The following is a 115,343-nucleotide window of genomic DNA, read 5'->3' as shown; positions in this document are numbered from 1 at the left end:
CAACGTCCTTTTTGCCTTCAAGAGCGCTGATACCAGCGCTCACCCCGGCAGCACGGAACCCGCGTGCCAAGGTCACGCCCTGGGTGATAACCCCTTCGAGCTGGTGCTGGGTTGCGCTCACGGTGCAAGTCCTTCCTGCAACAGGCCCGCATCCTCCGGCAGACCCAAAGCAATATTCATGGATTGAATGGCACCTCCTGCAGTGCCCTTGGTCAGGTTGTCAATCACGCTGGTGACGATGACTCGACCGGCGTGGGTGTCAAAGGCTAGCTGCATTTCTGCATGGTTTGAGCCCTGAACGCTTTTGGTGGTGGGCCACTTCCCCTCGGGGAGCAAATGAACAAAACGCTCCACCTCATAGGCTTTAGCCCAGGCCTGCCGAAGCTGTTCCTCGGTAACACCGGGTTTGACCTTTGCGGTGCAGGTAGCAAGGATTCCCCGGGGCATGGGTGCCAGTGTGGGGGTGAATGAAATCTGAACCGGCTGACCGGCCACCGCAGACAGTTTTTCTTCGATCTCAGGGGTATGCCGGTGGGCACCGCCCACACCGTAGGGACTCATGGACCCCATAATCTCGGAAGAGAGCAGATGCGGTTTGAGGCTCTTACCTGCACCTGAGGTGCCCGAAGCCGCAACGATCACAAGGTCCTGCGGTTCAAGTAAGCCAGTGGCAAAACCGGGGGCTAGAGCCAGCAGCGAAGCTGTGGGATAGCAACCTGGGACGGCAATACGGTTGACTCCCACTAGCTGGTCACGCTGTTTCTGCCCGCAGGTAAAGGGTAACTCCGGTAGCCCATAGGGCCAGGTGCCAGAATGCTCAGACCCATAGAATTTGGCCCAGGCCTCGGCGCTATCAAGCCGGTGGTCAGCCCCGGCATCAATAACCAGGGTGCTCTCGGGTAGTTGTGAGGCTATCTCAGCGCTAGCCCCATGAGGGAGGGCCATGAATACAGCGTCGTGTCCGCTCAGTGCCTGGACGGTTGTATCAGCAACTATCAGATCAGCGTAAGCTCGCAGGTGAGGGGCTAGATCCCCCAGAGGCTGACCTGCCGATGAGTGCGCGGCAACAGTTTTTACCTCAACCTGCGGGTGGGTGGCTAGGAGCCGGAGAATCTCGCCACCAGCATACCCGGTGGCTCCGGTGACAGCTACGGTAATAGTCATAACACCATCATTGCATGTTTTTGCATACCAGTAAATATTTATTCATAATCTATGGGTGTATGACTTCCTTACCCCATCTTCTTCATACCCGCCTTGCCCTGGGAGTAGGCTAAAGATATGACTTCTCAGACCATGACAGCTATCCAGCTTCACAGCACAGGAGGCCCCGAGGTCCTCCAGCTCAACCACCTTGCTACCCCGACCGCCGCACCCGGGCAGGTTCTTGCAGAAACCATCGCAACCGGTGTGAACTTTATTGAAACCTACCAGCGATCAGGCATCTACCCTGTGCCTCTGCCCTTCACCCCAGGCTCCGAGGCCAGCGGCCGCGTGGTAGCGGTAGGCCAAGGAGTTACCGAATTTCAGCCGGGCGACTTGATTGCAACGGCCAGCGCCACCGGCACCTACGCCCAATTCTTCACAGCTGCTGCCGAACTCTGCCTACTAATCCCCGAGGGCATCGACCCGGTTGAAGCCGCGGCTCTCCCCCTCCAAGGTATGACAGCCCACTACCTCATCAACTCCACCTACCCCGTCCAGGCAGGTGAAACCGTGCTCTTCCACGCCGGAGCTGGTGGAGTAGGCGGCATTGCTATCCAGCTCCTCAAAGCCAAGGGGGCAACCGTCATCACTACGGTATCCAACGACGAAAAAGAAGCCATTGCCCTGGCCCACGGCGCTGACCATGCCCTACGCTACGAAGGTTTTGCTCAGAAAGTCCATGAGCTCACCGACGGAAAGGGTGTGGCCGTAGCCTACGACGGGGTAGGGAAAGACACTTTTACTGATTCCCTCAAGTCGCTTGCAATCCGAGGTATGGGCGTGCTCTTTGGTGGGGCTTCTGGCCAAGTGCCGCCCTTTAACCTCCAAGAGCTCAACTCCCTAGGCTCACTCTTTATCACTCGACCTACCCTCGCCCACTACTCACAAAACCGAGAAGAAGTCACCTGGCGTATGGGCGAACTCTTCCAAGCAATCCAGGCTGGCCAGCTCAAGCTCAGCATCGACCAGACTTTCCCCTTAGCTGACGCAGCCCAGGCCCACCGCTACCTTGAAGCCCGCAAAACCAGGGGCAAAGTCTTACTGGTACCCTAAGCACATCAAGACTGAGGCGGGGCCCCTAGTCACTCGTGGCTAGGGCCCCGCCTCAGTACGTGTATTGGCTAGCGGCTTGGCCTCTAATCGATAAACTCTTCATCTTTACGTTTACGGATGAGCATGAAGGTTGCCACAAACCCAGCACCAAATACTAGGATGGCCCCGCCCAGGCGAAGCATGGCCGAACGCTTCTGTGAGCTCACGGTGTCTTCCGTAACCGGCACCAGGCTACCTTCTGTACCCGTACGCACAACAATTAGCTCCGTATCAGAAGTCTGAGCCAAAAGGGCATCGACTCTCTGGGGGAAGTCAGCACTCACTCTCCCGGTCTGAGAACCGCGGAATTTAACGGAATCCCCCGGGTTCACGCTGGCGGGGTCAGCCACATCTGACACAAAAGTTTTACCGGCCATAGCAGAATCATCGGGGAGCTTGCCAGAGTAGATAGCGACGTTCTTATCGCTCTGCAGATCAGGTGTCACATCATCGATTGCTCCGCTAATAACCCAGGAACGATTCTCATAGCCCTCGTTGGCTCGGGCCTCGTTGAAGGTACGTACACCGCCAATGAGCAGGATAAATGCAACTACCGAGACCAGCAGCATAATACCGGCTGCAGCTAGCTTAGATCTAAGAGAGCCGCGGGAATCAGCATCGTCCTCTTCACCGTCCTCAGCGAAAGTAAAAAAATCTGATACCTGTTCCTCGTCCTCAACAATATCCCGGTTCTCTGGCATGCCCTGGTCCCTCTCATCTTTCTGCAAAGCCCCTATGTTAGGGGCATCATAAAGCCTACTTCTGCAAGCCTACAAGTCACAGCTAAGGCCCCGCAAACTGCGGTGGCTTTATCTCACACTGATATGAAAACCCCCGCCCTTACCGCTAGGACGGTTAGGGCGGGGGCATCTACAGGCCTTCTCGGCTACACGATTCTAAGCGCGCTGAACCGCCCCAAAACGCTCAAGAGCTAGAGCTACACCGGCTTCTCGTGCTTCACTTGCCTTATCAGCAGTCAGAGTACGATCCGGTGCACGGAAGCGCAAGGCAAAGGCAAGCGACTTATAGCCTTCTTCGATGCCGGCGCCTCGGTAGTCGTCAAAGACACGAACGTCTTCAAGCAAATCGCCCGCGCCCTCAGCCAAGGTGGCGGCTAGATCGGCGGCAGGGATATCAGCCTTAACGATGAGGGCTACATCCTGGTTAGCAGCAGGGAAACCGGAAATACCGGTGGCCTGCACAGCCTGGCCTGCCTCAGCCAGCAGAGCGGTGAAGTTCAGCTCGAAAGCGCTGGTGCGCTCAGGCAGGTTACGCTGAGCCAGCAACTTGGGGTGTAGTTCACCCGCGTAGGCTACGACCTGCCCCTGAGAGTTACTCAATACAGCGGTACGTCCGGGGTGGAAGGCCTGATGCTCGCCGTTAGCGACGGTGAGCTTGACACCTGCAGCATCGGCCACCAGCAGCACAGAGTCCAGAGCATCACGCCAGTCAAAGGCTCGGGCAGTGAGCCCGGGGGCATCCTCGTGCTCGGCACCGGCGAACATACCTGCGATGTGGCGAGGCTGGTCGGGAATACCGGCGTTGAGATCAGCAAGTACTTGATCATCAGGCTTAGCACCCAGACCGGGGATGGAGGCCGAGCCAAGCTGGGGCCCGGGGATAAAGACATGACCGGTTTCGTAGATCGCAAGGTTCTTGAGACCGCGTGAGAGGTTACGTAAAAGAACCTCGGTCAGACCAGGCAAGAGAGAGCGGCGCATCCAGCCCTGGGCGGAGGAGATGGGGTTAGCCAGGCGGATTGAATCAACCTCTTCACCGGCTACGGGGCTGGCCCACAGGTTGTTGTCTTCATCGGAGACAAAGGGGTAGGCAAAGACCTCGGTCAGGCCCGATGAGGCAAGGGCGTTCAGTGCCCTGCGGCGCAGGGTCTGCTCCACGGTATAGCCGCGCCCGGGAGGGGCAACGGGCAGGGTGGAGGGAATCTGGTCGTAGCCAACCAGACGGGCGACTTCCTCGGTTAGGTCTTCCTTATCGCCCAGGTCGGTACGCCATGAGGGTACGGTGACCAGGTAAGCATCATCGGTGGTTTCAACGCTGGCACCGATTTGTTCTAGGGAACTGACAATCTGTTCCTGGGTGTAGTCAATGCCAATACGGCCTGCGGTGTAGTCCTTGGGCAGGGTGATAAGGGTAGGTTTATAGGCTGAGCCAGTATCGGTCACCCCTTCTGCCACCTGGGCACCAGCCAGCTCAACCAGCAGATCTACCGCGCGCTGGGCGGCGGCGGCCTGAATCAGCGGGTCAACGCCGCGTTCGAAGCGTTTGGAGGCCTCAGAAGGTAGCTTGTGGCGGCGGGCGGTGCGAGCAATAGAAACCTCATCGAAGCGGGCAGCTTCGATCACGATGGTGCTGGTTGAGTCGGTGACCTCGGTGGAGGCACCGCCCATGACACCAGCCAGACCGATGGGGCCGGAGTCATCGGCGATGAGCAGGTCCTCGGCGTGCAGGTCGCGGTCTTTGCCATCCAGAGTGGTGAGCTTCTCCCCCGCCTGGGCACGGCGCACGGTGATACCGCCTTCCAGCTTGTCTGCATCGTAGAAGTGCAGGGGCTGGCCGGTTTCAAGCATGACGTAGTTGGAGATATCCACCGGCAGTGAGAGTGAGCGGATACCGGCTAGGCGCAGTCGAGAGGACATCCAAGGGGGTGTCGGCGCGGCCGGGTTAACCCCGGTGACGGTACGGGTGACAAAGCGGGTGCAACCCTCCTTGCCATGAATGGGGGCTGAATCGGTCAGCCTGACAGTCAGACCAGCATCGTTTGCCGCCGGTGCCTTGGCGGCCAGTTCCAGCACGAAGTCCTTGAAGTCGCTACCGGTCGCATGGCAGTACTCGCGGGCAATGCCGCGAATAGAGAAACCGTAACCACGGTCCGGGGTCACATTGACCTCTGCTGCCTGGTCGTAAAGCCCCAGCAGTTCCATGGCATCTGAGCCAACCTCGGGGTCAAGCCCCAGGGTGGAGAGTACCAGAATACCGTCATGGTCTTCGCCAATGCCCAGCTCACGCACGGAGGCAATCATGCCAGCAGACTTGTGGCCGTAGGTCTTACGGGCGGTGATAGCAAAGCCCCCGGGCAGAACAGCACCGGGCAGGGTAACAACAACCTTGTCACCGGGCTTGAAATTGTGGGCACCGCAGATAATGCCCTGCACGCCAGATTCCTCGATACCCTTACCGGTCAGGGTCTGTTTCTGCCCCTCGGGGACCACACGCACCTGGCACCAGTTAACGGTCTTGCCGTTGGAGTGAGTCTCGGGCTCCATGGACAGCACCTGACCAACCACAATCGGGCCAGTCAGATCATCGGTGGGGCGGTGAACGTCTTCTTCTTCAAGGCCAACCTTAACCAGGGTAGCCATAAGATCTTCGGCGCTTGCGTCGGCCGGGACGGGCGCGTATTCACGCAGCCAGGAAAGGGGTACTCGCATGGGTTAAATCTCCATCTTGAACTGCTGTGAGAAACGGACGTCGCCTTCAATCATGTCGCGCATATCGCTTACGCCGTTACGGAACATGAGGGTGCGCTCAATACCCATGCCAAAGGCAAAGCCGGAGTAGACCTCAGGGTCAATACCAGCGGCGCGCAGGACGTTGGGGTTGACCATGCCACAGCCACCCCACTCAATCCAGGCTGGGCCGCCCTTGGCATCGGGGTGCCAAACATCCAGCTCAGCTGAGGGCTCAGTGAAGGGAAAGTAGTTAGGGCGCAACCGGATTTTAGCCTCTGCACCGAACATAGCTCGAGCCATATGCTCTAAGGTGCCCTTGAGGTCAGCCATGGTTAGGCCCTTATCTACGGCAAGGCCTTCAATCTGGTGAAAAACCGGGGTGTGGGTGGCATCGAGCTCGTCGGTGCGGTAAACCTGGCCGGGGCAGACCACGTAGAGAGGCAGGTCACGTTCCAGCAGGGAACGCATCTGCACCGGTGACGTGTGGGTACGCAGCATGAGGTGGGCCTTGGTCGGTTCCACGAAGAAGGTGTCCTGCAGTTCGCGGGCCGGGTGATCCGGTTTGAAGTTGAGGGCATCGAAGTTATACCACTCGGATTCCAGCTCGGGGCCGTCGGCGATTTCCCAGCCCATGCCAATAAAGATGTCGCACATCTGCTCTTGCAGGACGCTGATGGGGTGGCGGCCACCGATACGGCGGCGGGGAGTGTGGGCGGTGACGTCTACGGCTTCTTCTACCAGAATCCTGGCATCGCGCTCTTCTTCAAGCTGGGTATTACGGGCTTCGAGTGCCTTAGCCAGTCGGCCACGGGCCTGGCCCATGAGCTTACCAACGTCAGCCTTGTGTTCTTTACCCAGATCACGCATCTGCTTATTAGCTAGGGTAAAGCCGCTCTTATCGCCGGTAAACTCTAGACGAACCCGCTTGAGGTCTTCAAAGGTGGGGGTCTTCTCAGCAATATCGGTCAGGGCTCGGTCAAGTTCAGCCCGGAAGGCTTCCTCAACGGTAGCTAGGCCCCGCTGCGGGTCTGTCTCTAGAATTGCGCGGATATTGGCCAGGACCTGAGAGGGTGTGGGGTTTTCAGGTATCTGGTGCAAAGGATCAGTCATAGAAGCTATCTCTTCACGTCGGTTGGGTAGGGGCACTAGGCCCAAATCATCAAGGTATAAGTCTAGTGCAAATACTGTGTTGGTGCTGGCTCCCCTATCGGGAGGCCGGCGCTCTGCTCACCACGGTTCTGCAGAGGGTGTCTGCAAAATCTGGGGCTAGGTGGTGGTCTAGCTGCCGGTAGTTGGCATCAGAGATCAAAGGGTTATCCCAGCAATTCAGGCTTGACAGGTTCTTATGATTGCTGAGGCCAGCTGTGCTGGTTAACCATGGTGAACTTATGACCGGCCTTACTGCAGGAAATCGCCAAAAGGCGCTCAAGCGCGTGGGCCACCGTTGAATCCTTTTGGCCCTCTTCAACCGGGAAATGCTCTGCCGTAAGCCCTAGAGAGAAAATAGGTTGCAAAGCATCCACCCTTGCCCAGAACATACTACCTGCCGGGAACATAAAGTCCTTGTTCTTGGGAAGCTGACCCCAGTTGTTCTTCCAGGTCAGTGCCTGGGCAATCGGGTAGTTAGTAGACCAGTTCCAGGAGTTTACAACCGATGGGTGAGGAAAAGGAGCCACCATACCCACCCGATCCGAGGCCAAAGCACCGATGATCTGCTCTACTGCCTGGCGACTGGGCAAAAGAGAATCAAGAATAAAGACCAGCCAGTCGTCAAGATCCGCGCTGTGGGGGGATTTTTTACTGTGGAGGTGAAGGACCAGGTCATAATCTTGATGTTCCTGGGCAAAGACTACAAACTTAGGCATGATGTCCCGGCCCCGGTTTTCAGCGATTTTTACTCTGGCATCGGGGAACCAGCCTTCGATGGCCTGGAGCTTAGCAAGCGTGTTCGTGGAGATATAGAGGTCATAGGGCTGGGGCACATGTTCGAGATACTTTTTGATCACCGGGCAAGATTCCAGGTAAAACATGTGGATGAAGACCGCTATACGGGGGAGCCGGCTCAGCGGCTTCTCCGATGCCAGAGCGTTGGGGTCAACATATTGCACGGAAGCTTTCTGTCTGCTCCTGCAGGGAGCCAAGGGGGGACTTTTGCGCTTTGCTACCCAGCCGGGCAACTTTTTGGAATCATACTGCCGAATTTCGGCCAAAGGTGAAGAAAGAGCTAGATCCTCGATAGCCCTGAGAACTTTGATTTCGTCACCGGGGTAGCGGACCAGGTGGGCGATGAAAGGGGTCGTCATAAATCTCAAGGAATCAAGAGACTGAACCCAGCTCCTTTGACAAGGCTTGATAGCCATGACCTCGGCAGCCGAATCTGTCGTTCTTGGTTCTGAGCCTTGGGCCGGGTCTAGGGGATTCACAGCTACCTGAGCAAAACCCCAATGGTAGATGGGGCCCAGAGCTGAGTAAGCCTTACTGTATACCGGGGTGCTTTGGATAGCCTGTTTACAGGTCCCAAGGATCTGAACCTGCAGAAGATGCTTGAGGGGTCTTAGCCAGGCTAGGCGCTCCCCCAGCTGAGAACGGAGAACAGAGGGCTTATGGGCACCAGCAGGCAGCAGATCCAGCAACTCATGAGCGTATCTCTTGGAGCTGCCGATAGTAGCTACAAACTCCTTCCGTCGCCCTTGCTTCTCCGGGGTGTCACTCATCACTAGTTCCAGAGCCTGCTCAGCCATTGAGTCGCTATCGTAGGGTTCCACCAACTGACCCACCCAGGCAGTCTCAGCACTGAAGATATCTAAAATACCTAAGTCGGAGCGGTAGGCAACCATAGCCAGGCCCTGGCCCAGAGCATCAATAGCAGTTGTTGGCCCCGGGTCTTGGCGGGAGGTCAAGAGATAGGCGCTCGAAATCGCATACCAGGTGTGGGAGTTAGCCACATAGCCAGGTGTGATCAAAGGCAAACCTTGCTGTCGGGCCTCCTGGGCTATCTCAAGCGCCCAGGCAGATAGCTCACCTAACCAGATGAAAACTGATTTAGGTTCTCTGGCCAGAATCTTCCAGGCCACTTCAATAAATAGGTCAAATCCCTTTCGCCGGTCCCCGTACCCAGCCGATATATATATGTCCCCTAGGGTCCGGTGCCTTGCCAGTTCAAGCCGTAACCGGTTGGCTTCTTTATTGCTGACAGAGTGTTCTTTGATGCTTGGAACCACAACGGAACTCTTGCTCGTGGGCTCCAGCTCATGCTGATAACTTAAGCGGACAGCCTCGGTGGCAAAGACCAGGTGAGGCATCTGTTGGAGAGCTGGCATTAAAGAGTTCTGCCTGACATAGTCCGGCATTTCATGGATCAGTGCCAGTGAGAACTCTCTGGCGGATTCTGGACCTTCAGATAAGAGTTGCACGCCCCAGCAGGTGTTGGCTATCACCGGAGTTTTCGGAGGCAGTGCTTCTAAAATTTCTTGAACGTCCCAGCCCTCTTCACAGATGTAGGTCGGGTACTTTGCGCGGTACTGTTCGTAAAGCTCTCCCCCGTTCCTCAGCACCACCAGGGGCTGATAACCTAACAATTTCAGTGCACTGAGTAATTCAAGCAGAAGTAAGGGGGCACCTGCCTTGTGGACATCATTGCCCAAGACAAGTAGGGGGCAGGGGCGGGTGTGAAAATCTTTGAGAACTTTTTCTCCCGTCAGCCCGGCAGGTATCTGGCGGGGACGGGTGTGATAGCCAAGGGGTCTACCTCTGAGGATATAGTGGTGGCCCGCGTAAGTACTTTCCAGAGGCATATAGCAACGCTTATAAAAGTTAATGTCCAGCTCCGCGTTGGGGGAACGGCCCTCCCTGTCTCCGCAGAAGATAAAATGTTCCCAGGGGCTACCCTCATAATTGAGAACATCGGTGTAGGTCCTGAGGTAGTAGTCCTCATCAAAAATGCCGTCTGGGACTTCTGGGTTCAGGGCCCCCCAGGGGGAGCTTGATAGATTTTCCATATTTATCTTGCCTTTCTGCCTGCACCTTATGATCTTCAAAGCCCCTGATAAAGGCAGGGTTTCTCACATGGTACGGTCCCGAAAACTTTGTTTGTCGGTGCCACTACCAACTCCTTGGACCCGATAGCGGCTCCCAAGAACTAAGCTTTTTTATTCAACAAAACCTGGTTACGATCAACCCAGCGTTTAAAGGTGACATTGTTTGCGTAAACCTCTGAGTAGGACCCAAAAGAAGCCACCTGACCGGCTTCAAAAAGCGCCACCTGACGCATACTTGCGATAGTGCTCATCCGGTGGGCAATACACAAAACGGTCATAGTTTCAGGTAATGACCTAATAGCCTGATCCACCAAAAACTCTGTGTCATCGTCAAGGGCAGATGTTGCCTCATCCAAGATCAGTATCTGTGCTTTGCGGTAGAGTGCTCGAGCTATGGCGATTCTCTGGCACTGACCGCCTGAGAGTCCTCTGCCCTGTTCGGGCAAGATCGTGTCCAAGCCCTGGGGCAGGCCCTCCACCACATCGGTCAGGGCTGAAAGTTTAACCGCCTCTTCGATTTTTCTCTGGTCGATTTCCTCCTGACCAAAGGCAAAGGCGATGTTCTCCCGCAGACTGGCTTCAGCGATATAGGGCTTTTGCGGGACCAAAGCGATGAGCTTCCTAAAGCCTGCCCAATCCTTCCTGACATCTATGCCATCGATGCATAAGCTACCGCTGTAACCGGGTAAAAGCCCACAAAGAATATTAATGAAAGTCGTTTTCCCGGCTCCGCTGGGCCCTACAATGGCTATCCTAGCCCCTCTGGGAATATCACCGGTGATGTCTCTGATAACGTACTGTTCATCCTTGCTGTCACTAAACCGGTAACTCAGGCCCGTAAAGGAAATCGCCTCCTTGAACTCTTCAATTGCTTGCCCGGCGGGGTGCTTGGGCAAGAGGGTAACTGGGGCGGGGCTAGATGTTGCCTCTAGCTCTTCAAGAACCTCATAGACCGCAGGGGTTGATATACGCATCACCGTGTAAGAACTAATGATCCGGTGCATACTAGGCAGGACTCTAAAAGAGATGATGACCACTGTTCCCAGATAGGCCAGGTCGTGGCTGGAGGGCTCACCCGATGCCAGAACAACTAAAAGCAAGCACGAGAGAAAAACTATCTCAAGAATATAGCGTGGTAGCTCAGCAAGAATACCCATGTCGCGATTAACCAAGGCCAGGTTTCTGGAGACCTGGCGGTAATCCTCAATCACCTTGTGTTCTGTGCCCCGTATCTTAAACTCGCTAAAGCCTCCCATGGCTCTGAGTATCATCTTGTAGTGGTCTTGTGAGATGCTCAGATTCTTGGCGCCCACACTTTGTGACACCTTACCGATAATCTTAATAAAGACGACAGAAATCAGTGTAGTAATAGCAATCAGGGCCAGGTAGCTCAGCGGCAGAATAAGAAAAATTGCCACAATCATCGATAGGGTCGTCAGTACATCGCTGACCAGTAAAACCAGGTTAGAGAGATAGCCTGAATAGGACTGACGTACCGAATGTTCAAGCCGGCGCAGGGCAACTGAAAAACTACGCTGGTTGTGCTCCTCTTGACCTGAACTAAGGTAGGTGGACAAAAGCCGAGTTGAGGTTTCCGCTTCGTTCAGCAGGATAAAACTCAAATACCAGCGCCTAAAGAGCAAAGCGCTGATGTCTTTGAGCACAAAGACGACCACAATAGTCAGGGTGGTCTTGATGATGAGCTCACCCTGAGAAGTAGTACCCAGAAAGTCACCGAATCGTTGAACACCGGGGCTCTGATAGTTACCGCTCAGGGTCAGCACCAGAACCGGCACTAAGAAGGTAGCTCCCAATTCTACTAGGGCAATCAGCAGGGAGAAGGCCAGCAGGATGAGAAGTTTCCCCCGGGTTTTTTGATCAAGCAGGCGGCGGAAAACAAAAATGCTATTCAAACTTTTAATAGACTTCACGGGTTGAGTACCTCATAGATACTTTCTAGGTGCTTCTGATCTACCTGAGAGTGGAAAGGCAGGGCCACAAAACTTTGGGCCAGTTCATCAGATTCTTGCCTGAGGGGGAGGTCATCTAGCGCATACCGGGACCAGTAACTGCCCTCTTGAGTCAGAGCGGGGAAGGTACGGGCCATAATCTTTTTCTCCTGCAACTGCTGAACCAGCTGCTTCTGCTCACCAGGTTCACAGCGAAAGGCGTAGAAGATATTGGAGTGTCTACCCCGCTGATGTACCCAGGCCCGGGGTGAGGCCTGCATAATGGCATCGAGTTCTTGGGCAAGAGCGCGGCGGGCTACCAGTTCTTTGCCTATTTCTGGGATAACTGCCAGCCCTAGGGCGGCAGAGAGTTCGCTAGCTTTTCCGTTGATTCCGAATGCCTGCGGGATTCCGGCATTGAGGCCAAAGTTTCTGATCTGCTGTAGGTAAGGCAGGTCTTGGGGGTCCTGGCAAAAGACTGCCCCGCCCTCACCAGAGTGAAGCAGCTTAGTGGCATGCAGTGAAATGCAGCTGAAACGGCCCCGCCCTAGCAGCTCTTTTGCGCCTTCAGGTTCCTGCGGGAAGATGTGGGCGGCGTCGTAAATAAGGGGCAGCTGGTGTTGCTGAGCCAAGGCATCAAGTTGGCTGTCACATTCTACCCCCAGCAGGTGAACCGCCAGAATTGCCCCCACCCTTGGAGTGATATAGGGTTCCAGCCGCCCAGGGTCAAGGGTGAGACTAACCGGGTGGCAGGGAACAAATCGAGGCTTCAGACCGGCTGCCTCGATAGCGCTAGAAGTAGCCACAAATGTCAGGGCAGGAGTCAGAACTTCCGTGCCATGAGGTAATTTTAGGGCCTGCAAGGCTAAAGTAAGAGCGCTCGTCCCAGAGCTAGTGAAGAGAGCCAGCTCTTGACCGTACAGCTGCCCTAATTTCATTTCAAAGAGAGCCGCAAGAGGTCCGTTATTGGCGTACTGGCCCGAGGCGAACACCTGCTCGCTGAGCTGGTGGAAAAGGGCCCGATCGGGTGCTGTGGGCACGCCCAGAGTGAGAGCTTTACCGGTCATTTTAGTCCTGCTCCTGGGCTAGGTCTTTGAGCCTGAGAATATTCTCCTTGGGCATAGCCCTCAGCCCCATGACGGTGGCCCCAGCGGGGACATCACGATCAACCACTGCACCAACCCCAATGAGGGCGCCGTCCCCAATGGTTAAGGGCCTATCGGGCCTGCCATTGTGGATCACAGCTCCGGGAGCGATCATGACCCCCCGGCCTATCTGAACATGACCCAGGACACTGCTGGAAATACCCAGGACACTAAAATCACCTAAAGACGAGTCGTGGGCAACGATATCCCCTAGAACCAGCGACCCCCTCCCCAGCACAGTATTCCAGCCTGTTCGGCTATGCAGGGCCACAAAAGTACCCTGGCCGATCTGGGCGCTGGCTGGAACCAGGGGGCTCAGGCCGGTGCCAGTCAGAATCTTATGCCCATCGTGCCGGCAGCGATTATAAACTTTCTGGCGGACGGCTGGTTTGGTCATACCAATCATGACCCAAGATTCTGGAGGTAGCTCGGCATAGGGAATAACCGGTTTGCCGTCCATAGGGTGTGGCCCTGGCTGAGCCAGATCGTCCACGTAGCCTAAAAGAGGTTGCTGGAAATAGACTTGAGCATCCACCGATATCTGCAGGGTGTTGGGGCTGGAACCGTAAACCCAGAAGCCCCGATTCTCAGACCCCTCAAGCTCTTCAAGTCCTGGCCAGGGATTAGGCTTGAAAATTTCGTACATCTTTCAACACCCTATGTGCAATAAGTAATTTTCTTTTATTGTCTCCCTCTTGAAGCTCCAACACAAATTGGGGATGGCTAGAGCAGATACAAAGACTTAATGTTAAGAATAAAAATTTTCACACCTGTAAGAAATATCCCCTATATGTAATTCCCGGTATAAATATCAGCGAGATTTTTTACCTGACGAAAGGAGCATAGAATTGACTATCGCTCTGTTAGCGGGAATCCAGTTGAGCTCTAAGATACTCAAGTCCCAAGGGGCCCAGCGGAGCTGATGATGATCTTGCAGTGGCAGCGGGTTACCTTGAGCTATCTGAGCCCACCAGAGCCGCATGGCCGCTTTCTGGTTTAAGACCCAACCCTGGGGGTGGGGGCCAGCTAATTCGCCGCCTAAGGTAACCCTAACCCCCAGTTCCTCCTGTAATTCCCGGACGAGGGCCTCTCTGCAGCTCTCCCCCGGTTCGACCTTGCCCCCGGGGAACTCCCAGAACCCCGCTAAAGCCGGAGGGGCCGAACGCTGACCTACCAGCAGGCGGGTGGGAGCCTGCAAGGAATCAACGATAGCGGCAGCTACTACTTGCACTGGATAGGTTTCCACACGGTTTGCTTGGGCCTGCTCCCCCATTTGAGGCATCCTTATCACCCTTTATTATTTACGGTTCTGGGCCAGCGATGAGGCAAAGAGGCAAACAGCGGCTGCCATACCCACGTTCAGAGACTCTGCAGCACCGCGAAGAGGCACGGCTACGCGCAGGCTGGCAGCGGCTTTTTCCTGGGCGCTAAGCCCAGCGGCCTCGTTACCAAAGAGCCACATGGTGGGGTGAGCCAGATCGTACTTGACCTTCTTACGGGGCTCTACCCCCTTGCGCAGGGCAAAAGCGGCATCCTGTAGGTCGTCCAGGGACACCCGGCCGTAACCGTCCGCTGCCAGCACCCCCAGGCCCTGGGCTTTAGCGTCCTCGGCAAAATCTTCTAGGTCAATACCCTGAATGACAGGCAGGTGGAAGAGGGAGCCGGCGGTGGAGCGCACAGCCTTGGGGTTATAGAGATCCACTGATCCTTTGGTGGTCACGATTAAATCTGCACCAGCCGCATCTGCGGCACGCAACACAGTGCCTGCGTTACCGGGGTCTTGAATCTGGGCCAGTACAGCAATCAGTGTGGGGTTGATAGCGCCCTCACCCCAGATATCGCCGGGGGCGATATCGAGCTGGTGGGCCACAGCCAGCACGCCCTGGGGGCTAACAGCCTCAGCCATTGCGGCCAGTACGGGGTCGGTGACCATGCGCATGAAGACCTTACGGCCCGGCTGGGGGGTGGGGGTGCCGTGGACTTCTTCCATGAGCTGGGCGATGTCCTGGTGGCGGTCAAAGGCTCGCTCGGTGATGTAGACGGCATCTAGCAGTGGCTTAGCCTGGTGGGCCAAGAGGGCTTCGCGAACAGCTTGGGGGCCTTCAACCAGGAAGAGCCCGGTCTTAGTGCGGGCGGCACGCGTAGCAAGTTTGGCGATATCCTTCACGCGATCAGCCTGAGGGTTTTCCATGACGACGGGGGTAGCGAGGCGTTCTCTAAAATCCATTTCCCCATTCTCTCACGAGCGGGTCCAATAAGGAGCCTTGAAATCTACTTACAGAGCGATGCTAACCTTTTTAGACCTCAGTCGCTGGCTAAGATTTTCCCAGGTAGCTAACGCAGCAGTCTCGTAGCCAAATATTGTCATCACTACCAGGTGAACACGGGCCTGAGTCAAAGTATAGACAAACCAGGGCAGGGTTGGCTCATACTCCTGAATAGCGATAATCACTTTGTCCTCAGCCAGCACCCTGCGGAAGATCAGACGGGCCCGATCGTCGTTCTTAACCCTCGCTAAGCGACCTCCAGAAATCACATACACTACATCCTGCTCGCTAGAATGCGCAGGGGAATAATCCAAGACCAGGATAGGATCCCGCAACAGGGGCAGGTGAATCTCTGCGTGTCCCTGACTTACCCGAGTACTCACTGCCTTAAAGCTAGCCCGTTGCAACCAGGCCAGATAGTAGTCAGCCGTGTCCTGCACAGACCAAGACGCGGGAATCCTCACCCGCTGGATTGACTTAACGTCATTCTTTGGGTTCTCCATATCCTTCTTAAAGGGAATCTTAATACTCGGTAAGCTATAACCCGGAGAATCCTGATTCTCGGTAGCCCTCCGAACGCTCTGCCGGAAAGTCGTCGGGGCATCTGTAATCCCCTCAACTGTGTGTTCAGGGCTGATTACCATATCGTGGACCAGGCTATCGAGTAGGGGGCCAACCATCTCAATGGGCTTACCACTAATCAGGGTCACCCACAGCTTCGAAAGCCAGACAGGGATCAGGGGCACATCTACCATGGGTAGTTTCTTACCTAGTTCCTGGGCAGTCTCTTCAAAAAGCTGGCGGTAGGTCATCTCTTCAGGGCCACCAATATCAATAGCTTGCTGCCCCAAGTCCTGACGCTCAATAACGGCCAGTAAACCATGGACCACATCGTCCAAGGCAACAGGGTGAGTACGATTATAGGCCCATCTGGGCAAGACCAAACCCGGTAGCCGCTGAACCAAGGACTGAAGGATAGGGAACGAAGAACCCTGCGGCCCCACAATCAACCCTGCCCGCAAGGTCGTCACCGGCACGCCATAGGAACCCAAAATCTTTTCGCACTCCAGGCGACTTGCTAGGTGCCGCGACAGCTTAGGGGCATCAGGGATAATCCCGCTCAAATAGACGATGCGTTTGACCCCGCAGGTAGCTGCGGCGCGGGCAAAATTGTCAGCCAGTAGGGCATCCATATCCTCAAAGCTAGCCTGTGTCAGCTTGGCCTGTGGTTGCATGGAATGTACCAGGTAAACCGCCAGATCGATTCCTTGCATAATGCGCTGATTATCCTCAGGTGCAAACAAATCGGCTGCCACCCAGGTGACGTTCTCTTCGTTGGTCTTGCCTTGGGCGCTGCGTGAAACCGCAATGACCTGATGGTTCTTCTTAAGCTCTTTGAGCAGGTTGCCCCCTATATAACCAGAGGCACCTGTGAGTAGGATTTTCATGCCCTGCCACCTTCCACAAAATCATGAGGTCACTGCCAACAGTGCTATGGGTCATAAGCTAGCCTATAGCCCTAGAGGAAGGAAGTAAACAAATAGACGGAGCAGAAGACTGCTAAAGCGCCCCGCCCCTGAGGCAGGGGGGCTGGCACTCCCCCATCTTATGCAGAAAGCAGAGCCAGCCCACCTGCCTAGCTAGTAGCTTTAAAAAGCCCTGATGCCAGGTAGTCATCCTGGTCTTTGACCCCCGGGGGAACAGCAAAGAGTGCGCTGCCCACATGGCGTAGGTATTCACTCAAGGCATCAGAACTCATCATTGTTCTGAGCATAGGTACAAAGTGAGTGCGAGGGTCGCACACATAGGCGATAAAGAAGAGACCAGCATCCAAGTGGCCCAGGCCATCACTACCATCTGTATAGTTATAGCCTCGCCTCAGCATCTTAGCTCCCCCATGGTTATCAGGGTGCATCAGTCGCATATGGGCATCGTCGGGGATAATGGGGCCAGACTTGCCCTGCATGGAAAAATCTGGCTTATCGAATTCTCCACCGCCAGAAAGAGGAGCCCCATCTTTCTTAGTTCGCCCAATAATTTCTTCTTGTTCCTTCAAGGAAGTCCGATCCCAGGGCTCAATATGCATGCGGATCTTACGCACAGCACAGTAGGTGCCGCCCTCCATCCAGGCAGGATTACCTTCAGAATTAGCGCCAGAAGCCCACACATGATCTACCAGGGAATCCTTACTTTCAGCCTTAATGTTGGCGGTACCATCCTTAAAACCGAAGAGGTTACGGGGGGTGATCTGCGCGGTGGAGGTAGAAGATGTCCTACCAAAGCCTAGCTGGCTCCACATGACCGCAGCCCGGCCTGCCGCCAGTCGCACCAGGTTACGAATAGCGTGCACAGCTACCTGCGGATCATCTGCACAGGCTTGAATACACACATCTCCACCTTGCCAGTTACTCTCCAGCATATCGCCACTCATCTTGGGAATATCTTCGAGAGCCGGGGGAAGCTGATCAGCAAGACCGAAACGATCTTTACCGTCCGCGTCAAGGAAGAGTGACCGGCCTAGCCCAAAAGTAAGGGTCAGATGGGCAGCGGGAAGATCCATAGCTTCGCCAGTATCATCCGGTGGAGATTCAAGAGGCTTTTCCTCCCCCACATCCTGGCCAGCCATTAAGCTACGGCTCATCAGAGTCCAGTCCATGAAGAGCTCTTGTAGCTCTTTTCTGGTTTCTGCTGTAATTTTTAGAGCTACAAAATGCAGGCGATCTTGGGCGGGTGTTACTACCCCACTTTGGTGTTCGCCAAAAAAGGGGTAGCTATTCTGGTCTTCTGCCGCTGATTCTGATGCTTTCAGAGAGCTACAGGCTGTGCCCCCGGCTACCAGGGCTACGCCCAGACTACTTAACATAGCAGCGCGCCGGTTCATGCTGGGAAGTACTAGTGCTGGATTCTTCTTTTCAGGCATATAAGCCTTCTTTCTATGGGGAAGGCTCCTGCTCTTATACTGAGCAGGAGCCTAGGTCTTTTACCGTGCAAAGCTGCTGGAGCTACTAAATGATTGCTCCGGTCAGTTGCGATAAAGGCTCGCTCAGAGCATCAATGGCATCTGAGAGCTGACGAATCTGTTCCTGAGAAAGATCAGTGTAAGGAGTGAACTCGTCACCTTGCTGATATTGATCCAAGAGCTTCTGGACGTCATCGAACTTTGCTTCTAGGGTGGTACCCAGCTCAGAGTTCTTGGCTTCGAGCAGCGGGCGTACGTCCTCGAAGGCCACTCTAGCGCCGTCAATATTGCCCTGGAAATCGGAGAGGTCAGTATGAGACCAGATCTCTTCTTCCCCGGTGATCTTAGAGAAAACAACCTCATCCAGTAGGCTCTTAGCACCGTTAGCAATCTGGTCGACGGTTAGATCTAAATCACGAGTCTGGTCATAGAGCTTCTGAGTGTTTTCTTGAAGTTCAAGAGCTGCTTTCTTGAGCTCATCATCGGTCAAGGGGGTGTAGGGCTTACCACCATTTTCTTCGGGGGTAGGTTGCCAGAGATCTTTCTCCAGCAAGTGCCAGCCTGTCCACTCCTGCCCGTCTTCCAGGTCAGCTTCTCGTGCATCCAGCAGGGGGTCAAGATCGCCAAAGGATTCCGCTACAGGCTCGATACGTTCATAGTGGATACGGGCCTGGGGGTAGAGGGAGCGAGCACTGTCTTTATCACCGGACTGCAGGGCCTCTACAAACTGGTCTGTCTTAGTCTTGAGCTGCTCGGTCTGATCTTTAACATAGGCCGTGTACTGATTGACAGCGGTGTCACGCAGGGCCTGCTCATCCGCTGCCACCGGAGAAGCATCAGGATTAGCTGTTACTTTCAAGTCCCCCATAATGCCGTCACCGACCATACCCGGCTTGCAGGAGGTCTTGTACTGGCCTTCGGCCAGTTCAACTGTCAAGTCTCGGGTAATTCCAGGGCCGATATTTTCAATCTCCGAGATAATCCTTAAACCGTCATCGGCCAGGATATAGAACTCGGTGACTTCCTTACCATCATTGGTCACAGAGAAGGTGTTCTTACCCGCTTTAACCTCAGTGCTTGAGAGCTTACATTCGGTCTCGGTAGATGAGACCTTAACAGCCTCAGTGCTGTCATCAGATTTAGCGTTTTCGGTACAACCGGTTAAGGCAAACAGCCCTACCGAAAGAGCCAGAGTGCTCAGCTTAAGATTTTTATTCATAGTTTTTCCTTTGGTTTCTAGGATGAGGTTCTTGGTTGGGGGCTAGTTCTTGGGGAGACAACTTTACTGCGGTTCTTAGCCATAAAGAGGGGAAGCACAATACCCACATAGGTACACCAGGCGATAGCCTCCAGCCAGGTTGTAGCCGGGGAGAAGTTGAAGATAGCTTTCAGGAGCGTGCCCAGCAGGGAGGTGGGGGCAATAAGATGAGAAATATCGAAAGCTAGAGAGTTCAAGCCTGGCAAAATCCCAGCCTCCTGCAGGTCGTGAACGCCATAGGCCAGCACCCCTGCAGCAATAAAAATTAGAAAGAGCCCGGTGTAACGGAAGAAAATCCCCAGGTTGAGTTTAAGGGCGCCGCGCATGATCAGCCAGGCTAAGAGAACCGCCAGGGCGATGCCCAGTAGAGCTCCTATAAGTGCCGTGGCTCCGTTACCTACGGATTGGGAGGCGGCCCAAATAAAGAGAGCTGTTTCAAGCCCTTCGCGGCCCACCGATAAAGCAGCCAGTAAGACAACGGCTCCAGTACTTGCCTGAACCAGGTCAATTTTTTGGCCAAGCTCACGGGAAAGATGCTTTGAATTTTCTGCCATCCAGAAAATCATCCAGGTTACAAATCCCACAGCAATAATGGACAGGCTCCCACCGATTGCCTCCTGCGCCTCGAAGGTCAGGCCTCTGGGCCCAAACGTGAGCAGAGCCCCGAAGCCCAGAGAAACCAATACCGCCAGGCTTACACCCATCCAGATTTTAGGGATGAGATGGGATTTACCTGTTTTGCGCACGTAAGCTAGCAAAAGGCCAACGATCAGAGCCGCTTCCAGCCCCTCTCGCAGTCCAATCAGGAAGTTTTGGAACATGTAAACCTGTTTCTTCAGAAAAAATAATATTAGGTATACCTATTATAAACATTAAGTCATCTTTAACAGCATTTTTATGTGACTTATTTCAGTTACCTGCCTGCCTTTTGGCTCAACAATGAGCAAAGACCGCTAAGATCTACCCCCTTCGGCTACCCCCGCCCTTTCTCTCTTGACCCCATTGTTCACCCCGGGTTCAAGAGAGAAAGACGGGCCTGTAGAAGACAGGGGGTAGGGCGCATAAAGAAACCGCCTCCCACTCCCCCTACCTAGGGGTAGAAGAGTGGAAGGCGGTCCGTTGTCCCAGGCAGGGCCGGGGACAGAGGAAGCTCAAAGACTAGGAAGCCTTGGGAGCTGAAGTGTCCTCAGGCAGGTTGTTCTTAGCGATTTCAACCAGAGCTGAGAAAGCAGCGGGCTCGTTGACAGCCAGCTCAGCCAGCATACGACGATCAACCTCAACCTCAGCAGCCTTCAGACCCTGAATGAAACGGTTGTAGGTCAGACCTTCAGCGCGGGCTGCAGCGTTAATACGCTGAATCCACAGGCGACGGAAGTCACCCTTCTTCTTACGACGGTGGTCATAGCTGTATACCAGTGAGTGAGTGACCTGTTCCTTAGCCTTACGGTAAAGGCGTGAACGCTGGCCACGATAGCCCGATGCACGGTCCAGGATTACTCTGCGCTTCTTATGCGCGTTTACCGCGCGCTTCACACGTGCCACGTGTGTCTCCTTACATCTTGTGTCCTACCCAGCTTTGAATCACTAGCGCTGGTGCAGGAGAGAAAATATCTACTTTTGGTGTGCCCTCAAAGGGGCGAAGCTTCAGGAAGCAGGCTAGGCTTACTTGCCCAGCATCTTCTTGATGACCTTTGACTGACCGCCGGTTACAATCTGGTCAGAGGCCAGACGACGGGTCAGACGGGAGGACTTGTGCTCCAGGTAGTGGCGGCGGTTAGCCTGCTGGCGCTTTACCTTGCCAGTACCGGTGAGCTTGAAGCGCTTCTTAGCACCAGAGTGGGTCTTCTGCTTCGGCATGAGCCGATTCTCCTTACCTTCTACCCTCACGCCCTCTCAGGCGGTGAGGAACTGAAAAACTCAACAACGTTTCGCTGTCTAAGGGTGTTGTGCTCGCTGAGGGACCGCACGTGCGGTTCCCAGGCGAACCAGGACCAAACACTGAACACTATAGGAGCCGTGCTTGGATGTCTATTTTCAGTTCTTATTCGGCGGAAGCCTGAGCCTTAAGTTCCTCCGGCATTGAATCTGCCAGAGAATTGGTCACAGGAGTAGCCTCGGTGGTGTTGACGCGTTCGCGACCCTTGCGTCCGCTTGCCTTAGGGCTCTCACGGCGGACTTCTTGCTTACCGCGGAGCGGAGCAAGAACCATCACCATGTTACGACCGTCTACACGGGGGTTTGACTCTACAGTGCAAACCTCCGCCAGGTCGCCGGCCATCCGTTCAAGCAGGCGCACACCCATCTCGGGGCGCTGCTGTTCACGACCACGGAACTGAATCATAGCCTTGACCTTGTCACCGCTGGCCAGGAAACGACGTGCGTGCCCTACCTTGGTTTCGTAGTCATGGGTGTCAATTTTCAGGCGGAAACGGATTTCCTTCAAAGAAGCATTGACCTGCTTCTTTCGAGATTCACGTGCCTTCACTGCGGCTTCGTACTTGTACTTACCGAAGTCCATAAGCTTACACACAGGCGGCTTAGCGTTAGGGGCAACCTCAACCAGGTCGAGGTCTGACTCCTGAGCAAGACGCAGTGCATCTTCTACGCGGACAATACCGACCTGCTCACCGCCGGGGCCGACGAGTCGAACTTCCGGTACGCGAATTCGGTCGTTGATGCGTGGATCGCTAATGACAAAGCTCCTGTTGCTTGTGCGGGTTTCCCCGTGAATTTCTGTGGGAGCAGAAAAGCCCCCGGTTGCGGTCAGCAAGCGGAGGCTAAGATACCCACCCGATGGAGTGTAAGGCAGACAAGTGCCCTACATTCCTGTCACAGCTTCAGCTGTGTGGGATAACCCGGCAACCTGTTGAGCGGTCACGGGGTGGGAACCTTGAAAGTTCCGCTTGCAAACAGATAGTCACTCTACCGGTATTTCGGGGATTTATCAAGAGTAAACCGGCAAGCCCCTATCTGTCAGCCCGCTTTTAGCCTTTACAGGTGTTCACGATTGACAGTCTTTTAGGCCGGTATGAGATTCTAGTAACCATGAGCAACGAATCTACCTACCGTTTTGATGAAAACCAGCCCACCGGCGCGGAGCAACTCCCCGAAGGCCTCACCGCTGAGCAGGTCAACGAAGTTAATGCCCAAATGCGTGACATTGCCGAAGTACCTGCTGTTGAGGTCATCACCACCGCCGCCGTACACCTGATGAGCGCCGCCGCCGTCAAGTGCGGTTTAGCCGCCGATGAAAACGCCGATGAGCTCAGGGACCTAGACGAGGCCCGCAAGCTCATTACTACCCTGGCCGGCTTCGTCACTGCCGCCGCACCCGAAATCGGCTCCCAGCATGCGGCCCCCCTCCGCGATGGTCTGCGCTCTCTTCAGCTGGCTTTCCGCGAGGCTTCCCCCTACCCCGATGCTCCGGGCCAGGGCCCGGGTGAAAAGTTCACCGGCCCTGTCTTCTAGAACAGGAGCCTGTAATTCTAAGCGTAATGGCGGGGCCTACACCCCGCCATTTTTAGGTTTAGGCTGAGGCCAGAGCAATCTGAACTGAGTCCACCTGCTCGGAAAGCAGGCGATGTCCCGCTAAGCCTTCCCGAAGTTTGCCCACCGTCCGGTCTACCTGCTCCCGATTCAAGCCAGGAATCAGCTTGAGCGTAATGTTGAGCTCAGGGCCGGGGCCACCACCTGCCAAGACCTTACCCGTAGCAGAGCGTGAATAGACACCGGCACCGGGGCTAGCTTCTACACTCACAACTCCCGACAGTGGGGTTACAAGGTCAGAAAGCGCCTGGGCGACCTGCGAGTTACGGTAGGACGGTACCCACTTTTGATCCCGCGCTATAGCCCATACCGCCGGGCGACGAACCACAAAGGTTACGTCCTGCCCGGGATTAACCACGATCAGTTGGTTATCGTCCTCTATCGCAGAAAGAGCCGTCTTGCGCATATCTGCGGCAACAGGTCGAGCTAAATCATGCCAGGCAGTTAGCGCGTCAACACTGGTAAACACCGGCAGAGCCTTACGACCATCGGGAGCTTGAATACTGACCAGGGCCATGTCTGACTCTTTATCGGAGACCAGCCCGTCAGCGGTAATTTCGGCCTGCGAAAGCTGGGCAACGATAGGTGCAAAAACCCTTACCTGCCGGAGGGCATCGACCACCGCAACTTCGTCAACAGTATCGGCTATGAAGTCAGCCAGCACTTTTTCAAGGTTGGGGTCGGTTCTACCGTCATCGCCGGGATAAAGGTGGGTGTGGCTGGTTCCCTCACCCAGGTTGCGCCCCTCCCACGGCTGACCACCTGTGTCGGTGCTCCTGCCGGCAGAAGCCAACTGGGCGGCAATGTGGGCAGGTAACTCCCGTTTGGGACCACCAGGGTTCCCGCGCCCGTGGGTGTGAGCGCGACGAAGGCGATCAGAAAAATCAGTCACTAGGGGCGACCCGCTAGATCAAGTGCCTGCTCCAGGGTGAACTTACCCGCGTACAGAGCTTTACCGGTAATGGCGCCTTCTACACCGTATGGCACCATGGTACGCAGGGCGGCAATATCGTCCAAAGTGGCAATACCACCGGAAGCAACAACAGGCTTATCGGTACGCTCAGCGACCTTGCGCAGTAGTTCAAGGTTGGGGCCCTGCAGAGTGCCGTCCTTAGTGACGTCAGTAACCACGTAGCGGGCACAGCCGTCCTCGTTCAGGCGGTCAAGCACCTCCCAGAGGTTGCCCCCTTCTTTGGTCCAGCCACGGGCGGCCAGCACGTCACCGCGCACATCCAGGCCCACAGCGATCATGTCCCCGTGCTGGGCAATAACCTTGCGAGTCCATTCTGGATTTTCCAAAGCTGCGGTGCCCAGGTTAATGCGTGCGGGGTTCAGGCTCAGAGCGCGTTCCAGGGAAGCATCGTCGCGGATACCGCCAGACATTTCAATCTTGATGGAGAGTTCCTGGGCGACCTCGGTCAGAATATCGATGTTATCGCCACGCCCAAAGGCTGCGTCCAAATCGACCAGGTGCAACCACTCTGCACCCGCCTTCTGCCACTCCAGGGCCGCTTCGACCGGTGAGCCGTAGTTGGTCTCGGAACCGGCTTCACCCTGAATCAGGCGCACAGCCTGGCCATTTGCCACATCAACTGCCGGGAGCAGTTCAAGTCGTTGAGTCATTCATTTCTCCTAGAAATCTGTACGTTTAGCTGTAGTTAAGGACAAGGTAAAAGCCATAGCCGGCGAAAGCTAAGCCCACCAGTAAGAGCACTAGCTGGGCCACCCAAGTAATTTTCTGCTTGTAGAAGGAGTAGGCCCCACCCAGAAAAATCATGCCCACCGTCATCAGCAAGAGGCCAGAAGTACTTGCAGACATCCCTATTACTCCTTACCAGCTAGACGGCCAGTTACCGGCAAGGCACTGATCCAGTTCCGCAGGAGCTGGATTCCAGCCTCCCCAGATTTTTCGGGGTGGAACTGGGTTGCGCTGAGAGGGCCGTTTTCTACCGCCGCAATAAAATCAACGCCGTGCTTGGCCCATGTTACCTGCGGAGGAAGCATAGCCTCGTTGTTCTGATCGAAGTTCCACTCCTGAACACCGTAAGAATGCACAAAGTAGAAGCGTTCATGTTCGATACCCGCAAAAAGGGTGCTGCCTGCCGGAGCCTTGACGGTATTCCAGCCCATGTGCGGCACTACGGGTGCTTTGAGGAGTTCCACGGTGCCAGGCCACTCCCCCAGACCCTGGGTTTCAATCCCGTGCTCAACACCTTTTTCAAACATGACCTGAAGGCCGACGCAGATACCGAGGACGGGGCGACCACCGGCAACACGCCTCCCAATCATGCGGATAGCGTCTGCATGGCGCAGCCCGTCCATCACAGCCTTGAAAGCACCTACGCCCGGCACTACCAGGCCGTCGGCCCCAAGTACGTCTTCCTCAGCCCGCGAGAGAATTACCTGCGCACCGGCTTCTTCAAGAGCGCGAACGGCTGAGCGGACATTGCCCGCGCCGTAATCAAGGACGGTTACTGTAGGCTTCTGCTCAGCACTCATGAGAGCGCCCCCTTGGTGGAAGGAATACCAGAGTGGCGAGGATCGGGCTCAACTGCCTGACGCAGGGCACGGGCCAGAGCCTTGAACTGGGCTTCGGCAATATGGTGCGGATCCCGACCGCCGAGCAGGGTGATATGCAGGCAAATACCGGCGTGGTAGGCAATTGCCTCAAAGACGTGCCGCACCATAGAACCGGTAAAGTGCCCGCCAATCAGGTGGTACTCGTAGCCTTCGGGTTCACCAGTGTGCACCAGGTAGGGGCGCCCCGAAATATCGACGACAGCTGAGGCAAGAGCCTCGTCCAGGGGTACGGTAGCGCTGCCAAAGCGGCGGATACCGGCCTTATCGCCCAGCGCCTTGCCTAGTAGCTCGCCTAGCACAATCCCGGTGTCTTCAACGGTGTGGTGAACATCGATATGGGTGTCACCGGTGCACTTTATCGTCATGTCAATCAGTGAGTGCTTGGACAGAGCGGTAAGCATGTGGTCATAGAAGGGCACGCCGGTATCAATGTCGGAGACCCCGGTGCCGTCAAGGTTAATTTCAAGGCTGACCGAGGACTCGCTGGTCACACGCTCCATAGATGCGATTCGGGGGCCGATTCCGGTTGATGTAGTGGTGGGTACTGCCATAATTGCCTCTTTGCTGTGGTTAAGGTTCAAAAGTTTCGATATAGGTGCTCAGATGCTCCAGGAAGGCGCTGGTTTCCGCCTCAGTACCGGCGGTGACTCGTAGGAAGCCGGGAATACCGTTATCGCGCACCAGAACTCCGCGTTCGAGCAGATAGTTCCAGGCAGCTTTTTCGTCCTTAAGTCCACCGAAGAATACAAAGTTGGAATCCGAGACAGCCGGGGCCAGTCCGAGTTCTCGCAACCGGTTGACAATGCGATCGCGCTGGCTACGGATGTCATCGACATTGCCTAGAAGTTCAGTCCGGTGTCGCAGGGCTGCAATAGCGGTTGCCTGGGTGACTGCTGATAGGTGGTAGGGCAAGCGCACCAGGCGAACAGCATCTGCTATCAGAGGATCGGCGGCAAAATAACCCAGCCGAGCACCGGCTAAGGCGAATGCTTTGCTCATGGTACGAGTGACAATCAGGTTACGACGGCCCGGCAGTAAGGTGAGCGCGGTCTGAGTACGGTCCTGGGCAAACTCTGCGTAGGCTTCATCGACCACGACGATACCGTTATAGGTTGAAACCGCATCGTAGACGGCCTCAATAACATCTAACCCCAAGCCCGTTCCGGTGGGGTTATTGGGTGAGCAAAGAATGACGATGGTGGGGCTGTCTTGTTGAATCTGTTCAACAGCCGACTCTGCACTCAGAGAGTAGTCAGCGGCTCTGCGCCCAGCAATAAAAGCTGTGTTGGTTCCATCGGCCAGAAGCGGGTACATGGAGTAGGTCGGGACGAAGCTCATGACGCTCCGGCCGGGCCCGCCAAAGACCTGCATAATCTGCTGAAGGATCTCGTTGGAACCGTTAGCTGCCCAAACCTGGTCAGGGGTCAGGCCGTGGCCCAGGTAAGCAGATAGTTCAGCACGCAGGGTATCAAATTCACGGTCCGGGTAACGGTTGAGGGTGACTGCCACTTGGGCAACCTCACGCGTAATAGCCTCCACAACTTCTTGAGGCATGGGGTGCGTATTCTCATTAACGTTGAGCGTTACCGGCACATCGATCATGGGCGCGCCGTAGGGTGAGCGGCCACGCAGGTCATCACGCAAGGGCAGGGCATCAAGGCTTTGAGTAGTATCAGTCACCCCCCTAGTGTATCTACTGGGCTCCGGTTCCCGCATTTTTATCCCGAACTCTGAGGGGAATTACTTAGTCTTGGCTCTATTTACTGTAAACGGGCACTTCAAGCACCTGTCCGGGCTCTACCTGGGCGCTCCTTAAATCGTTGATTTGCATAATGCGATTGACGACGTCACGGCTGTCCTGCCCCGGGGCGACCTGCTGGGCGATAGTCCAGAGGGAGTCACCGTGGTAGACCCTAACCATCTGACTTACGGGCGCTTCGGAATAGCTTGTGCTGCTCTTGGCCTGGGTCGGGAAAGCAAAGGTGAAGGCACCCAAGACCATGAGGGCTGCCAGCGTGAGTAGCGGTAGTCCGCGAAAAATTAGCCGCCCCCTCCGGGTAAGGCGGAAACCCCCGCGCTGAGACACACGGGAACTATGTTTGGTTGCCGAAGTAACCTGGTAGCCATTCTGCCCAGCTTCTAGAGACTCCAACCCGCGCTTGGTAGCGGGCAAGCTGGGACGGTCAGCGTGGGCAACTTGCCGCTGAGCGGCTCCTTTGATTCTCCCAGAGGAGCTGGCGTTCGCCCCCAGGTACCCGGCACAAGGGCTAAGGGGAGCATATCGAATACGGTAACGAGGTTGTCGAACAGAACCCGCCGAGACAGCTTCGGAGGCAGTTGATCGGGGAACGAAAGTAGCTGCCTGATCAAGGGGCTTCTTCAAAGAAGTACGAGCCATAAACTCGGGCAGTGCGATAGTGCTCATAAGTCTTTCTCCTGATTCATGCTCAGACACCCACATCGAATGCCTGTTCTAAAATTGATTCGTATATATGTTCTATCAGAAAAATCGAACAGAGTCGAGAAAAATTAGAACAAATGTTTGAATAAGCTGCTGGCTTGGCATAGTCTTAGAAGACCACTTCATAAGTACACAAGGGGTGGCTGACACTTTAAGAACCGATAAGAGACGAGACACCGTGAGCGAACGACCCCCGCAGACTCCGGCACCCCTTTCCCTTAAGGGCGCTCGCCCCCTGACAGCGCGCCAAAAGAAAATTCTTGACGCAATATCTACTGCAATTGACGAGTACGGTTATCCGCCCTCTATGCGTGAGATTGGCGATATTGTGGGGTTGGCTTCGCTCTCTTCTGTCACCCATCAGCTCTCCCGGCTTGAAGAGATGGGATACATTCGCAGGGACCCCAAACGGCCACGCGCTATTGAAGTACTCACAGGTGAAGAGCCGCTCGAAGAGCCAAGGCCTGAGACCAGCGTCATTACCCTGCCGGTGCTTCCCACCTTTGCTCAGAATGATGAGAACGTAGCTACCGTCCCCTTGGTTGGACGCATTGCCGCCGGCGCACCAATTGCCGCAGAACAGGCGGTCGAAGACGTCATGGCTCTCCCGCGTCAGCTGGTGGGCCAGGGCGACCTCTTCATGCTTCGAGTCAAAGGTGACTCCATGATTGATGCCGCTATCTGCGACGGTGACTGGGTGGTGGTTCGTGCTCAGAACACTGCCCAAAACGGTGAAATTGTAGCGGCCCTCCTCGATGACGAGGCAACGGTTAAGACCTTCCGCCAGCGTGATGGGCACACCTGGCTGCTACCTCAGAACACTCAGTACGAACCCATCCTGGGTGACTCAGCAACCATCATGGGCAAGGTCGTCTCCGTCCTGCGTAGCCTCTAGAGCGAATCTGACAAAGCAAGCATTTTATTAGCTCAAGAGTCTGGGGCCAGAATCACCATGATTCTGGCCCCAGACTGTTTACTATGCCATCCCTGATTAGGCTTCTTGGCTTTCAAGGGCTTCATGCAAGCGCTGTAAGGCGCCTACCACTACGTCCTGGCGGGTAGTAGTCCAAAAAGGTGGTAGCGATTTGACCAAGAATGACCCGTAACGCTGGGTTGCAAGTCGAGAATCCAGCACAGCAACCACACCGCGATCATGCACAGAGCGAATTAGGCGACCGGCTCCCTGGGCCATACGCACCGCCGCATGAGTAGCTGAAACAGCCATAAAACCGTTGCCGCCGTGACTTGCAACTGCCCTGGTCCGAGCCTGTGATAGCGGGTCGTCGGGGCGTGGGAAAGGGATTCTGTCCATAACGACCAGACGGCAAGAGTCGCCGGGCACATCAACGCCCTGCCACAGGCTCATGGTTCCAAAGAGGCAGGCATGGGTGTCTTCGGTGAATTCCTTGACCAGGGCCCGCAAGGACGACTCCCCCTGCAAGAGCACCGTGAGATCAGTTTTTTCTCGAACATACTCAGCGGCAAGTTCAGCACCCCGTTTAGAGGAGAAGAGCCCCAGGGCACCGCCACCAGATGCCGTCACTAACTCCACCAGCCGGTCCAGCTGTTCCACCGAAACACCCCGGCCGGGTTTAGGCAGGTCAGAAGCGATATACAGCACCCCCTGTTTAGGGTAGTCAAAAGGCGAGCCAACATCGATACCGTCCCAGCGGGGGGAGCCCTGCCCCATGAGGCCCAGCGAACCGGCAGTAGCGTCAAAAGACTCGCCCACGGTCAGGGTCGCGGACGTCAGCACCACGGTGCGATTATCGAAAAGGCCTTCGCGCAGATAGCCTGCAACAGAAATCGGGGCGATGTTGAGGGTGGCAGGGTCATCTTCAGCCGCCGCTAGGTAGCCTCTGCCCGGCTCCCAGGAGCCGGTACGCGATACCCAAATGACCTGGAAGTTGGGATCTGCGGTCAGCATCTTTTCGGCGGTTTCGTGTACTTCGGTCAGGCTTGCCCGCACCATCTGACGGCCGGCATCGGCGTCTTTATCGCCGCTCTTGGTGTCTGTTATGGCCTGACGGGCAGCATCGCGCACCCTTTCCATGGCGGCGGCAACACGTTCGGGCAGGCCCCTGGTCATGAGCTCGGCGGGAACACCATTGAGGGAGTCATCGAGAGCCAGGGCAGCTTGTTCAAGGGCGCGGTGGTCAGCGTCGGTGTGACGTTTGAGGCTCCGGGCCACCTTGGTGATGTTGGCCGGGGAAAGTGAACCTGTCACGGCACCTGTGACTCGGTCTGCGAGCTCGTGGGCCTCGTCGATAATGGCGATATCGTGATCCGGCAGGACAGCCGCTCCCTCAAAGGCATTAATAGCTAGCAGGGCGTGGTTAGTAATCACGATGTCGGCATCTGCCGCCCGTGTCCTGGCATTTTCGCTGAAACATTCTTCGACCAGCGGGCATTTCTTGCCCAAGCATTCGGAGGCCTTTACCGATACCTGCCGCCACGCTCGGTCGCTGACCCCGGGTAGGAGTTGGTCACGGTCCCCGGTTTCTGTGGTCTGGGCCCAGGAGCGCAGGCGAACTACTTCTTCCCCCAGTTTTCCGGCTGGCCCTACAGAGCCAGTCTCGGTGTCCATATCGAAGAGCGCGTCCCCGTCATCGTCTGGGTAGCCGCCTTCGAGTTTGTGTAGGCAGAGGTAGTTGTTCCGCCCTTTGAGAATAGCCACATCGGTCTGGTGTTCTGGTTCATCGCCCAGGGCTTCAAGAAGCCGGGGAATATCGCGGCTAACGATCTGCGATTGAAGCGCCAGTGTTGCTGTGGCCACAATAATGGGTTTGTCGGAGTGCTGGGCTGCGCTCAGAGCTGGGACCAGGTAGCCCAGGGACTTACCGGTGCCGGTTCCTGCCTGGACCAGTAGATGCCGGTCGCTTTCGAGCGCGCGGGCCACATAGGCGGCCATTTTTCGTTGGCCGGGTCGGATTTGGCCGCCACTACGGGCGATAACGGTGTCCAGAAGTTTGAGAACAGGCTGGGCACCGGGCAGGGTTTCAAGTTCCTGCCCGGTGGGTGCGGTGATGTCTTGGGTCATACTCGGACGGTCTCCACCGCTCCTGCCGCAACTGCTTGGTCAATTTCTGGCTGCAGGATTTCCAGTAGGTCAGCGTCCAGGGCATAGCCTGCCAAATCGGAGGCTACCTGGTCACGCACCAGGGCGTGGACGTAGGTACCGTCAGAGACAAAGGCAGTGCGGAGAATTTCGGCGTCCCACTCGTGTAGGCGGGAGACAACCCCACCTTGGGCGTAGGGAATAAGCAGGTGCAGTTCCAGCGATGGACGCGGGATAGTCTCGGCAATTTTTACTTGGAGCTCCTCAATCCCCTCACCGGTGCGAGCGGAGACCACAACATGGCTGGGTTCGCGCTGGCGCAGGCGCTCGATGACGAAAGGGTCGGCGGTATCGGCCTTGTTGAGCACAATAATCTCGGGAATGTTCTGTGCTCCCACCTCGGTAATCACCTGGCGGACCGATTGGATCTGCCCCTCCGGGTCGGGGTGGGAGACATCGACCACGTGCACAATGACATCGGCGTCGGCGACCTCTTCAAGGGTTGAGCGGAAGGCCTCAACCAGCTGAGTAGGCAGAGAGCGCACAAAACCTACGGTATCGGAGAGGGTGTAACCTACCCCATCGGGAGTCTGGGCCTTACGTACGGTGGGGTCAAGGGTCGCAAAGAGGGCGTTTTCGACCAGGACGCCGGCGTCGGTGAGCCTATTGAGCAAGGAGGACTTTCCCGCGTTGGTGTAACCGGCGATAGCAACGGAGGGCACCCTGTTGCGTTTACGGTTGAGACGCTTGGTTTCGCGGGCAGGTGCCATGGCGGCGATTTCGCGCTTAAGTTTAGCCATACGGGCGCGCAGTCGGCGGCGATCCAGTTCGATTTTGGTTTCACCGGGGCCGCGAGAGCCGATGCCCTCGCCCCCTGCGGCACGGCCACCGGCCTGGCGGGACAGGGAGGCGCCCCAACCGCGCAGGCGAGGGAGCATATATTCGAGTTGGGCTAGCTCAACCTGGGCTTTACCCTCCCGAGATTTAGCGTGCTGGGCGAAGATATCGAGAATCAGCGCGGTCCTGTCGATCACTTTGACCTTGACAATATCCTCAATCGCGCGACGTTGGGAAGGCGCTAGCTCTGCATCGACAATGACAGTATCCGCGCCAGTAGCTTCAACAATATCCTTGAGTTCAAGCACCTTACCTGAGCCCAGGTAGGTACCGGGATCGGGTTTAAGACGGCGCTGTACCAGGCCATCAAGCACTTCGGAGCCAGCGGTTTCTGCCAGCGCGGCCAGCTCACGCAGGGAGTTTTCGGCTTCAGCTAGGGTACCTTCACTCCACACACCTGCCAGGACGACTCGTTCCAGGCGGAGCTGGCGGTATTCGACTTCGGTAACGTCATCGAGTTCGGTGGAAAGGCCCGCAACGCGGCGCAGAGCCCGACGTTCTTCAAGGTCCTGCTGATCACCGTCATAGGATGAGTGTTCGGGCTGGTTGTGGGAGAGCTCTCGGGCTCGCTGCCCCAGGAGGTTACCGGTTGAGCTAGAGGCTCGGCCCAGTACTCGATCTACCGTCAGGCGTAATTGCTCATCGGAGGGTAGCTTCGGTTCCTTGCCGGGGCGTAATGAGTCGGCCATAGTGCCTTTCGTTTAAGAATCAATCGTCCCTACAAGTTTAGCGTGCGGCGTCTAAGGTGAGTAGTAGTGCCGTAGAATGAGGGCTTATGAGCACCAAAACACACTATTTTTCTGAAGAACCCGCAGGTGACTTTGCAACTAAACCCCTCACCGTGGAACTGACAGCAGATAAAGTCCAGGTGCTCACAGCCCCCGGAATTTTTAGCCCCGGCGGTGTCGATAAGGGCACGCGGATTCTGCTCGATGAAGCCCCCGCGCCCGAAGGAACACGCCTGCTTGATATTGGGTGTGGCTGGGGGCCTATTACCCTGACCCTGGCCATGTTGGCACCTGAGGCGCAGGTCTACGGGGTGGAGGTCAATCCACGCGCTGCCCAGCTCACCCAGATGAACGCTGAGCGGCTGGGGCTAAACAATATTAGGGTGTCCTCCCCCCAAGCCCTGGATGAGTCGCTGACCTTTGACACCATCTGGTCTAACCCTCCTATTCGGGTAGGTAAAGAAGTCCTGCACGAGATAATGCAGACCTGGCTCCCCCGTCTTTCCCCCGGTGGGAACGCCTATCTGGTAGTGCAGAAGAACCTGGGCTCCGATTCACTGCAAAAATGGCTGGTGCAGACTTTTCCCGACCTTGAAACCAGCCGTTATGCCAGCTCTAAGGGCTTCCGTATTATCCGGGTTCACCGCCCATAAAACGGCAGGACTAACAAGTGCAGAAGAACCGGCCCCGCATATCAGGCGGGGCCGGTTCTTTGATAAAGTTCTTGGGATCTTAGCCCAGGAGGATTTTCCCGGTCATAGCGGCAGGGCCGGCCAGAACAACATGCTCTAGATCATCGGGACCCAGCACAAAGGTAACAGCCAGGGTGCCACCGGGGACACGGACCAGCCACTCGTCGGGTGCATCTTCCCCACCCCAGAAGCGGGTGGCTGCAGCAGCCGCACAGGCACCGGTGCCGCAGGAAAGTGTCTCCCCCACTCCACGTTCGTGCACGCGCATACGGATTGAGCCGATGTTCTCGGTAGCGGGGTCACCGTCTTCAGCAGAAATCTCTTCGGGGACCACAAATTCAACATTGGTGCCCTCGGGCGGGAGCGGTGAAACCTTGGGTGCATCATACAGGTTCAGACCGTCCAGCTTGCCGTCAGTACCTAGCATCACCACGGTGTGAGGGTTGCCCATGCTGATGGAGAGGGCACCGCGCGGTGTCCGTAGCCCCTTGGCTGTCACCTGCGCATCGGTGCCGTTATCGCGGGCCATATCACCGTTAATAAAGCTCCAGGGGCCCATATCAATGGCGTAGCCTGTCTCGGTACGCCCCACAGTCTTTACACCCGCACGGGTGGCAATCAGGAGCCGCTCACCGTACTCAAGCTGAACAAGGTTCTCCGCAATCAGGTAGTCCACAAAAGCGCGTACACCGTTACCGCACATCTCGGCGATAGATCCGTCGCCGTTGCGGTAGTCCATGAACCAGGTAGCCTCGGGGTATTCCTCGAGCAGGTGAGCCGCAAAGTCCAGGTTTGCTGTTTTGACAGCGCGAATGAAACCGTCGGCACCAATACCAAAGTGGCGGTCAGCGACCTTGGCAACTAGCTCGGGAGTAAGGTCCAGCTCAGCCTGAGGGTCTGTCACAAAAATAAAGTCGTTACCGGTAGCCTGCCCCTTGGTCAGGGTCTTGCCGGTCAGGTCTCCCCAGGGGGCGATTTCTTGAGTGTGGGTTGCCACAGCTAGTGCCTTTCCATTGGGCTTGGCCGCTCTCGGGCCTTATATCTTCTTTTAGTCTAGTGCCTGCCTGCCCTAAGAGATGTGCCTTAGGGCCAGGTCAAGTTTGCGTGGATCAGACCATTCCAGCCAGTGCACACGGGGGTCTGCCCTAAACCAGGTAATCTGACGGCGGGCAAACTGCCGGGTGGCCGTTACGGTATCTTCAAGAGCCGAATCCACCGAGTATTCCTGCCCCGCGGGCAGCAGGCCCCGTGATGAGTCCAAAGCCTTGAGGAACTCCCGGTAGCCAATAGCCGCTGAGGCAGTTTTACCCTGACGTAAGCCCTGGGCTTCGAGCCGTTGGACTTCTTCGAGCAGGCCTTTCTGCCTCATAGTGAGCACCCGATCGTGCAGACGCCGGTGTAGCTCAGCACGGTCACCGCTCAGCCCAATTTGGAGAGCCGGTTGGTAGTAGGTGCGTCTTGGCATGAAGGAGGAGAAGGGGCGGCCCGTCACCTCGTACACTTCCAGTGCCCGCACCAGGCGGCGGTCATCCTTTACCCGGTCAGCTGAGACAGGGTCTACCTCGCGCAGGCGGGCTAACAAGGCCCCAGGGCCCTGCTGAACGAGCTCCGCCTCAAGGCGAGCGCGAACAGCGGGGCAGGTTTCGGGGAACTCCAATACGTCCAGGGCCGCCCGCACATACAGGCCGGAACCACCCACCAGAATTGGGTACTTGCCCCGGCTCCTAATCTGGTCAAAGAGTTGGCGGGCTTGGCCCTGGAAAACAGCAACGGAGGCTTCTTGGGTCACATCCAAGATATCGAGCAGGTGGTGTGGCACACCCCGCATCTCTTCTGCTGTCAGCTTGGCAGTGCCAATATCCATACCCCGGTAGAACTGCATGGAGTCAGCGTTGACGCACTCCCCGCCTAGTTCCAGAGCCAGCTCAATGGCCAGGTCACTCTTACCGCTACCGGTCGGGCCTACCACAGCAATCACGGGTAGCTGGCCGAAGTCGCAGTGCCCGCCCTGTTCTGCCGGACCGGGTCCAAGGTTGGTTTTCTGAACGGGCCTGTTCATGAGAGCGCTGATTTTTTAAAGGTGGGGAAACCCAAGGAAACCGGCGAACCGGGGACCTGGGTAGTCCCGGTACCGCAGGAATCGGCCTGAGCCCGGTCCCAGGCGTCCCCGGCGCGTGAACGGCGCACCGAATACTGCTCGGGGGCGGGGTCAGAAATCAGGTGAAAGGAACCTGCCTCGGTGATAGGCAGGGTAACCAGGTCACCGGGACGGGGCAGCTGGCAGCCCTCAGGTACGGAAAAATGAACTAGGCGTTGGTCGCGGGCACGACCAGAAAGCCGGTTGGTCTGCTCAGCCTTACGGCCAGATTCAGCGGTCACCATCAGCTCAACGGTCTTACCCAGTTGCTTACGGTTCTCCTGGCCCGCGATCCGGTCCTGAAGAGCGGTCAGCCGCTCATAGCGTTCCTGCACCACGGCCTTGGGTACCTGGTCAGGCATAGTGGCAGCAGGAGTACCGGGGCGAATCGAATACTGGAAAGTAAAGGCAGAAGAGAACCGGGCCGCCTCTACCACGCGCAGAGTCTCCTGGAAGTCTTGCTCGGTCTCGCCGGGGAAGCCCACAATAATATCGGTGGTAATCACGGCCTCGGGGATGCGCTCGCGGACCTTGTCCAAAATCCCCAGGAACTTGGTGGACCGATAGGAGCGTTTCATGTCCTTAAGCACCTTATCGGAACCCGACTGAAGGGGCATGTGGAGCACCGGCATGACGTTCGGAGTCTCGGCCATCGCCTCGATGACGTCATCGGTAAACATGGCGGGGTGAGGTGAGGTGAAACGCACACGCTCTAGCCCCTCAATCTCACCGCAGGCACGCAGGAGTTTGGAGAAAGCCTGGCGGTCGCCAAAGCCCACACCGTAGGAGTTCACGTTTTGACCCAGCAGGGTAACTTCAATAGCACCGTCATCGACCAGTGCCTGAACCTCGGCTAGGATCTCGCCGGGGCGGCGATCTTTCTCTTTACCGCGCAGGGAGGGGACGATGCAGAAAGTACAGGTGTTGTTACAGCCCACGGAGATTGAAACCCAGCCGGAGTAGACATGGTCGCGTTTGGTGGGCAGAGTGGAGGGGAAAACCTCAAGTGATTCGAGCAGCTCAGCCTGGGCCTCCTGGTTGTGACGAGCGCGTTCAAGCAGAGTGGGCAGGGAGCCAATGTTGTGGGTGCCAAAGACAACATCAACCCAGGGAGCCTTCTTCAGAATGGTGTCCTGGTCTTTCTGCGCTAGGCAACCGCCCACCGCAATCTGCATCCCCTCGTTTTCGCGTTTGACGGGAGCTAACTGGCCCAGGTTGCCATAGAGCTTGTTATCGGCGTTCTCGCGGACAGCGCAGGTGTTAAACACCACCAGGTCGGGGGTGCTTCCCTCAGTGGCAGGAAGGTAGCCGCTGGCTTCGAGCAGACCGCTCATACGTTCGGAATCGTGCACGTTCATTTGGCAACCAAAAGTACGTACCTCGTAGGTACGGGTTTTGGTCTGTGCTTGGGGCTTTTCGGGGTTCACGTCAATACTCACTCCACTAGATTACTCGATAGGCCATAATGGGCACTATGTCAGCTCTGCCTTCCGCCTCATTCTTTTGGTCACTTGCTCAGCGCGCTTCGGCAGGTTATTGCCCGCAAGTGACCGAGCAGGACGTTAGTTCGCCCCGATTTCTGCAGCTTCTGGCTTGGCTCTTGAACCAGGCAAGCAAAGCCTTGGCTGCTTGCCCAACCCATGCCCAGATTCTCTCTGCCGGTATGCGTTCGGTAGTTATTAGGGTGCGGTTTAGCCCCGGCACGGTGGATCTGCCGAGGTTGGGTGAGGTGCCCAGCGTCATCCTCAAATACTTTCGGCGCAAAGACTCAGCTAGCAATTCTGGTGGCTTTGGGTATCTGAGGGAGAAGCATGGGTTGGGTGCACTGGATGCCCTGGTACCGGGCCTCTACACCCGTTTGTTGGCGGCCGACGATGCTAGCCGACTCTTGATTCTTGAAGACATTAAGAGCGATAGTTTTTCTTCCGTCAGCTTGGGTGAGCTTCTGCTGTCCTCCAGAGCGGATACCACGTCCCTGCAGGTACTGGATGCCTGGGCCTTTACGTGGGCTAACATTCTTGGCTCCCCGGCGCAGGCTACAGCCCAAGAATCCTTTGCTGAGGCTTTAGCAGAAGCTGATCCACAGGCTACTGCACCGGGGTCGATACCCTCACCCCAGCTTGCCTTTAAGGGGCTAGCTCTCCTAGCTAAAGCCAAGGGGGTAGCCCTAGATTCTGAGGAGTTCGAGCTGTGGCAGAAGCAGGTAGGGAGCATCATATCCCCAGAGCCAGGCGATGCTGTCTTGTCTTCGGGGGATTTTTCTCCGGCCAATTTACTCCTACCGAGCAGGGATTATCTGACGGGTTCGGGGAATAGCCGCGACCTATCAGCTAATCCTGTTTTTCCCTTGGTTCGCGCAGTTCGAGCAATTGATGCAGAGGGTAGTTGCATACACCACTGGGCACTACCGGTGGCAGAAATGATGCTAGGTTTCCCGTCATGGCCTAAGGGCCCAGTCAGCACGGCCTTGGCCGGGCACGAGAACTGGCAGCTAGCTACCCAAAAGTTTTATCGGTTAGTTGCCCCCTACCCCCACACCGACGTGTACCAGGCTCCGGCAGTGCGTTCAGCAGTACTAACGATTCAGGCAGTCCTAGCTGAGCAGTTGGCATAAGTAGTTTTTGACCGATTCCAAGCAGAGGCTGAAACACTGCTAGATATGCTCATCTTCCTATCTTTTGCCCTCTTGGTTGCGGCCCTCCTGCTCTTCGTCCTGGGGCTTATCTCAGGCCAAGCGCTAAGACCTTCTTCCCCTAGCTATTCCCAGTAGTTGAAGCTGCCCTCTGTATTTGCCCCCATCTGTCGCGCATAATTCTCCACTTCTTCCCGAACCACCCCAAAAGCCAGACCTGCCGGGTAACCCTTACGGCCCAACATGGCCACCAGGCGGCGCATCACCCTATCCCGTTCCGCGCGGTCCGCCAGGTTCATAGAGGGCCGCAATTTCTTACGCACCAGCTCGTGCGCATCAGCCCGCTCATCCTCCTCGGTCCTGTGCTCTAAAGCAGTTTCTGCCTGCTCGCCCTCAATCCCTTTAGCTCTAAGCTCCCTACGGATAGCTGACCGCGACAACTTTTTAACCTTGCTCCGCGAGCGCACAAACATCTCAGCAAACTCGGCATCATTGATGAGGTTAACCGCCTCAAAACGGTTCAGAATATCCTCAATGACCTCTGCCGAAATTTCTTTCTCCGCCAGCTTGCCTTCGAGCATAGCCCGGGACTTAGGTGCCGCCGCTAGCTGGTTGAGCACAATGTTCTTGGCACGGCTAAATTCACTCTCCGGCTCAGCCTGCCCACGACCCCGGCTACCTGGCATAGGTGTGAGGCCCTGGACCAGCAGTTCAGCATCGCTCACCGGTTCATTAAGGCTAGAGCCTTCCCTAAAAAGCGGGATACTCCGTTTCCCGCTTGACCGTTTCTCTTGGACGTCCTCCTGGTGTGCACCGATTGCAGGGGCAAAGGGTGAGCGGGCCGCATAGCGGGCCGGTGGCTTACGGAAGCCCTTTTTCAGTTGGGGATTCCGGCGGTGTCGGTACTTATCTAGCTCTTCTTGCCGGCCCTGCCTATTCACAGCCCTAGCTGTGTTGTCAGCTGAGTCAGCAGTATTCACGGCGCCACCACCGGTGTAGGGAGTGCCCTGCCCCTGCATAACAGACAGGTAACTATCGCCGGGGCGGTCTTCACTCAGCCCCTGCGCGGCGGGGTGCCAGGACGGGTATTCCTCGGGGCTCAGAAAATCTGTATCAGTCATTGGTCCTTGGGGCCTTCTTCTGCGGAAGAGAATACAAAGTTCTCTAGCTTAGGGGCAAGCTCTATCTATGCTGAAAGGCCGCTACCGCCGAGTTGGCGGTAGCGGCCTACCCTGGGAAAGTCAGGTTAGAAGTTCTCGGAGATATCGTCCAGAGGATCGACTGAAGTGCTGGGTTCTAGCTCTTCCATCTCTTCTTCCTCAGCTTCAATGATGCCGAGCTTGACCATGGTCTTATACTTAATTTCTTCGGTCAGCTCGGGGTTATCCTTGAGGAAACGACGAACGTTTTCCTTACCCTGGCCTAGCTGGTCACCCTCGTAGGTGAACCAGGCGCCGGACTTCTTGACCACGTTGTGGTCAACAGCCAGGTCAAGGATTCCACCTTCAACCGAGATACCCTCACCGTAGAGAATATCGAATTCGGCTTGCTTAAAGGGCGGAGCCATCTTGTTCTTGACGACCTTGGCGCGGGTGCGGTTACCGATGGGGTTAGCGCCGTCCTTAAGAGTCTCAATACGGCGGATATCGATACGCACCGACGCATAGAACTTGAGCGCCTTACCACCGGTGGTGGTTTCGGGTGAACCGAAGAAAACACCGATCTTCTCGCGAAGCTGGTTGATAAAGATAGCGGTGGTGTTGGTAGAGGCCAGACGACCGGTAATCTTACGCAGAGCCTGGGACATCAGGCGAGCCTGCAGACCCACGTGGGAGTCACCCATTTCGCCTTCGATTTCAGCGCGGGGAACCAGGGCGGCTACGGAGTCAACCACAATGATGTCGATGGAGCCGGAGCCCACCAGCATGTCCATAATTTCCAGGGCTTGCTCACCGGTATCAGGCTGGGATACCAACAGGGCATCGGTGTCAACACCCAACTTGGCTGCGTATACCGGGTCCAGAGCGTGTTCAGCATCGATGAAGGCGGCAATGCCACCCTGCTTCTGAACGTTGGCAACCGCGTGCAAGGCAACCGTGGTCTTACCGGAAGACTCAGGGCCGTAGATTTCCACGACACGACCGCGAGGCAGTCCACCAATACCCAGGGCGGCGTCCAGGGCAAGCGCCCCGGTAGAAATAGTTTCAACCTTGGTGGCTTCCTTGTCACCCAGGCGCATCACTGAGCCCTTGCCGTAGTTCTTATCGATCTGGGCAAGAACAGCTTCAAGTGCCTTTTCGCGGCCTTCAGCCGGAACCTGACCTACGGACTGCATGCGAGTTTTCGCTGCCATACATCTTCCTCATTTCTTATCGCGGAGCCGGTTTTCCTTCTGGTCTCCACGGTAATACGGGTGGCTGACACTTTAGGGAATAGGCCGCAGATTCTTGTAAACCTGTGGATAATTCTTCTCTGCGCCGCCACACCACTGTTATCTGTACACAATAGTACACAAACTAGAACATATTTTCTATTAAGTACGAATAGTTTTCTATTGGGCTCCCTGCCACACCCAACTCCCCAGCTAGGGGGCAGACGGTATGTCCGGGCCGAGCCTACGTGCTTCGGGGACGTCCTGTTCCCGGCAAATCGCGAGCCAGACGGTGCGCACATCGGCACCAGCCTCCAGAGCTTGCCCCGCAGTCAGGTCCCCAAAATCACCCGGAACTAAATCCCGCACCAGATGCTTGGCATAGGCTGGGCCAAACTCGTGGTCCATGGCAGCCCAGAATTCACTAAGTTTCATCCTATCCTCTTCCTGCTCGCAGATAGAAGGAGCCGGCTCCCCCTGTGAGGGACCCGGCTCCTTGTCCTACGCTCACTCCGTTTTATCGGGTCAGGAGAGGGCGTTCAACGGCAGGAATGTCTCGGCTTGAAGTAGCCGCGATTCCGTATTCACGCTTGAACTGCTCGGAGAATTCTGCGGGCACAGTATCGGGTACCGAGAAGCCTTCTTCAACAGCCATGCGGTGGGATACTTCGCCCAGCATAGCTGAGAGTGAGATGTTGAGAGCCTGGCAGATAGAGGCAAGAAGCTCAGATGAGGCTTCCTTCTGACCGCGTTCTACCTCACTGAGGTAGCCAAGGGAGACTCGCGCAGAGTGTGAAACTTCACGGAGGGTTCGCCCCTGTCGCTGGCGGACATCGCGCAGGACTTCGCCAATTGCGTGGCGGAGCAGAATAACTTTACCGGTGTCTTGGGCGGGGACAGTGTTCTCGGTCTGACCCACATCCTTCCAACGGACGACACCGTTCACGGATACGGGTTGCTTAGTCATTTTTATACCAATCTCCTGGTGATCGTGCTCCCGGTAGATCAGGAGCTGTGTACTTCAGCCTAACGTAATTGCTACGTGTTCGTCAGCTCAAGTTGAGAATAAGTCACGTAAGTTCACGTTTTATTCTTATGACATCTATCTAAACCTACAGTTCTGTGTTTTCATTCCCTGTTTGCTGAAAAATTCATCTGAAAATTTCCTGGAAATTTTGAGGAGGTAGTGTGCGAGCATCCTCAGCCCCCCCCGCTAAGAATTATTCACGATAGCTTCAGCCAGCAAAAGCAGGGCATGGTGAGCGGCCTGTACCCGAATCCCAGCCCGCCCCCCGGCGTAGTTCTTCTCGACGACACAGCTACCTGTGGGACCGTATACCGCCAGGTAGACCCGGCCAACAGGCTTACCGTCACATGGCTCCGGGCCAGCAGCGCCCGTTGTGGCAACACCGTAGTCGGCACCGCAAACCCGGGCCGTCCCAGCGGCCATAGCTAGGGCAACATCGGGATCCACCGCACCGCGCTCAGCCAGAAGACCGACCGGAACCCCCAACACCTGAGCCTTAACCTCGGTAGCGTATGAGATAACGCCACCCCGGTAGACGGCAGAAGCACCGGGCACCGAACAGATGAACTGGCCCACCATGCCACCGGTCAAAGACTCAGCGGTTGCCAGCAGGCACCCCGACTCTCTTGCCACTGCAACGAGCTGGGCGGCGGCTTCCTCCAGGTGGAACTGAGCGTCAGGAGCTTGCATAACAGGAACCTACTTGCTCTGCTGGGCGTAATAGTCGCGGCGCAACCGCATAGCCTTCAGCACATAATCAATACCGGTAACTACAGTCACTAACACAACAGCGGCCATGAGCAGCCAGCCCGGCCAGAGTGCCCAGCTACCCAAAAGGCCCAGAGGCAGGATCATCAGCACCAGGGCAAGGGTCTGCAAAACGGTTTTGAGCTTACCTCCCTTAGAGGCGGCCATCACACCGTACTTGATAATGAACAGGCGCATCACGGTAATGCCCCACTCGCGCACCAGAATGACCAGGGTGACCCACCACCACAGCTCCCCCAGCATAGAAAGAACAACAAAGGCGGCACCGGTCAGAAGCTTATCGGCAATCGGGTCGGCAATCTTTCCGAAGCTGGTAATCAGCCCCCGCGAGCGGGCCAGGTGACCGTCAAGCCAGTCGGTAATCATAGCCAGGATAAAGATGACGACGGCCCACCAGCGCAGGCCCATATCGCTAGCACCGTAGACCCCACCGCCCAGCAGGGCCCAGACGAAGAGGGGAACCATAACAATACGCAGGGCCGTCAGGGCATTGGGTATGTTCCAGTTTGATACGGTACCGGGGTTATGCTCAGACATCGGTTCTCCTTAGAGTAGAGCGGGGGCCGGGGATCAAGGGGCTATCTGCCGGTCAGGTTCCAGGCGTCTTCGCTGTCGGGTTCGTCCATGGTGTCGTAGTAGTCCACAGCTTCTGGGACTCCGTCGTTCATGTGAGCAACTGGGTCATTGCCGTAGGTATCATCAGTGGCCTCCACCGGGGGCTCTTGACCACGAATCTTTGCTAGGACGGTGGGCAGGTCATCGGGCTGAACCAGAACGTCACGGGCCTTGGACCCCTCGGAGGGGCCAACGACCTCGCGGGATTCGAGCAGGTCCATGAGGCGGCCAGCCTTAGCAAACCCTACACGGAGCTTACGCTGCAGCATGGAGGTTGAACCGAACTGGGTGTTCACCACTAGTTCAGCGGCCCGCAAGAGATCATCGAGGTCATCTCCAATGTCATCATCAATCTTCTTGGAGGGGGCAACAGCGATGACGTCCTCGCGGTAGATGGCGGGAGCCTGCTTCTTAACGTGCTCCACGACCTCGTGGATTTCGGACTCGCTCACCCAGGCACCCTGAACACGCATGGGTTTGGAAGCACCCATGGGCAGGAAGAGGGCATCACCCTGGCCAATCAGTTTCTCGGCACCGGGCTGATCAAGGACCACGCGGGAGTCAGTCACCGATGAGGTCGCAAAAGCCATACGCGAAGGCACGTTAGCCTTAATCAGGCCGGTCACAACGTCCACCGATGGGCGCTGGGTTGCCAGTACCAGGTGGATACCGGCGGCACGAGCTAGCTGGGTGATACGCACAATAGATTCTTCAACATCGCGCGGGGCCACCAGCATGAGGTCAGCAAGCTCGTCCACAATGACCAGCAGGTAGGGGTAGGCCTTAATCTGGCGCTTAGAACCGGGATCTGGCTGAATCTTGCCGGCCTTGACCGCCTTGTTGAAATCATCAATGTGCTTGTAGCCGTAGTGGGCCAGGTCATCGTAGCGGGCGTCCATCTCACGCACAACCCACTGAAGGGCCTCGGCGGCCTTCTTGGGGTTGGTGATGATGGGCGTAATCAGGTGGGGCACGCCCTCGTAGGCGGTAAGTTCTACGCGCTTGGGGTCCACCATAATCAGGCGAACCTGATCGGGGGTGGAGCGCATCAGGATGGAGGTAATCATGGAGTTCACGAAGGAGGACTTACCGGCACCGGTCGCACCAGCCACCAGCATGTGCGGCATCTTAGCCAGGTTGGCAATGACGAAGCCACCTTCAACGTCCTTACCAACGCCCATGACCATGGGGTGCTCGGTTGCGTGAGCCTTAGCCGAACGCAGGACATCACCCAGCACCACGATTTCGCGGTCGGTATTGGGAATCTCAATACCGATGGCGCTCTTGCCGGGAATGGGCGACAGGATACGCACATCGTCCGAAGCTACCGCGTAGGCAATGTTCTTGGACAGAGCGGTAACGCGTTCCACCTTGGTACCAGAGCCCAGCTCAATCTCGTAGCGGGTGACCGTGGGTCCACGGGAGAAGCCGGTGACTTCGGCATCGACCTTGAACTGATCCAGCACGTTGGTCAGGGCCTCAACGACCTGCTCATTGGCTTCGGACTTTTCCTTAGCGGGGGGGCCTGCTTCGAGCATGCTCTCGGTAGGCAGGGCGTAGGTACCGGTTGAGGACTCCACAACCAGTTCCCCACGGGGCTGTTCGGTTGTCTCTGCAACGGTGTGGTTCTGAATTTTAGCGGCGGGCCGTTCAAGGCGGGGCGCTGGGGTGTCCGCAGGCTTAGCAGGTGCTGAACCCTTGGCTGCGGCTCCAGTCAGGGCGGCACCGAGGGCAGAGCCGGTTGCAGAACCCGCAGCGGTAGGCCTAGCAGAAGGTCGAGGCACAGAAGGCGCACGAGGCGCTACGGGCTTCTGAGGGGTCGGGGCTTCCAGGGCAACCGGTGCCTCATCGACAGGTTCTTCCCAGGCTTCAAGAGTCTTGGGAAGTTCTGCTTCTACCTCAGGTTCAGGCAGACGGCCGTATTCAGCGGCCGCCCGCTGAGCCTGGTCCAGCCGCTGGGCAGGTGCATCGGAGGTACGATAACCGTCATCGGCCCAGGCGCCCTGGTCAAAGAGCTGGCCCTGCTTTTTAGCGGCCTTAGCAGCTGCCCGCTTTTCTTTCCGAGTCTGCTTGCGGGGTGCCTCAACATCAAAGGCTTCTTGTGGGTGAGCGCTGACAGGGCGACCACCGGTGGCGGTGACACGCCCTACGGGAGTGGTATCGGTTTCAGGCTCAGAAAGAAGGGCGCTCTGGTAGGCCTCATCGCCCTCGTAACGGTCAAGCCTGGGGTCGGTGTCGGGCCGCGCCCCAAAACCTAGCCAGCCCAGCAGCCCACCACGGCGTGCAGGACTAGGAGTATCAGCAACCTCTTCGTACAGGTAGGAGCGGTCATGCTCCTCATCAAGCACCCGCGTCTCGACTTCATCCTGAGCACGAGCGCGAGATGGACGGCCTGCATCGCGGATAGAGCCGTTGGGTTTCTCCCCCAGGAGCACACTGAAAATGAAAACAAGCTTCGGCCAAACCTGACGCAGGGGCGTATCAGTAGCAACCAGTACACCGGCGCAGAAGACCAGTGCAATGACCAGCCATTCCAGCACAGAAATGCCACCTACAATACGGCTAGCGGGCGTACCGATGAGAACACCAATGGTTCCACCGCCACCCCAGAAGTCATCAAAGTTATTGGAAAAAGTGGGGTAACCAGCTACCTTGGCTCCCATCATTGAAGCCGAAACCGTCATGATAGTAAACCCGATAGCGATCCGGTTATTTTCCCTAACCTCCAGGGGATGACGGAAAATACGGATAGCAAAAATGAGGCAGAGAATGGGTATGAGCAGTGAGCCTTGACCAAAGAGCCCGCCCACAATGATGTGCCACAGGTGCAGAGGCCACTCGTACCAGGAGAGGGAAGCTGCGGTATCAACACGCCAGCCCCACCATTCCACACCGGCAGTCAGCAGACCGATAGCCAGGATAAAGAGAGCTCCCCCATCGCGGCGTTCGTGAAGTTCGATATCGGTGCGCAGGGCACCCATACGGCGGATAGCACCACCGATGATGAAGGCAAGAGCTTGCCAGGCACCCACAATAGCTCGAATGAAGATATTGCTTTCCTGAGCCGGTGCGGGGGCACCCTTTTTCCCTCGGCCTTTGGCTGAGGTTGAACGCCGTGAGGACGCCCTTGAGCCACTCCCGGTGGAGCGGGGAGCTGATTTACTCGATGCAGACTTTCGCGGAGCCATTCTTCTCAATACAAGTCGGTGACGGTGTGCAGTTCAGACGGTCGCTGGCACCGGGTGGTGGGCGACCGTAGTTCTTAACAGACTACAGCCACCGGCTCCCCCGTGCAGGGGTAAAGCCGGTGGCAGAGTCATCGTGAGGGTAGCTTCTCAGCATTGGGCTGAGCCACTCCCCCGCCCTGCCTGCCCTGGGTATAACCGAGGCGGGCAGATGCTTTAGCTGTTATCGGCCTCAGCGGTGTGGGTTTCGATGACCACAGGAACAATCATGGGCTTACGGCGCAGGCGGCGCGCAACCCAGGCCCCCACTGTGCGGCGGACAATCTGCTGCAGCTGGTGGGCGGTGTGAACCCGTTCGGGTGCCCGGTGCAGGGCATCTTCCAGGGCCGCAGTAATTTTGGGGGTGATGTCGTCAAAGACCGAGTCGTCTTCTGCGATACCGCGGGCGTGAATATCGGGGCCGGTCACAACACGCTTGGTGGCACGGTCAATCACGGTCACAATCGACACGAAGCCTTCTTCTCCCAGGACGCGGCGGTCTTTGAGGTCGTCTTCGGTCACATGGCCTACTGACTTACCATCAACGTAGACGTATTCACAGGGGACCTGTCCGACGATTTCGGCCATGCCGTCCTTGAGGTCAACAACGGTACCCGAATCACAGATGAGAACGCGGTCGGTCTTGATGCCGGTTTCCACGGCCAGGTTACCGCTGGCAAGCAGGTGGCGAACTTCACCGTGAACGGGCATGACGTTCTTGGGCTTCAGAATGTTGTAGCAGTAGAGCAGTTCGCCCGCTGCGGCGTGACCCGATACGTGGACCTTAGCATTGCCCTTGTGGACCACATTGGCTCCCAGCTTCATCAGGCCGTTAATCACGCGGTAAACAGAGGTTTCGTTGCCGGGAATCAGTGAGGATGCCAAGATGATGGTGTCACCCTGCTCAACCTGAACCTTGTGGTCTCCGTTTGCCATACGGGACAGGGCTGCCATGGGTTCGCCCTGGGAACCGGTGCACATCATAACAATCTGGTCGGGGCGGTAGTCATCAACCTTTTTAAGGTCAACGAGCAGACCATCTGGCACCTTGAGGTAGCCCAGCTTCTCGGCGATGGTCATATTGCGGACCATGGAGCGGCCCACTAGGACCACCTTGCGGCCGCGTTCTGCCGCGGCATCCAGCACCTGCTGTACACGGTGGACATGCGAGGAGAAGGAGGCAACGATAACGCGCTTCTTGGCATCGCGCATGACGTTAGAGATAACGGGCCCGATGTTCTTCTCGGTGGGGGTGAAGCCGGGGACCTCAGCGTTAGTGGAGTCCGGTAGGAAGAGGTCAATGCCTTCTTCGCCCAGGCGGGCAAAGTGGCGCAGGTCGGTCAGGCGTCCGTCGAGGGGTAGCTGATCCATCTTGAAGTCACCGGTGTGCAGGGCCTTACCTGCCTGGGTACGGATAAAGACAGCCAGGGCGTCGGGAATGGAATGGTTAACCGCCACAAATTCACATTCGAAGGGGCCAAAGCGCTCAACCTGGCCTTCAAGGACTTCCATGGTGTAGGGCTTGATGCGGTGTTCCTGTAGCTTAGCTTCAACCAGTGCCAGGGTCAGCTGTGAGCCAACCAAGGGAATATCTGGGCGGCGACGCAGGAGATAGGGAACAGCGCCGATGTGGTCTTCGTGGCCGTGGGTCAGCACGAGTGCTACAACATCGTCCAGTCGGTCTTTGATGTAGTTCAGGTCAGGAAGAATCAGGTCAACGCCGGGCTGAGACTCTTCGGGGAAGAGCACGCCACAGTCAACGATGAGCAGTTTGCCGTTGATCTCGTAGACGGTCATGTTGCGGCCAACTTCGCCCAGGCCACCCAGGGGGACAACGCGGAGGGTGTCTTTCCTGAGTTTGGGGGGAAGGTGCGGACTGGTTACTGTTTGCATGTGTTCTCTTATCTGTCGATTTATTTTTTCTCAATACGGGCAAAGCGGGCCACCTCAAAATCGCATGATTTTGGGTGAACCCGCCGGACCCCGCAATAGGTCTTTACTTAAGGAGGGAGGAAGCGATAACGGAACCTTCAAGGTCTGCTCGCATGAGCGCCGCTTCGGCTTCAGTGGCTACCGCATGGGGTAGGCGCACGGTCTTGGTTTCAAGCAGGCCCTGCCACTGCAGAATCTGTTTGGCGGCAACGCACCCGGGTACGCGACTCATGGCCGCACGCACGATGGGGGCAAGGTCAAGGTGGATCTGCTGGGCGGTTGCTAGATCCCCGGCAAGGGCGGAGTCAATGAGCTTGCGGAAGAGTTCGGGGGCTAGGTGGCTGGTGACACCAACCAGGCCCACAGCGCCCATAGCAATCCAGGGCAGGGTCAGCCCGTCATCACCTGAGTAGTATTGCAGGTCAGTGGTTTCCATGACCTCGGTAGCAGCGGTGAAATCAGCCTTGGCATCCTTGACCGCAACGATATTCTCGTGGCTGGCCAGGGCACGGTAAACCTCGGGGCTAATTGCGATACCCGCTCGACCGGGAATGTCGTAGAGCATGACGGGGGTTTTAACCGCGTCCGCCAGGGTGCGGAAGTGGGCTTCAAGGCCGGTCTGAGTGGGCTTGTTGTAGTAGGGGGTAACAACCAGTAGGCCATCTACGCCTACGGCCTCAGCGCGGGAGGCTAGGTGCAGGGTGTGGGCGGTGTCGTTAGAACCAACACCAGCAACAATCTTGGCGCGGTCCCCCACGGCCTCTTTGACGATGCGGAAAACGCGTTCGTTTTCCTCATCGGTCATGGTGGAATATTCGCCGGTTGTGCCGCACACAATCAGGCCGTCGTGGCCACGGTCAACCAGGTTTTGAGCAAGCCCAGCGGTAGCGGCTTCGTCAATTTCGCCGTTTGCGGTAAAGGGGGTGACCATAGCGGTCAGGAGTCGCCCAAAGACGGGCTCGGTGGCTTTTACTGTGTGCGGTGAAGTCTCAGACATACTAATAAGGTTACCTTATTCTGGGGTTACGGGAGGGTGAGTTTACTTATTGCTGAAGTAGCCAAGCAAACTTTTAGACAGAGATACTGGCTACTGACCCGCCACGGTAGAGGCTAATAGCGGCTCGCATAGCCTTACGGGCTCGTTTACGGTCACCGGCAGCATCGTAAGCCAGCGATAGATTGAACCAGTGTGACCAGTCCTGCGGGTAATTCTCAACGGCCTGAGCGTAATCAGCGAACTGGGCATCGGCGGCGGCGCGTTCTATGCGACCTGAGTCGGTTCGCGGCAGGTTATCTTCCGGGAGCTTTCCCTCAGCAGCCATAAGCGAGGCAAGTTGCTGGGTGCGGGCCCCAAAGACAATTTCACGAACCATAGCCCAAGCCCCCAAGACAGGCAGAACGATCAGGGCTAGCCCTAAGGCCATACCCACCGGCCCCGCGCCCTGCATAAGGAGCACCCCGCGCTGGGCGGTCAGGGCAAGGTAGAGGCTCAGAGCCACTGTCACCAGTGAGGCAAAGATTCTTCCCCGACCACCGGCGTCCACCGCAATAAAAACCGCGCAGAAAACACCGACAGCTAACAAGAAGAGCCGAGTTCCCAAAGGCAGAGGCAGAACCATAAGGGTCAGAACTGCTAGGACGATGGCTCCGGCCGTAAATAAGCGCAGTGAACCCATCGGGTTAGGTCAGATCCATGTAGCGGTCTAGCCCAAGGGCCAGACCGGGGTGGGAGGCAACCTGCCGAACACCCAGAAGGACACCGGGCATAAAGCTGGTGCGCTCAAAAGAATCGTGGCGGATCACCAGCTGCTGGCCAGGATCACCCAGCAAGATTTCCTGGTGTGCAGTCAGACCGCGCAGACGCACAGCGTGGACGTTAACGCCCTCTACACGGGCACCGCGTGAGCCGCCCTCATCGGTTTCTGTGGCGTCGGGTGACTGGCCCACACCGGCGGCTCTGCGAGCCTCAGCAATTTTCTTGGCGGTATGGACGGCAGTACCGGAGGGGGCATCAACCTTATTGGGGTGGTGCATCTCGATGACCTCAACGGACTCAAAGTACTTAGCCGCTTTAGCTGCAAACTCTGTTGCAAGAATCGAGCCGATAGCAAAGTTGGGGGCGATAAGCACACCAACCTGCGGGTGCTCAGCTAGCAGAGCCTCAAGGGAGGCCAGACGCCCCTCGGTCCAGCCGGTAGTACCCACAACAGCATGGATACCGTGCTCCACTGCGAAACGAACATTAGTCTCGGTAGCGGCAGGAACAGTCAGGTCAATCATGACTTCAGCGCCGTGCTCAAGGATGAGATCCAGGGAATCATCTCGGCCCAGGGCAGCAACCAGATCCATATCCGCAGCGGTGTTCACCGCCTTAACAGCCTCAGCCCCCATGCGACCTGCGGCTCCCACCACAGCGACTTTCCATACCTTGCTCATGTGTTTCCCTCGTAATAGCTAGTAAACAGTACGGGTAAGCCAGACACTACCCGCATATGACGCGTGGTGATGGCAGGCCATACGCTAACGAGTCACATCACTACTCTAGCCAACAGGACCAGGCTACGCACCCCAACCTGGGCAAACCCAGCGTATTCACCGCAACCAGGACAGGTAGAAAATACCGCAAGCTGCCAGCTGCTATTGCCTAACATACTCAAGCCACCAGGCACAGAAACGACCAACACCTCTCCGGCTATAGCGTCAAAACCCCACCTAGCTCTTACACTAGATAGGGTGCCCTAGCACAGCTGACTATGACCCCCTAAGGACCCATGAAAGACGACCACGTTTTTTACTCCGATGTTCACCCACCCGAAGGCCAGGGTCATTTTGTCCTGCGCGGGTTGGACGGTATCCGTGCGCTCGCCGTCCTGCTGGTGGTTATCTACCATTTCTGGCCCCAGCACCTACCCGGTGGAATGATCGGTGTCGATATCTTCTTCGTCATTTCCGGCTACCTGATTACCGCGCTCCTACTGCGCGAAGGCGCCTACACCGGAAAAATGGATATTGTCTCCTTCTGGATCCGTCGCTTACGCCGCCTTGTCCCGGCTTTTGCTTGGCTCAGCCTGGTTGTGGGCGCGCTGGCACTACTCGTGGGAGGGGACGCTCAAGTCGGGCTAGGCCGCCAGATTCTGGGCGCTTTTACCTACTCATCTAACTGGCTATTGATCGGTGCCGGTAACGACTACTTTGTGCAGACCTCACCTGAGCTGATGACCAACTTCTGGTCGCTGGCTCTTGAAGAGCAGTTCTACTTCTTCTGGCCGGTCATTATGGTCTTCGTCTTCATGTTCACCGCCAAATGGTGGCAGCGGGCACTGGTTCCGGCAATTTTAGGTGTGCTCTCATTACTCACAGCACTGGTTCTCACTTTCATCGGTGCCTCCACAACCCGCCTCTACTACGGTACGGACACCCACCTCTACGGGCTGATGCTCGGCGTTCTTCTGGCCATGTTGGTGCCCTGGTCTATGTACCCGCCGGTTGACCCCCGCCTTTATGACCATGTGGGCTACGGCAACGGAATCTGGGGCTGGATCCGCCAGCTCATCGGATGGGCTTGCCTGGGGCTGGTCTTCCCCCTGGCCCTGGCTCTGACCGATCAGCGCCCAAGCCTGCTCATCCCCTGGGGCCTACTGGCAGGGTCTCTATTAGGTCTTGGCATGATTCAGGCGCTTCTACCCGATGTGCGCGGTGGCACCAGCAACCTCTTTAGAGGCTTACTTTCGCTCTACCCCCTCGTGTGGGTAGGTCAGCGTTCCTACGGCATCTACCTGTGGCACTGGCCGCTCATGGTCCTCGCCCACTACACCTTCGGTGCCGCACGCTCCCCCTGGGTAAACGGCGGAGTTCTTATGCTAACGCTGGTGATTGCGGGACTGTCCTACATTTATATTGAACAGCCGGTTCGTAAACTGGGTTTCCGCGGTGCAATTACAGCCTGGCTTTCCGCTATGTTCGTTCCCGGCCAGAGAACCCTGCCGCTGGCTTCAGCGGCGCTCACTGCGGTTGTGCTCATTTGCACGGTTTTTGCAGTTCGCACAGCGCCAACTATGACCGAGGCCCAGGCTGTCGTCGCAGCAGGGGAAAACTACACCGAGTCAGAGAACCCATCACGGGCGCCCGAAGCCGCAGAAACCCAAGTAGCTGAGACCAGCGAAGAAAGCCACACCCCCAGCCCCTCCCCCAGCGCGACTGCAGATCTTCTACCGGCTACTGCTGAGGGCCAAAGCGTCACCATCGTTGGGGACTCAGTCACCTTGGCTTCTGCGGCTGCGCTCGGGCAGGCAATGCCACTTGCAAGGGTTAATGCCGAGGTCTCCCGCACCAGTTCAGCGGCCCTACCTCTCATCGAGCAAATGACCAAGGACAGCCAGACAGGTCAGGTACTGGTTCTTTCTGTGACCGCTAACTCAACATTCACACTGGAGCAACTGGAAACACTCAAAGCTACCGTTTCACCCGATGACCAGCGAAAGATTGTGCTGGTAACAGGTCTGGGGCCAGCAAACCTCACCTGGATAGAGCCCTCCAACAAGGTCATCCGTGAATTTGCGCAGAAGAACCCCGGCACCGTCTTTATTGCTGACTGGCAGGCCGCAGCAAGCGGCCACCCGGAGTACCTTGTCTCTGATGGCGTACACCCCCAGGGACAGGGCCTTACGGTCTACGCCTCAACTGTTAAAGCGGCGGTAGCGCAAGCGGTTGCCGCCAACCGGCCCTAGTCCTCTGCCGTCCATCACCCTGACATTGCGGGTAAAGCTAAAGCCCCTCCCCCTGTTATCAGGGAGGGGCTTTGACCATTTGCTATTTCACAATGGTAGTGACCCATTCCTGCTTGGATAGGAAAGCCGCAAGCTCTTGAACCTCTTCGAGGGTAACAGATCGGATCCCCTCTAGGAGCTCGTCAAGGCTCCGGAATTGGCCTGAATCCAGTTCTGCACGCCCCAGACGACTCATCCGGGACCCCGCGTCTTCGCTCCCCAGAATGGTTCCGCCACCCAGCTGCCCGAGCACCTTATCCAGCTCGTCCTGGGTGAGCCCGTCACGGACCAATTCATCAAAGGTTGAGCGCATGAGCTCACCTACCTGCTGGGTCTTAGCCGGTAGGCACCCGGCGTACATGCCGAAGTAGCCCGCATCGGAGTAGGAGCCGCTAAAGGAGAAAGTGGAGTAGGCAAGGCCACGTTTTTCGCGGATTTCCTGGAAAAGGCGGGAGGACATTCCACCACCCAGGGCGCTATTGAGCACGCTCATCACATACCGGCGGTCATCGCCAGCTACCAGGCCGGGGCAACCCATCACAATGTTGGTTTGCTCGAACCCTTTATCCAGGGTCCGCTCCCGAGCGCCCGGAACAATAACTGCCTGCTGGCGGGACCGGCGAGGTGCAGGGGCCTTCCCCTCGGTGAGGTCCCAGCCCCGGTTATCCAGTGATTCGAGAACTAGCTGAACGATATGTGAGTGGTTTAGGCTACCCGCTGCAGAAATAACCAGCCTGTCCGGGGTGTAGAACTTCTTGTAGTGTTCCCAGACCTTATCGCGGGCTACTTCTGTAATCTCCTGAGGGGTACCACCGATAGGCCGCCCCAGAGGGTTCTGCCCCATGAGCTGTTCAATAAAGGATTCAAAAGCAACGTCGGTGGGGTCATCTTGGTCCATAGCGATTTCTTCCAGGATGACACCGCGCTCCTGTTCCAAGAGCTCAGGGTCCAGTACCGCGCCAGTCACCATATCAGCGATAAGGTCGATTGCCATAGCGGTGTCGTCATCGAGCACACGCGCATAGTAGCAGGTGTGTTCTTTAGCGGTCAGCGCATTGGACTCACCACCTACGCGGTCAAAGGCATGGGCTATATCTAATGCTGTACGACTGGGGGTACCCTTGAACAGAAGGTGTTCTAAGAAGTGCGTAGAACCCAGCATGCCGGGCTGTTCATCGCGGGAGCCAACGCCCACCCAAAAGCCAAGAGAAATACTGCGCTGGGAGGGCATACGTTCAGTAATCACGCGAACGCCACCGGGTAAGACGCTACGGCGAACCTCGTTACCGCCTTCCCCCACATAGATCAGACGACCATTCAGATAATCAAGCTCACCGGCGAGATCCGCCAGGGTGATGGGTAGTTCTATGGGCATAGTGCGCTTTCTATAGATCAGACATATCCAGGCATATACCTTACCGGAGCAAACACAAAACCTAGTGCTGTGACTTGACGGGCTAGGTACACACGGGCAGTCATCAAGGATAGTAATATGGCAAGGTATATTCGCAGAACTACTGACTAAGGCCCTACCCAAGCCCTAGGAACCTGAAGTCAGCCCCTAAAGGAAGATAAAGCAAGCCCCTGACAAGGCATACTTGTTCAAACAGCATGTGATGAGTCAAGGTTTTGCTGGCAGGGCGAATCTCCGCGATTGCAAGGTTTCAACCCCTTTGACTTATAAAGAGGGAAACTCATCGAGTGATGAGTTTCCCTCTTTATTCTTTAGCGACAGGGCATCGACCTAAGTCAAAATCCTGCTTTTAGCCTTCAGTGGCTTCGCTGTCTTCTTCCGCAACAACCGGAATCAGTGACAGCTTGCCACGGTCGTCAATCTTGGCGATCTCAACCTGAACCTTCTGCCCTACACCGACGACATCTTCAACGTCGTCAACGCGCTTGCCATCATTGAGCTTACGAAGCTCGCTAATGTGAAGCAGGCCGTCCTTGCCGGGGGTCAAAGATACGAAAGCGCCGAAGGCAGTTGTCTTCACAACGGTACCCAGGTAGCGTTCGCCAATCTCAGGAACCTGCGGGTTAGCAATCGCATTGATAGCTGCGCGAGCTGCTTCCGCGGACGGGCCATCGGTTGCACCGATGTAGACGGTGCCGTCATCTTCGATAGAGATGTCGGTCCCGGTCTCTTCCTGGATCTGGTTGATCATCTTGCCCTTGGGCCCGATGACCTCACCAATCTTGGCAACGGGAACCTTCACCGAAATCACGCGGGGCGCAAAGTCGCTCATCTCATCGGGAGCGTCAATGGCGGCATTGATAACTTCCAAGATGTGCAGGCGTGCTTCGCGTGCCTGGGTCAGGGCACCGGCCAGAACCGAGGCGGGAATACCGTCCAGCTTGGTATCAAGCTGGATAGCAGTCACGAACTCACTGGTACCCGCTACCTTGAAGTCCATATCTCCCAGTGCATCTTCTGCACCGAGGATATCGGTGAGAGCTGCATAGCGAGTTTCGCCGTTGACCTCATCGGAGACAAGGCCCATAGCGATACCCGCTACAGGTGCACGCAGGGGCACACCTGCGTTGAGCAGGGAAAGGGTTGAAGCGCAAACTGAGCCCATGGAGGTTGAACCATTGGAGCCCAAGGCTTCTGACACCTGGCGGATTGCGTAGGGAAAATCCTCGCGGTCCGGAAGGACCGGAGTGATGGCACGCTCGGCCAGGGCACCGTGACCGATTTCGCGTCGTTTGGGGGAACCAACGCGACCGGTTTCACCTGTGGAATAGGGTGGGAAGTTGTAGTGGTGGATGTAGCGCTTGGACTTGACCGGGTAGAGTGAGTCCAGCTGCTGTTCCATTTTAAGCATATTTAGCGTAGTCACACCCATAATTTGGGTTTCACCACGCTCGAAAATTGCTGAGCCGTGTACGCGAGGCAGAACCTCAACCTCGGCGGTGAGCTGACGGATATCGGTCAGGCCGCGGCCATCGATACGAACCTGCTCTGTCAGAATTCGCTGACGTACAAGGTGCTTGCTCAGGGCGTTGAATGCTGCGTTAACTTCGTCTTCGCGGCCTTCAAATTCTTTACCTTCGCCAGCGAGTGCTTCGAGAACTTCCTGCTGAAGGTTAGCAGATGCCAGTTCGCGCTCCTGCTTACCTGCGATGGAGTAGACCTCCACGATCTTGGGTTCAAAAGCCTTGACGGCTTCATCTACCTCTGCGGCACGTTCGCCAAAGATGGGGAGTTCCATAGCGGGCTTGCCTGCGCGTGCAGCCAGGTCTGACTGGGCCTTGCACAGAGCGGCGATGAAAGGCTTTGCGGCTTCTAGGCCCTCAGAGACAATCTCTTCGGTGGGTGCGGTGGCACCGTTTTCCTTGATGAGCTTCCAGGAGGTATCGGTAGCTTCAGCCTCAACCATCATGATGGCAACGTCTTCGGTACCGTCTGCCTTAGTCACGACGCGACCGGCAACGGCCATGTCGAAGACCGCGTTCTCAAGCTGGGAGAACTTGGGGAAGCAGACCCACTGGTCATCTATCAAGGCAATGCGTACGCCGCCGATGGGGCCAGCGAAGGGTGCACCTGAAAGGGTGGTGGAGCAGGATGCGGCGTTGATAGCTACAGTGTTGTAGATTTCATCGGGGTCGATGGTCAGAACGGTAACAACAACCTGGACCTCGTTGCGGATACCCTTCTTGAAGACAGGGCGCAGAGGGCGGTCAATCAGACGCGCAGCCAGGATCGCTTCGGTTGAGGGGCGGCCCTCGCGGCGGAAGAAGGAGCCGGGAATCTTACCGGCTGCGTACATACGCTCTTCAACGTCTACGGTGAGAGGGAAGAAGTCAAAACCTTCTCGGGGGCTCTTGCCAACGGCGGTGGCCGAGAGCAGGGTCGTATCTTCGTCGATAGTGACCAGAGCTGCGCCAGCTGCCTGCTGGGCTAGGCGGCCTGTTTCAAAGCGTACAAGGCGCTTTCCAAACTTGCCGTTGTCGATGATTGCTTCTGCAAATTGAATTTCGGGACCTTCCAAGGTTCCTCCGTTTCCTTATCTGCGCCGCGCTGCTGGTCATCGATTGAGGCTCACAGTGGGAGCACCCTTGACGGGTGTCTTCTGTAAACCGCTACCGAGGACCGTGACAATGCGCGACGACTTCGTAGTTTATGTTGATGTTCTCTTGGGAGAACTATAAGGGCGTCACTGCCCCACACTGACTCCGTGTTCCAAGGAACCCGAAGTTACTGGTGGATTACAGTGGCGCCCTCACTCTGGTGCAGCCTTCGCCTTAGCGACGGATACCGAGGCGTTCGATAAGTGCACGGTAACGTTCAATATCGATGCTCTTGAGGTAGCCCAGCAGGTTACGGCGACGACCAACAAGGATCATGAGGCCACGACGTGAGTGGTGGTCATGCTTGTGGAACTTGAGATGTTCGGTCAGGTCGGTGATGCGACGAGTCAGAACTGCAACCTGAACCTCGGGTGAACCGGTGTCACCTTCGTGGGTTGCGTATTCCTTCATGATTTCTTGCTTGATGGCGGGATCGAGTGCCACTTTATAACTCCTAGAGTTAGTGCCGTGTACGGCCCGACTAGTGTTTGCTAGCGGGAGCAAAAATCTAACGATTTTTGTATTCTGACTGCCACGGACCGCAGTCGAAGAATATTTACTTGGTTAACCCCACTAAGGGGCCACTCTCAAGGCTATAGCAAAGCGGTGCGGGGTTTCAAGACGGGCTTCTCACTATTTAGTGTGAGTATATCTACCTTTGTATGCAGTTTACTCGTAGAGCGGGAGAGCGCTGATACTGTAGCCCTCCCCGCTGGTAGATACAGATCCTTCATCAGGGTAGTTACCGAACCAGTCCGGTGCGATAGAGAAGTCCCAGTTAATGTAGTAAGAGCTGGCCTGCCCTACCTGGGACAGACCCTTAAACCATGTGAGTTGGAAAGGAATTGATACCTTTTCCATGTAGTTATCGGCTTTCTTAGCCAAGAGGCGGTAAGGAACTTGGGAACGAATCTCTACAAGGCGCTCTACCCCTGACCCAATGGTCTGGGTTTCAGATGCGGAAGCTTTCGTGACGGTGGCGGTTGATTTGACTCCACTGGCACTCACCACAAAGGCGGCAGAACCGACGACTTCCTCTACCTTAAAGGCGGTAACGGTGCCTAGCTCTGCGGGGGGAACAACTTGCCATTGCCCTGAATTGATGCTGTAGGAGGTTCGGCCGCCGGAGCTATCAGGCTCCCCAAAAGCCGTAAACGACTTCGTTCCGGTAACAGTAATAGTTACAGCGGGTACAATCGTGTTGGAACTGGGTGAGACCTGACCCGAAGGGTGTGATGCTGCGTACGCCGGGATAGTAGTAGAAGCAACCACAGCAGGAATAGACCAGGCTGCGCCCTTTGTTACTGTTCGACGGGTTAGATTTTCTGTCATTTGATTCTTTCGTTCTATGTAAACGGTATACGCAACGAACCCAAACGTCAGTTCTAAGCTCATTTTACCCACCGGGTGAGTTTAAAAAACCTTGAGCAGTAACCAAGCAGAAACTTTTGCAAGCTTTCTCAACCGCTTCAATCCTAACAGTCTAAAACTATGGGTTTTTGTCATGACGGGGTTGCCGACTTTCCTCATCAGGGGAAGAGTCCCCAGGTCGGGCCTTTACTGTTAGGAGGCTGAATACGAACCGATACCCCTTTGTTCATTCGCTCAAACCCAATTTTCACATCACTTCACAGCTCAAGCCTTACAAACATGGCGGTTACTCTTGGGTAGCCCATTGAGGACTATATAATTTAACAATGACTTCACGAGATCAAACCAATGTTGAATCATTTGATTTAGACCACACCCTCGTTCTTGCGCCGTATGTGCGCGTCGCAGGACGAAAAGAACTACCCGGAGGGGACGTCCTCATCAAATATGATGTCCGCTTCTGCCAGCCCAATAAAGAGCACCTGGGCATGAAGGCTATCCACTCGATTGAGCATATGACCGCGCACCATATGCGCAACCACACCGACGCTCTCATCGACTTTTCCCCTATGGGCTGCCAAACCGGTTTCTACGCCCTGACCCTGGGGCTCGAACCCGAGGCCTTTATGGCTATCCTTGAAGCCACCATGAACGATCTGCTTCGGGCGACAGAGGTCCCTGCGGCCAATGAGGTTCAGTGCGGCTGGGGTGCTAACCACTCACTGCAAGAAGCCCAAGAAGCTGTGCGGATCTTCCTTGACCGTAAAGATGAATGGGCGCAGGTGATGGCCTAGTGTCCGCTCCTACCTTCAAAGGCTTCGACCGTGCCACTATCGTTCAGGTGGCAATGGATGAAGAGGCAGCGCCCTTCCTTGAAACCACTGAAGAAGCTGGCTCCGCCTTCACCGTGGGTGAGGCAGTTTTCTACCCCCGTACCTACACGACGGACAGCGAAGAGCACCCCATTCTGCTGGTGCGTTCTAAGATCGGCTTGGTCAACGCGTCCACGGCCCTGAGCCTGGCGCTTTCAGTGGTTGCCAACCCCACCGCAGTTATCTCTGCCGGTACAGCCGGTGGCCTACGGGCCGACGTGGAGGTAGGCGATTTGGCGGTAGGCACCGACTACACCTACACCGACGCAGATGCCACAGCATTTGGCTACGCCTACGGTCAGGTTCCCGGTATGCCAGCTAGCTATAGTTCCGATGCGGCACTGGCTGATAAGGCCCGGCAGGCTGCTGCCAGCTACACCGGCCAAGGCAAGCCCCTGTTCGGCACGATGCTGGCTGGTGGCTCTTTCGTAACTGCTCATAATGTCAAGGACACCCGGGAGATTTTCCCCCAGGCACTATCCACAGACATGGAAACCACCGCGCTGGCACAAATTTGTGGTAGCCGTTCAATTCCTTTCATCGCTATCCGTGGTATTTCGGATCTCTGCGGCCCCGCAGCCGATCAGGACTTCCACATGGATGCCCCCATCGTAGCGGCTAGGAGCGCCCAGCTCGTCCTAGCCCTCCTGACTATCTAGGAGATAACCTGTGCAAAACCATACACTGCGCGATGGTACTTCCATCCCGCCCCTGGGCCTAGGGACCTACCCTCTCAGTAACGCAGAGTCAGAGGTTGCCGTATCGGAAGCCATCGTCAGGGGGTACCGTCTCATTGATACGGCGGTCAATTACGGCAATGAAGTAGGAGTAGGAAAAGGGGTCCTGCGCTCTGGTGTGGACCGTCAAGAAATCTTCGTTCAGTCCAAGCTCCCCGGTCGTGACCACGGCTACGATAGTGCCTTCAGATCCCTGGAAGGCACACTCAAGCGCATGGGTCTTGACTATCTTGATGCCTACCTCATTCACTGGCCCAACCCCTCCCAGGGGCTCTACCTAGAAACCTGGAAGGCACTGATCCAGATGCAAGAGCAGGGGCTGGTGCGCACCATCGGTGTCTCGAACTTCTTACCGGAGCACATTGACCTCCTAGTTAAAGAAACAGGGGTTACCCCCACTATCAACCAGATCGAGCTCCACCCCTACTCCCAGAAACGGGAGTGGGCCAGCTACAACCGTCAGAAGGCTATCCTTACGCAGTGCTGGTCGCCGCTGGGGCGGAAGACCCGCCTACTCAAGGACCCAAGCCTGGCAGAGATAGCTCAAAACATCGGAAGGACACCGGCCCAGGTTATCCTCCGCTGGGAAGTTCAAAAGGCACACCTGCCCCTACCCAAATCAGCTCACACCCGGCGCATGGAAGAAAATCTGGATGTCTTCAGCTGGGAACTCACCCAAGAGCAGATGTCCACCATTGATGATTTAGAAGCGGGCCTTGGCCGGGGTTTTGACCCCGCCACCCACGAAGAAATGTAAGCCCCAAGGACGCAACCGCCCCGGCAGAGTATTTTCTGCCGGGGCGGTAGTCTGTCGTCTGGTCTGTGCTGAACTCTAGCTCAGGATCTGCCGAGCCTGTTCAACATCCTGATACATCTGCTCCACTAGAGCTTCGACGCCCGTATAGGCAACCATGCCCCGCAAGAAAGCGACGAACTCCAAGGTGATCTGCTGCCCGTAGAGGTTAAAGTCCTCAACTTTTTCGTCAGTCCGATCGATGACGTGGGCTTCCACCTGGCGGGTGGTAATTCCTTCAAAGGTGGGGTTAGTCCCCACAGAAATGGCAACAGGGTGCCGAATTTCCTGCTCATCAATCAGCCAGCCTGCATAAACACCATCAGCAGGAACCAAGCCCTCGGAATCGGCCGACAGGTTGGCGGTGGGGAACCCGAGTTCACGACCCCGAGCGGCACCGTGGACGACTTCACCGCGCATGTAGTGGGACCGGCCCAGCAGGGAGCCGGCTTCCGCTACTCTGCCCTGTCCAAGGAGCTGACGGATAGCGGTAGAAGAACAGCGGCTGGCATCGGACACCAGAAGATCCTCAACAACCACAACATCAAAACCGAAACGCTGGCCCAACTCCTTCATGGTTGCCAGGTTGCCTGAGTTATTGGTGCCGAATCGAACGTCATCACCGATGACAACGCACCGAGCATCCAGCGCGTCAACAAAGGTGCGGGTCACAAATTCTTCTGGAGTCTGAGCAGCAAAGTCAAGGTCGTAGTGCAGGAGCAGATAAACATCGACGCCCAGTTCAGCCATAACCGCTTGGCGGTCCTTCTGCCCCATGATATCGACGTGCGACCCCTCCGGCCCGTGAACCACCGCAGGGTGCGGGTCAAAGGAAACAGCAACAGAGGTCAACCCGCGCTCTTGTGCCGTAGCCACCAGCGTAGAGAGTACCTTCTGGTGCCCGATATGAACACCATCAAAGTTGCCGATGGTGACCACGGTAGGCCCGTAGCCAGCGGGAATCTGGGCGAGGTCGGTGTAGCGCTTCACTGTGCTCCTTGTGGGTTGCTGCTGGTGTCTATCCTACGTGCTGATACCGGTCCATAAAGAACCAGCCTAGCTCCGCCCGTCATGCGCTGTCTTACCGGGACGAGCCGTATAGAGCCACCAGAGCCCAATCATGGGTAGGACAAGAGGAACGTACCCGTAGCCCGACCCAAAGTGAGACCATACGGAGGCTAGAGCAAAGTGCTGGGGCTGAAGGTAGGAGAATATACCGACCAGCAAAACACCAGCCATCTCGGTCCCTACCGCCAGCAGTGAGACTTTCCAAGCGCCCTGGCCCCTACGGGAGAGCGCCAGAGTAGCCACCAGATAAATTAAAGCCGAAAGCGCCGAGAGGCTGATAGAAAGCGGAGCTTCATCAAACTTACGAATCACCTGGTACAGTGCTCGTGCACCCGCTGAAAGGGTAAAGACGCCGTAAAAAACTACCAGTAAGCGGCCAAAGCCCTTAGCCGGGGCAGATACCTGGTGCGGTGAAGTGGAGGGTGCCATCTGTGTATCCTCAGTATCGGTTTAGTAGTAGTACCAGAGCATATTCATGCGGTGAACCATGATGATCAAGACCGGGCCGGTGAGCCCCAGAACCAGTGTCGACCACCGGGTGCGCTCCGCCAAAGACCAGATAAAGGTGCCCACCGGAATAATCATGGCTGTCACCAGATAGCCATAGTACTCCAACCAGTCCCCGCTCGGCCCATCGGTCACTGCCTGCATAATGATAGAGCCGACCAGGTAGACCAGTAGGAAAGCCTCGAGAATTAGAACCGAGCCCTGGCTGAAGTCATCGGGTGCCCGGCCTCGCAAGAAAGCCAGCAGGCAGACCAGAAAAGATAGGGTTCCCAGCCCAAGGCAGACCCAAAACCACAGGTCAAGTCCAGCAATTATCATTGTGTTCTCTCGCTCCTAGAAAGTTCTACCGGCTTCAAAGACAAGCACAGGGGCGGCTAGGTCTTCACCGCGGAACCGGGTGTTCTCGATGAGAGCGACCAGGGTTCCATCGGGGGCAAAAGCCGCTACGATGCCTTCGGTGGTGGGTTTATCGTGGCCGCCTCTTGAGCCACCGGCACTGCTGTGCCGCTTGGCCTGTTCGGCACCAGCGCTAGGGCTAATCCTGCGCCCGTTGGACAGGTCGGTAGCCTCTTGGTCATTCACAAGACGCTCACCGAACAGTCGGCGGGCGGCCTCCTCGAGAGCAAGCAGCGGAAGGGGCTGTTCTGCTTCACGCCCGGCAATCAGAGTGTCCAGGCTATGAGCATCCTCAGCCCTAATCTCACCGATAGCGGTGCGGCGCAGGGCAGTCAGGTGGGCGCCAACCCCCAGTGCCTTTCCCATATCGCGTGCCAGAGCCCGGATATAGGTACCCGCCGAGCAGATAACCGTCACCCGGACATCGAGGACGTCATATTCATTCTGTTCTTGCTGTTCAGATCCCTTTTCTACGGACTCTCCCGCCGGGGACTCAGCAGAAGGAACCGGGTAGGTGGCAGTGAGCCGGTCAAGGCCCTCCACCTCAAAGCTGTGGACCGTCACCGGCCTGGCCTCTAGCTCAACGGCCTCACCGGAACGGACCCGAGCATAAGACCGAACGCCGTTCACCTTAATGGCAGATACCGCGCTGGGCACCTGCATGATATCGCCGGTCAAAGCCGCTACCTGTTCAGCAATCAGCTCATCGGTCAGGGCTTCAAGAGCGCCGGCAGGAGCCAAAGCAGTAACCTGGCCTTCGGCGTCGTCGGTTAGCGTCGATACGCCCAAGCGAATAGTTGCCGTATAGGTTTTGCTTTCTCCTACCACCCAGGTCAGTAGCTTGGTTGCCTTATTGACGCCCAAAATCAGCACCCCGGTTGCCATAGGATCCAGGGTGCCAGCATGGCCTACCTTGCGGGTCCCTGCAAGCCATCGCATCTTAGAGACAACATCGTGGCTGGTCATACCCGCAGGTTTATCGACGATAATCAGGCCAGAAGGGCCGGTCGGTGCTTTCTTAGCCACGGTTTTTAGGCTTCGTCCTCGTCAGTTTCAGCGATCTTGTAAGCGTCCTCACCAGCTGCGTACTCGGCGCCCTCACGGGCGGCGGCAAGCTCGGCGTCGCGTTCCTTAGTCTGGCGGAGCAGATCTTCGATGTGAGCGGCGTTCACCGGCACCTCATCGGGTACAAAGGTGAGGGTTGGGGTCAGACGGGCGGTGATGTTCTTACCGACTTCTGCCCGCAAGATACCCTTAGCTGACTCAAGAGCGGCGCGGGTTGAAGCCTGTTCCTCTTCGCTCCCAAAAACGGTGTAGTAGACCGTTGCGTGCTGCAGGTCGTTGGTGACCCGGGCATCTGTGACGGTAATAAAGCCCAAACGTGGGTCTTTAATGCGGCGCTCAAGCGCCTGGGCAACAATGACCTTGATACGGTCTGCTAGGCGGGCGGCGCGTGCCGGATCTGCCATGGTGTTCTCCTTGATGTGAAAGTTTATTCTGCTTCTATAAATTGTAGTGGGGTGGGGTAATCGTCAAACGACTACTCCACCCCTTTCCTAGGTCTTATCTAAAGACTAGACGCGCGGCTTTTCCTGCATCTCCCAGGTTTCAATGACGTCGCCGTCCTTGATGTCGTTGAAGGAGCCCAGGCCGATACCACATTCGAAGCCCTCACGGACCTCAGTAGCATCGTCCTTGAAGCGGCGCAGGGACTCAATGGTGAGGTTATCTGCAACCACCGAACCATCGCGCACCAGGCGCGCCTTGGAGTTGCGCTTGATAACGCCTGACTTGACGATTGAACCTGCGATATTGCCCCACTTGGAGGAACGGAATACCTCGCGGACCTCGGCTGAACCCAGTTCAACCTCTTCGTACTCGGGTTTGAGCATACCCTTGACGGCTGCCTCGACCTCTTCGATAGCACGGTAGATCACGGAGTAGAACTTCATTTCTACGCCTTCGCTATCGGCCAGTTCTGCAACGCGCTCTGCCGGGCGGACGTTGAAGCCAATGATGATGGCGTTGTCAACGGTTGCCAGGTTAACGTCGTTCTGGGTGATAGCACCAACACCGCGGTGGATAACGCGAAGCTGAACTTCGTCGCCACCGGCGTCAATCTTCATAAGTGACTCTTCCAGCGCTTCAACAGCACCGGAAACGTCGCCCTTGATGATCAGGTTGAGAGTGTCCATCTTGCCTTCAGCCACAGCGGCATCGAAGGATTCAAGAGTGACTCGCTTACGGCGCTTAGCCAGCTGGGCGTTGCGGTCAGCGGCTTCACGCTTCTCAGCGATCTGGCGGGCTGTACGCTCTTCCTCAGTTGCCAGGAAGGTGTCACCTGCACGGGGCACGGAGTTGAGGCCAAGCACCTGGACGGGGCGTGAAGGGCCAGCTTCTTCAACGCTGGTGCCGTTCTCATCGAACATGGCACGAACGCGACCGTAGGCTGAACCGGCAACGATAGCATCACCGATACGCAGGGTACCGGACTGAACCAGAACGGTAGCTACAGCACCGCGGCCCTTATCGAGGTTAGCTTCAATAGCTACACCGCGGGCTTCCTTGTTGGGGTTAGCCTTCAGTTCCAGAGCGCCATCGGCGGTCAGGGTAACAGCGGTGAGCAGTTCGTCGATGTTCTTCCCCTGGCGGGCAGAAACATCGATAAACATGGTGTCGCCACCGTACTCTTCAGGAATCAGACCGTATTCGGTGAGCTGACCGCGAATCTTTTCGGGGTTAGCGCCTTCCTTATCGATCTTGTTGACAGCAACAACGATCGGCACGTCAGCAGCCTGAGCGTGGTTGAGAGCTTCAACGGTTTGGGGCATGACGCCGTCATCGGCAGCTACCACGAGGATAGCGATGTCGGTGACCTTAGCACCACGGGCACGCATAGCGGTGAAGGCTTCGTGACCGGGGGTATCGATAAAGGTCAGGTAGCGTTCTTCGCCATCTACCTCGGTGTGAATCTGGTAGGCACCAATGTGCTGGGTAATGCCACCGGCTTCCCCGTCAATGACGTTGGTGTTACGGATAGCATCGAGCAGGCGGGTCTTACCGTGGTCAACGTGACCCATCACAGTAACAACCGGTGAGCGAACTTCCAGTACTGCATCGTCTTCAGCGTCAGCTTCGGCATCAAGGTTGATGTCAAAGGATTCAAGGAGCTCACGCTCTTCATCTTCGGGAGATACGATCTTAACGACGTAGCCCAGCTCAGCGCCAAGTAGCTCGAAGGTTTCCTCATCGAGTGACTGGGTCTGAGTAGCCATTTCACCCAGGTGAATCAGAACGGTAACCAGTGCGGCTGCGTTTGCACCTATTTTCTCGGCGAAGTCCATGAGCGATGCACCGCGACGCATACGAATCTCGGTAGTGCCGTCACCGTGGGGTACAGCGACGCCACCAATGGTAGGCTGCCTCAGCTGCTCTTCACGGCGCAGAGCTGACTTAGTCTTGCCCTTCTTGCGCTTACCGCCACCGCGTCCGAAAGCACCCTGAGCGTTACCGCGACCGGCACCGGGGCCACCACGACCGGGGCCGCGGTTGAAACCGCCACCACCGTTACCGCCACCGGGTCCACCTGAGCCACGGCGAGCGCCGCCACCGGCAGGAGCACTAGCAGCACCGCGAGCACCGACATTGCCGCTCATCTTGGTGGGCATCATGTTGGGTGAGGGGCGGTTGCCACCACCAGCGGGGCGAGGAGCGCCACCACCGGCGGGACGGGGGCCTGCTGTACCTGCACCTGCGGGGCGAGGGGCCTTGTTACGGCCACCTGCGGGGCGAGGAGCGCCGCCACCGGCAGGACGGGGACCGCCGGGGTTATTAGCACCGCGGGGGTTGCGTCCACCTACGGGGCGGGGGCCGCCTGAGCGACCGCCTTCTGAGCGTTCATTACGCTTGCCCATGCCCTGGGAGGGGGCGAAGGGGTTGTTGCCGGGGCGGGGGCCGGGTTTAGCACCGGCTGGCTTGGGAGCACCGGGCTTAGGGGCACCGGGCTTAGGGGCACCGGGCTTGGGAGCAGACATGCCCTGGGTCGGTGCGAAGGGGTTGTTGCCGGGGCGGGGGCCAGCAGGTTTGCTGGTTTCTGCCTTGTCGGCAGCAGGCTGTGTGGCAGCTTCTGCCTGAGGTTTGGCGACTGGCGCTGCGGCTGACTTGGGCGTTGCGGCAGGCTTGGGAGCTGCGGGTGCAGCGGCAACAGGCTTGGGTGCAGATGTCTTTGCTTCGGTCTTGGGGCCGGGAGCGGCAGGCTTCTTGGCCTCTGCCTTCTTTTCTGAGGCTTCTGCCTGAGCAGCTGCCTGAGGGAAAGCTGCGCGTAGTTTTTTAACTACCGGAGCTTCCAAAGTTGATGATGCTCCCTTGACGAATTCGCCAAGTTCTTGAAGCTTTGCGACGGCTTCTTTTGAGGGGATTCCGAGCTCTTTAGCGATCTCGTGAACGCGGGGCTTAGCCACTTTTCTCCTGTTCTGGTTCGCACCAGGACAGGGGCGAACCTTCAGTTTGTGTGAGGTTTGAGCTTATATAAAGCTATTTTTTTGCCGGTTGGCGAGCACAGGTTAGTACTCATTGCGCGGCACTCATTGGGTTTCCATCAGTTTTCTGACTCGCTTTCTTACAAGGTAAGTCGTCAAACCCGTTGACTTATATGGTTCGCCAGCCCGAGAAACGGGCCGTGAACCGGTGAGCTCGGCTTATGCTTTGATCACCAGTTCGGCGGTATCCACCCGGGTTCTGAATGCTCTGGCAAAGGCACACTTTTTGAGTGCTTTGGTCAGACATGCTTCGGTCAGGTGGAGCCAGGCTCCACGCCCCGGGAGACTTTTGTCCCTATCAAAGACTGCCCTGGGTGGGGCGGTGCCTCTGAGGGCAATTCGTGTGAGGTCAGCTTGTGCTGCGGTGGTTCGACAGCCGATGCAGGTGCGGACGGGGGTGTGCAGCTTTGGTTGCTCCCTTCATGTGTTCGCCCGGCTGTACGCCCTGGGGCCTGGCCGGTTAGCTAGCTGTTACGAAACCAGCATTAAGCACTGGGTCTTGTGACCTCTATAGCCAGTTTAGCCCCCTTGCGGGGGCTAACGGCAATTATGTTAGTTAGCTCTCGTCCGAGCCGTCTCCCTCGACGGGGGTAGCAGCTGCTTGAGCTGCTGCCATAGCTGCCTCATATTTGGAGGCCGAGATGATGTCAATACGCCAGCCGGTCAGTTTTGCGGCCAGTCGAGCATTTTGCCCTTCCTTACCGATAGCAAGTGAGAGCTGGTCATCGGGAACGATGGCGCGTGCAGAGAAAGTCTTACGTTCGGTCACGGTGACCTCACTAACCCGTGCGGGTGACAGGGCAGCTGCGATGAACTCTTCGGGTGAGTCTGAGTAGTCAACGATGTCTATTTTCTCGTTGTTCAGCTCCCCCATGACAGCGCGCACGCGGGCACCCATTTCACCGATGCAGGATCCCTTAGGGTTAATGCCGGGCTTAGTTGCCCGAACTGCGATCTTGGTGCGGTGCCCGGCTTCGCGGGCAATGGCCATAATCTCTACTGATCCGTCGGCAATTTCGGGCACTTCGTGCTCGAAGAGGCGGCGCACAAGGTTGGGGTGCGAGCGTGACAGAACAATGGAGGGGCCCTTAGGCCCGCGGCGGGCCTCGAGAACATAGGCACGCAGGCGGGTGTTGTGGGTGTAGCGCTCACCGGGAACCTGTTCAGCGGTCGGGAGGACGGCTTCGAGGGTGCCCAAATCAACGTGAATCATCCGGGGGTTGGGGCCCTGCTGGATGACACCGGAAATCAGCTGACCTTCGCGGTCCTTGTATTCACCCAGGACGGCGGAATCCTGTGCATCACGCAGGCGCTGCTGAATGACCTGGCGGGCGGTAGAAGCCGCGATACGGCCAAAGTTTTTAGGAGTATCGTCAAACTCACCGATTATCTGGTCGTTTTCATCGAGCTCAGGCGCCCAGATGGTGACGGTGCCGCTGGAGCGGTCAATCTCTGCTCGTGAACCGCGAATCGCGCCGATCTGCTTCTGGTAAGCCAAAAGAAGGGCACTTTCGATCATTGGGATCAGGTGGTCGATCGAGATATCGCGCTCTTTTTCGAGCAGGCGAAGGTTGCTCAAATCAATGTCCATGGTGGGCCCTTCCGTGTAATACGGTGCCGGGGCTCATAGGCTCCGGCACCGCTTTCGGTGTATGTTCGCACGGCGTACCGTGCGGCCTCAATATGTTGAGAGGTGGTCGTTTTGTTTTTATTCTACCGAGTACTTGCTAACGGTTGAATTCAATTTCTACTTTTGCGGAAGAAATTGTGGCCCAGGGTAGGGTCTGCGCGTCGCGGTAGCTTTCGGGCTGACCCTTTTTGGTCTCTTTCTTGCGGCGCACCACGGGGCCTTCTTCGGTGACGAAGTCGAGCCGGGCTAAGTAGGTTTCCCCGTCGGTCTGGCTGATTGCCAGGAGCCTGTCAATGGAGCGTTTCCAGTGGCGGGTTTCGGTCAGCGGGCTGGTCACTCCCCGTGAAGATACTTCAAGCAGGTAGGGAACCTCGCCGTCATCAGCTGAGTCAAGCGCTTGGGAGAGAGCCTGTGAAACCTCAGCGATAGTGTCAAGGGAAAGGGCGTCTGTACGATCTTCGGGGTAGTCAAGCACGATTTCAAGGGTGCGGTTAGCTCCTTTACCCCTGAGGGCCAGTTTCTCCAGCACCAGCTTGAACTGACCTTCAACGACTTCGGTTACTACCGGACGAACGCTTTCAAGGCTTACAAAGCTCTCTGCTGGGGCTCTTTGGGTGATACCTTCTTGGGCTCGGGCCGCTGCTCGACGTTCCCGCGCATTGGGAGCCTCTTTCTTACCGGCTTTTGGTCCTGCCATGATCCTTCCCTTTCTGCGAGCGTATCTGGGTCTTCTAAATCCCTAAGCCTACCAGGGTGAGCTGAAGCCAGAATTTTTTTGGCACAATGGTGGGTAAACTCCCCCTCTTGAAAGGCCCGCTCTATGTCTCGTTTTCTCCGCCCGCTCATTACCTTGCTGGCCTGCCTGCTAGCTGTTTTTCTGGTTATGGGCTGGCAGGGCATACAGCGGCAGGAAGGAATCAAAGCTGATCTGGCCGGCCAAATTACTATTGCCCTTGAGCTAAAGACGCTACGTGAGGCCGCTGAAGCCGAAGGCCAAGATATTTTGGTTACTGCCCTTGATGATTCCCTGGCGCAGCTAGCTCCCGCCGCACGTGATTTTGCTGAAAGTTCGCAGGCTGAACCGCTCCCCCAGCAACTTACAGCAAGCGCCGACGCTCTTGTGCAATTTGGTCTTAAAACAGACTCCCTTGAAGACAGAGCTCGCGCGCTGACTGCTGTCACCCGCTTATGGAGTGCAGCTCTTAGCGAGGGAATAACCGACAATAAGTACCCGGCTGCCCTAGCCCAAAAGATCAAGGAGCTGGAGAACTTCACCTGCACTAACCCCCAGGGCGAAGCGCCGGAACCGTCATCTTCCCTTGAGCAGATGCAGGAGGTGCTTTACCGGATTAACTATGCCTCTGAGGTCTACGCCGCCCGCGCAGACAAGGGCTACACCGGTCTAGCAGCAAAGGCCCGAACTCTAGCCCAGCAGAGCGCCGCCCTGCGCGATACAGTGACCCCCGCCCTCATCTGTAGCCAGCGCCTTGAAACAATACAGCCCTCCTACCCCACGGTTGCCCCAGAACAAGCAGAGAGCCAACTCCGTGACCTGACCGCAACCCTGCCAGCCCTCTCTATGGAGGTTTTTTCCGATCCCGCAGTGAGTACCACAGAAGACTCCATCGAAGTCATTGCTCTAGCTCTAGCGCTCCACACCTTGGATTAGCGACCAGCCAGAATATCTGCCCCAAGCTTCAGTATCAGTGCGCTGACCACAATCACCATCATGAAGCGAATAAAGCTGTTACCGCGCGCCATAGCCGTACGTGCGCCAAGGTAGCCGCCGACCATATTTGCTATGCCCAGCATGAGACCGAGCGCCCACACTTGTTGACCTGACGCAGCAAAAAGCACCAGGGCACCTAGATTGGTGGCCGCATTAATAATCTTTGTTTGAGCACTTGCTTGCAGGAAGCTATACCCCATCAGACCAACCAGAACGACCATCAGAAAAGAACCTGTACCCGGGCCTAAGAGCCCATCGTAGAAACCAATAGCCGCACCGGCCCCCAGGCCCACCATCAGGTGTTTAAGGCCCCGGTATTTCAATTCTGTTGAACCGCCTAAGGAGGGCTTAAAAACGGTGTAGAGCAGGACCGCTAAAAGGGCCACCACAATAATAGGTTTGAAGAACTCCTGCGGTAGAGCGGTCGCAAGCACCGCACCGGCCATACTGGTCACAAAAGCTAGGCAGGCAGCTGGCACAGTAGTACGAATATCAATGGGGGTTCTTCGCACATAGGTCACCGCACTGGTCAGGGTACCAAAAACCGACCCCAGCTTATTGACAGCAAGCGCTTGGACCGGGCTTAAGCCGGGCACCAGAAGCAGGGCAGGTAGCTGTATCATGCCACCGCCGCCTACTAGAGCATCAACCCAGCCTGCGCCTAGGGCCGCTACCAGAAGCAAGCAAATGCTCAGGGGGTTAAGCCCCAGCCCATCAAGCCCCAGAGCACCAAGGATATCCACGGGTCGGCGTCCTCTCTTCCCCACCGGCATCGGGGCACTTACAGTGCTGGCGGGGCAAAGTTTGCTTTACCCCGCCCAGCAGATTCCTCATAGGCTTCTAGCGACCGACCTCAGCTAGGATTTCAGCAACTGCTTCGTCCAAAGCTACTTCACGGGCTTGCCCACTCCGGCGGTCCTTGATTTCAATCTTGCCATCGGCAAAGCCGCGGCCCACCACAAGGATGGTGGGAACACCTAGGAGCTCAGCATCGCCGAACTTAACACCGGGTGATACCTTGGGGCGGTCATCAAACATGATGTCCAGGCCGGCAGCCTCAAGCTCAGCTACTAGCTTCTCAGCGCCTTCAAGCACCTCAGCGCCCTTACCTGTGACCACCAGGTGCACATCGGCAGGTGCCAGGTTGCGGGGCCAGATCAGGCCACGGTCATCGTGGTTGCCCTCGGCGATAGCTGCCAGTGCGCGGGTGACACCCACACCGTAGGAGCCCATGGTCACGGTCTGGAGCTTGCCGTTCTGGTCCAACACTTTCAGGCCCAGGGCTTCAGCGTACTTGCGGCCCAGAGCGAAGATATGCCCCATCTCAATACCGCGAGCGGCAATCAGCGGACCGGAGCCATCGGGTGCGGGGTCACCTTCGCGGACCTCGCAGGCCTCGATGATGCCGTCGGCCTCAAAGTCGCGGCCAGCGACCAGGTTGTAGACGTGCTTTTGGTCTTCGTTTGCGCCGGTAATCCAGGCAGAGCCCTCAACGACGCGGGGGTCAAGGTAGTAGGGAATACCGGTGGCAGATTCTACACCCAGGAACTTATGATCTAGCGACAGACCGGGGCCGATGTAGCCCTTAACCAGCTGCGGAAACTTCTTAAGGTCCTCCTCAGTGGCGGCCTCAACCTCTACCTCACCACCAACGCCCAGTAGAGCACCCACGTTGGCCTCTAGGCGGCCCATATCAACTGCACGGTCACCGGGTAGACCGATAGCAACTAGCTGACGGCTACCGTCAGGCAGGGTTACGGCAACGATAACGTTCTTGAGGGTATCAGCCTCAGTCCAGGGGCCCTCAGGGCGGGGGTGCAGTGCGTTGGACTGTTGGACAAGAATCTCAATGGTCGGTGAATCAGGGGTATCGAGAACGCTAGCAGCCGGGGTATTGCTTGCATCAACGGGTTCAGGCGCAACGGTAGTGACTGCCTCAACGTTGGCAGCATAGCCGCCTTCAGAACGCACGAAGGTATCTTCGCCAATCGGGGTGGGGTGCAAGAACTCTTCAGAACGCGAACCGCCCATAGCGCCGGACTGGGCCTGGACGATCTCAATTTCAAGACCCAGGCGCTCAAAGATTCGGATGTAAGCTGCGCGATGAGCCTGGTAGGCCTCGTCAAGCCCCTGATCATCGACGTTAAAGGAGTAGGAGTCCTTCATAATGAACTCGCGACCACGCAGTAGGCCTGCGCGGGGGCGGGCCTCGTCGCGGTATTTGGTCTGAATCTGGTAGAGGTAGACCGGCAGATCCTTGTAGCTGCTGTAAAGGTCTTTGACCAGCAGGGTGAACATCTCTTCGTGGGTGGGGGCCAGGAGCATGTCTGCCCCCTTGCGGTCTTTGAGGCGGAAGAGGTTATCCCCGTATTCGTCCCAGCGGTTGGTTGCTTGGTAGGGCTCGCGCGGGAGCAGGGCCGGGAAGTGGACTTCCTGAGCACCAATGGCGTTCATTTCCTCACGGACAATGGTCTCAATCTTTCCCAGGACTTTCAGGCCCAGGGGTAGCCAGGTGTACACGCCGGGGGCTGCGCGCCGGATATAGCCGGCACGAACCAGTAGCTTGTGGCTGGCGACTTCAGCATCAACAGGGTCTTCACGCAAAGTGCGTAGGAAAAGGTGGGACAGGCGCTGTACCAAGGTGGCTTGCTTCCGTTTCTCTCATAGGGCAACCTCGTAGAGTTATAGGCTGCGCTAGGCTTCGGGCTCGTCGCCCGCTGACTGGTCCTACCCTAGGATTAAGGGCAGGGCATACTCTCTACCAGCTTACCGCTTCTTGTGAGGCTAAGACATCTCTGCTACCGGGGGACCTGCCGGGCATCGATGGTGACCGGCTACCCCCAGTTGGTCTCTTCCACAGAAGCTAGCTCCGCTTTGTACAGAGGATAGGCTACCGGGGCGGTTCTTGACGGATCGATCTGCGATCGCCTTAGAAAAGCACAGTAGAGAAAGTGCCTGTTTGCTGCCAGCCGGTGCTCCGGTAGAGAGCCCTGGCCGCACTGTTGTAATCGTTGACGTAGAGAGAAAGCTGGGGAAAACGCCGGCGAATTAGCTCTGCGCCCTGAGCTAGCAAGGTGGGGGCAAGACGGTGCCCCCTGTAGGCGGGGTGGAGCCACACGCCCTGAAGCTGGCAGATTGAACCGTGCGCCAACCCGATATCCGTCTTAAAAATAACGATATTCTCGGAGTTAACACCGACCACGGTGCGACCGGTTCGGGTGAGTTCATCAATGCGGTGGGCATACCCGGAAGGGTCCCGCGTCATGGGGTCATAGCCTACTTCTTGGGTGAACATGGCGATAGAGGCTCTGAGCAGGCTGGGCCTGTCATCGGTGCGGGCCCAGCGCACAGGCTCAATGATAGGTGGAGCGCCCAGCCGCGGGCGAGCCAGCGACTGTTCAGCAAGCGCTGTGAGGTCAGCGTCCACGGGGAGCTCAAGCAAGGGCTGGCTTTCGCGGATGCCGAAGGGGGTTGGCATGCGCCCAGCTAGGTGCCCCCATATACCCAAGACTGCTTGGCGGTGGCCGAAAATTGATGCAATTTTGCGGTTGTGCCGCCAAATATAGTGGGCAACCGTCTCGTAGTAGGGTTCCGGTAGCGAAAGTGGAACGCAGTTAGCTCCAAGCCAGAAAGCGCCCACTAGGCAATCTCTGGGTTCCGCTTCAGGCCCCTCCCCCGGGGCAAGTGTCTCAGCCAGTCCCGGCATGGGAGCCAGGTTCCGCTCAGCCGGGTCGCTAAAGTGCGCCCCAGCCGATCGGCTCACCCAGTCGCTGGTCTTGCCCAGCAGAGTATCTAGGGTGTTTCTGAGGCGTTCCGGAAGCGGCATCTCGATGCCACTATACCCGCCTCCTACTGCGGGTGGTGCCCCCTTGTAGCCGCTCTCTTTCCCGCTGGCATTTCGAGGCACAAAAATACCAATGAAGCCGCTGGGCGTTTTGCGCGAGGTCAATGCGCTCGGGGCAGGTAACCCAAAATGGTGGAGGTGTTCAGCGGCAAAGAGAAAACCCACCGGGTCTGAACTAATCATGGTTTCCAGTTCTACCCGGTCATCGAGGGTGAGGGGGCGGATTATGACATCATCGCTGATGCGCTGGAAGCGTGAAAAGAGAGACACGATGGGTTTCTTCTGAAGGCTTTAGGAGACTGAAACGGTCGGCTCGCCTGACAGGTCAATTTCGCCGCGGTCTTCCATCTCGCGGGCGATACGGTTGGCCTCTTCAATCAGGGTCTGAACGATCTCGTCTTCGGGAACGGTCTTGATGACTTCACCCTTAACAAAGATCTGGCCCTTACCGTTACCGGAGGCGACACCCAAGTCGGCTTCACGGGCTTCGCCGGGGCCGTTGACAATGCACCCCATGACGGCCACGCGCAGGGGAACTTTCATGCCTTCAAGGCCCTTGGTGACGTTCTCGGCTAGTTCCCATACATTGACCTGGGCACGGCCACAGGAGGGGCAGGAAACAATATCAAGTTTGCGGGGGCGCAGGTTCAGGGACTCAAGAATCTGGGAGCCTACTTTGACCTCTTCAACGGGAGGCGCGGAGAGGGACACGCGAATGGTATCGCCAATGCCCTCGGAGAGCAGGGCACCAAAGGCTGTTGCCGATTTGATGGTTCCTTGGAAAGCTGGGCCTGCTTCGGTAACGCCTAGGTGTAGGGGCCAGTCACCAGCAGCTGCCAGCTGGCGGTAGGCCTCAACCATGATGACGGGGTCGTTGTGCTTAACTGAAATCTTGAAGTCCCGGAAGCCGTGTTCCTCAAAGAGGGAGGCTTCCCAGACAGCGGATTCCACCAGGGCTTCTGGGGTGGCTTTGCCGTACTTTTCGAGCAGGCGCTTATCGAGTGAGCCGGCATTAACACCGATACGGATTGAGGTACCGTGGTCCTTAGCGGCAGCAGCGATCTCCTTGACCTGATCGTCAAACTTACGGATGTTGCCGGGGTTAACTCGGACGGCACCGCAACCGGCTTCGATAGCGGCAAAGACGTACTTGGGCTGGAAGTGGATATCGGCGATTACAGGAATCTGGGACTGCTTAGCGATAATGGGCAGGGCCTCTGCATCCTTATCGGTGGGGCAGGCTACGCGTACAATATCGCAACCGGTGGCCGTGAGTTCAGCAATCTGCTGAAGGGTGGCGCCGATATCGTGGGTCTTGGTGGTGGTCATGGACTGCACGGAGACCGGCGATTCTGACCCTACCCCTACGGAACCGACCTTGAACTGGCGGGTCTTACGGCGTGGTGCCAGAACGGGGGGTGGTGCGGCGGGCATTCCAAGAGCAACCGAGGTCAAGTTTTCCTCCAAAAGTTTCTTACACCTGCCGGTGGGCGCAGGCGTACAGTGTCATCCTCTATTGTGCACCAGTTAGGCCATATTTACTAAGACAGGCCGGGGACTCTTTCGACACAGCTCAGCTAGGATAAACCGTATGGGTACCACTGTGATGACCTTTTCTGCTAGGCCTCGGGTTCTTTCAACCAATATCGCTCAGCCATTTACCCTAGTTGGCAGAACCCCGCGTCAGACCGGTATTGGTAAGGTCGCTGTGAGTTCCCTCGATGTTTTTGCTCCCGACCCGAACTACGGCGATGGCTCCGGTGTTGCCGGTGATTTTGTGGGTGATAGTAAGCACCACGGCGGGGCTGAAAAAGCTGTCTACCTTTATGCTCGTGAAGAATTGGATTACTGGGGTGAGCAGGCAGGAAGGAGCTACCCTAACGGCATGTTTGGCGAGAACGTCACAACTGAAGGCGTTAGCTGGTCTGAGATCTTGGTCAATCAGCGGTTCAGTGTTGGCTCTGCTGTACTTGAAGTCAGCTCCCCGCGCCAGCCCTGCAGAACTTTTGCTGACTGGCTGGGGCGTAAAGGGTGGGTTAAGACCTTCGCCCAGCACGGTGACTGCGGCACCTAGGCCCGTGTGATTGAGCCGGGCACTATCAGGCCTGGAGATAGTATCGCATGCTCAGTCGAGCTTAGAAGAGGCTGATGGGTTTGAAGATATCGGCGGCCACCAGAATGACGGTCATAAGCAGGAAGGCACCGGCGACCACATAGGTCAGCGGCAGGAGCCTAACCGGGTCGAAGGGGCCGGGGTCTTTTCGACCCAGTAGCTTGGCGCTCTTGCGGCGCACCCCCTCCCACAGGGCGCCCAGGACGTGCCCGCCATCCAGAGGTAGAAGCGGAATCAGGTTAAAGGCAAAGAGCATGAGGTTCATCTGGGCAATCAGCGACACCAGCGTGGCCGCCTTATCGCGCAGGCTAATTTCATCCTGCGCAGCAATATCACCAGCGATCCGGCCAACACCAACAACCGAAACTGGACTGTTTACATCACGGTCCCCGTTGGTCACCAGAGTAACTGCCACACCGTAGACGCGGGCCGGAAGCTTAATCAGAGTTGCGCCAATACGTTCCAGGGACTGCCCAACTGTGGGGAGCACCTCCCCCACGGTGCCGGGGGTCAGCTCAGCAGCGGGGCTGATACCGATGAAGCCCACTTCCTGGGTTTTATAGCTACCGTCGGGGTTGGTCTGGTAAGTGCTGGTGAGCGGATCAACTACCGGGCGTTCAGTCAGCATGGGTGTGATAGTCAGCTCTAGCGTCTGGTCACCGCGCTGGACGGTTAGCGGGACTTCTTTCTCGGCCTTGCTACGGATCAGTTCAGTGAGCTGCTCCCAGCTGGTCACGCTCTGGCCAGCAAATTCGAGAATGGTGTCACCGGGCTTGAGGCCTGCGGCACTAGCGGGCGCTAGCGGATCATCAGCCCCACACTCTGCGGAGTTAGCGCTCTTAGCCCTAGTAGCATCAAGGGTTTGGACGCAGTGCGAGACGCTTTGAATGCCGGTGGTTGGCTGGTAGGAACCAAAGCCCGTTACCAAAATTGTGGTAGCTACCAGCCCAATCAGCAGGTTCATGGCGGGGCCACCCAGCATAATAATGATGCGCTTGTAGACCGGAAGCTGGTAGAAGAGCCTGCCTTGGTCCTCGGGGCGGATGCGCTCAACATCAGCCTGGCGAGCTTGGCGGGCTAGCTGTTGCAGAGGGCTAGTTCCACCTGCCCGCCCCTCACTTTGCCCATCTTGACCGGGCGGGTACATGCCAATCATGGAGATGTAGCCACCCAGCGGTAGCGCTTTAAATCCGTATTCGGTTTCACCGCGTTTCCAAGAGAAGACCGTTTTGCCAAAGCCAATCATGTACTGGGGAACCCGTATACCAAAGAGCTTGGCGGGCACCAGGTGCCCCACCTCGTGGAGGGCAATAGAGAAGGCAATACCCAGGGCCATGAGCACTACACCCACCAGGAAAAGCAAGATTGTCACGCACAACTCCTTGAAACCGGACGTCCGGCTAGAATCAGCCGGATTTAAAGATACAAGCCAGCGTACGCTAAGCCCATCCGAGCCGCCAGTTCAGACCTCTTGGAGTTTGCCCCTAAAACACGCCGGACTTACTGTGCCCCCCATAGGGGCGCTAAGTGCTATGAGATATTCTGTGGCTACAAGACTGTTTGGGTAACAGCTCTCTCCCTCTCTCCCTCATCTTCTCCCCCCTGGCTACTCAACGGGGTCTCGGGTGCAGTAAAGATACGGCCACGACCCAGACTTTATAGGCTGGGTCCCACCCCGTCTTTGAGGTAGTTTCCACCCTTACTTTTAGGTCAAAAATGCCCTAACTTCACACTTGCGTTATATAACCGGTAATTATGCTTTCCCTAGGTCACACGCCCAGCAGCAAAAGCCCCCAGAAGCCACCCCTAAATTTGACTTGACATGGGTAAACACCCTGAGCTATGCAGATTAAATATAATCAAGCATATTTTATGCAGATTTTATTTTTGCCGCACTTTAAGCCACAATCAAAGAGTGAAAGATCATCGAGCGCCCGCTCCCGTGCGCCCGCACCGTCACTTCTGACAAGGAGTACCATTTATGACCGCACAGGTTGAAGCTCCCGCCACCGCTGGAGTCTTTGTCAACGAACATTCTGCGAGCGCCTGGGAGGGTTTTGCACCCGGCCCCTGGCAGGACAGCATCGATGTGCGAGGGTTCATCTTCGCTAACTTCACCCCCTACGAGGGGGACTCCAGTTTCTTAGCTGGCCCCACCGAAAAGACCCTGCGTGTCTGGGACACTCTTGAAAAGAACTACCTCTCGGTAGAGCGCAAGAACCGTGTATACGACGTAGACACCAAGACCCCCGCCGAAATTGATGCTTTCCCCGCGGGCTACATCTCTGAGGACGACGATGTTGTCGTTGGTCTACAGACCGATGTTCCGCTCAAACGCGCCATGATGCCCAACGGCGGCTGGCGCATGGTTGAGACCGCTATCCGCGAAGCTGGCAAGGAACCCGATGAAAACATCAAGAAGATTTTCACCGAGTACCGCAAAACCCACAACGATGCCGTCTTTGATATCTACACCCCCCGCATTCGCGCGGCTCGCTCCTCGCACATCATCACCGGCCTGCCCGATGCCTACGGCCGTGGTCGCATCATCGGTGATTACCGCCGTGTAGCGCTCTACGGTGTCGATAACCTGATTGCCGATAAGGAACGCGCTAAGGACGCTGTAGCTGACCGTGGCTTCAGTGAGCACTGGGCTCGCTACCGCGAGGAACACTCAGAGCAGATTAAGGCTCTGAAACGTCTCAAGAAGATGGCAGCGCTCTACGGCTTCGATATTTCCCATCCTGCCCGCACCGCCCAGGAAGCCGTTCAATGGACCTACTTCGCCTACCTGGCATCGGTTAAGTCACAGGATGGCGCCGCCATGTCTATTGGTCGCCTCTCCGGCTTCCTAGATATCTACTTTGAGCGTGACCTAGCCGCTGGCCTGATTACCGAATCTGATGCTCAGGAAATGATTGATGCCCTGGTCATCAAGCTGCGTATCGTTCGCTTCCTACGCACCATCGACTACGATCAGATTTTCTCCGGCGACCCCTACTGGGCTACCTGGTCCGACGGTGGCTTCACCAGCGACGGCCGCACCCTGGTCACCAAAACCTCCTTCCGTCTGCTCCAAACCTTACGTAACCTGGGCCCCGCCCCAGAACCCAATATCACCATCTTCTGGGACGAGAATCTACCCGCCGGTTACAAGGAATTCTGCGCCGCTATCTCCATTGAGACCTCCTCCATCCAGTACGAGTCTGACCCCCAGATTCGTGAGCAGTGGGGCGACGACGTAGCCATTGCCTGCTGTGTCTCACCCATGAAGATTGGTAAGCAGATGCAGTTCTTCGGCGCTCGCGTCAACGCCGCTAAGGCTCTGCTCTACGCCATCAACGGTGGTCGCGATGAGATGACCGGCAAGCAGGTTGTTGAGGGCTACGAACCTGTCACCGGCGACGGCCCCCTGGACTTTGATGATGTCTGGCTCAAGTACGAAGAGATGCTGGACTGGGTCGTTGCCACCTACGTTGAGGCTCTGAACATCATTCACTACAGCCACGACAAGTACGCCTACGAGTCCATCGAAATGGCCCTGCATGACTCGGATATTATCCGTGCCATGGGTTGCGGTATCGCTGGTCTGTCCATCGTTGCTGATTCCCTGGCTGCTATCAAGTACGCCAAGGTCACCCCGGTTCGTGACGAAACCGGCCTGATTGTGGACTACATTACCGAAGGCGACTTCCCCACCTACGGTAACGACGATGACCGCGCCGATGATATCGCCGCAACCATCGTTCACACCGTGATGGAGAAGATTAAGGCTATCCCGCTCTATCGCGATGCTATCCCCACCCAGTCGGTTCTGACCATTACCTCTAACGTGGTCTACGGTAAGGCAACAGGTTCCTTCCCCTCTGGCCACCGTGCGGGTACCCCCTTCTCCCCCGGCGCCAACCCAGAGAACGGTATGGACACCCACGGCATGGTTGCCTCTATGCTCTCGGTCGGCAAGCTGGACTACGAGGACGCCCTGGACGGTATCTCCCTAACTAATACCATCACCCCCAACGGTCTTGGCCGCACCAAGGACGAGCAGGTAACCAACCTAGTTGGCATCCTCGATGCCGGCTTTATTCCCGAAGAAGACTAAAACTCAATAGATTTAGTGTCCCGGTCGAGGGGTGCCCGCCGATCCTGCACCGGCAGGTTGGCCCCCTCGACCGGGGTGGCAACCCTATCAACACCTCATCACTAAGGAGAAAACCATGGCTGTAAAGACCTACGAAGAGCGCCTGGCTTCTATGAAGGCAAATCGCGCCACCAAGACCGCCCCCAAGGGCCTCTACCACGCAAATATCAATGTTCTCAACCGCGAAACCCTTGAGGACGCAATGGAGAACCCCGATAACTACCCCAACCTGACCGTTCGCGTCTCGGGCTACGCGGTTAACTTTGTGCGCCTGACCCGTGAGCAGCAGCTAGACGTACTCTCACGCACCTTCCACCACGGGGCATAGGTTCCTATGTCTCTCGACGTCACACACGATGTCACCGATACCGCCGGCGAGCTAACTTTTGCTCCGCCGGCGGACCGGCATTCTGGGGCTGGAACCTGGGGCCTGGGTGAGATGACGGAGCTGGAGCGCTCTGCCCAGATTAAGCTCATGCGCGAGGGCCAGCTCGGTTCTATCCATTCCTGGGAACTGGTGACAGCTGTTGACGGCCCGGGCACCCGCATGACCATCTTCATGAACGGTTGCCCGCTCCGTTGCCTTTATTGCCATAACCCTGACACCTTCAAGATGAAGGACGGTCAGCCCATCATGGCCTCAGATCTGATGAAGAAGATTAAGCGCATGCGCAAAATCTTTAAAGCTACCGGTGGCGGTATTACTATCTCCGGGGGTGAGGTGCTCATGCAACGCCCCTTTGCTGAGAATATCCTCATGAGCGCCAAGTCTTTGGGTATTCATACCTGCATTGACACCTCCGGGTTCCTGGGTGCTCACGCAACAGACCAGTTCCTTGAAAACGTTGACCTGGTCTTACTCGATGTTAAATCTGGTTCTGAAGAGGTCTACCAGAAACTTACCGGAAGAGCTCTCCAACCCACTATTGACTTTGGGGATCGGCTCTCAGCGCTGGGTATTAAGACCTGGATTCGTTTTGTTCTGGTCCCCGGCTACACCGATGACCCGGACAATATCGAGAAGGTTGCCGATATCGTCTGCCGCTGGCGCAACATCGTGGAGCGGGTTGAGGTTCTGCCCTTCCACCAGATGGGCACCGACAAATGGGAGTCCCTGGGCTATGACTACCAGTTAGCCGATGTGAAGCCCCCCAGCCGCGAAGACACCGAAGCGGCCCGCGATATCTTCCGGGCACGCGGGCTCGCCGTCTACTAACCGTCTTTTGGGCATGAATGTTGCATAAAAAGAGCGTCACCCCTTTTTTCGTTTTCAGAGGGAAGATAGGGGTGGGTTTTTATATGCGCATCGAATTAAACCATCATAATATTATTGCAAAAATTCTATAAAAATCTCTTGACTAGGATTCACCTCATCGCTTAGAATTTTAGGCACCTAACCCAAGCAGATTTCATAAAGAAATCTCCAAGCGTAAGGAAATTCTATGCACACCACGGCGAATTCCTTTCTCATTCTTTTACTCGCCCTGTCGTTGTCAACTCTTAGCATATCGCTGGCTAACGCTTCCTCTCTCACCTCAAGAAAAAACAACGCTATTTACCAGGAAATAGTAAACTCAGGAACATCAAAAGACCCTCTGGATTCCCTGACGGTGGATGAGCGTCGATTTTTTGAAGACTTTACAGCAGTCGCCAGTGAAAATTCATCAAGTTTTATTGCTGCACCCTCCTTGATGAGAGCTACACCAATGTCCGGTTGTTGGAATGCATCCATTCAAAGCTATCAGAATAATGTATTCGGTAATCTTTTGTTTACGACGACGGTCGAGGGTAAATGGTGCTATGCAAGTGGCCGGATTACCAGTAGCACTGTAACTAACCATTGGGGGCAAACGCATATGCCGGGGTGGTTTCTCACAAGCTCAAAACCATCTTCAGGTATCTATGGGACAGTAAGCGCACGAATGGTAGCTAACAATTATTTCTCTTTTAGGCCACTTGGGTACGAATTACGGGGACACACTCAGTGTGCGAGGCTTATTGGGCACAATAAAGGTGTTAGTGTTGGTGATAATTCGTGTTCAGTCCAATTTTGATAAAATGATATGAATACAAATCATAAAATATTTTATCTTCTGTTGGGGTTCATTATCATTTTTCTTGTGATAGTTATCATCGGCTGGCCTTACGGTGAAGAAATATCGAAGGTCTTGTAATGAGAGTCGGAATCTTCCCCATAGTTTTTGTTCAAGTAATGAGTACCTCACGAGCTCGTATTCTTGCCCAGTTTTATGCATCGAGTACAGCGTCAAGAGCTAGCCAGGGGTTTCAACATTAGTGTTGATGCTCCCATACGACTCTCTAAAACCCAGGTAGGGCTCTGCAACCCACCAATAACTTATGCGATATGCATACTTTCAAGGTCGGCACCTGCTTTTTGCCTGGTGCCGACCCCATTTTTGCAGGGTTTCTTCATATATACCAAGCCAGGTGTGGCAGAGAACTAATCGGCCAGAATCTCATGGGCGCGGGTACGAGCCCAGCTCTCCGCCCCTAGTACTGTCTCAAGGGTCAGGGAGCCGCTTTCAGCGCACCAAGCTGACTGGGCATGCTCATCCAGGAGACGGCCGGCAGTCTCAATCATGTCGGTAAAACGAATTTTCCCGGCGTGGAAGGCTGCAACGGCCTCTTCATTAGCTGCGTTGAAAACAGCCGGGAAGGTACCGCCGCGCTTGCCTGCCTCTTTAATGATCTCTACAGCTGGGAAAGCTGTCTTATCCAGTGGCTCAAAGGTCCATTGGCTGGCCTGGGTCCAGTCGCAAGGCTGAGCCACACCAGGGATGCGGTGGGGCCAGGTCAGGCCCAGGGCAATCGGCAAGAGCATGGTCGGCGGTGAAGCCTGAGCAATGGTTGAGCCGTCCACAAACTGCACCATGGAATGAACGATGGACTGGCGGTGAACAGTCACATCGATACGGTCAAGGTCAATACCGAACAGGTGATGTGCTTCAAGAACCTCAAGAGCCTTATTGACCATAGACGCCGAATTAGTGGTAACAACCAGGCCCATATCCCAGGTCGGGTGAGCCAGGGCCTGGGCCGGAGTGACCTCCCGCAGTTGCTCGTAGCTCATACCCCGGAAAGGCCCACCGCTGGCCGTGAGAATCAGTCGATCAATTTCGCGGTCGCTCCCGGCTGAAAGTGCCTGGGCGAGTGCCGAGTGCTCCGAATCTACCGGCACCATGGGTTGTTCCAGGGGTGAGGCATCAACGGCGGCTTTGACCAGCTCACCGCCAGCGATCAGCGACTCTTTATTAGCTAGGGCAACCTGAGAGCCAGCCGTCAGGGCGGCCAGGGTGGGCCTGAGCCCGATAGAGCCGGTAATACCGTTGAGCACTACATCGGCACCAGCTTCCGATGCCCGGGTAGCGGCATCCTGCCCCCATTCAATCTGCGGGGCGTAGCCCGGTGCAAGTGCTCCCAGAGCCTCACGCAGGGTGCGAGCAGCATCTTCCCCACCGCTTGTTGCCACCAGCTGAGGCCGCAGACGGGCAGCTTGCTCAGCCAGAGCAACGACCGAACGCCCACCCGCGGCCAAAGCCTGCACACGAACCGGGGCACCGTCTGACCCGCTTTCAGCGCCCGCTAAAGCGTTGAGGTGGTCAATCACCTGTAGGCCCTGAGTTCCGATAGATCCGGTTGACCCCAGGAGGGTGACGGTACGCCCCTGCGCCAGAAAATCTTTTAGCTGATCAGTGAGGGCCCAAGCTGAGCTTGGGTGGGACTGACTAGAACCAAATCGCATGGCTTCATTTTCTCACATACTAGTTTTCGAAAGAGGCTCTGAGCGCACTGAGCATGGATGAATAAAAATCACGGATGAGTTGGCTCTCAGGGAAAATCATGTCAGCCGCATGGTACATACCTTGCACCTGGTGAAATTTGCTCTCCACGCCGGCCTGCAATAAGCGCTGATGGTAGTCCCACCCTTCCGGGTAAAAAAGGTCCTGGTCACCGACACCTATCCAGGCTGGAGGGAGGCCAGCCAGGTTTTGCCTGCGCGCTGGTGCTGCATAGGCAGGCAGTGAGGGAGCTCCTGCCTGCCCACCAAGATAGGTGTTCCAGGCGATCTTATTATCCAGGGGGGTCCAGGCATAGGTGCCGCGCCCCTGCCTATCTGATCGGTCGGTAGTACGATCATCGAGCATGGGGTAAATCAAGGCCTGAAAGTTGAGAGGGTTGCCTGCGTCCAAGGCCCGCTGAGCTAAGGAGGCAGCCAGTCCCCCGCCTGCGCTCTGGCCGCATACAGCAATCAATGAAGGGTCAAAGCCATATTTCTGCCCTGAGGCTTGCAACCATTGCAAAGCCTTATAGCAGTCATCTAAGTCTGCTGGGAAAGGTGCCTCACCAGCGTTACGGTATTCAACGTTGAGGACGGGAACACCAAGATCTCGCGCCAGAGCACTAGCATAAGTCTGAGCAGGTCCCGCACTTGATAAAAGATGTCCGCCACCATGAATAAAGAGCACAGCACCTTCGGACTGACGCTGTGCAGGGAGGTTGAGAAAGGAGCTGAGGATTACCCCAGCGGAAGACAGCTCAATCCGCTCAACTTTAACCCCCGCTACAGGTTGAGCTACCCGGAGGTAGTTGCGCTGGGGCTCAGGTAAGAGGTAGCCAAGACTTGCGTAGAAGCCCTGTAGGGGTGCCAGATAGAGCCGCGGGCCCCAGAACTGAGGGTTAACCTGTTTCTGTGCTTTCCGATGCCAGTAAGCACAGTGACCGGCGGTGGCAAGCCCCAAGACCAGCAAAAATTTTTTCATTCCCCTACCCCGTATCATGGAAGACGTCGCTCAGGCCCCCTGGCAGAGGTCTTAGGGCCTTCAGCAGGGACTATCTTTTTGATGCTACCCAATAATATCGAAGTTTTTTAGTTTCTTAGCTATGGTTTTACCTCCGCTGTTTTGCAACTCAAGTAGCTCTGCGTAGATACCTCCTGAAGCTGCTAGTTGGTCCGGACTGCCGATCTCATCGATCTGCCCATTCTTAAGTGTGACGATGCGGTCTACACGTGCAATAGTTGACAATCTGTGGGCAATAATAAGAGAAGTACGCCCCTGCATCAGCTCCTCCAGGGCCTTCTGCACAGCACGCTCGGCCTTGGTGTCCAGGGCGCTGGTTGCCTCATCAAGAATGAGGATGGGAGCATCTTTGAGGATTGCTCTAGCTATGGCTATCCGCTGTTTTTGCCCTCCTGAGAGCTTGAGTCCGCGCTCACCAATGAGCGAGTCGTAGCCATCGGCAAACTTGGTGATGAATTCGTGGGCATTGGCTTTGATAGCCGCCTCAATAATCTGTTCCCGGCTGGCCTGCGGCTGTGCGTAGGAAATGTTCTCGGCAATAGTGCCCGAGAACAGGGAGGGATCCTGAAAGACCATGCCGATTAAAGAACGAACCTGGGTCAGGTCACTGCCAGCCATATCCATACCGTCAACGGTTACCGAACCAGTACGGGGGTCATAGAGGCCTTCTAGGAGCGACATGAGCGTTGATTTACCGCCGCCGGATTCGCCCACGAACGCAATACGTTCACCGCGCTTGACGCTCAGGTCGATCTTGTGTAGCACATCCTCTTCGCCGTCATAGCCAAAGCTCACCTCTTCAAAGCGAACCAGTTCCTGGCCCTCAGATGCAGTGATAGCCGCCGGCTGAGTGTATTCCGGTGCCCCCTCACGGGTAATTGCTAAAGCTCGGGGGTCCGATTCTCGTTCCATGACATCGAAGTAGTCCTTGGATCCGGTAATAGCTCGCTGGGCGCTATCAACGATCCAGGACAGAGAATTGATGGGAGCAACCGCCATAGCTAGAAGCTGAATGAGTAGCACCATGTCACCAATGGAAAAATCACCGGCCAGGGTCCGCAGGAAAATCAGCAGGTAGAGACCGAAAAAGATCAGGTTTAGAAAGCTCAGTCGGGCCACGTCCATGCTGTGCCAGAACCGGGATTGGGTGGCGGTCAAGCTGATGGTATCGCTAAAGAGAGTTTTAAAGCGAGTCAGTTCGCGCTCTTCCTGCCCAAATGATTTAACGACACGAATCTGACCGATGACCTCGGCAAAACGGCCTGATGCAAGATCGATTTTCTGGTTTTTCTGGCCCTCCCAGACCTGCCATTTGCTGCTGGTTTTACTGGTCAGCCAGAAGTAGACGGGGAAGATAAGAATGAGAAGCAATCCCAGTGGCCAGTAGTAGAGGGAGCTAATCACAATCACCGAAACTGTAGTAAGTACCAGGGAGATAAAGGTGTTCGACATGGTCTTGACGAACTGGGTGACCTCGGCAATAGAGCGGTTCAGGCGAGCGATGATAGTGCCGGTCAGTTCCGAGTCGAAATAGGGCAGGGGTAAAGAAAGAAGCTTCTCGTAGTAGCGCACCGAAAGTATGGTGCGCATGCGCTGGCTCATGATATCTCCCAGGTAACCTCCAAGGTTAGTGGTAAGTACACTCACCAGTTGAGCCGCTAGGTATGCCGCCGCCAACCAGACGATTATCGCCCCGGTTGTGGGTGCTGAGCCCTTAAGGTGATTGACTACGGTATCGGTTGCCCCGGAGATGATAAAGGGAGCAAGTAGTGAGGCCGCAGAGGTAAGAACCGCGCAGAGCACGATTCCCAGGAAGAAAGGCCAGAGTTCCCTGGTAGCTCCTATAATTCTGGTAATACTTTTCATGGCATGGCTCTTCCTTGTCTTGGTGGTGCACCACTACCCTAGCGCTGATACCGGTGATTTACTTGAGCTTGACCTGCCTTTTTGCTCACGCATCGGTAGGCTTCAAGCACAAAGAACCCGGTGGTATCCGTCGTCGGAAAACCACCGGGTTCTGCTTCAGGGGCTACCGCCCTCTCAAGTGTGCTACTTCTTAACTACTACCTTCTGGTAGATGAAGAGTACGATCAGCGCGCCAACGACTGCTGTAAAGACAGAGCCGAGGCTGAAGCCATTGACACCATCGGAAAGGAAGGGCAGGAAGCTACCCAGGAAGCCACCCAGCATAGCGCCCACGATACCGAGGGCGGTGGTGACGACAAAACCGCCACCTTGCTTACCGGGCATGATGAGCTTGGCAATTGCGCCAGCGATCAGACCGAGGACAATCCAGCTAATGATGGAAAGAATCATGTTACCTACTTCTATATTTTGCTTAGCGACTATGATCAGCCGCAAGGATAAGCATTACCTATTCTATATCAAATATCAAGATAAAAATAAGTAGGGTGATAGTGTTATTTACAACTATCCCAGCAGAAAAGTCCCGTCAGCGGTAAGCCAACGGGACTTTCAGCCTAAATCAAGCAGGTTAGGCTAGTGGTCAATAGCACCTTCGGCACCTACACCGGTGAGAGAGCGAACTTCCATCTCAGCCTGGGTTGCAACATCTTCTTTCTCACCACCCAGCGACCCCAGGAAACCCAGCAGGAAGGCCGCAGGAATAGCGACAAGACCGGGGTTAGCCAGAGGGAACCAGGCAAAGTCGGCGGTAGGAATCATTGAAGTCTCAGCACCGGACATGACCGGGGAGAAGATAATCAGAACTACGGAGAGCCCAAGACCCCCATACATGGACCACAGAGCGCCACGAGTCTTGAAGCCTTTCCAGTAGAGGGAATAGACGATGGTCGGCAGGTTAGCAGAGGCAGCCACTGCGAAAGCAAGCGCCACCAGGAAGGCAACATTCTGCCCCTGGGCCCCAATACCACCGGCAATGGCCAGCAAGCCAATAACCACCACAGTCGTCTTAGCCACTCTGATTTCTTTGGCAGGATCAGACTGCCCCTTACATATAACGTTGGTGTAGATGTCGTGGGCGAAGGAGGCCGAGGCTGTAATAGCTAGACCAGCGACCACCGCGAGAATGGTAGCAAAAGCTACCGCCGCGATAACTCCCATCAGCAAGGAGCCACCTAACTCGTAGGCCATGAGCGGAGCCGCTGAATTCACGCCACCAGGAGCTGCCTTAATTGCCTCAGAACCAACGAGTGCAGCAGCACCAAAGCCCAGCACCAGGGTAAAGAGGTAGAACAGGCCGATCAGGGAGATAGCCCAGACCACTGATTTACGGGCCTCTTTAGCCGTGGGGACGGTGTAGAAGCGCATGAGCACGTGGGGCAGGCCAGCAGCGCCGAAGACCAGGGCCAGCGAAAGTGAAATGAAGTCCAGCTTGGTCAAATCGCTCTTACCGTATTTGAGGCCCGGTTCAAGCATCTTAGGGTTACCGGAGGCCTCAACAGCACCACCGAGCAGATCAGAGAGGTTGAACTTGTAGATACCCAGGATCCAGACGGTCATGACAGCAACGCCGCTAATCAAGAGGACAGCTTTAATGATCTGAACCCAGGTCGTACCCTTCATGCCACCGATGAGAACGTACACAATCATCAGGACACCCACAACGACGATAACCAGTGACTGACCGGCCTTGGAGCTAATACCCATCAGAAGAGACACTAGAGCGCCGGCGCCGGCCATCTGAGCCAGCAGATAGAAGAGGGTAACAGCGAGAGTCGAGATGCAGGCCGCGATACGGACCGGGCGCTGACGCAGACGGAAGGAAAGAACATCGGCCATGGTGAACTTGCCGGTATTGCGCAAGGGCTCAGCTACCAACAGGAGGGCTACCAGCCAAGCAACCAGAAACCCGATGGAGTATAGAAAGCCGTCATAGCCCTGGATAGCGATAGCACCAACAATACCCAGAAAGGAGGCTGCTGAAAGGTAGTCACCGGCGATAGCTAGGCCGTTTTGGGTGCCGCTAAAGGAACGTCCTCCAGCGTAGTAGTCGGCGGCAGTCTTATTGTTCTTAGAAGCTCTCAGAACCACCACCATAGTAATCAGTACGAAGCTGCCAAAGACAACCATATTAATCCAGGGAGTTCCAACCACCTGGGTGCTCGCTGCATCGGCGGCCTGCACGACGCCAGTTAGTGAAGAAGTCATTTGTTATATTCCCCTTACGATGCCTTGGTATGGGCGTAATCGCCGGATTCAATATCCTTGCGTAGGCGGCTAGAGCGAGGGTCTAGTTTTGTGTTGGCAAAGACGATGTACAAAGCGGTAATTCCAAAAGTCGTCACGAACTGACAGAGGCCAAAGACAATGCCTACGTTGATGTTTCCAGCCAGCTTGGTTGCCATAAAACCGGGTGCGTAGACCGCCAAGATGACATAGAGCAGATACCAGACCAAAAAGGCCACGGTCATAGGGAAAACAAACGACCGGTGTGTTTTGCGTAGCTCCTTGAAGCTGTCACTGCTCTGAGCCGCCCTAAAGTCGACGTGTTCGGCATCGACAAGGGACTGGCCAGATTCTGGTGATGAGTGGGCCATCACTACCTCCTTTGTGTAACTGAGAACACATTAGTATGTAATGTGGGTTACACACAAGTAGGCGGGTCAAAAAAGGCGGGCTCACCGAAATGTTTTCGGGTCGCCCGCCTTATGCCAGCTTAGTAGCTGATCTTTCTATAGGGTGTCCTGCAGATACTCAATGCAACGGTCCAAAAAAGCATCAACCTGCGTTTCTTCATAGCTGAGTTCGCCGGTAGCGGCTGTGAAAGAAACCGCACGAATATCGTCCGGTATTAGTTGATGCTGGCCTTTGAGATGCTCCATCAGCTGGTGGCACAAAGCATCAACATCTTTGACAAAATAGCCCTTGGTCAGCCGCTTGGAGGGCCGGCGGAACCGCTCGCCATCGGGCCTGCGCAACCGCCCCAGCAGAAGCAGGCGCAACTCCGCAATCGCATCGTTCCATGTAGTCTGCCCGTACTTCTGAATGTAGAGACGACGCTCCAACTCAGAGAATCGGTCTTCGACCCGGTCCAGCGCACGGTCCACCTCCGCGGGCAAGTATCCACCGGGTTCTGCTTCAAAGACAGCCCCGCGAATAGTCCGAGAGGTATTCACATCTTTGCTCAGCTGGGCACCGGTCAGCATGAGCTCATAGTCATCGGCAAGCCGAGTGAAGAAAGCGTCCACGCTAGCAGTGCGGTAGCCATTTTCTTTGGGTCCGACCAGAGTAAAAGCACTGTTCGACGCTTTTTTTGCAGCGGGTTTGGAATCCACCTGCGGGGCAGCACTCTGTGCACGATGTTTCACTGTCATAACTCCCTATATCTGTCGAGCAAATGCTATTAGAAGAGGACGCCCAGCACCGAGAAAATGACATACCCGATAGCAATGGCAAAAACAATCGAATCGAGCCTGTCCATGACCCCACCGTGCCCCGGCAGGATATTCGACATGTCCTTGATACCAATTTCGCGTTTGACCATCGACTCGCCTAGATCGCCTGCAGTTGAGGCTATGACCAAAAAGAAAGCAACAATGAGCCCATACCACCAGGGTTCATCAATCAAGAAAGTGCAGAGAACCCCAACAACCATTGACCCAATCATGGAGCCGGCAAAGCCCTCCCAGGTCTTCTTGGGAGAAATTTTGGGAGCCATAGGGGTTTTACCCCATTTGACACCTGCGATATACCCCCAAGTGTCATTACCAATAGCCATGAGCAAGATCATGAAGACCTTTGCAGGCCCGGAGTCTTCCCGGTAGAGCAGGAGAGCAAGTGAAATCATGAAGGGCACCCAGGACATCACAAAGATGGAGCCCATGATCGACATAATCATGCCGTCGCGCTCCCCCACCAGCCGCCATGCAATCAAGATAAGGATAGAGGCAACAACCGTGAAAATAAGCCACTGCCCTCCCCCGTAGTAGGCGGCAAAGGGCATGAAGAAAGCGGTACCCACAGCGGGGATAATGGGTACGCCCATACCCCGCTTCTGATTGAGGCCGTTAGAAACCTCCCAGGTGCCTACTGCCCCTGCGCAAGCTGACGATACAACAAGAACAAGAGGGGAAATGAACAAGCCCACTGCTATAAGAGCGCCCATTACCAGGCCAACAGTGATAGCAGCGGGCAGGTTCCTACCGGCCTTTGAGGCCCGGGGCTGCTGTTCTTGAGATTGAACAGTCATACCGTTTTAGACCTCTAGCAGCTCAGCTTCCTTGCTCTTGAACAGGGCATCGATAAGGTCGGTGTGCTTCTTGGTCAGTGCGTCAAGCTCCTTTTCAGCGCGGCTGCCTTCGTCCTCACCGATTTCGCCGTCTTTGACGAGCTTATCCAGGGCGGTCTTGGCCTGGCGGCGGGCGTTACGAACGGCAACACGGCTGTCTTCGGCCTTGTGGTTTGCCAGCTTGATGTATTCCTTACGACGGTCCTCAGTCATTTCAGGCATAACAACGCGCACAACGTTGCCGTCATTGGCGGGGTTGGCACCGAGGTCAGAGTCACGGATAGCCTTTTCGATAGCACCCATGGCGCTCTTATCGTAGGGGGTAATGAGAACAGTACGCGCTTCGGGGGTCTGGAAGGATGCGAGCTGCTGGAGGGGGGTGGGCGAACCGTAGTAATCAGCGGTTAGGTTGGCGAAGAGTGCGGGGTTGGCCCGGCCTGTACGGATTGAGGCAAATTCGTTTTTGAGGGCCTCGACGGACTTGTCCATCTTCTCGCCAGCTTCTTGCAGGGTTTCTTCAACCATCTCGTGTGTCCTTTGATTGTGCCTAGCCTCCGTGGCTGGGCGCTTATATAGTCTCTTCCTAGTCTAGTGGGCATAAGCTAGAGGGAGCGAATTGTAGGGTGGGTATTTTTGGTTTTGCTTAAGGCAAGGGGCACCTGCTATCAAGCAGGTGCCCCCCGTAGGTTGTGTTGGTTGACCCCTATGCGGCCACCACCTTATGCGGTGACCAGGGTGCCGATTTGCTCGCCGAATGGAGTGCGCGGAAGCGGGTTGAGCTTGCAAGAGCGCACGGAATCATTCGAGGCCAACCTATGCGGTGACCAGGGTGCCGATTTCCTCGCCGAGAATGGCACGAGCCACATTGCCCTCGCCCTGCATCCCAAAGACGCGCATGGTGACCTTGTTATCTTTGCAGAGGGAGAAGGCGGTCTGGTCCATCACCCGAATGTTGCGTAGCAGAGCTTCATCATAGGTGAGCTTGGAGAGACGCTCAGCAGCGGGGTCCTTCTTGGGGTCGGCGGTGTAGATACCATCCACACCGTTCTTAGCGACCAGGACCTCGTCAGCGTGGATTTCTAGTGCACGCTGAGCAGAGACGGTGTCGGTGGAGAAATAGGGCAGGCCTGCACCGGCACCGAAGATGACCACGCGATCTTTCTGCATGTGGCGGATGGCGCGACGGGGAATGTAGTTTTCTGCGACCTGCTGCATGGAAATTGCTGACTGAACGCGGGTATCGATGCCGGCCTGCTCCAAGAAATCCTGCAGGGCCAGGGAGTTCATAACTGTACCGAGCATACCGATGTTGTCAGCGCGAGAACGGTCCATGCCGGCTTCAGACAATTCAGCACCGCGGAAGAAGTTTCCGCCTCCCACAACAACCGCAACCTCAACCTTGCCGATAGTTGATGCAATCTGCTCTGCTATTCCGCGAACGACCTCGGTGGAAATACCAACTTCTCCGCCGCCAAAGACTTCGCCAGAGAGCTTGAGCAGGACGCGACGCCTACCGGTGTCGTCCTTGTGGATCTTGCTGGTTGCCTCTGTCATGAGGGCCCTCCCTGAAAATAGTCAAAATTTTTTTGTGGTACCCGGTTGGATACACGCTTTTCTTCTAGCATACGGCAAAGGGGAGCCTCCTTGCGGGGGCTCCCCTTTGTTCAGGGCATTTTTGGTGCTCAATCACATGCCCTTACAGGCTTAGGTTGGGGCACCGTCCGGTGGCGGGCTTTAGGCGCCGACGCGGAAACGCTCGAAAGCGGTTGCGCTTGCACCGTTTTCGGTCAGAACTGCAGCAACAGACTTGGATGAATCCTTGGCGAAGTCCTGGTCGAGCAGGGTGTTTTCCTTGTAGAAGGACTTGAGCTTACCTTCAACAATCTTGGGGATGATCTGCTCGGGCTTGCCTTCACCGCGAGCGGTTTCTTCGGCAACGCGCTTCTCAGCTTCGATATCCTCAGCGGAGATGGAGTCTGAGTTGAGGTACTTGGGGCTCATAGCCGCAATGTGAACAGCGACATCGTGAGCGACCTCGTCAGTGTTCTCACCGGAGACAGCCAGCAGAACGCCAACCTGCGCGGGCAGGTCCTTGGAGGTCTTGTGCAGGTAAACTGCTACGTTTTCACCTTCAACGCGTGCTACGCGACGAACAACGATCTTCTCTCCAAGCAGTGCGCCTGCTTCGGTGGTGAGCTCCTCAACGGTCTTACCCTCGAAAGAAGCTGCCTTGAGCTCATCCAGGGTAGAAGCGTTTGCTGCGATAGCGGCTTCGAGAACATCGTTACCGAACTTGATGAAAGGCTCGGACTTAGCAACGAAGTCGGTTTCTGAGTTAACTTCGATCATGAAGCCAACGCCGTTTTCAACGCGAGCGGCAACCAGGCCCTCAGCGGTGGCGCGGCCTTCGCGCTTGGTAACGCCCTTGAGGCCCTTAACGCGGATGATCTCCATTGCCTTCTGCTGGTCGCCGTTAGCCTCGTCGAGAGCCTTCTTGACGTCGAGCATGCCAGCGCCGGTCTTTTCGCGCAGAGCCTTGATGTCTGCTGCGGTGTAGTTCGCCATGTGAACTCCTTGGTGTTTGAACAGATTGGGATAAATCTATTGTCCCCGGGGGCCGGGGTGAAAGAACGGCACCCACCGAATGTGGGCGGGTGCCGTTATCTCTATGATGCTGTCTTACTTAGCTTCTTCAGCGGGAGCTTCAGCCTTGGTAGCTGATTCGTGCTGCTCCAGCAGTTCGCGTTCCCACTCAGCCATGGGCTCTTCGGAAGCGGTAGCTGACTTGCCGGCCTTCTTGTTTTCGCGTTCCAGCAGGCCTTCGGCAACTGCATCGGCGATAACGCGGGTCAGCAGGTTGACGGAGCGGATAGCGTCGTCGTTGCCGGGGATGGGGAAGGAAACCTCATCGGGGTCGCAGTTGGTATCCAGGATAGCTACAACGGGGATGCCGAGCTTCTTGGCTTCGTCAACAGCGAGGTGCTCCTTCTTGGTGTCTACGATCCAGACCAGGGAAGGAGCCTTGGTCAGGTTACGGATACCACCGAGGGTCTTTTCCAGCTTCTCGTGTTCGCGACGCAGAAGGAGCAGTTCCTTCTTGGTGAACTGTGAGCCTGCGACATCATCGAAGTCGATCTGCTCAAGTTCCTTCATGCGGTCGATACGCTTTGAAACGGTGGCAAAGTTGGTGAGCATACCACCGAGCCAGCGGTGGTTAACGTAGGGCATGTTCACGCGGGTAGCCTGTTCAGCGATGGCTTCCTGAGCCTGCTTCTTGGTACCAACGAACAGAACGGTGCCTCCGTGGGCAACGGTTGCCTTAACAGCTTCGTATGCCTGGTCGATGAATGCTAGTGACTGCTGCAGGTCGATGATGTAGATGCCGTTGCGCTCGGTGAAGATGAAGCGCTTCATCTTGGGGTTCCAGCGACGGGTCTGGTGACCAAAGTGGACACCTGAATCGAGAAGCTGGCGCATAGTTACGACGGGCATGTCGTCTCCTTATATTGAGGTAAGTGCCGGGCGGGCCCCTGATTCCAGGCTAACCGCGCACCGTGCATAGTAGTTATCGGTTTACATGTGGAGCCTATGAGGCTCTTGCCTCGCTCCCCTGGTAACGCCCCGATTCAGCCGCTGGAGCGGCGGCTGATTCTCGGACCTTCACCGACCCATGAGGGCCGGACCGAAAGTTCCTTATCAACTCGGGTGAGCTGCTGGGTGTTACGCGACGTCAGATCCGGTTGAATGCCGGGCAGGTTAACCTGTCAGGCTTCAGCGGAGGAGTCACCATGTAAAAAGGCTTCCCCTTACCGTTTTGTGTTCCGCTCAGGGCGGGGTGACAAACGGCAAACTGCAATCTACGACTATACCGCATTTTTGAGCTTTAAGCACAGGGGTTTGGGGGCTTGCGGCGGCAGTTTTCCAGTGGTAGATATCGGATTACTTCTAGGGAGCAGGTACCGGGGGTAAGGGGTGCTTCTTCTAGGGAGGTTATAGCCCGTGATTCTTTGTGCACCGCGCGGCAAGCCGGAATTCAGAACTATCTACTTACGGTCGGGTTGGCAGTGGCTGGCCTACTGTCTGTGTGCCCTCTTAGGGGTCATAGTCTCTAGTCCCTGTGCGGGGGCAGGCAACACCGTGTGGCAGGCACCGCTAGCGGGCCAAGTGACGGTGGTGAAGGCTTTTGAGAAGCCAGCCGCCAAGTGGAGCGCCGGGCACCGAGGGGTAGACCTTGCTTTAGAAGCTGACGGAAAGGTTCTAGCTCCGGCAGCAGGGACGGTTGTCTTTTCGGGCACCGTAGTGGACCGGCAGGTCATAACACTGGAACACTCCGATGGCCGCAGGTCAAGTTTTGAACCGATCACCGACCCGCTACCTGTCGGCGCCACTGTAGCCGCCGGAGATCCTATCGCCCGCCTTGACCCGCTTATTCAGCACTGCCCGGAAGGCCATTGTTTGCACTGGGGTGTCCGAGAGCCGATGAGCACTCAATCCACTGCAGCTCACGGCATGGGCTACATTAACCCGCTCCTCTTACTGGGGTTGGAGGAGCCCAGTATTCTACTACCCATCGGGAGTGACTTCGCGGCCTAGACGCCAAAAGCTCCGGGCCAGTGGGCCCGGAGCTTTTGAGTAAGGCTAAGGTGGCTCAATAGCTAGAGCACCGCAGGCCTATAGTCTAGTTCCTCTGCATTGCAGTTGAGCTAGCCATACGAGCGCCTAAGCGACCGGTGAAGGAGGTGATGCAAGCTGCAAGGAGCAGACCCACAAAGGCCCACAGGGAGTACTTAGCTGCCTGGTTGCTAGCGTCCTCAGCAATCTGAGCGCTCTTCTCTACAGCAGAATCCAGCTGATCTGAGATGTCATTAAGAGCCTGCTCAGTTTTAGTGCTGGCTTCCTTGAAGGACTTTTCGATGTTGTCAGCTGCTGACTGAGCTTCTGCGGGGGTCAGATCGGTGTTGCGGCTAAGCTCAGCAACGATCTCGTCCTTGTCGATACCATCAGAAATTTTAGAAGCACGGTCGGTAATCTTCTTACCCAGGTCGTCGGTAACAGTGCCCAGGTCTTCGCCGTCGACGATTACGCGCTTACCGGCGTTCTGAAGGTCGGTCAGTGATTCCTGGAGCTGGTTGTTGAGGTAGTCAGGCTGGAGCTCTTCGATCTGGGTCTTTTTGAGTGCCTTAACGACATCATCGCTCAGACCGGATGCCTTGACGGCCAGTTCATCTCCGCTAGGAAGATCAACGGCATCCCCGAGCAGGTCAGCAGCTGAGCCACTAGCGCTGGCAACGCCTGATCCTACGGACCCAACGACACTGCCGAGGGTGTTAAAGGCGCTAGTAACGGAGGTGGAAATCATGACCAGGGCAACGATCAGACCAAGTGCCCAGGTCAGGAAGCCGTGGATTAAACCAGCGCGGCTTGCCGTCAGGCCGGAAATAAAACCTGCTGCGGCCAGAGAAAGAATCAGTGAGAAAATGGACCACACCAGTAGGCCAGTCCCTACACCCTGCGTGGGATTATCTGAGGTGAAGTCCACCCCGCCTAAGCCGATAGCAACGCCAACGAGGGAAAAAAGAACGCTAAGTGCAATGAAGGTGATAACACCGGCAAAGATGCTGGGCCAGGAAAGATTTTCTCCTGCCTCATTGCGAATTAGGCTTGAAAAACGGTGGGATGAGGCTGGCGAGACCACAGCGGTCTTCTCAGCGAGCTGCTTGTCAGGGGACATAGAAAGTTCCTAAAATTAAGGGGACAGTAAAGAATTTCAGTTTGCCCTGGCATTAAGCAATAGAAAACAATAATACTTATTTGTATTCTCCATACAACCTATAGGGATATTGAGAATTAAGCAAATAAAATTATGTGTATTTGGCCACTAAAGCCTTCCTTCAGCTATAGCGACCTCTAGACCTCCTACGCTCACCCAAAACTCATCTGGCCCACCTAGGCAACCAGGGCACCGAAGAGCTGCTGAGCCGTCACCCTGAAATCTTCCAGGGCCGCATCAGGCCACAGCAGATCATGGCTTTCACCGGCGCTAAAGCCCCGCCCCAACCCAGCCGGTATCCGAGCAAGGACACGATAGCCCATCTCGGTCAAGGCACACACATTACTCTCTTCGATGTAGCTAGGTTGGGCAGGCCAGGAGCCAATGATAAGGCCCTCCACCGGAAGATTGAGCTGACTCAGGTACGAAACGGTGAGCTGGCAGTGGTTAAGGGTTCCCAGCCCACTTCGAGCAACCAGGAAAGTTTTTGCTCTGTGCCCGGCCTGGGTAAGAAGCTCAATCAAGTGGGCATGGTTGTAGGGCCTGTAGGTGGATCCGGGCTCCCCCTCAGCCATATCCACAGTGACACCGCCCGATCCTTCGACAATAACAGCATCATAGTCGGCTGAGAGAAGGCCGATACGTTCAGCATGTTTCTGCAGGCTCGGTAGGGTAAAACCGTCAAGCCTGGCGGCGGCTACCGGGGCCAGAGGGCGGCTTGCTCTGCTTCCCTCAAAGGCCCTTGCGCCCGACAGGTAGGCGGCAAAATCAGCGTCACCGGGCTGGCCCGGTTCAACACCCGTTTGGGCTGGCTTGTAGATAGCGACCCGTTTGCCGGCCTGTTCCAGGGCAGATGCTAGGCAGGCGGTTGCCAGGGTCTTGCCCACATCGGTATCCGTACCGACGATATGGTAAATCACGGCACTAGAACTCATTTCTCACCTCAAATTTCAGCTCCAGCGGAGCGCGGTAGGACAGCAGATCAAGCCAGCGGGGTTCCTCAGCCAGGTGCAGGCTCAGCTTTTCGTGCTCAAGCCAGCAAGCCAGCTCATGAAGCATCCAGGTAGATTCTGACTCGGCTAAGAGGGCACCCAGGCAACGGTGGGCACCCCAGCCGAAGGCCAGGCGGTAGTCATCACTCTGCTGGCCGCTAACCTCTAGCAGGACCTCCTGCCCCGCATGGACAGGGCACCCTCCGATGGAACTGTCGGCGGTAGCTACCCGTCGCCAGGTCGGCACAGAAGATTCCGCCTGGAGCACCGCACGCACCAACTCTTGAGCCCGAGAAAAGTCGGTGCACTGCCCCAGGGTAATGCCCCACTGCTGAGTGACTCCGGCGTGGAGGATTGAGTTCATGAGCAGGCAGGTGGTGTACTGGCCTGCTATGGCTAAGAAGTAGGCCAGCGAGACAATCCGCGCGCTCTCAATCTTCTGGTGGGCAAGCGCACCGAAAAGGGTTTCTGGCCGCTCAGCACACCCAGCAACCAGAGCTGAAAGCTTGCGGTGGAACTGCCCTGCCCGGTGGGCCAGTTCCTGCTGGCGTTCAGGTTCTACCCAACCCCAGAAGAGTTCGAGTGAGTCCAGGGAATAACGAGCAAGTTCAGCTTCATCGAGTCCCTGGGCGAGGTAGTCCTGGCTGGGTACACCGGTGAGTTCCTGCATCAGAGCCACTGGCAGCAGGTGAAAAACCGCCAGCTGCCCCCTACCCGGTGCCCGCTCAGCGAGCGCCTCTTTCATCCGGGCCCGCACCCCTTCCTCCTGGGCGCGTACCTTCTGGGGCGTGAAAAAAGAAGCTACCAGCTGACGCACCGAACGGTGAAGCTGTCCCTTTGCGCTGGCTAAGACCTCCGGCAGAGAGAACCCATAGGACAGCAGGATCCGCAAGGAGGCCGGCTCCAAAGGAGTAACAGCGGTGAGTGCCTTATCGGGGGCAAAAGTTTCGGTGTCGCCCATAACCTGCCGAAGAGCCTCAGAACCACCCACCAGCAGGTAAGGGTTCTCCCCCGGCACAGGCCAGTACCCCTGCGAAAGTTCAGCCCTGCTAACCAATTTTTGCCCATTGGTTGGCAGACTCATATCCCAGACAAACGACTCATACTGGGAGTGCTCTCGTGGCGCGCTCAAAGGGCCACTTCCTCTCCTACTAGGTCAAGTGCTCTCTGCAAGGCTTGAGAATCGAGGCCTGCCTGAGCAGTCAGTCTCAGACGAGCTATGCCATCGGGCACAGCAGGTGGACGAAAACAGCCTACTGCCAGACCGCGTGAAGCAAGACGCTCCTGTATCTGACGGGCGCACCCCGACCCCTGCCTGATAGGTAGAGACTGCACAGCACCAGCAGCTGGTTCAAGCCCCAGCTGGCCGCTGATGAGCTGTGCGCAGACCAGCACCTCGGCGCTTAAAGGCTGGCCCTCTTCACGGATAAGGCGGACACTCTCCAAGGCTGTTGCAGCGTTCACCGGGGAGAGAGCAGTATCAAAGATAAAGGAGCGAGCGCTATTTACCAGGTAATCTCGAATCCCCGCACTTGCAAGCACTGCCCCGCCCTGGGAGGCCAGGGCCTTACCGAAGGAGAGGGTCACCGCGATATGTTCAGACCCGGCAAGACCGAACTCAGCCACCAGCCCCCGGCCAGCGCCGCGTACCCCTATTGAGTGGGCCTCATCAACCACCAGCAGGGCATCGTAGCGCAACGCCAGTTCAGAACAGGCCACTAGATCGGCGCTATCCCCCAACACCGAATAGATACCCTCAACCACCAGCAGCTTCACGGCATGAGAACTAGCTGCTAAAACCTGCTCAGCCTGGACCAGGTTGTTGTGTTCAAAAAACCTCACCTGCCCCTGCCCCAAACGAGCGGCATCGTGCAGGGAAGCATGAACGTGCTCATCCATCACCAGCAGGGTGTTGGGTCTGCTCAGCGCAACCAGAAGCCCCAGGTTAGCAGCGTAACCGCTTGAAAAGACCAGGGCTGATTCTGTCCCAAGCAGGTCAGCCAAGGCCTCTTCTAGTTCACGGTGCACCGGCAGAGTACCGCTTACCACCCGCGAGCTACTGGCAGAAGCTCCGTAATCTGACAGCGCCCGATGCCCCGCTTGGATCAGCCGGGGGTGATAGCGCAAACCCAGATAGTCGTTAGTTGCCAAGTCACAGGCGACCGGCCCCAAGACGGTAGCCTGACGTTCCAGCCCACGCGCCAGCCGTACCCTCTGTGCCTGTTCCACAAGACGCCGGTAACCGGTTGCCATCAGCCATACACCCTCTCAAGGGCACTACAGATACCCGCACCAATACGCTCCACATCGTGCGGGCTACTAATATAGGTCGGCATGGTATAGACCGTCTTACGGAAGGGGCGTACCCACACGCCGGCATCTAAGGCACACTCGGTTACAGCAGGGATATCAACCTCCTGCACCAGCTCCACCACACCGATAGCACCCAGCACACGCACGTCCTGAACAATCTCAAGCTCACGGGCAGGGGCAAGGCCCTTATGCAGATCCTCACCAATGATGGGAACCTTATCCGACCACAGGGAGCTGGGGTATCCCTCCGCGGCGGGCAGGGTACCCGTCAGCAAGTCAAGGGAAGCGCAGGAAACCGCGCTCGCCAGTGGGTTGCCCATAAAGGTTGGCCCGTGCATCAGTGCCTTATGCACAGAATTGCTGATCACATCGGCCACAGGACTAGTCACCAGAGTTGCCGCCTGCGTTAGATACCCGCCGGTCAAGGCCTTGCCCACCGTCATCACATCGGGAGTCACCCCAGCCCACTCAGCAGCAAACAACCGCCCCGTTCGCCCAAAACCGGTCGCAATTTCGTCAAAAATCAGCAGAAGACCGTGCTCATCAGCTAGGGCACGCAGATGATTGAGGCACCTGGGGTGGTAGAAGAACATGCCGCCAGCTCCCTGAACCACAGGCTCAAGAATCAGGGCAGCAGACTCTTGTGCGTAGCGGCCTACCAGGCTGCTCACTGTTTCTTCCCACTGCATTTGCTCGGTCTCATCGCATTCCCAGGTATCACTCTGGGGCAGGTAACGGGCGGCTGGTGGGCGGGGCACAAAGAACTGAGAAGTAACCAGGTGGGAAAAATCGCGGTGCATACTCCCAGCGGGGTCGCTGACTCCCATGGCGCCGATTGTGTCGCCGTGATAACCGCCCTCCAGAGCAATAAAACGGCGACGCTCAGGCTTACCCAGAGCGCTCTGGTACTGGACAGCCAGTTTGAGAGCAACCTCCACAGAGATGGAACCTGAATCAGCCAGAAAGACGTGGTTGAGCCCCTCGGGGCTCAGTGCGACCAGCCGCTCAGCTAGCTCAATAGCAGGCTGATGGGTTAGCCCACCAAACATCACATGAGAAAAACGGGTTGCCTGTTCAGCCAGCGCCCGGTCAAGGGCAGGGTTGCGGTAGCCGTGGACCTGGCACCACCAGGAACTCATCGCATCGAGTGCGGAATAGGTGACTCCTTGAGCGCTTTGTAGCGTAATGACACTCCCCTGCGCTTCTGTTACGGCATATAGGGGGCGTGATTCCAAGGGAGCATAGGGGTGCCAGAGGAGGCCACGATCACGTTCAATCAGCGACTTTGCTGGAGCATATGTTTTTTTGAACACTGTTCAATTTTAGGTGATTGATTGGGCAAGCTCCAAACAAGAAACCTGCGAAAAGGAACTACCCCAAGTCATACGCCATAAGTGATACACACCTCATTCTATGCTGAAGCTCTCACCAGATCGTGCTAGCTAGCCAACAAAAGGATGCCCATAGAGGAGGTATAGATGCTGAAAATCCTAGCTACTGCAATTGCTGCCATCCTCATTTTCAACCTGTTCTTCGCCCTCTTTCTTCTCTACCACTACTTCTATTTGACCCCAAAATGGCAACGCGAAAGAGCGGAGTCCATAAGAGCCCAAGAGGAAGAAAACCAAAAACAACCATCATGAAAAGCCACCGAAAAAGAGAAACCCCTTGCCCCACAGCAGGTGAGACAAAGAGCTCACCTTTCGGAATGCCAGCTTGTTCCGCTGTCAGATAAGAAGATGCGTCATATCTTGCACGGAGACCGAGAAGGCGGTGAGCACCTGCACGGTGCCACCAAAAACTGAGAGAGCTACAATTAATCTTGCCCACCCCCCATCAACGATTTGCTGTTGACGAGCTTGACGCAGAGCGAGAACCGGGTAAGACCATCGAAATCTTGGAAAATACACCAAGCTACACCGGCCACACCCCCACCCCGGTGCTGGTGTCCGTACGGAATCAACCTCTGCTGAAGGCTTCTAGAATGACTCTGCCCCTAGCGCTTTGTGCGGTGGAGGTGCTCTGCCTTCTCTTTTTCAGTAGATACCCCTTATCCTCAGCTAGGCAGTACGGGATGTTTTTCTACCTGCCCTTGGCCAGAGGTTGAAAAAATGCTTTAATGGTGATGAACATCTCAACGATGAGATGTTTTGAGTACTATAAAGGAGATGCGATACGCACGCCCACTGCTAGCAGCAACAACAGCTCTTGTACTTCTAACCGGAACAACGCCTATTGCCTACGGACAGGAAGCCTCTTCCTCCGTATCCCCCACCGTCATGTCTCACGCTAAAACAGAGACACCAGCCACTTTGCCAGTACGGGACCTCGCTGAGGTTCGAGCAGAAGCAAACGAGCAAGGGCTTGACTCTGAATCTACTGAACTGGCGGTCGAGCTCCAAAGAGTCATCAATGCCTACCACAGCCTACCCACCTATCTCAAAAGTCTCCCCCTGAACTCTCCAGAAGTGCAGAGAGCTTTAACCCTACGAACAAGCGCCCCATATAACTTTTCATTGAGTCGCTCTGCAACCATTGATATAGGAGCCGCTAGCGCATGCGCTAAAGCTGTAGCATCCACCCTTATAAAACGAGGTACCCTCATCGGACAGTTCTGGACCCTTCTTGAAGTAGTCGGAGGAGTTGTTCAGTTCGCCCAAGGAATGGGCGAAATCCTCAAAGGAGCAACTCAAGAGAACTTCGAACGACGAGTGGCGGCTCGATTCGGCAAGGAAATGGGCTTTCTCCTCGGGCGAGTAATTGGCTATACAGAAATTGTTCTTGCCTGCAAGGATTTGAGGATATAAATGGCTGATTCCAAAGAATCTCGGAAAGATAAAACCCTTGGGCAACAGTTATTCCCACTGATTCTGGAAGGTACCGCCATTGGTCTAGTTCTCTACTTCCTCAGAGTCCAATTTAACTTCAACCTTATCCCCAAATACAGTGATTTACCTGAGACCGGATTCACGTGGTCAGGCCTACTTCTGTATACGGGGTGTGGCGCAGCACTGTTCAGCTTTTTCGGCTGGTTTCGCTACCTCCAGGAAAGAAGCTAGAAAATAACCGCCCCTCCACAGCTTTTGTACGGTGGAGGGGCGTTTTCGTATTCAGGTTGGGGCTCTTCCTTCAGGAAAATTAGGTGACCACTAGATGACTTGACCTAAAAATACTTGAAACTAAAAACACCTCCCACCTGTTTTACCAGGTGAGAGGTGTTATTCGTAGGGCCTGCGGGGCTTGAACCCGCGACCAAGGGATTAGAAATATAGGGTTTTAGCAAGATTCACCTACGTTTATCTAATCCCTTATGACTAGTGCAAACACCCTATTTTCACCGCTCCATTATTCGCTTGCATTTACCTGCATAGCTCTGTTTTCGTTGGGTTTTCGTTGGGCAAATAAGGCCAGCCCCCAGGAACAAGAGAGCTCCATGGGGTCAAAGCTTTCCATAGGGTCAGTCCCTAACTCGCAATGGGTCTCCATGGGGTAGATAACGAGAGCCACAGCCCCATGGGGTACGCAGTTTAGCGCACCCTTGCCCCCGCAGGGGGTGACTATAAACCACTCCCTTACGCTTGGTGGGCTTGCAACCTGTACACAGTGCGGCTTGCTATGCGCGGGTGGTAACGCCTGTTGCCGGATTAGGGGGCTGGCTATCCCCTACCCCTGGCGTCGGGTAGCGAAAGTCGCTACCCATGACGGCTTCCCCTGCCGTGGTGTTTGGGTTCAAAACCGTTGGGGCGTCGGTTTCGAGGTTTTTACCTGAGCGGGTAAAAAGTGGCGGCAGATCTTACCGTCAGTTCCAGTTGCCGGGATTTTCCTGGTAACTACCCGCGCTCGCTGTATCGCAGGAGCCGTTACCCCACCGCCCTCACACGGTCGTGAGAAGCAGGGCTTTGGGTACTGTCGCCCGTGCTGAACCCCTCACGATAAGCCGGGGAGATATTTCTCTATACCGAGGGGAGGGACGCTGTGGCCTGGAGTGGGGGTGTTACCCCCTGGCCTTGTCGGTGTCAATGTTCGGGGTGTTTTCTGGGGGGTGGTGTTACCGGGTCTTAGATACCCTACTGAGGAACTGGAGTGCGGTTCTTAGTCTCTCCTTGGGGTGTGGGTGTTCCTTGGGTTTTCACATGGGGTGGCAGGGGCTGACTGAGACTGATGCGGGTTTGTGGGGCTCTGCTGAGGTGAGCCCGGATGTGTGAGCGAAGTATGGAACGGATGGGCTGGTGTGGTTTGCTGATCTATTCGGATGCTTTTGTGTGGGGATCGTGGCGTGGGGCAGACGTTTACGTCTCCATATACAGATAATCTGAGGGTGGGACTGACGCCTGTGAGACAATAATGTAATTGTGTATTCATACAACTTTTAAACGAGGAAAAATGACTGATCTGTATGCTTACATCGACGAGACGGGTGACTTGGGAGCAAACTATAACAACCCAGGGACATCGCGATACTTCGGGATGGCTGGTCTTGTAATGACCAGTGCAGGTGCAGCGGCCTCACGACAGCTAATAATGAGCCTCAAGCATGAGTTTCAAGTTCCGCATTCCACGAATCTTAGTTGGAAAAAACATGTTCGTGACCATGAACGCAGAAAATATGTCTCCCAGCGTCTTGCAACGCTAGAAGGCGTTCAGGCTATCTATGTTTTTACGGATAAACAGGCAGTTCAAGGAAACTATGTAAATCATCGAGGCTACCTGTACAACTATGTAGCAGGGAAGATGTTTAAGAATATTCTGTACTCTGCAAGGCATTGGGAGGGTCCTCAGAACGATTTAAAGGTTCGTTTTGCTCATGTTAGGGGTTTTGATCATGGAGCTGTATCGGAGCCGTATCTACGACATAGAGTGCAGAATCTTCCTTCATTGGAGAACTTATCTGAGCTCAGCTGGGTAGATGCAAGGGCGTATAAAGAGCTTGATGTAGCTGATTTGTTTGCAGGGTGCCTAAATGCTGCGCTTAAGCGGGATAGGTATGGGAATACTGAGGGAAGCTATTTGCAGAATATCTGGCACCTTGTCCGCAATGCCGATCAGTGCGAGACGAACTCTCAATACTGTGCGATCCCTCTGGGCTTCATGCCTATGCCTCATTATGGTTTGCTCCAGGGCGCGCAGTGGTTTACATGTGAAGAGTGTCCTCAGGTAAATAGATAAGATGCCTTGCACCTCCCCAGAGCTGATCCACTTAAGGAGTGCGTCGGGCAAGCAACGCCAGACATCTGGGCGAGGTGCAAGGCATCTTCTCTTGTTTATGAGCATACCGAACTTTTGCCATAATTGCCAGGGAGCAATAGTTACTAAGAGTTTTTTCGCTTTTTGCAGTGCTTTTAGCCAATAGGGGTGGTAGTTCGCATGGCGTCCTTCTCCTTTACTGGGTCGCTGATATTTCAGTAAGTCTTAGATTTGCTGGGGGTGTCGGACGGGGTTTTCTGGTCAGGGTGAGCCGTTAGGTTCTCTTGATCCATGCCAGAGTATTAGATGCCTATCGCCCCTCATGCGGGGTCAATGAGAATCTGATGGCTGGTTTGTCTGGATAATCAGGGTGGGAAGCTGGCTGTATAGCCGTCTAGGGACTGCGAGAGGTGGGCTAGAGCTTCGGGTGTGAGTGCTGGGAATTGCGGGCTGGTGCTGGTGTTAATGGCTCCCAGATTAACAGGGGTGGGCGGAATTGTGTTCCGGTCAGGGCACCAAAAAGCCCCCGCAAAACGGGGGCCAATTGGTTATCCAATTCGAATTATAAGGAGAGTGGCTACCCTACCGAAGCAAGGAAAGCGAGTAGCCGCTACCACTTGTAAGTTTAACACCCGCGCCCCTCAATTAAAAGGGGCCGGCTCCCTAGCCTACTTTTTCTTGTTCAGCCAATACTCATACACGGGAATGTCCTCCTGGGCATCGTCCCCAAGTTTCCCAAGCATAGCCTCATATTCTTTACGCTCAGCCTCAAACTCTTGTGAGCTCTTCCAATGTAGCTTGATTGAGCTACCAGGCTTTGCCCGCTCGTTCATGCTGTCGATTAGCTTGACCCGCGTATTCCTCGTATCAAGCAAGTTGAGGGAGTTGTAATTAACGTAGGGCCGCATGGATCCCACCGTAAAGGGGTGAGCATGCTTGGGGGTTTGTACCTGAAAGTTTTTGCGGAGCATATCTTGTAGCTCAATTCCTGCATCAGCAAGGTCAAGAGCAGCTAGGAATTCGGGGGTATGGTCAGCTTTGCCCCACTCCTTGTTGATAAGTTTCGCATTCTCGTTGAAGCCTCTACGTGCTTTTTCTAGGTTGCTGTTGATGTATTCCAGTAGCAAAGGGAAGTCCTCTGAGAGTACGGTTTCTTTTGCTTTGTGGATTGTGGCCCTTTTGGCTTCATCTTCTACGTGGTGCTCTCGTACTTTGTCGATTGCCATTTCTCGCAGGTGCTTGCGGGTGGCCTCGACGTCGTTGCGTAGCAGGGCGTCTAGGGCTTCTTGTGCGGGGTCTGCCCGGGTGTAGAGCTGGGCTTCTGTTGCTTCTATGCCTTCAATTTTTAGGGCCGGGGGCGTGGTGCCTGAGAGTAGTGAGATTTTCTCTGCAGCTTCTCGCATGAAGGGGAAGTCTGCGGGGCGGGGGTTGATGGTTACTGCCATGTTATTTTCTCCTTTTATTGGTGTCCGTTGTGTCCGGAGTGTCTTTTTGCCTAGTCACAACGGGGTATTTTGGGGTTGTCGATTCCGTACAAGGTGTACGTTTGTACGGTTCCTTTTCTGGTTCCGTACATTCCGCACACTTCGTACACCTTGTTACATCTCGTCGAGCAAGTCGGGCTCAGGTAAGGCCGCATACTTGCCACGTTCCTTTTTCTGGATCCGGCCAGTCTCACTCAGGCGGCGAATATAAGTCCCCACCTTTTCAGGGTCTTCGCCTAGAGCAACCGCAATATCTTTCGGGCGGTGAGGCTCGGGGTATTTATGGAGGTGCTCCAAGATTCTTGTTTGCAGATCACCAAGCACCCCCATCTGTTCGCTCTCTCGGGCGGCTGCTGCAGCTTCTTTCAGGTCATGGCCCACAAGGTTCCAGTAACCGTTTTCGAAGGTGACTGCATACTCCCCCTCGGGAATCTCTCGACTCGTCACCTGCAAGCGAGCCTGGCCCTTCCTACGGTCACGGCGGATCATGAGCGTTGAGTCTGCAGCGCCTGCAAGACCTTGCGTTCCGCTGATAGCACCCAAGAAGTCCTCGTCACCGCTGCGCTTATTAGTGTGGTGAACAACTATGAGCGACGAGCCAGGGTAGCTATCGACGTGCCGCTTCAAACGGGCTAGGTCGTTGTAGTCCTTCCCGTAAGCATCGTTACCTGTATGCACTCCACGGGCTCGCCCTAATGTGTCGAGGATAATTAGGGGCTTCTGGGCACCATTTGCCGTGAGGAATTCACGCATGGCGCTATCCACGCTCGAGTCGGTCAGGTCCACCAGGAACGTCAGGCGGTAGTAGGCATCATCAGGTTCAGAGACACCGAGCTTGTTAAGGCGGCTCTTCAATCGCCGGGGGCCGTCTTCAAGTGCTAGATAAAGCACTGGTCGCTGTGCAACCTTAAGTGACCCGAGAGCATAGCCACCGGTTACACATGCAACTGCCAGACCTAGCACAAACCAGGACTTACCGATTTTTGGTGAAGCCACCAGCAGGGTTAGGCCCTCGGGAACCAGACCCGGGACCGTGAACTCTACGGGCGGGTAGTCCGTTGAGAGTACTGTGTGAGCTGAAAACGCGGCGTCGAGTGGGTGAGGTGCTGTTGATGGATTAGGTTGGTTCAAGAAGCAACACCTCTCACATAGTCGAGGTCTTCGTTCGTGAGCAGCCGCGGGGCGTCAATACGCTCCGTGAACGGCACTCGCTCGGCTAAGGTCTTCCCGAAGCGGTTCATCTGGGCTATGTACCCCTGTAGGTGCAGATCCCAGTGCAGGCGCTCTTGTTGCCGGCCAACAGCGCAACCGGCCACGTAACCAGCTTCGAAGCTCCCTAGGTCAGTTGCCCTAGCTCGGGCATTTAGAGCCTGCCCTAGGGCCGTGTCAAGCTCCTGTAACTCGTGGGGCTGGAAGATGTGCTTAGGCATGGGCTTCACCCCCTGAGACGAGAGTGTGGACGATAACGCTACAGATTTCGCAGGTAGGCATTGCCCACAGGCGACTCACTGCCTCATGCGTGCTGATGTTGCTGGGTTCGTCGGGCCAGGTGTACCCGCACAGTGCCACGATCTCCCCTACCCCGTTGCGGTATTGCGCGGGGTCAAGTAGGTGCTTGTAGTCCTGCTGGGTTAGGGTGCGGGGGCTCACTGCTACCCCCTACGCTTCGGGCGTACTCTACGAACGCCTGTAACTTTTCGGTGTTGCGAGTGGCGTGTTCGAGTATGTACTCAAGCCCAGCCCTTGCGATAAAGGGCTCGGAGCCTCTTCCGCTGTCCATGACCCGACCCCACTCGTTAGCCATGAATACGGCTTGCGTGCCGAATACGTCGCTAATTCCGTAGTGCTTGCACATTTCCTTGATCTGCGCTTGCAGTTCTGCCATGAGTTCAATCTCGCTTTGAGACATTAGCGTGCCGCCTGTTCTGCGAGGGCGCGCTGTTCGGTTTCGCGTTCTGCCCACCAGTCCAGTAGCCGTGTTAGGAGCGCTCGGACTTCTTGCTTGCTGGCAGCTTCAAGGCAGACCTCTACGTGATAGGCAGAGTCTTTGAGGGGGTTAATGGGGTCGAGGAATGCTTCGAAGTAGTATTCGTCGCCTCCGTCTTCTACAGCTCCGGAGTAATGGCCCACTGCGGTTGTGGGCTGGACGGGATCGGGAACGTAGGTGTAGCCGGCCGGGGGCACGAGGTCTTTTACATCATTCAGTTTGAGAAAGGTGGCTTCGGCTTCGGTGATGCTGGTATTTTGGTTCATGACTGAACTCTCCTTACTTTGGTAGAGCTATGCCTTATCGGGCGTAGCGAGTTTGGTTTCTTCGAGGGCGAGTACGGCAACCGGGTTTGGCGATTTGGTGCCGTGCTCGTCCTTTTTTGCAAGCTCTTCGAGCCGCTCGACTATAGATGTTCTGCGACAGAAGCTCATGCGGCACGTCCGCCCATTCGCTGTTCTTCCCAAGCAAGCACGTCACTCAGGCGGTAGCGGACGTAACGCCCTCCCGCTACGAACGACCGGGGGTCTTCTCCACGCATACGCCATTGCCTGACGGTATTTACTGACACCTTTTCTCGTGCCGCAAGTTCCTTCACGGTCAGAATTGCATCTTCGGTTGGCCCCACAACGAGCTGAGCCGGCATTTCTTGAACGGCCAAAACCGCCCCCTTTGTCCTGATTTACACAATACTTGTCGCGTTCCCGACAAGTTGAGAATAGCATACATCAGTGTTGCGTTCTACTCAATAGTTGATTAGATTAGGACACATGACCGAAGCTACAATTCAAGAAAAATGGCTCCAAGAATATGCGAGTCGCATCGCAGACCATATAGCCCAATATCGCCGATACCTAGGGATTAGCGCAGAAGAGCTCAGTAAACTCACCGAAGAAGTCGGCTATAAGATTCCCCGCAGTTCTATCGCGAACATCGAGAACCACAAGAAAAAAACCATCACCTCGCACGAACTCAGCATTATCGCTGCAGCTCTAGGTGTACCGCCCGAGGGGCTAATCTGGGACATCTTCAACCCCGCTGAAACTTTTAGCTACACCCCAACAAGCAGGCAATTACCCGGCTATCTGGTGTTTTACGAAGCAATTAAAAACGAACTAACCCATGCCCGAGATTCACGGCTCACCAAGATTCTCAAAACCATCTCTTTCATCAATCTGGTTTACTCGCAGGCCCTATCACAGAAATATATTGCACGAACTTATTACTCCGTAGTGGCAAACAACGCCGCAAGGCTTGGGCATGAGACTTTAGCGAAAAACATCAACGATTCGATACGTCTCAAAGAGATTAACGCCGCTGCACAGCTCTACAGCCTGACCGACAGACTTGAAACCTTAGAGGATCTTGGTGTCCCACCTTGGGGAGCGCAAGAGCATATATTTAGAACCAACATGCCTGACAGCAATCTCTATTTTTTGCTCTCAGAATACGTAGCCGAAAGTGAAGGAGAATGGCAAATAGATTCGCCAGAGGCAACAGCTTTGATTCGGCAGCTCGGAATACAGCCTGAACAAAAAACAGAACTTGTTTCAGCAAGTACCATTCCAAACGAGCCTGCTTATCACATCACTGAGCAAGATAAGGTACGGTTCTTCCCTAACTATTTCGGAGATTAGACCATGCCTCGCCCTCGTTTGTCGCCGGGTACCTACGGCAACATCTACAGCACCCAAAACCCCAATGGCACCTGGACTGCCAAGGCCCGCTTTCGTGACCTCGACGGCAAAACCCGCCTTATCGAGCGCACCGCCACCAGCAAAGCAAAAGCCGAGCTAAGACTCAAAGAGCACCTCACGGAGCGAGCCCACCAACACCAGAGCAGCGAGCTCAAAGGCACCTCCCCCGTCGCAGTCCTGGCCGCCCAATGGTGGGAACACTACGAAGAGCAAGGCAAAGGGGCCGTGCAAACCGTCCGCATGTACCAGGACGCCCTACGCCTGCACCTACTCCCCCGCATCGGTGAGCTCACTCTCAACGAATGCACACCCGGACGCCTCACCCTGCACGTGAAAGGTATCGCCACTGACCACGGCTACGCCTCAGCAAAGCGGGCCAAGTCTGTTCTCTCCAACATGTTCAAGTTCGCTGTGAGCCGCGACGCCGTGACACGTAACCCGGTGCGGGACGTACAGCTCCCTGCCCAGCCTAAAAGCCAGGTAAAGGCGCTCTCGTACTTCGAGGCGGTAAAGCTCAGAGAACAGCTTACAGACGACGTGAGGGCCATCCTGGACGTTCTGCTGGGTACGGGGTGCCGTATTGGTGAAGTGCTGGCCCTACGTTGGGAAGACGTGGACTTAAGACCGGGGCGATCTAGTGTCTCAATCAACGGCACTCTAGTTCATAACGAGAACGGGAAGCTTGTTAGGCAGTCTCACCCGAAGTCAAAGACTTCTGAGCACCACCTCTTTCTACCTGAGTTCGTTGCTGAGATGTTGCGCAACCGCAAAGAGAGCCACCTACCACCCCACGCCCGCACAACAGCCTGGGCCGTACCCTCTGCCTATATCTTCCCTTCAACCATTGGCACAGCGTGGGAGCCAAATAACTTCCGCAAGAAGTGGCGATCCCAGGTAGCTGCAGCAGGTTTCCCCGGCTTGAAGCCGCATGAGATTAGGAAGACGGTTGCAACCTACCTAGCTAATGCCGAGGGTATTAGCGCGGCCTCCTTGCAGCTGGGCCATTCAAGTGAGGCCATTACTGAGCAGCATTACGTTGCACGCAGCCATTTTGCCCCGGATATGTCGGGGCTATTACAGGCGTTCGGCAACGCGGCCGTGAGTATCTAACGTTTTTGAAATCGTTGGGTATTCGTTGGGTGAGCCGTTTTTTTACCCGATAAAAATAACCCCGCTTGACCTGTTATTCCAAGTCAAGCAGGGTTTTATTGTAGGGCCTGCGGGGCTTGAACCCGCGACCAAGGGATTATGAGTCCCCTGCTCTAACCAGCTGAGCTAAGGCCCCACAGTACAGCTTGTGCAAGCGGCACTGCCTCTAAGAATACCTAAAAACACTGCGCCTACCAAACTACTCATTGAGCCAGTAGAGCAGGCGCTCCACCTATCTTGCGCATTTTGCGCGCAATAGATTGCCTCGGCAGATTCTAGCCTCGGCCTTCCACGAACTGGCGGTACAACTCATCGGATCGGTAGAGGGACTCGAAAGTTTCCCAGGTTTTATCAGCCGCATGACGGGTAACCATCTGGTGCGAATACTCCCCCATAGCCCGCCGCTCTTGTTCGGGTAGCTCCAAGATGTGGGCAAGGCAGCCTGCCAGTTCATCCGTGTTACCCGGCTCGAAGAGAAAACCGTTCTTTCCTTGCTCCACCAGGTGAGGCAGGGCTAGGGCGTTAGCAAGAACCACGGGTTTAGAAGCGCTCATGGCCTCGAGAGTCACCAGTGACTGAAGCTCTGCTGTGCCTGGCTGACAGAAAACATCGCACCGCAGGTAGCCTGCTCTTAGCTCTTCGTCAGAGACATACCCCAAGAAGCGCACGCGATCGCTCACACCACAAGTACGAGCCTTGTCCTGGAGCTGGTTGAGGATTTCACCGGTACCTGCAACTTCAAGGACAGTGTGCTCCCGCAAGGTCTGGGGTAGTTTTGAGAAACCTTCAATCAGCACATCGATGTTCTTCTCAACTGCCAGGCGGCCTGCAAAGAAGATAGTCAACTCTCCGGGGTTCTTCCCCACCGTTTCACCGGGGGCCAACTCATAGTCGGAGCTTTGAATACCGTTTGATACCGGTAGGACAGGTCGCTGGAACTTACCGGCGTTTTCCATGGCGTCTGCCCCGATTTGGGTGGGTGTAGTCACGACAGCTGCCTGCTTAAGCACCCGGCGCATATCCTTCCATGAGGCTTTTTCCAAGAGAGCATTAATACGCTCGTTAAAGGGAAGGAAGGGGGTGATGTTCTCGGGCATGACATGGTTAGTTGCGATAACCCTGATCCCACGCTTTCGACCCAACCGTGCAAGTACACGCCCGATAATGTAGTGGCACTGAATATGGATAACATCGGGCTGAATCTGCCCAATAATTTTGTCAGCTTCCGAATAGATTTCCCAGGGGAAGTTGAGGCGCATGTAGGGGTGGGTAACAACCTTGTGTGACCGTAGTCGATGCTCAGTAATGCCGTCGGCTGTATGCGAACTGGTCACTCCTTTTTCCTGCTTAGGTGCCATGACGTGCACTGTGTGTCCGCGCTCCGCCAGTGCATGAGCCAGGCGGGATGAGAACTGTGCCGCACCATTGATATCCGGAGGGTAGGTATCAGCGCCGATAAGGATTGTCAGGGGCTGATGAGCCATGTTTTGGATCCCTTCAACAGGTTAGATAAGGATTGTGTCCTACCATGACCTTACCGGGTTTTAGGGCCAGATGCACAAGCTCAACGCCAGCACAGGGTGAGTATGCCACCAAGAGGCTATTTGACCGAAGATTCTAAAAGAAAAAGTTCAGGCCCCGCGGCGGATATTCCACCAGCGGGGCCTGAACTTTGTCTGCTACTTGACCGGTACAGTTATAGTAGCTTACTTGTTGCGACGGAAGAGCTTACCCAGGAAGAGCATAATTGCACCCACAGCAGTAGCCAATGCCGCAAAAGGCTTCCAGCGGGCCTGCAAGATTTCGGGGTCGGTGGCATTAGCCGCTAGCTTCTTGCCGCCGTCCAGGGCAGTGAGCGGAGCACTCTTTACTGAGTACTTGGCATTCTGCACCAGACCGCGTGCACCGGCCTGAACTTCACGCGAGTAGTTTTCAAGGTCATCGCGCAAAGTCTTAAGGTGTTCGCGGCGCTGCTTAGTGCGCTGGATCAACTGTTCCTTGGTGGGGGCAGGAGCCGCTGGAGCCTGAGGCTCATTGGCTTCCTTCTCCTTTTCAGCTTGCTTTTCAGCCTGCTTAGCTTCAGCTTTCTGAGCCTGCTCACTCTTAAGGCGGGCAGAGGTCATATCTGAGCCCTGCTTAAGCACGCCCAGGTCGTAGAGAACACCAAAGAGTGCTGACTCAGGCTTGAAGGGTAGCTGCGCCTTAATCATCTTGTAGCCCACCAGGCCAGCGATGATAGCAATCAGCAGGAAGATACCCACCAGCACTAGCGCCGCAGCCCAGTTGGGCAGGAAGGAGGTGAGGCCAACGTAGGCCAGAATGACCAGCGCAATGGCCATGAAGAGGGCAAAGACCAGCGCAATGACTGCCACAGCGGCACCCTTGCCCAGGGCAAGGCCTTTTTCCTTAACCTCAAGTTTGGCGATTTGGACTTCATCTTTGAGCTGCTTGGGGGCCAGGCGGGTCAGCACCTTGCCAGCATCAGCCACATTGGTGACGCTTGCCTTAACGTTATTAAGGCCAGCGCGCAGACCCTGGGCTCGTGTGGAGCCGTTGAGGTCGTTAGGAGTGGTCATAAGACACCTCTCTTGTTTGCGAACGATCACGTACCTGATCGGCACATACATCAGACACTTAGTCTACCGATAATTTGTTCTTTTGCAGGCAGATAGTTACAGCCTTCACTAGATAAATAAAAAGTAGACTGACTTTTTTGCTTTAAGCTCTGGGAAGTTTATGTTTTCTATAAAATACCCGAGGTCATTGTGCTGAGAAGGGAGCAAGGGAACACTCCAGTACCTCTCTCCTGGTGGGAATGGGGTTTGTTCCGAAACATTTTTAACTAGCTATAGACGGTTCAAGGGGCGCAGCAGGTGCCCTTGGGTGTCGGAAGCCGGCTAGGACGGGGCGACATTACGTGGGGGCCTCTAGTGTGTTTGATGTTACAGGGTATCTGGGTGGCCCGTTGGGTGAAGGGTAGCTATTTTTTGAATTAGCACCAAAAACGCACCACAGCTTGTTTTTGGGTGTAAAAAATGAGCCCCGCCTGCTGAGTTTTATTCCTAGTGGCGGGTCTGTTTATCTGCTCCCCCGACTGGACTCGAACCAG

At 56.0% G+C, this 115,343-nt stretch carries 104 protein-coding genes and 1 tRNA gene (1 of these 105 running past the window's edge); 19 read left to right on the top strand and 86 right to left on the bottom strand.

What is annotated here, in order from left to right:
• Positions 1–121, bottom strand: partial view of a bifunctional glutamate N-acetyltransferase/amino-acid acetyltransferase ArgJ gene (gene argJ / locus ACN085_RS09735; protein WP_419111410.1) — the beginning only. 1,097 nt of this gene lie to the left of the window's left edge; the window shows 121 of its 1,218 coding nt (coding positions 1–121); it begins with the start codon at positions 119–121; the stop codon falls past the left edge of the window.
• Positions 118–1,164, bottom strand: a complete 1,047-nt coding sequence (argC, locus tag ACN085_RS09730) for an N-acetyl-gamma-glutamyl-phosphate reductase (protein WP_419111409.1) — start codon at positions 1,162–1,164, stop codon at positions 118–120. Before argC ends, argJ begins: the two co-directional genes overlap by 4 nt.
• Positions 1,165–1,281: 117 nt before the next feature.
• Between argC and ACN085_RS09725 the strand changes: the two genes are divergently transcribed.
• Positions 1,282–2,259 (top strand): quinone oxidoreductase family protein, encoded by a 978-nt coding sequence (locus tag ACN085_RS09725; RefSeq protein WP_419100141.1) that lies wholly within the window; start codon positions 1,282–1,284, stop codon positions 2,257–2,259.
• An 83-nt stretch (positions 2,260–2,342) separates the two neighbouring features.
• Here ACN085_RS09725 and ACN085_RS09720 read toward each other — a convergent pair whose 3' ends face one another.
• The 16 genes from ACN085_RS09720 to infC form a co-directional block, all read right to left on the bottom strand.
• Positions 2,343–2,999 (bottom strand): hypothetical protein, encoded by a 657-nt coding sequence (locus ACN085_RS09720; protein WP_419111408.1) that lies wholly within the window; start codon positions 2,997–2,999, stop codon positions 2,343–2,345.
• Positions 3,000–3,194: 195 nt separating this feature from the next.
• Positions 3,195–5,747 carry a phenylalanine--tRNA ligase subunit beta gene (gene pheT, locus ACN085_RS09715; protein WP_419111407.1) on the bottom strand — a complete coding sequence of 851 codons (2,553 nt, stop codon included), beginning with the start codon at positions 5,745–5,747 and terminating at the stop codon, positions 3,195–3,197.
• Positions 5,748–5,750: 3 nt separating this feature from the next.
• A complete protein-coding gene (pheS, locus tag ACN085_RS09710) occupies positions 5,751–6,809 on the bottom strand; it encodes a phenylalanine--tRNA ligase subunit alpha (protein ID WP_419100242.1) in 1,059 nt (352 codons plus the stop codon).
• A gap of 302 nt (positions 6,810–7,111) precedes the next feature.
• Positions 7,112–9,766 carry a rhamnan synthesis F family protein gene (locus tag ACN085_RS09705; RefSeq protein ID WP_419111406.1) on the bottom strand — a complete coding sequence of 885 codons (2,655 nt, stop codon included), beginning with the start codon at positions 9,764–9,766 and terminating at the stop codon, positions 7,112–7,114.
• A 140-nt stretch (positions 9,767–9,906) separates the two neighbouring features.
• Positions 9,907–11,718: an ABC transporter ATP-binding protein gene (locus ACN085_RS09700; protein WP_419111405.1), complete on the bottom strand. Its 1,812-nt coding sequence runs from the start codon at positions 11,716–11,718 to the stop codon at positions 9,907–9,909.
• A 14-nt stretch (positions 11,719–11,732) separates the two neighbouring features.
• Positions 11,733–12,821 (bottom strand): DegT/DnrJ/EryC1/StrS family aminotransferase, encoded by a 1,089-nt coding sequence (locus tag ACN085_RS09695; protein ID WP_419111404.1) that lies wholly within the window; start codon positions 12,819–12,821, stop codon positions 11,733–11,735.
• A 1-nt stretch (position 12,822) separates the two neighbouring features.
• Positions 12,823–13,545 (bottom strand): hypothetical protein, encoded by a 723-nt coding sequence (locus tag ACN085_RS09690; RefSeq protein ID WP_419100147.1) that lies wholly within the window; start codon positions 13,543–13,545, stop codon positions 12,823–12,825.
• Positions 13,546–13,710: 165 nt separating this feature from the next.
• Positions 13,711–14,145, bottom strand: a complete 435-nt coding sequence (locus tag ACN085_RS09685; protein ID WP_419111403.1) for a (deoxy)nucleoside triphosphate pyrophosphohydrolase — start codon at positions 14,143–14,145, stop codon at positions 13,711–13,713.
• 51 nt (positions 14,146–14,196) lie between these two features.
• Entirely contained in the window at positions 14,197–15,126 is a 930-nt protein-coding gene (locus ACN085_RS09680; protein ID WP_419111402.1) for a TrmH family RNA methyltransferase, read from the bottom strand.
• Between the two features lie 48 nt (positions 15,127–15,174).
• Positions 15,175–16,614 carry an NAD-dependent epimerase/dehydratase family protein gene (locus tag ACN085_RS09675; RefSeq protein WP_419111401.1) on the bottom strand — a complete coding sequence of 480 codons (1,440 nt, stop codon included), beginning with the start codon at positions 16,612–16,614 and terminating at the stop codon, positions 15,175–15,177.
• Positions 16,615–16,802: 188 nt separating this feature from the next.
• A complete protein-coding gene (efeB, locus tag ACN085_RS09670) occupies positions 16,803–18,086 on the bottom strand; it encodes an iron uptake transporter deferrochelatase/peroxidase subunit (protein WP_419111400.1) in 1,284 nt (427 codons plus the stop codon).
• 85 nt (positions 18,087–18,171) lie between these two features.
• Complete coding sequence (gene efeO, locus ACN085_RS09665) at positions 18,172–19,344, bottom strand: iron uptake system protein EfeO (RefSeq protein ID WP_419105131.1); 1,173 nt, start codon at positions 19,342–19,344, stop codon at positions 18,172–18,174.
• Positions 19,345–19,361: 17 nt separating this feature from the next.
• On the bottom strand, positions 19,362–20,204 hold the full coding sequence (gene efeU, locus ACN085_RS09660) for an iron uptake transporter permease EfeU (RefSeq protein WP_419105132.1): 843 nt from the start codon (positions 20,202–20,204) through the stop codon (positions 19,362–19,364).
• A gap of 337 nt (positions 20,205–20,541) precedes the next feature.
• Positions 20,542–20,925 carry a 50S ribosomal protein L20 gene (gene rplT, locus ACN085_RS09655; protein WP_419100154.1) on the bottom strand — a complete coding sequence of 128 codons (384 nt, stop codon included), beginning with the start codon at positions 20,923–20,925 and terminating at the stop codon, positions 20,542–20,544.
• Between the two features lie 120 nt (positions 20,926–21,045).
• Complete coding sequence (gene rpmI, locus ACN085_RS09650) at positions 21,046–21,240, bottom strand: 50S ribosomal protein L35 (RefSeq protein ID WP_419100155.1); 195 nt, start codon at positions 21,238–21,240, stop codon at positions 21,046–21,048.
• A 184-nt stretch (positions 21,241–21,424) separates the two neighbouring features.
• Positions 21,425–22,153 (bottom strand): translation initiation factor IF-3, encoded by a 729-nt coding sequence (infC, locus tag ACN085_RS09645; protein WP_419100156.1) that lies wholly within the window; start codon positions 22,151–22,153, stop codon positions 21,425–21,427.
• 275 nt (positions 22,154–22,428) lie between these two features.
• Between infC and ACN085_RS09640 the strand changes: the two genes are divergently transcribed.
• Complete coding sequence (locus tag ACN085_RS09640) at positions 22,429–22,851, top strand: DUF1844 domain-containing protein (protein WP_419105134.1); 423 nt, start codon at positions 22,429–22,431, stop codon at positions 22,849–22,851.
• A gap of 58 nt (positions 22,852–22,909) precedes the next feature.
• Here ACN085_RS09640 and ACN085_RS09635 read toward each other — a convergent pair whose 3' ends face one another.
• From ACN085_RS09635 to ACN085_RS09605, 7 genes are all read right to left on the bottom strand, one after another.
• Positions 22,910–23,821, bottom strand: a complete 912-nt coding sequence (locus tag ACN085_RS09635; RefSeq protein ID WP_419111399.1) for an SseB family protein — start codon at positions 23,819–23,821, stop codon at positions 22,910–22,912.
• Entirely contained in the window at positions 23,821–24,552 is a 732-nt protein-coding gene (gene priA / locus ACN085_RS09630) for a bifunctional 1-(5-phosphoribosyl)-5-((5-phosphoribosylamino)methylideneamino)imidazole-4-carboxamide isomerase/phosphoribosylanthranilate isomerase PriA (protein WP_419105136.1), read from the bottom strand. Before priA ends, ACN085_RS09635 begins: the two co-directional genes overlap by 1 nt.
• Before the next feature lie 25 nt (positions 24,553–24,577).
• The gene (locus tag ACN085_RS09625) at positions 24,578–24,748 is read right to left on the bottom strand and encodes a hypothetical protein (RefSeq protein WP_419111398.1); all 171 of its coding nucleotides are present in this window, start codon (positions 24,746–24,748) and stop codon (positions 24,578–24,580) included.
• Positions 24,749–24,753: 5 nt separating this feature from the next.
• Positions 24,754–25,428, bottom strand: coding sequence for an imidazole glycerol phosphate synthase subunit HisH (gene hisH, locus ACN085_RS09620; RefSeq protein ID WP_419111397.1), 675 nt, complete (start codon positions 25,426–25,428; stop codon positions 24,754–24,756).
• Complete coding sequence (gene hisB, locus ACN085_RS09615) at positions 25,425–26,060, bottom strand: imidazoleglycerol-phosphate dehydratase HisB (RefSeq protein ID WP_419111396.1); 636 nt, start codon at positions 26,058–26,060, stop codon at positions 25,425–25,427. The genes hisH and hisB overlap by 4 nt, the downstream gene beginning before the upstream one ends.
• A 19-nt stretch (positions 26,061–26,079) precedes the next feature.
• Positions 26,080–27,189: a histidinol-phosphate transaminase gene (locus tag ACN085_RS09610; protein WP_419111395.1), complete on the bottom strand. Its 1,110-nt coding sequence runs from the start codon at positions 27,187–27,189 to the stop codon at positions 26,080–26,082.
• A gap of 76 nt (positions 27,190–27,265) precedes the next feature.
• The gene (locus tag ACN085_RS09605; protein ID WP_419111394.1) at positions 27,266–27,934 is read right to left on the bottom strand and encodes a LysM peptidoglycan-binding domain-containing protein; all 669 of its coding nucleotides are present in this window, start codon (positions 27,932–27,934) and stop codon (positions 27,266–27,268) included.
• Positions 27,935–28,148: 214 nt separating this feature from the next.
• Here ACN085_RS09605 and lexA point away from each other — a divergent pair, with 214 nt between their 5' ends.
• A complete protein-coding gene (gene lexA, locus ACN085_RS09600; RefSeq protein ID WP_419111393.1) occupies positions 28,149–28,865 on the top strand; it encodes a transcriptional repressor LexA in 717 nt (238 codons plus the stop codon).
• A 96-nt stretch (positions 28,866–28,961) separates the two neighbouring features.
• Here lexA and ACN085_RS09595 read toward each other — a convergent pair whose 3' ends face one another.
• A complete protein-coding gene (locus ACN085_RS09595) occupies positions 28,962–31,010 on the bottom strand; it encodes an ATP-dependent DNA helicase (protein ID WP_419111392.1) in 2,049 nt (682 codons plus the stop codon).
• Entirely contained in the window at positions 31,007–32,614 is a 1,608-nt protein-coding gene (gene hflX, locus ACN085_RS09590; RefSeq protein ID WP_419111391.1) for a GTPase HflX, read from the bottom strand. Before hflX ends, ACN085_RS09595 begins: the two co-directional genes overlap by 4 nt.
• 86 nt (positions 32,615–32,700) lie before the next feature.
• Here hflX and ACN085_RS09585 point away from each other — a divergent pair, with 86 nt between their 5' ends.
• Complete coding sequence (locus ACN085_RS09585) at positions 32,701–33,306, top strand: class I SAM-dependent methyltransferase (RefSeq protein WP_419111390.1); 606 nt, start codon at positions 32,701–32,703, stop codon at positions 33,304–33,306.
• Positions 33,307–33,385: 79 nt separating this feature from the next.
• Here the strand turns inward: ACN085_RS09585 and dapF are convergent, their stop codons facing one another.
• The 3 genes from dapF to miaB form a co-directional block, all read right to left on the bottom strand.
• Positions 33,386–34,342, bottom strand: coding sequence for a diaminopimelate epimerase (gene dapF / locus ACN085_RS09580; protein ID WP_419105144.1), 957 nt, complete (start codon positions 34,340–34,342; stop codon positions 33,386–33,388).
• 72 nt (positions 34,343–34,414) lie between these two features.
• Complete coding sequence (miaA, locus tag ACN085_RS09575; protein WP_419105145.1) at positions 34,415–35,404, bottom strand: tRNA (adenosine(37)-N6)-dimethylallyltransferase MiaA; 990 nt, start codon at positions 35,402–35,404, stop codon at positions 34,415–34,417.
• Positions 35,401–36,921, bottom strand: a complete 1,521-nt coding sequence (gene miaB / locus ACN085_RS09570; protein WP_419100170.1) for a tRNA (N6-isopentenyl adenosine(37)-C2)-methylthiotransferase MiaB — start codon at positions 36,919–36,921, stop codon at positions 35,401–35,403. Before miaB ends, miaA begins: the two co-directional genes overlap by 4 nt.
• 35 nt (positions 36,922–36,956) lie before the next feature.
• Between miaB and ACN085_RS09565 the strand changes: the two genes are divergently transcribed.
• The gene (locus ACN085_RS09565) at positions 36,957–38,096 is read left to right on the top strand and encodes a hypothetical protein (protein ID WP_419111389.1); all 1,140 of its coding nucleotides are present in this window, start codon (positions 36,957–36,959) and stop codon (positions 38,094–38,096) included.
• 143 nt (positions 38,097–38,239) lie between these two features.
• On the opposite strand, the gene ACN085_RS09560 is transcribed toward ACN085_RS09565, so the two are convergent.
• The 11 genes from ACN085_RS09560 to dapB form a co-directional block, all read right to left on the bottom strand.
• Entirely contained in the window at positions 38,240–39,235 is a 996-nt protein-coding gene (locus ACN085_RS09560; RefSeq protein ID WP_419111388.1) for a regulatory protein RecX, read from the bottom strand.
• Between the two features lie 125 nt (positions 39,236–39,360).
• A complete protein-coding gene (gene recA, locus ACN085_RS09555) occupies positions 39,361–40,467 on the bottom strand; it encodes a recombinase RecA (protein ID WP_419105148.1) in 1,107 nt (368 codons plus the stop codon).
• A gap of 231 nt (positions 40,468–40,698) precedes the next feature.
• Complete coding sequence (locus ACN085_RS09550; RefSeq protein ID WP_419111387.1) at positions 40,699–40,920, bottom strand: DUF3046 domain-containing protein; 222 nt, start codon at positions 40,918–40,920, stop codon at positions 40,699–40,701.
• A gap of 82 nt (positions 40,921–41,002) precedes the next feature.
• The gene (locus tag ACN085_RS09545) at positions 41,003–41,452 is read right to left on the bottom strand and encodes a helix-turn-helix domain-containing protein (protein ID WP_419100175.1); all 450 of its coding nucleotides are present in this window, start codon (positions 41,450–41,452) and stop codon (positions 41,003–41,005) included.
• A gap of 246 nt (positions 41,453–41,698) precedes the next feature.
• A complete protein-coding gene (locus tag ACN085_RS09540; protein WP_419111386.1) occupies positions 41,699–42,202 on the bottom strand; it encodes a CinA family protein in 504 nt (167 codons plus the stop codon).
• 9 nt (positions 42,203–42,211) lie between these two features.
• Positions 42,212–42,817 carry a CDP-diacylglycerol--glycerol-3-phosphate 3-phosphatidyltransferase gene (pgsA, locus tag ACN085_RS09535; RefSeq protein ID WP_419100176.1) on the bottom strand — a complete coding sequence of 202 codons (606 nt, stop codon included), beginning with the start codon at positions 42,815–42,817 and terminating at the stop codon, positions 42,212–42,214.
• Positions 42,818–42,858: 41 nt separating this feature from the next.
• On the bottom strand, positions 42,859–46,083 hold the full coding sequence (locus tag ACN085_RS09530; protein ID WP_419111385.1) for a DNA translocase FtsK 4TM domain-containing protein: 3,225 nt from the start codon (positions 46,081–46,083) through the stop codon (positions 42,859–42,861).
• Between the two features lie 213 nt (positions 46,084–46,296).
• Positions 46,297–48,012 (bottom strand): ribonuclease J, encoded by a 1,716-nt coding sequence (locus tag ACN085_RS09525; protein ID WP_419100178.1) that lies wholly within the window; start codon positions 48,010–48,012, stop codon positions 46,297–46,299.
• A 103-nt stretch (positions 48,013–48,115) separates the two neighbouring features.
• Positions 48,116–49,048 (bottom strand): 4-hydroxy-tetrahydrodipicolinate synthase, encoded by a 933-nt coding sequence (dapA, locus tag ACN085_RS09520; protein WP_419100179.1) that lies wholly within the window; start codon positions 49,046–49,048, stop codon positions 48,116–48,118.
• Between the two features lie 73 nt (positions 49,049–49,121).
• Positions 49,122–49,727: a hypothetical protein gene (locus tag ACN085_RS09515; protein ID WP_419105151.1), complete on the bottom strand. Its 606-nt coding sequence runs from the start codon at positions 49,725–49,727 to the stop codon at positions 49,122–49,124.
• Between the two features lie 4 nt (positions 49,728–49,731).
• Positions 49,732–50,487, bottom strand: a complete 756-nt coding sequence (gene dapB, locus ACN085_RS09510; protein ID WP_419111384.1) for a 4-hydroxy-tetrahydrodipicolinate reductase — start codon at positions 50,485–50,487, stop codon at positions 49,732–49,734.
• 335 nt (positions 50,488–50,822) lie between these two features.
• Between dapB and ACN085_RS09505 the strand changes: the two genes are divergently transcribed.
• Positions 50,823–52,778: an acyltransferase family protein gene (locus tag ACN085_RS09505; RefSeq protein WP_419111383.1), complete on the top strand. Its 1,956-nt coding sequence runs from the start codon at positions 50,823–50,825 to the stop codon at positions 52,776–52,778.
• Positions 52,779–52,860: 82 nt separating this feature from the next.
• Here the strand turns inward: ACN085_RS09505 and ACN085_RS09500 are convergent, their stop codons facing one another.
• The 4 genes from ACN085_RS09500 to ACN085_RS09485 form a co-directional block, all read right to left on the bottom strand.
• Positions 52,861–54,192: a M16 family metallopeptidase gene (locus ACN085_RS09500; RefSeq protein ID WP_419105154.1), complete on the bottom strand. Its 1,332-nt coding sequence runs from the start codon at positions 54,190–54,192 to the stop codon at positions 52,861–52,863.
• Positions 54,193–54,580: 388 nt separating this feature from the next.
• Entirely contained in the window at positions 54,581–56,809 is a 2,229-nt protein-coding gene (locus ACN085_RS09495; RefSeq protein WP_419105155.1) for a polyribonucleotide nucleotidyltransferase, read from the bottom strand.
• A 253-nt stretch (positions 56,810–57,062) separates the two neighbouring features.
• Positions 57,063–57,332, bottom strand: coding sequence for a 30S ribosomal protein S15 (gene rpsO, locus ACN085_RS09490; RefSeq protein ID WP_419100185.1), 270 nt, complete (start codon positions 57,330–57,332; stop codon positions 57,063–57,065).
• Between the two features lie 225 nt (positions 57,333–57,557).
• Positions 57,558–58,220, bottom strand: a complete 663-nt coding sequence (locus tag ACN085_RS09485) for a hypothetical protein (RefSeq protein WP_419111382.1) — start codon at positions 58,218–58,220, stop codon at positions 57,558–57,560.
• A gap of 365 nt (positions 58,221–58,585) precedes the next feature.
• On the opposite strand from ACN085_RS09485, the gene ACN085_RS09480 reads away from it, so the two are divergent.
• From ACN085_RS09480 to ACN085_RS09470, 3 genes are read left to right on the top strand one after another with little or no spacing between them, the layout of a single operon-like run.
• On the top strand, positions 58,586–59,053 hold the full coding sequence (locus ACN085_RS09480; RefSeq protein ID WP_419100187.1) for an S-ribosylhomocysteine lyase: 468 nt from the start codon (positions 58,586–58,588) through the stop codon (positions 59,051–59,053).
• On the top strand, positions 59,053–59,790 hold the full coding sequence (gene mtnN, locus ACN085_RS09475; RefSeq protein ID WP_419111381.1) for a 5'-methylthioadenosine/S-adenosylhomocysteine nucleosidase: 738 nt from the start codon (positions 59,053–59,055) through the stop codon (positions 59,788–59,790). Before ACN085_RS09480 ends, mtnN begins: the two co-directional genes overlap by 1 nt.
• Before the next feature lie 10 nt (positions 59,791–59,800).
• The gene (locus ACN085_RS09470; RefSeq protein WP_419100189.1) at positions 59,801–60,625 is read left to right on the top strand and encodes an aldo/keto reductase; all 825 of its coding nucleotides are present in this window, start codon (positions 59,801–59,803) and stop codon (positions 60,623–60,625) included.
• A gap of 75 nt (positions 60,626–60,700) precedes the next feature.
• Here ACN085_RS09470 and ACN085_RS09465 read toward each other — a convergent pair whose 3' ends face one another.
• From ACN085_RS09465 to rimP, 9 genes are all read right to left on the bottom strand, one after another.
• Positions 60,701–61,651, bottom strand: coding sequence for a bifunctional riboflavin kinase/FAD synthetase (locus ACN085_RS09465; RefSeq protein WP_419111380.1), 951 nt, complete (start codon positions 61,649–61,651; stop codon positions 60,701–60,703).
• 66 nt (positions 61,652–61,717) lie between these two features.
• Entirely contained in the window at positions 61,718–62,158 is a 441-nt protein-coding gene (locus ACN085_RS09460) for a hypothetical protein (protein WP_419111379.1), read from the bottom strand.
• Positions 62,159–62,179: 21 nt separating this feature from the next.
• On the bottom strand, positions 62,180–62,554 hold the full coding sequence (locus ACN085_RS09455; protein WP_419100192.1) for a hypothetical protein: 375 nt from the start codon (positions 62,552–62,554) through the stop codon (positions 62,180–62,182).
• 15 nt (positions 62,555–62,569) lie between these two features.
• Entirely contained in the window at positions 62,570–63,658 is a 1,089-nt protein-coding gene (gene truB, locus ACN085_RS09450; RefSeq protein WP_419111378.1) for a tRNA pseudouridine(55) synthase TruB, read from the bottom strand.
• Between the two features lie 5 nt (positions 63,659–63,663).
• Positions 63,664–64,101: a 30S ribosome-binding factor RbfA gene (rbfA, locus tag ACN085_RS09445; RefSeq protein ID WP_419105161.1), complete on the bottom strand. Its 438-nt coding sequence runs from the start codon at positions 64,099–64,101 to the stop codon at positions 63,664–63,666.
• A gap of 105 nt (positions 64,102–64,206) precedes the next feature.
• Positions 64,207–67,092, bottom strand: coding sequence for a translation initiation factor IF-2 (infB, locus tag ACN085_RS09440; RefSeq protein ID WP_419111377.1), 2,886 nt, complete (start codon positions 67,090–67,092; stop codon positions 64,207–64,209).
• A 237-nt stretch (positions 67,093–67,329) separates the two neighbouring features.
• Positions 67,330–67,551, bottom strand: a complete 222-nt coding sequence (locus ACN085_RS09435; RefSeq protein WP_419111422.1) for a YlxR family protein — start codon at positions 67,549–67,551, stop codon at positions 67,330–67,332.
• 175 nt (positions 67,552–67,726) lie between these two features.
• Positions 67,727–68,761, bottom strand: coding sequence for a transcription termination factor NusA (gene nusA, locus ACN085_RS09430; RefSeq protein ID WP_419111376.1), 1,035 nt, complete (start codon positions 68,759–68,761; stop codon positions 67,727–67,729).
• A 136-nt stretch (positions 68,762–68,897) separates the two neighbouring features.
• Positions 68,898–69,497, bottom strand: a complete 600-nt coding sequence (gene rimP, locus ACN085_RS09425) for a ribosome maturation factor RimP (RefSeq protein WP_419100197.1) — start codon at positions 69,495–69,497, stop codon at positions 68,898–68,900.
• A gap of 123 nt (positions 69,498–69,620) precedes the next feature.
• Between rimP and ACN085_RS09420 the strand changes: the two genes are divergently transcribed.
• On the top strand, positions 69,621–70,469 hold the full coding sequence (locus ACN085_RS09420; protein ID WP_419111375.1) for a hypothetical protein: 849 nt from the start codon (positions 69,621–69,623) through the stop codon (positions 70,467–70,469).
• Here the strand turns inward: ACN085_RS09420 and ACN085_RS09415 are convergent.
• The 4 genes from ACN085_RS09415 to ispG form a co-directional block, all read right to left on the bottom strand.
• Positions 70,466–71,272 carry a TSUP family transporter gene (locus ACN085_RS09415; protein WP_419100199.1) on the bottom strand — a complete coding sequence of 269 codons (807 nt, stop codon included), beginning with the start codon at positions 71,270–71,272 and terminating at the stop codon, positions 70,466–70,468. The two genes, ACN085_RS09420 and ACN085_RS09415, sit on opposite strands and share 4 nt — an antisense overlap.
• A gap of 97 nt (positions 71,273–71,369) precedes the next feature.
• Positions 71,370–73,169 (bottom strand): proline--tRNA ligase, encoded by a 1,800-nt coding sequence (locus tag ACN085_RS09410; protein ID WP_419105381.1) that lies wholly within the window; start codon positions 73,167–73,169, stop codon positions 71,370–71,372.
• Positions 73,170–73,458: 289 nt separating this feature from the next.
• Entirely contained in the window at positions 73,459–74,643 is a 1,185-nt protein-coding gene (locus ACN085_RS09405; protein WP_419111374.1) for a GNAT family N-acetyltransferase, read from the bottom strand.
• 21 nt (positions 74,644–74,664) lie between these two features.
• Complete coding sequence (gene ispG / locus ACN085_RS09400; RefSeq protein WP_419100202.1) at positions 74,665–75,828, bottom strand: flavodoxin-dependent (E)-4-hydroxy-3-methylbut-2-enyl-diphosphate synthase; 1,164 nt, start codon at positions 75,826–75,828, stop codon at positions 74,665–74,667.
• A gap of 136 nt (positions 75,829–75,964) precedes the next feature.
• Between ispG and ACN085_RS09395 the strand changes: the two genes are divergently transcribed.
• Positions 75,965–76,447 (top strand): MOSC domain-containing protein, encoded by a 483-nt coding sequence (locus ACN085_RS09395; protein WP_419111373.1) that lies wholly within the window; start codon positions 75,965–75,967, stop codon positions 76,445–76,447.
• A 61-nt stretch (positions 76,448–76,508) separates the two neighbouring features.
• On the opposite strand, the gene ACN085_RS09390 is transcribed toward ACN085_RS09395, so the two are convergent.
• Positions 76,509–77,858, bottom strand: a complete 1,350-nt coding sequence (locus ACN085_RS09390; protein ID WP_419111372.1) for a M50 family metallopeptidase — start codon at positions 77,856–77,858, stop codon at positions 76,509–76,511.
• A gap of 609 nt (positions 77,859–78,467) precedes the next feature.
• Between ACN085_RS09390 and ACN085_RS09385 the strand changes: the two genes are divergently transcribed.
• The 3 genes from ACN085_RS09385 (at position 78,468) to pflA (ending at position 81,843) form a co-directional block, all read left to right on the top strand.
• A complete protein-coding gene (locus tag ACN085_RS09385; protein WP_419100205.1) occupies positions 78,468–80,588 on the top strand; it encodes a pyruvate formate lyase family protein in 2,121 nt (706 codons plus the stop codon).
• A gap of 115 nt (positions 80,589–80,703) precedes the next feature.
• Positions 80,704–80,955, top strand: coding sequence for an autonomous glycyl radical cofactor GrcA2 (gene grcA2 / locus ACN085_RS09380; protein ID WP_419100206.1), 252 nt, complete (start codon positions 80,704–80,706; stop codon positions 80,953–80,955).
• 6 nt (positions 80,956–80,961) lie between these two features.
• The gene (gene pflA / locus ACN085_RS09375; RefSeq protein WP_419105377.1) at positions 80,962–81,843 is read left to right on the top strand and encodes a pyruvate formate-lyase-activating protein; all 882 of its coding nucleotides are present in this window, start codon (positions 80,962–80,964) and stop codon (positions 81,841–81,843) included.
• 1,245 nt (positions 81,844–83,088) lie between these two features.
• Here pflA and dxr read toward each other — a convergent pair.
• The 12 genes from dxr to rpsB form a co-directional block, all read right to left on the bottom strand.
• Entirely contained in the window at positions 83,089–84,390 is a 1,302-nt protein-coding gene (gene dxr / locus ACN085_RS09370) for a 1-deoxy-D-xylulose-5-phosphate reductoisomerase (RefSeq protein ID WP_419111371.1), read from the bottom strand.
• A gap of 19 nt (positions 84,391–84,409) precedes the next feature.
• The gene (locus ACN085_RS09365) at positions 84,410–85,408 is read right to left on the bottom strand and encodes an alpha/beta hydrolase (protein ID WP_419111370.1); all 999 of its coding nucleotides are present in this window, start codon (positions 85,406–85,408) and stop codon (positions 84,410–84,412) included.
• Between the two features lie 84 nt (positions 85,409–85,492).
• Entirely contained in the window at positions 85,493–87,313 is a 1,821-nt protein-coding gene (locus ACN085_RS09360; RefSeq protein WP_419111369.1) for an ABC transporter ATP-binding protein, read from the bottom strand.
• Positions 87,314–87,496: 183 nt separating this feature from the next.
• Entirely contained in the window at positions 87,497–87,763 is a 267-nt protein-coding gene (locus tag ACN085_RS09355; protein ID WP_419100211.1) for a GlsB/YeaQ/YmgE family stress response membrane protein, read from the bottom strand.
• A gap of 183 nt (positions 87,764–87,946) precedes the next feature.
• Positions 87,947–89,500 (bottom strand): cation acetate symporter, encoded by a 1,554-nt coding sequence (locus ACN085_RS09350; protein WP_419100245.1) that lies wholly within the window; start codon positions 89,498–89,500, stop codon positions 87,947–87,949.
• Positions 89,501–89,592: 92 nt separating this feature from the next.
• A complete protein-coding gene (locus ACN085_RS09345) occupies positions 89,593–89,967 on the bottom strand; it encodes a DUF485 domain-containing protein (protein ID WP_419111368.1) in 375 nt (124 codons plus the stop codon).
• Positions 89,968–90,102: 135 nt separating this feature from the next.
• Positions 90,103–90,744, bottom strand: a complete 642-nt coding sequence (locus tag ACN085_RS09340) for a DivIVA domain-containing protein (RefSeq protein WP_419111367.1) — start codon at positions 90,742–90,744, stop codon at positions 90,103–90,105.
• A gap of 29 nt (positions 90,745–90,773) precedes the next feature.
• A complete protein-coding gene (locus tag ACN085_RS09335) occupies positions 90,774–91,619 on the bottom strand; it encodes a phosphatidate cytidylyltransferase (RefSeq protein WP_419100214.1) in 846 nt (281 codons plus the stop codon).
• 6 nt (positions 91,620–91,625) lie between these two features.
• Positions 91,626–92,183 carry a ribosome recycling factor gene (gene frr / locus ACN085_RS09330; RefSeq protein ID WP_419100215.1) on the bottom strand — a complete coding sequence of 186 codons (558 nt, stop codon included), beginning with the start codon at positions 92,181–92,183 and terminating at the stop codon, positions 91,626–91,628.
• Between the two features lie 288 nt (positions 92,184–92,471).
• The gene (gene pyrH, locus ACN085_RS09325) at positions 92,472–93,212 is read right to left on the bottom strand and encodes a UMP kinase (protein ID WP_419111366.1); all 741 of its coding nucleotides are present in this window, start codon (positions 93,210–93,212) and stop codon (positions 92,472–92,474) included.
• Positions 93,213–93,392: 180 nt separating this feature from the next.
• Positions 93,393–94,223, bottom strand: a complete 831-nt coding sequence (gene tsf, locus ACN085_RS09320) for a translation elongation factor Ts (protein ID WP_419100217.1) — start codon at positions 94,221–94,223, stop codon at positions 93,393–93,395.
• A gap of 114 nt (positions 94,224–94,337) precedes the next feature.
• Positions 94,338–95,150, bottom strand: a complete 813-nt coding sequence (gene rpsB, locus ACN085_RS09315; protein WP_419100218.1) for a 30S ribosomal protein S2 — start codon at positions 95,148–95,150, stop codon at positions 94,338–94,340.
• A 507-nt stretch (positions 95,151–95,657) separates the two neighbouring features.
• Between rpsB and ACN085_RS09310 the strand changes: the two genes are divergently transcribed.
• The gene (locus tag ACN085_RS09310) at positions 95,658–96,251 is read left to right on the top strand and encodes a M23 family metallopeptidase (RefSeq protein ID WP_419111365.1); all 594 of its coding nucleotides are present in this window, start codon (positions 95,658–95,660) and stop codon (positions 96,249–96,251) included.
• Between the two features lie 85 nt (positions 96,252–96,336).
• Here ACN085_RS09310 and ACN085_RS09305 read toward each other — a convergent pair whose 3' ends face one another.
• From ACN085_RS09305 to bioA, 5 genes are all read right to left on the bottom strand, one after another.
• On the bottom strand, positions 96,337–97,389 hold the full coding sequence (locus ACN085_RS09305; protein WP_419111364.1) for a hypothetical protein: 1,053 nt from the start codon (positions 97,387–97,389) through the stop codon (positions 96,337–96,339).
• Between the two features lie 215 nt (positions 97,390–97,604).
• Positions 97,605–98,363 carry a dethiobiotin synthase gene (gene bioD, locus ACN085_RS09300; RefSeq protein WP_419100221.1) on the bottom strand — a complete coding sequence of 253 codons (759 nt, stop codon included), beginning with the start codon at positions 98,361–98,363 and terminating at the stop codon, positions 97,605–97,607.
• Positions 98,353–99,552: a cytochrome P450 gene (locus tag ACN085_RS09295; protein ID WP_419111363.1), complete on the bottom strand. Its 1,200-nt coding sequence runs from the start codon at positions 99,550–99,552 to the stop codon at positions 98,353–98,355. The genes bioD and ACN085_RS09295 overlap by 11 nt, the downstream gene beginning before the upstream one ends.
• Positions 99,549–100,673, bottom strand: coding sequence for an aminotransferase class I/II-fold pyridoxal phosphate-dependent enzyme (locus ACN085_RS09290; RefSeq protein WP_419111362.1), 1,125 nt, complete (start codon positions 100,671–100,673; stop codon positions 99,549–99,551). The genes ACN085_RS09295 and ACN085_RS09290 overlap by 4 nt, the downstream gene beginning before the upstream one ends.
• Positions 100,673–102,046 carry an adenosylmethionine--8-amino-7-oxononanoate transaminase gene (bioA, locus tag ACN085_RS09285; protein WP_419111361.1) on the bottom strand — a complete coding sequence of 458 codons (1,374 nt, stop codon included), beginning with the start codon at positions 102,044–102,046 and terminating at the stop codon, positions 100,673–100,675. Before bioA ends, ACN085_RS09290 begins: the two co-directional genes overlap by 1 nt.
• A gap of 855 nt (positions 102,047–102,901) precedes the next feature.
• Here bioA and ACN085_RS09280 point away from each other — a divergent pair.
• On the top strand, positions 102,902–103,540 hold the full coding sequence (locus ACN085_RS09280) for a hypothetical protein (protein ID WP_419111360.1): 639 nt from the start codon (positions 102,902–102,904) through the stop codon (positions 103,538–103,540).
• Between the two features lie 1,576 nt (positions 103,541–105,116).
• Complete coding sequence (locus ACN085_RS09275) at positions 105,117–105,899, top strand: DUF3800 domain-containing protein (protein WP_419111359.1); 783 nt, start codon at positions 105,117–105,119, stop codon at positions 105,897–105,899.
• A 686-nt stretch (positions 105,900–106,585) separates the two neighbouring features.
• Here the strand turns inward: ACN085_RS09275 and ACN085_RS09270 are convergent.
• The 7 genes from ACN085_RS09270 to ACN085_RS09240 all read right to left on the bottom strand — a co-directional run bounded on the left by ACN085_RS09270 (position 106,586) and on the right by ACN085_RS09240 (position 110,049).
• Positions 106,586–107,362: a hypothetical protein gene (locus tag ACN085_RS09270; RefSeq protein ID WP_419111358.1), complete on the bottom strand. Its 777-nt coding sequence runs from the start codon at positions 107,360–107,362 to the stop codon at positions 106,586–106,588.
• A 153-nt stretch (positions 107,363–107,515) separates the two neighbouring features.
• Entirely contained in the window at positions 107,516–108,532 is a 1,017-nt protein-coding gene (locus ACN085_RS09265; protein WP_419111357.1) for an AAA family ATPase, read from the bottom strand.
• A complete protein-coding gene (locus ACN085_RS09260; RefSeq protein ID WP_419111356.1) occupies positions 108,529–108,831 on the bottom strand; it encodes a hypothetical protein in 303 nt (100 codons plus the stop codon). Before ACN085_RS09260 ends, ACN085_RS09265 begins: the two co-directional genes overlap by 4 nt.
• Positions 108,824–109,051, bottom strand: coding sequence for a hypothetical protein (locus ACN085_RS09255; RefSeq protein WP_419111355.1), 228 nt, complete (start codon positions 109,049–109,051; stop codon positions 108,824–108,826). The genes ACN085_RS09260 and ACN085_RS09255 overlap by 8 nt, the downstream gene beginning before the upstream one ends.
• Before the next feature lie 258 nt (positions 109,052–109,309).
• Positions 109,310–109,654, bottom strand: a complete 345-nt coding sequence (locus ACN085_RS09250; RefSeq protein WP_419111354.1) for a hypothetical protein — start codon at positions 109,652–109,654, stop codon at positions 109,310–109,312.
• A 27-nt stretch (positions 109,655–109,681) separates the two neighbouring features.
• Positions 109,682–109,822, bottom strand: coding sequence for a hypothetical protein (locus ACN085_RS09245; protein WP_419111353.1), 141 nt, complete (start codon positions 109,820–109,822; stop codon positions 109,682–109,684).
• Positions 109,819–110,049, bottom strand: coding sequence for a helix-turn-helix transcriptional regulator (locus ACN085_RS09240; RefSeq protein WP_419111352.1), 231 nt, complete (start codon positions 110,047–110,049; stop codon positions 109,819–109,821). Before ACN085_RS09240 ends, ACN085_RS09245 begins: the two co-directional genes overlap by 4 nt.
• A gap of 109 nt (positions 110,050–110,158) precedes the next feature.
• Between ACN085_RS09240 and ACN085_RS09235 the strand changes: the two genes are divergently transcribed.
• Positions 110,159–111,025, top strand: a complete 867-nt coding sequence (locus ACN085_RS09235) for a helix-turn-helix domain-containing protein (protein WP_419111351.1) — start codon at positions 110,159–110,161, stop codon at positions 111,023–111,025.
• A gap of 3 nt (positions 111,026–111,028) precedes the next feature.
• Positions 111,029–112,195 carry a tyrosine-type recombinase/integrase gene (locus ACN085_RS09230; protein WP_419111350.1) on the top strand — a complete coding sequence of 389 codons (1,167 nt, stop codon included), beginning with the start codon at positions 111,029–111,031 and terminating at the stop codon, positions 112,193–112,195.
• 101 nt (positions 112,196–112,296) lie between these two features.
• Here ACN085_RS09230 and ACN085_RS09225 read toward each other — a convergent pair.
• The 3 genes from ACN085_RS09225 to ACN085_RS09215 all read right to left on the bottom strand — a co-directional run bounded on the left by ACN085_RS09225 (position 112,297) and on the right by ACN085_RS09215 (position 114,810).
• A tRNA-Ile gene (locus ACN085_RS09225) sits at positions 112,297–112,370 on the bottom strand.
• Between the two features lie 139 nt (positions 112,371–112,509).
• Positions 112,510–113,718 carry a glycosyltransferase gene (locus tag ACN085_RS09220; RefSeq protein WP_419100225.1) on the bottom strand — a complete coding sequence of 403 codons (1,209 nt, stop codon included), beginning with the start codon at positions 113,716–113,718 and terminating at the stop codon, positions 112,510–112,512.
• A gap of 222 nt (positions 113,719–113,940) precedes the next feature.
• Positions 113,941–114,810 carry a phage holin family protein gene (locus ACN085_RS09215; protein ID WP_419100226.1) on the bottom strand — a complete coding sequence of 290 codons (870 nt, stop codon included), beginning with the start codon at positions 114,808–114,810 and terminating at the stop codon, positions 113,941–113,943.
• Between the last annotated feature and the right edge of the window lie 533 nt (positions 114,811–115,343).

This window comes from Rothia sp. P4278 (assembly GCF_048512945.1).
GTDB lineage: Bacteria > Actinomycetota > Actinomycetes > Actinomycetales > Micrococcaceae > Rothia.
Note: the sequence above shows the minus strand (reverse complement) of the source record. Positions and strands in the feature narration are given on the sequence as shown.

Bases quoted from the DNA above. Each gene is read 5' to 3' on its own strand.
- argC (WP_419111409.1), bottom strand. From the start codon at position 1,164: ATGACTATTACCGTAGCTGTCACCGGAGCCACCGGGTATGCTGGTGGC.
- ACN085_RS09725 (WP_419100141.1), top strand. From the start codon at position 1,282: ATGACTTCTCAGACCATGACAGCTATCCAGCTTCACAGCACAGGAGGC.
- ACN085_RS09720 (WP_419111408.1), bottom strand. From the start codon at position 2,999: ATGCCAGAGAACCGGGATATTGTTGAGGACGAGGAACAGGTATCAGAT.
- pheT (WP_419111407.1), bottom strand. From the start codon at position 5,747: ATGCGAGTACCCCTTTCCTGGCTGCGTGAATACGCGCCCGTCCCGGCC.
- ACN085_RS09705 (WP_419111406.1), bottom strand. From the start codon at position 9,766: ATGGAAAATCTATCAAGCTCCCCCTGGGGGGCCCTGAACCCAGAAGTC.
- ACN085_RS09695 (WP_419111404.1), bottom strand. From the start codon at position 12,821: ATGACCGGTAAAGCTCTCACTCTGGGCGTGCCCACAGCACCCGATCGG.
- ACN085_RS09690 (WP_419100147.1), bottom strand. From the start codon at position 13,545: ATGTACGAAATTTTCAAGCCTAATCCCTGGCCAGGACTTGAAGAGCTT.
- ACN085_RS09680 (WP_419111402.1), bottom strand. From the start codon at position 15,126: ATGGATTTTAGAGAACGCCTCGCTACCCCCGTCGTCATGGAAAACCCT.
- ACN085_RS09675 (WP_419111401.1), bottom strand. From the start codon at position 16,614: ATGAAAATCCTACTCACAGGTGCCTCTGGTTATATAGGGGGCAACCTG.
- efeB (WP_419111400.1), bottom strand. From the start codon at position 18,086: ATGCCTGAAAAGAAGAATCCAGCACTAGTACTTCCCAGCATGAACCGG.
- efeO (WP_419105131.1), bottom strand. From the start codon at position 19,344: ATGAATAAAAATCTTAAGCTGAGCACTCTGGCTCTTTCGGTAGGGCTG.
- efeU (WP_419105132.1), bottom strand. From the start codon at position 20,204: ATGTTCCAAAACTTCCTGATTGGACTGCGAGAGGGGCTGGAAGCGGCT.
- rpmI (WP_419100155.1), bottom strand. From the start codon at position 21,240: ATGCCGAAGCAGAAGACCCACTCTGGTGCTAAGAAGCGCTTCAAGCTC.
- ACN085_RS09640 (WP_419105134.1), top strand. From the start codon at position 22,429: ATGAGCAACGAATCTACCTACCGTTTTGATGAAAACCAGCCCACCGGC.
- priA (WP_419105136.1), bottom strand. From the start codon at position 24,552: ATGACTCAACGACTTGAACTGCTCCCGGCAGTTGATGTGGCAAATGGC.
- ACN085_RS09625 (WP_419111398.1), bottom strand. From the start codon at position 24,748: ATGTCTGCAAGTACTTCTGGCCTCTTGCTGATGACGGTGGGCATGATT.
- hisH (WP_419111397.1), bottom strand. From the start codon at position 25,428: ATGAGTGCTGAGCAGAAGCCTACAGTAACCGTCCTTGATTACGGCGCG.
- hisB (WP_419111396.1), bottom strand. From the start codon at position 26,060: ATGGCAGTACCCACCACTACATCAACCGGAATCGGCCCCCGAATCGCA.
- ACN085_RS09605 (WP_419111394.1), bottom strand. From the start codon at position 27,934: ATGAGCACTATCGCACTGCCCGAGTTTATGGCTCGTACTTCTTTGAAG.
- ACN085_RS09595 (WP_419111392.1), bottom strand. From the start codon at position 31,010: ATGACCCAAGACATCACCGCACCCACCGGGCAGGAACTTGAAACCCTG.
- hflX (WP_419111391.1), bottom strand. From the start codon at position 32,614: ATGGCCGACTCATTACGCCCCGGCAAGGAACCGAAGCTACCCTCCGAT.
- ACN085_RS09585 (WP_419111390.1), top strand. From the start codon at position 32,701: ATGAGCACCAAAACACACTATTTTTCTGAAGAACCCGCAGGTGACTTT.
- miaA (WP_419105145.1), bottom strand. From the start codon at position 35,404: ATGAACAGGCCCGTTCAGAAAACCAACCTTGGACCCGGTCCGGCAGAA.
- ACN085_RS09565 (WP_419111389.1), top strand. From the start codon at position 36,957: ATGTCAGCTCTGCCTTCCGCCTCATTCTTTTGGTCACTTGCTCAGCGC.
- ACN085_RS09560 (WP_419111388.1), bottom strand. From the start codon at position 39,235: ATGACTGATACAGATTTTCTGAGCCCCGAGGAATACCCGTCCTGGCAC.
- recA (WP_419105148.1), bottom strand. From the start codon at position 40,467: ATGGCAGCGAAAACTCGCATGCAGTCCGTAGGTCAGGTTCCGGCTGAA.
- ACN085_RS09550 (WP_419111387.1), bottom strand. From the start codon at position 40,920: ATGAAACTTAGTGAATTCTGGGCTGCCATGGACCACGAGTTTGGCCCA.
- ACN085_RS09545 (WP_419100175.1), bottom strand. From the start codon at position 41,452: ATGACTAAGCAACCCGTATCCGTGAACGGTGTCGTCCGTTGGAAGGAT.
- ACN085_RS09540 (WP_419111386.1), bottom strand. From the start codon at position 42,202: ATGCAAGCTCCTGACGCTCAGTTCCACCTGGAGGAAGCCGCCGCCCAG.
- pgsA (WP_419100176.1), bottom strand. From the start codon at position 42,817: ATGTCTGAGCATAACCCCGGTACCGTATCAAACTGGAACATACCCAAT.
- ACN085_RS09530 (WP_419111385.1), bottom strand. From the start codon at position 46,083: ATGGCTCCGCGAAAGTCTGCATCGAGTAAATCAGCTCCCCGCTCCACC.
- ACN085_RS09525 (WP_419100178.1), bottom strand. From the start codon at position 48,012: ATGCAAACAGTAACCAGTCCGCACCTTCCCCCCAAACTCAGGAAAGAC.
- dapA (WP_419100179.1), bottom strand. From the start codon at position 49,048: ATGTCTGAGACTTCACCGCACACAGTAAAAGCCACCGAGCCCGTCTTT.
- ACN085_RS09515 (WP_419105151.1), bottom strand. From the start codon at position 49,727: ATGGGTTCACTGCGCTTATTTACGGCCGGAGCCATCGTCCTAGCAGTT.
- dapB (WP_419111384.1), bottom strand. From the start codon at position 50,487: ATGAGCAAGGTATGGAAAGTCGCTGTGGTGGGAGCCGCAGGTCGCATG.
- ACN085_RS09505 (WP_419111383.1), top strand. From the start codon at position 50,823: ATGAAAGACGACCACGTTTTTTACTCCGATGTTCACCCACCCGAAGGC.
- ACN085_RS09500 (WP_419105154.1), bottom strand. From the start codon at position 54,192: ATGCCCATAGAACTACCCATCACCCTGGCGGATCTCGCCGGTGAGCTT.
- ACN085_RS09485 (WP_419111382.1), bottom strand. From the start codon at position 58,220: ATGACAGAAAATCTAACCCGTCGAACAGTAACAAAGGGCGCAGCCTGG.
- ACN085_RS09480 (WP_419100187.1), top strand. From the start codon at position 58,586: ATGACTTCACGAGATCAAACCAATGTTGAATCATTTGATTTAGACCAC.
- ACN085_RS09460 (WP_419111379.1), bottom strand. From the start codon at position 62,158: ATGGCACCCTCCACTTCACCGCACCAGGTATCTGCCCCGGCTAAGGGC.
- ACN085_RS09455 (WP_419100192.1), bottom strand. From the start codon at position 62,554: ATGATAATTGCTGGACTTGACCTGTGGTTTTGGGTCTGCCTTGGGCTG.
- rbfA (WP_419105161.1), bottom strand. From the start codon at position 64,101: ATGGCAGATCCGGCACGCGCCGCCCGCCTAGCAGACCGTATCAAGGTC.
- nusA (WP_419111376.1), bottom strand. From the start codon at position 68,761: ATGGACATTGATTTGAGCAACCTTCGCCTGCTCGAAAAAGAGCGCGAT.
- rimP (WP_419100197.1), bottom strand. From the start codon at position 69,497: ATGGCAGGACCAAAAGCCGGTAAGAAAGAGGCTCCCAATGCGCGGGAA.
- ACN085_RS09420 (WP_419111375.1), top strand. From the start codon at position 69,621: ATGTCTCGTTTTCTCCGCCCGCTCATTACCTTGCTGGCCTGCCTGCTA.
- ACN085_RS09395 (WP_419111373.1), top strand. From the start codon at position 75,965: ATGGGTACCACTGTGATGACCTTTTCTGCTAGGCCTCGGGTTCTTTCA.
- ACN085_RS09385 (WP_419100205.1), top strand. From the start codon at position 78,468: ATGACCGCACAGGTTGAAGCTCCCGCCACCGCTGGAGTCTTTGTCAAC.
- grcA2 (WP_419100206.1), top strand. From the start codon at position 80,704: ATGGCTGTAAAGACCTACGAAGAGCGCCTGGCTTCTATGAAGGCAAAT.
- pflA (WP_419105377.1), top strand. From the start codon at position 80,962: ATGTCTCTCGACGTCACACACGATGTCACCGATACCGCCGGCGAGCTA.
- dxr (WP_419111371.1), bottom strand. From the start codon at position 84,390: ATGCGATTTGGTTCTAGTCAGTCCCACCCAAGCTCAGCTTGGGCCCTC.
- ACN085_RS09365 (WP_419111370.1), bottom strand. From the start codon at position 85,408: ATGAAAAAATTTTTGCTGGTCTTGGGGCTTGCCACCGCCGGTCACTGT.
- ACN085_RS09360 (WP_419111369.1), bottom strand. From the start codon at position 87,313: ATGAAAAGTATTACCAGAATTATAGGAGCTACCAGGGAACTCTGGCCT.
- ACN085_RS09355 (WP_419100211.1), bottom strand. From the start codon at position 87,763: ATGATTCTTTCCATCATTAGCTGGATTGTCCTCGGTCTGATCGCTGGC.
- ACN085_RS09350 (WP_419100245.1), bottom strand. From the start codon at position 89,500: ATGGTTGTCTTTGGCAGCTTCGTACTGATTACTATGGTGGTGGTTCTG.
- ACN085_RS09345 (WP_419111368.1), bottom strand. From the start codon at position 89,967: ATGGCCCACTCATCACCAGAATCTGGCCAGTCCCTTGTCGATGCCGAA.
- ACN085_RS09340 (WP_419111367.1), bottom strand. From the start codon at position 90,744: ATGACAGTGAAACATCGTGCACAGAGTGCTGCCCCGCAGGTGGATTCC.
- ACN085_RS09335 (WP_419100214.1), bottom strand. From the start codon at position 91,619: ATGACTGTTCAATCTCAAGAACAGCAGCCCCGGGCCTCAAAGGCCGGT.
- frr (WP_419100215.1), bottom strand. From the start codon at position 92,183: ATGGTTGAAGAAACCCTGCAAGAAGCTGGCGAGAAGATGGACAAGTCC.
- pyrH (WP_419111366.1), bottom strand. From the start codon at position 93,212: ATGACAGAGGCAACCAGCAAGATCCACAAGGACGACACCGGTAGGCGT.
- tsf (WP_419100217.1), bottom strand. From the start codon at position 94,223: ATGGCGAACTACACCGCAGCAGACATCAAGGCTCTGCGCGAAAAGACC.
- rpsB (WP_419100218.1), bottom strand. From the start codon at position 95,150: ATGCCCGTCGTAACTATGCGCCAGCTTCTCGATTCAGGTGTCCACTTT.
- ACN085_RS09305 (WP_419111364.1), bottom strand. From the start codon at position 97,389: ATGTCCCCTGACAAGCAGCTCGCTGAGAAGACCGCTGTGGTCTCGCCA.
- bioD (WP_419100221.1), bottom strand. From the start codon at position 98,363: ATGAGTTCTAGTGCCGTGATTTACCATATCGTCGGTACGGATACCGAT.
- ACN085_RS09290 (WP_419111362.1), bottom strand. From the start codon at position 100,673: ATGGCAACCGGTTACCGGCGTCTTGTGGAACAGGCACAGAGGGTACGG.
- ACN085_RS09280 (WP_419111360.1), top strand. From the start codon at position 102,902: ATGCGATACGCACGCCCACTGCTAGCAGCAACAACAGCTCTTGTACTT.
- ACN085_RS09275 (WP_419111359.1), top strand. From the start codon at position 105,117: ATGACTGATCTGTATGCTTACATCGACGAGACGGGTGACTTGGGAGCA.
- ACN085_RS09270 (WP_419111358.1), bottom strand. From the start codon at position 107,362: ATGGCAGTAACCATCAACCCCCGCCCCGCAGACTTCCCCTTCATGCGA.
- ACN085_RS09260 (WP_419111356.1), bottom strand. From the start codon at position 108,831: ATGCCTAAGCACATCTTCCAGCCCCACGAGTTACAGGAGCTTGACACG.
- ACN085_RS09250 (WP_419111354.1), bottom strand. From the start codon at position 109,654: ATGAACCAAAATACCAGCATCACCGAAGCCGAAGCCACCTTTCTCAAA.
- ACN085_RS09245 (WP_419111353.1), bottom strand. From the start codon at position 109,822: ATGAGCTTCTGTCGCAGAACATCTATAGTCGAGCGGCTCGAAGAGCTT.
- ACN085_RS09235 (WP_419111351.1), top strand. From the start codon at position 110,159: ATGACCGAAGCTACAATTCAAGAAAAATGGCTCCAAGAATATGCGAGT.
- ACN085_RS09230 (WP_419111350.1), top strand. From the start codon at position 111,029: ATGCCTCGCCCTCGTTTGTCGCCGGGTACCTACGGCAACATCTACAGC.
- ACN085_RS09220 (WP_419100225.1), bottom strand. From the start codon at position 113,718: ATGGCTCATCAGCCCCTGACAATCCTTATCGGCGCTGATACCTACCCT.
- ACN085_RS09215 (WP_419100226.1), bottom strand. From the start codon at position 114,810: ATGACCACTCCTAACGACCTCAACGGCTCCACACGAGCCCAGGGTCTG.